This is a genomic window from Pseudoclavibacter sp. AY1F1, assembly GCF_002931075.1.
GTDB lineage: Bacteria > Actinomycetota > Actinomycetes > Actinomycetales > Microbacteriaceae > Pseudoclavibacter.
Genome location: NZ_PSTQ01000012.1, coordinates 1 through 112,812, shown reverse-complemented (window position 1 = coordinate 112,812; position 112,812 = coordinate 1). Strand labels below are relative to the sequence as shown.

111 protein-coding genes and 1 pseudogene (1 of these 112 only partly in view) are annotated in these 112,812 nt (G+C 67.9%); 62 read left to right on the top strand and 50 right to left on the bottom strand.

Annotated elements, in window-relative coordinates:
- From C5B85_RS15865 to C5B85_RS15845, 5 genes are all read left to right on the top strand, one after another.
- Positions 1-1,901, top strand: the 3' portion of a protein-coding gene (locus C5B85_RS15865) for a molybdopterin cofactor-binding domain-containing protein (protein WP_104286980.1). 988 nt of this gene lie to the left of the window's left edge; only the last 1,901 of its 2,889 coding nucleotides appear in the window; the start codon falls outside the window, past its left edge; the stop codon is at positions 1,899-1,901.
- 87 nt (positions 1,902-1,988) lie between these two features.
- Complete coding sequence (locus C5B85_RS15860; protein WP_104286979.1) at positions 1,989-3,080, top strand: ABC transporter substrate-binding protein; 1,092 nt, start codon at positions 1,989-1,991, stop codon at positions 3,078-3,080.
- Positions 3,081-3,084: 4 nt separating this feature from the next.
- Positions 3,085-3,909, top strand: a complete 825-nt coding sequence (locus C5B85_RS15855; protein ID WP_104286978.1) for an ABC transporter ATP-binding protein — start codon at positions 3,085-3,087, stop codon at positions 3,907-3,909.
- 2 nt (positions 3,910-3,911) lie between these two features.
- The gene (locus C5B85_RS15850) at positions 3,912-4,721 is read left to right on the top strand and encodes an ABC transporter permease (protein ID WP_104286977.1); all 810 of its coding nucleotides are present in this window, start codon (positions 3,912-3,914) and stop codon (positions 4,719-4,721) included.
- Positions 4,718-5,596, top strand: a complete 879-nt coding sequence (locus C5B85_RS15845; protein WP_104286976.1) for an ABC transporter permease — start codon at positions 4,718-4,720, stop codon at positions 5,594-5,596. Before C5B85_RS15850 ends, C5B85_RS15845 begins: the two co-directional genes overlap by 4 nt.
- An 82-nt stretch (positions 5,597-5,678) precedes the next feature.
- Here C5B85_RS15845 and C5B85_RS15840 read toward each other — a convergent pair whose 3' ends face one another.
- Positions 5,679-7,046, bottom strand: a complete 1,368-nt coding sequence (locus C5B85_RS15840) for an amidohydrolase family protein (protein ID WP_104286975.1) — start codon at positions 7,044-7,046, stop codon at positions 5,679-5,681.
- 117 nt (positions 7,047-7,163) lie between these two features.
- Positions 7,164-7,679 (bottom strand): adenine phosphoribosyltransferase, encoded by a 516-nt coding sequence (locus tag C5B85_RS15835; RefSeq protein ID WP_104286974.1) that lies wholly within the window; start codon positions 7,677-7,679, stop codon positions 7,164-7,166.
- 141 nt (positions 7,680-7,820) lie between these two features.
- Here C5B85_RS15835 and C5B85_RS15830 point away from each other — a divergent pair, with 141 nt between their 5' ends.
- Positions 7,821-9,059, top strand: a complete 1,239-nt coding sequence (locus C5B85_RS15830; protein WP_104286973.1) for an ATP-binding protein — start codon at positions 7,821-7,823, stop codon at positions 9,057-9,059.
- Between the two features lie 67 nt (positions 9,060-9,126).
- Complete coding sequence (locus C5B85_RS15825) at positions 9,127-9,687, top strand: sugar O-acetyltransferase (RefSeq protein WP_104286972.1); 561 nt, start codon at positions 9,127-9,129, stop codon at positions 9,685-9,687.
- A 244-nt stretch (positions 9,688-9,931) separates the two neighbouring features.
- On the opposite strand, the gene C5B85_RS15820 is transcribed toward C5B85_RS15825, so the two are convergent.
- The 5 genes from C5B85_RS15820 to C5B85_RS15800 form a co-directional block, all read right to left on the bottom strand.
- Positions 9,932-10,942, bottom strand: coding sequence for a LacI family DNA-binding transcriptional regulator (locus tag C5B85_RS15820; protein WP_104286971.1), 1,011 nt, complete (start codon positions 10,940-10,942; stop codon positions 9,932-9,934).
- Between the two features lie 101 nt (positions 10,943-11,043).
- Positions 11,044-11,883, bottom strand: a complete 840-nt coding sequence (locus C5B85_RS15815; protein WP_104286970.1) for a DUF6807 family protein — start codon at positions 11,881-11,883, stop codon at positions 11,044-11,046.
- Positions 11,880-12,947 (bottom strand): Gfo/Idh/MocA family protein, encoded by a 1,068-nt coding sequence (locus tag C5B85_RS15810; protein WP_104286969.1) that lies wholly within the window; start codon positions 12,945-12,947, stop codon positions 11,880-11,882. Before C5B85_RS15810 ends, C5B85_RS15815 begins: the two co-directional genes overlap by 4 nt.
- A gap of 118 nt (positions 12,948-13,065) precedes the next feature.
- Positions 13,066-14,406, bottom strand: a complete 1,341-nt coding sequence (locus tag C5B85_RS15805) for an MFS transporter (protein ID WP_104286968.1) — start codon at positions 14,404-14,406, stop codon at positions 13,066-13,068.
- A 121-nt stretch (positions 14,407-14,527) separates the two neighbouring features.
- Positions 14,528-15,577: an FUSC family protein gene (locus C5B85_RS15800; protein WP_146077985.1), complete on the bottom strand. Its 1,050-nt coding sequence runs from the start codon at positions 15,575-15,577 to the stop codon at positions 14,528-14,530.
- Positions 15,578-15,876: 299 nt separating this feature from the next.
- Here C5B85_RS15800 and rhaI point away from each other — a divergent pair, with 299 nt between their 5' ends.
- Genes rhaI through C5B85_RS15780 form a run of 4 tightly spaced genes read left to right on the top strand, consistent with a single transcriptional unit; the run spans position 15,877 to position 21,895 of the window.
- Complete coding sequence (gene rhaI / locus C5B85_RS15795; protein WP_104286966.1) at positions 15,877-17,043, top strand: L-rhamnose isomerase; 1,167 nt, start codon at positions 15,877-15,879, stop codon at positions 17,041-17,043.
- A gap of 58 nt (positions 17,044-17,101) precedes the next feature.
- Positions 17,102-19,138, top strand: coding sequence for a bifunctional aldolase/short-chain dehydrogenase (locus tag C5B85_RS15790; protein ID WP_104286965.1), 2,037 nt, complete (start codon positions 17,102-17,104; stop codon positions 19,136-19,138).
- A complete protein-coding gene (locus tag C5B85_RS15785) occupies positions 19,135-20,616 on the top strand; it encodes a rhamnulokinase family protein (RefSeq protein WP_104286964.1) in 1,482 nt (493 codons plus the stop codon). Before C5B85_RS15790 ends, C5B85_RS15785 begins: the two co-directional genes overlap by 4 nt.
- A gap of 19 nt (positions 20,617-20,635) precedes the next feature.
- Positions 20,636-21,895, top strand: coding sequence for an alpha-hydroxy acid oxidase (locus C5B85_RS15780; RefSeq protein WP_068495301.1), 1,260 nt, complete (start codon positions 20,636-20,638; stop codon positions 21,893-21,895).
- A gap of 374 nt (positions 21,896-22,269) precedes the next feature.
- On the opposite strand, the gene C5B85_RS15775 is transcribed toward C5B85_RS15780, so the two are convergent.
- The 8 genes and pseudogenes from C5B85_RS15775 to C5B85_RS15745 form a co-directional block, all read right to left on the bottom strand.
- Positions 22,270-23,133, bottom strand: a complete 864-nt coding sequence (locus C5B85_RS15775; RefSeq protein ID WP_104286963.1) for a Cof-type HAD-IIB family hydrolase — start codon at positions 23,131-23,133, stop codon at positions 22,270-22,272.
- Between the two features lie 10 nt (positions 23,134-23,143).
- Positions 23,144-23,356, bottom strand: coding sequence for a DUF2945 domain-containing protein (locus C5B85_RS15770; RefSeq protein WP_104286962.1), 213 nt, complete (start codon positions 23,354-23,356; stop codon positions 23,144-23,146).
- The gene (locus tag C5B85_RS15765) at positions 23,353-23,601 is read right to left on the bottom strand and encodes a hypothetical protein (protein WP_104286961.1); all 249 of its coding nucleotides are present in this window, start codon (positions 23,599-23,601) and stop codon (positions 23,353-23,355) included. Before C5B85_RS15765 ends, C5B85_RS15770 begins: the two co-directional genes overlap by 4 nt.
- Before the next feature lie 67 nt (positions 23,602-23,668).
- On the bottom strand, positions 23,669-23,866 hold the full coding sequence (locus tag C5B85_RS15760; RefSeq protein WP_104286960.1) for a DUF2795 domain-containing protein: 198 nt from the start codon (positions 23,864-23,866) through the stop codon (positions 23,669-23,671).
- On the bottom strand, positions 23,863-24,270 hold the full coding sequence (locus C5B85_RS19620) for a hypothetical protein (protein WP_258070850.1): 408 nt from the start codon (positions 24,268-24,270) through the stop codon (positions 23,863-23,865). Before C5B85_RS19620 ends, C5B85_RS15760 begins: the two co-directional genes overlap by 4 nt.
- 173 nt (positions 24,271-24,443) lie before the next feature.
- Positions 24,444-24,701: pseudogene (locus C5B85_RS19615) on the bottom strand (glycosyltransferase family A protein); the annotation flags it as partial.
- 125 nt (positions 24,702-24,826) lie between these two features.
- Complete coding sequence (rfaE2, locus tag C5B85_RS15750; RefSeq protein WP_104286959.1) at positions 24,827-26,320, bottom strand: D-glycero-beta-D-manno-heptose 1-phosphate adenylyltransferase; 1,494 nt, start codon at positions 26,318-26,320, stop codon at positions 24,827-24,829.
- A complete protein-coding gene (locus C5B85_RS15745) occupies positions 26,317-27,657 on the bottom strand; it encodes an aldehyde dehydrogenase (RefSeq protein ID WP_258070849.1) in 1,341 nt (446 codons plus the stop codon). Before C5B85_RS15745 ends, rfaE2 (C5B85_RS15750) begins: the two co-directional genes overlap by 4 nt.
- Positions 27,658-27,772: 115 nt before the next feature.
- Between C5B85_RS15745 and C5B85_RS15740 the strand changes: the two genes are divergently transcribed.
- The 3 genes from C5B85_RS15740 (at position 27,773) to C5B85_RS15735 (ending at position 29,380) form a co-directional block, all read left to right on the top strand.
- On the top strand, positions 27,773-28,906 hold the full coding sequence (locus C5B85_RS15740; protein ID WP_104286957.1) for a glycosyltransferase family 9 protein: 1,134 nt from the start codon (positions 27,773-27,775) through the stop codon (positions 28,904-28,906).
- Between the two features lie 11 nt (positions 28,907-28,917).
- Complete coding sequence (locus tag C5B85_RS19290; protein ID WP_181064469.1) at positions 28,918-29,055, top strand: hypothetical protein; 138 nt, start codon at positions 28,918-28,920, stop codon at positions 29,053-29,055.
- A 76-nt stretch (positions 29,056-29,131) separates the two neighbouring features.
- The gene (locus C5B85_RS15735) at positions 29,132-29,380 is read left to right on the top strand and encodes a hypothetical protein (protein ID WP_104254691.1); all 249 of its coding nucleotides are present in this window, start codon (positions 29,132-29,134) and stop codon (positions 29,378-29,380) included.
- A 33-nt stretch (positions 29,381-29,413) separates the two neighbouring features.
- On the opposite strand, the gene C5B85_RS15730 is transcribed toward C5B85_RS15735, so the two are convergent.
- Positions 29,414-29,680, bottom strand: coding sequence for a hypothetical protein (locus tag C5B85_RS15730; protein ID WP_146077984.1), 267 nt, complete (start codon positions 29,678-29,680; stop codon positions 29,414-29,416).
- Between the two features lie 68 nt (positions 29,681-29,748).
- Positions 29,749-31,149: a TrkH family potassium uptake protein gene (locus tag C5B85_RS15725; protein WP_104286955.1), complete on the bottom strand. Its 1,401-nt coding sequence runs from the start codon at positions 31,147-31,149 to the stop codon at positions 29,749-29,751.
- A 138-nt stretch (positions 31,150-31,287) separates the two neighbouring features.
- Here C5B85_RS15725 and nhaA point away from each other — a divergent pair, with 138 nt between their 5' ends.
- A complete protein-coding gene (gene nhaA / locus C5B85_RS15720; protein ID WP_374953106.1) occupies positions 31,288-32,649 on the top strand; it encodes a Na+/H+ antiporter NhaA in 1,362 nt (453 codons plus the stop codon).
- Here the strand turns inward: nhaA and C5B85_RS15715 are convergent.
- The 4 genes from C5B85_RS15715 to C5B85_RS15700 form a co-directional block, all read right to left on the bottom strand.
- Positions 32,640-33,158, bottom strand: a complete 519-nt coding sequence (locus tag C5B85_RS15715; RefSeq protein ID WP_104286953.1) for a hypothetical protein — start codon at positions 33,156-33,158, stop codon at positions 32,640-32,642. The two genes, nhaA and C5B85_RS15715, sit on opposite strands and share 10 nt — an antisense overlap.
- A 169-nt stretch (positions 33,159-33,327) precedes the next feature.
- Positions 33,328-34,155, bottom strand: coding sequence for a PRD domain-containing protein (locus C5B85_RS15710; RefSeq protein ID WP_104286952.1), 828 nt, complete (start codon positions 34,153-34,155; stop codon positions 33,328-33,330).
- Positions 34,156-34,244: 89 nt separating this feature from the next.
- Positions 34,245-35,699 (bottom strand): glycoside hydrolase family 1 protein, encoded by a 1,455-nt coding sequence (locus C5B85_RS15705; protein ID WP_104286951.1) that lies wholly within the window; start codon positions 35,697-35,699, stop codon positions 34,245-34,247.
- The gene (locus C5B85_RS15700; protein WP_104286991.1) at positions 35,686-37,587 is read right to left on the bottom strand and encodes a beta-glucoside-specific PTS transporter subunit IIABC; all 1,902 of its coding nucleotides are present in this window, start codon (positions 37,585-37,587) and stop codon (positions 35,686-35,688) included. The genes C5B85_RS15705 and C5B85_RS15700 overlap by 14 nt, the downstream gene beginning before the upstream one ends.
- 264 nt (positions 37,588-37,851) lie before the next feature.
- On the opposite strand from C5B85_RS15700, the gene C5B85_RS15695 reads away from it, so the two are divergent.
- Positions 37,852-39,030, top strand: coding sequence for an MFS transporter (locus tag C5B85_RS15695; RefSeq protein ID WP_146077983.1), 1,179 nt, complete (start codon positions 37,852-37,854; stop codon positions 39,028-39,030).
- 63 nt (positions 39,031-39,093) lie between these two features.
- Here C5B85_RS15695 and C5B85_RS15690 read toward each other — a convergent pair whose 3' ends face one another.
- Positions 39,094-39,585, bottom strand: coding sequence for a GAF domain-containing protein (locus C5B85_RS15690; protein ID WP_104286949.1), 492 nt, complete (start codon positions 39,583-39,585; stop codon positions 39,094-39,096).
- A 38-nt stretch (positions 39,586-39,623) separates the two neighbouring features.
- Here C5B85_RS15690 and C5B85_RS19610 point away from each other — a divergent pair, with 38 nt between their 5' ends.
- Positions 39,624-39,815 (top strand): hypothetical protein, encoded by a 192-nt coding sequence (locus tag C5B85_RS19610; protein ID WP_258070848.1) that lies wholly within the window; start codon positions 39,624-39,626, stop codon positions 39,813-39,815.
- 3 nt (positions 39,816-39,818) lie between these two features.
- A complete protein-coding gene (locus C5B85_RS19605) occupies positions 39,819-40,145 on the top strand; it encodes a CGNR zinc finger domain-containing protein (RefSeq protein WP_258070847.1) in 327 nt (108 codons plus the stop codon).
- A 46-nt stretch (positions 40,146-40,191) separates the two neighbouring features.
- Here the strand turns inward: C5B85_RS19605 and C5B85_RS15680 are convergent, their stop codons facing one another.
- Positions 40,192-40,524, bottom strand: a complete 333-nt coding sequence (locus tag C5B85_RS15680; RefSeq protein WP_104286948.1) for a helix-turn-helix domain-containing protein — start codon at positions 40,522-40,524, stop codon at positions 40,192-40,194.
- Positions 40,525-40,588: 64 nt separating this feature from the next.
- Here C5B85_RS15680 and C5B85_RS15675 point away from each other — a divergent pair, with 64 nt between their 5' ends.
- Positions 40,589-41,425 carry an NAD(P)H-binding protein gene (locus C5B85_RS15675; protein WP_104286947.1) on the top strand — a complete coding sequence of 279 codons (837 nt, stop codon included), beginning with the start codon at positions 40,589-40,591 and terminating at the stop codon, positions 41,423-41,425.
- Positions 41,426-41,564: 139 nt separating this feature from the next.
- The gene (locus C5B85_RS15670) at positions 41,565-44,093 is read left to right on the top strand and encodes an ATP-binding cassette domain-containing protein (protein ID WP_104286946.1); all 2,529 of its coding nucleotides are present in this window, start codon (positions 41,565-41,567) and stop codon (positions 44,091-44,093) included.
- A 221-nt stretch (positions 44,094-44,314) separates the two neighbouring features.
- Here the strand turns inward: C5B85_RS15670 and C5B85_RS15665 are convergent, their stop codons facing one another.
- Positions 44,315-44,830 (bottom strand): GAF domain-containing protein, encoded by a 516-nt coding sequence (locus C5B85_RS15665; protein ID WP_258070846.1) that lies wholly within the window; start codon positions 44,828-44,830, stop codon positions 44,315-44,317.
- A gap of 229 nt (positions 44,831-45,059) precedes the next feature.
- Here C5B85_RS15665 and C5B85_RS15660 point away from each other — a divergent pair, with 229 nt between their 5' ends.
- The 4 genes from C5B85_RS15660 (at position 45,060) to C5B85_RS15650 (ending at position 46,750) form a co-directional block, all read left to right on the top strand.
- A complete protein-coding gene (locus C5B85_RS15660; RefSeq protein ID WP_104286945.1) occupies positions 45,060-45,365 on the top strand; it encodes a hypothetical protein in 306 nt (101 codons plus the stop codon).
- A gap of 121 nt (positions 45,366-45,486) precedes the next feature.
- A complete protein-coding gene (locus C5B85_RS19425; RefSeq protein ID WP_219819428.1) occupies positions 45,487-45,891 on the top strand; it encodes a hypothetical protein in 405 nt (134 codons plus the stop codon).
- Entirely contained in the window at positions 45,864-46,130 is a 267-nt protein-coding gene (locus C5B85_RS19420) for a hypothetical protein (RefSeq protein ID WP_219819427.1), read from the top strand. The genes C5B85_RS19425 and C5B85_RS19420 overlap by 28 nt, the downstream gene beginning before the upstream one ends.
- Positions 46,131-46,369: 239 nt before the next feature.
- Positions 46,370-46,750 carry a hypothetical protein gene (locus tag C5B85_RS15650; RefSeq protein WP_146077982.1) on the top strand — a complete coding sequence of 127 codons (381 nt, stop codon included), beginning with the start codon at positions 46,370-46,372 and terminating at the stop codon, positions 46,748-46,750.
- A 498-nt stretch (positions 46,751-47,248) separates the two neighbouring features.
- Here the strand turns inward: C5B85_RS15650 and C5B85_RS15645 are convergent, their stop codons facing one another.
- Positions 47,249-48,262, bottom strand: coding sequence for a LacI family DNA-binding transcriptional regulator (locus C5B85_RS15645; RefSeq protein WP_104286943.1), 1,014 nt, complete (start codon positions 48,260-48,262; stop codon positions 47,249-47,251).
- 133 nt (positions 48,263-48,395) lie between these two features.
- On the opposite strand from C5B85_RS15645, the gene C5B85_RS15640 reads away from it, so the two are divergent.
- The 5 genes from C5B85_RS15640 (at position 48,396) to C5B85_RS15620 (ending at position 54,825) form a co-directional block, all read left to right on the top strand.
- On the top strand, positions 48,396-50,714 hold the full coding sequence (locus tag C5B85_RS15640) for an FAD-dependent oxidoreductase (RefSeq protein ID WP_104286942.1): 2,319 nt from the start codon (positions 48,396-48,398) through the stop codon (positions 50,712-50,714).
- A 5-nt stretch (positions 50,715-50,719) separates the two neighbouring features.
- The gene (locus tag C5B85_RS15635; protein ID WP_219819426.1) at positions 50,720-51,676 is read left to right on the top strand and encodes a carbohydrate ABC transporter permease; all 957 of its coding nucleotides are present in this window, start codon (positions 50,720-50,722) and stop codon (positions 51,674-51,676) included.
- Positions 51,673-52,557 (top strand): carbohydrate ABC transporter permease, encoded by an 885-nt coding sequence (locus C5B85_RS15630; RefSeq protein ID WP_258070844.1) that lies wholly within the window; start codon positions 51,673-51,675, stop codon positions 52,555-52,557. The genes C5B85_RS15635 and C5B85_RS15630 overlap by 4 nt, the downstream gene beginning before the upstream one ends.
- Positions 52,558-52,591: 34 nt before the next feature.
- The gene (locus C5B85_RS15625; protein WP_104286940.1) at positions 52,592-53,884 is read left to right on the top strand and encodes an extracellular solute-binding protein; all 1,293 of its coding nucleotides are present in this window, start codon (positions 52,592-52,594) and stop codon (positions 53,882-53,884) included.
- Between the two features lie 149 nt (positions 53,885-54,033).
- Positions 54,034-54,825, top strand: coding sequence for a GntR family transcriptional regulator (locus tag C5B85_RS15620; RefSeq protein WP_146077981.1), 792 nt, complete (start codon positions 54,034-54,036; stop codon positions 54,823-54,825).
- A gap of 322 nt (positions 54,826-55,147) precedes the next feature.
- On the opposite strand, the gene C5B85_RS15615 is transcribed toward C5B85_RS15620, so the two are convergent.
- From C5B85_RS15615 to C5B85_RS15585, 7 genes are all read right to left on the bottom strand, one after another.
- A complete protein-coding gene (locus C5B85_RS15615) occupies positions 55,148-55,855 on the bottom strand; it encodes an SDR family oxidoreductase (protein WP_104286938.1) in 708 nt (235 codons plus the stop codon).
- 67 nt (positions 55,856-55,922) lie between these two features.
- Positions 55,923-57,302: a D-glycero-beta-D-manno-heptose 1-phosphate adenylyltransferase gene (gene rfaE2, locus C5B85_RS15610; RefSeq protein ID WP_104286937.1), complete on the bottom strand. Its 1,380-nt coding sequence runs from the start codon at positions 57,300-57,302 to the stop codon at positions 55,923-55,925.
- Positions 57,299-57,976, bottom strand: a complete 678-nt coding sequence (locus tag C5B85_RS15605) for an SIS domain-containing protein (RefSeq protein WP_104286936.1) — start codon at positions 57,974-57,976, stop codon at positions 57,299-57,301. The genes rfaE2 (C5B85_RS15610) and C5B85_RS15605 overlap by 4 nt, the downstream gene beginning before the upstream one ends.
- Positions 57,973-59,217, bottom strand: a complete 1,245-nt coding sequence (locus tag C5B85_RS15600; RefSeq protein WP_104286935.1) for a glycosyltransferase — start codon at positions 59,215-59,217, stop codon at positions 57,973-57,975. Before C5B85_RS15600 ends, C5B85_RS15605 begins: the two co-directional genes overlap by 4 nt.
- A complete protein-coding gene (locus tag C5B85_RS15595) occupies positions 59,214-60,221 on the bottom strand; it encodes a glycosyltransferase (RefSeq protein ID WP_104286934.1) in 1,008 nt (335 codons plus the stop codon). The genes C5B85_RS15600 and C5B85_RS15595 overlap by 4 nt, the downstream gene beginning before the upstream one ends.
- Complete coding sequence (locus C5B85_RS15590) at positions 60,218-61,261, bottom strand: glycosyltransferase family 9 protein (RefSeq protein ID WP_104286933.1); 1,044 nt, start codon at positions 61,259-61,261, stop codon at positions 60,218-60,220. Before C5B85_RS15590 ends, C5B85_RS15595 begins: the two co-directional genes overlap by 4 nt.
- Positions 61,261-61,833 carry an HAD-IIIA family hydrolase gene (locus C5B85_RS15585; protein ID WP_258070843.1) on the bottom strand — a complete coding sequence of 191 codons (573 nt, stop codon included), beginning with the start codon at positions 61,831-61,833 and terminating at the stop codon, positions 61,261-61,263. The genes C5B85_RS15590 and C5B85_RS15585 overlap by 1 nt, the downstream gene beginning before the upstream one ends.
- 99 nt (positions 61,834-61,932) lie before the next feature.
- Here C5B85_RS15585 and C5B85_RS15580 point away from each other — a divergent pair, with 99 nt between their 5' ends.
- On the top strand, positions 61,933-62,928 hold the full coding sequence (locus C5B85_RS15580; RefSeq protein WP_104286932.1) for a glycosyltransferase family 9 protein: 996 nt from the start codon (positions 61,933-61,935) through the stop codon (positions 62,926-62,928).
- 69 nt (positions 62,929-62,997) lie between these two features.
- Here C5B85_RS15580 and C5B85_RS15575 read toward each other — a convergent pair whose 3' ends face one another.
- From C5B85_RS15575 to C5B85_RS15565, 3 genes are read right to left on the bottom strand one after another with little or no spacing between them, the layout of a single operon-like run.
- The gene (locus C5B85_RS15575; RefSeq protein ID WP_258070842.1) at positions 62,998-63,513 is read right to left on the bottom strand and encodes a GNAT family N-acetyltransferase; all 516 of its coding nucleotides are present in this window, start codon (positions 63,511-63,513) and stop codon (positions 62,998-63,000) included.
- Positions 63,514-63,541: 28 nt separating this feature from the next.
- Positions 63,542-64,567 carry a beta-propeller fold lactonase family protein gene (locus tag C5B85_RS15570; protein WP_104286931.1) on the bottom strand — a complete coding sequence of 342 codons (1,026 nt, stop codon included), beginning with the start codon at positions 64,565-64,567 and terminating at the stop codon, positions 63,542-63,544.
- Complete coding sequence (locus C5B85_RS15565) at positions 64,564-65,547, bottom strand: Gfo/Idh/MocA family protein (protein ID WP_104286930.1); 984 nt, start codon at positions 65,545-65,547, stop codon at positions 64,564-64,566. The genes C5B85_RS15570 and C5B85_RS15565 overlap by 4 nt, the downstream gene beginning before the upstream one ends.
- A gap of 303 nt (positions 65,548-65,850) precedes the next feature.
- Here C5B85_RS15565 and C5B85_RS15560 point away from each other — a divergent pair, with 303 nt between their 5' ends.
- Entirely contained in the window at positions 65,851-66,075 is a 225-nt protein-coding gene (locus C5B85_RS15560; protein ID WP_068477982.1) for a hypothetical protein, read from the top strand.
- 66 nt (positions 66,076-66,141) lie between these two features.
- Here C5B85_RS15560 and C5B85_RS15555 read toward each other — a convergent pair whose 3' ends face one another.
- Positions 66,142-67,656 (bottom strand): RNB domain-containing ribonuclease, encoded by a 1,515-nt coding sequence (locus C5B85_RS15555; RefSeq protein WP_104286929.1) that lies wholly within the window; start codon positions 67,654-67,656, stop codon positions 66,142-66,144.
- A gap of 187 nt (positions 67,657-67,843) precedes the next feature.
- On the opposite strand from C5B85_RS15555, the gene C5B85_RS15550 reads away from it, so the two are divergent.
- Both C5B85_RS15550 and C5B85_RS15545 read left to right on the top strand, forming a co-directional pair.
- Positions 67,844-68,935 (top strand): hypothetical protein, encoded by a 1,092-nt coding sequence (locus C5B85_RS15550; RefSeq protein ID WP_181064468.1) that lies wholly within the window; start codon positions 67,844-67,846, stop codon positions 68,933-68,935.
- A gap of 52 nt (positions 68,936-68,987) precedes the next feature.
- Positions 68,988-70,079 carry a DUF4870 domain-containing protein gene (locus tag C5B85_RS15545; protein ID WP_104286928.1) on the top strand — a complete coding sequence of 364 codons (1,092 nt, stop codon included), beginning with the start codon at positions 68,988-68,990 and terminating at the stop codon, positions 70,077-70,079.
- Between the two features lie 101 nt (positions 70,080-70,180).
- Here the strand turns inward: C5B85_RS15545 and C5B85_RS15540 are convergent, their stop codons facing one another.
- The 4 genes from C5B85_RS15540 to C5B85_RS15525 form a co-directional block, all read right to left on the bottom strand.
- A complete protein-coding gene (locus C5B85_RS15540) occupies positions 70,181-70,984 on the bottom strand; it encodes an ABC transporter permease (RefSeq protein WP_104286927.1) in 804 nt (267 codons plus the stop codon).
- Positions 70,985-71,001: 17 nt separating this feature from the next.
- The gene (locus C5B85_RS15535) at positions 71,002-71,856 is read right to left on the bottom strand and encodes an ABC transporter permease (RefSeq protein WP_258070841.1); all 855 of its coding nucleotides are present in this window, start codon (positions 71,854-71,856) and stop codon (positions 71,002-71,004) included.
- Between the two features lie 100 nt (positions 71,857-71,956).
- On the bottom strand, positions 71,957-73,138 hold the full coding sequence (locus C5B85_RS15530) for an ABC transporter substrate-binding protein (protein WP_104286926.1): 1,182 nt from the start codon (positions 73,136-73,138) through the stop codon (positions 71,957-71,959).
- A 58-nt stretch (positions 73,139-73,196) separates the two neighbouring features.
- Complete coding sequence (locus C5B85_RS15525) at positions 73,197-74,267, bottom strand: ABC transporter ATP-binding protein (protein WP_258070840.1); 1,071 nt, start codon at positions 74,265-74,267, stop codon at positions 73,197-73,199.
- 115 nt (positions 74,268-74,382) lie between these two features.
- On the opposite strand from C5B85_RS15525, the gene C5B85_RS15520 reads away from it, so the two are divergent.
- From C5B85_RS15520 to C5B85_RS19285, 3 genes are all read left to right on the top strand, one after another.
- Positions 74,383-75,183, top strand: coding sequence for a FadR/GntR family transcriptional regulator (locus C5B85_RS15520; protein WP_258070838.1), 801 nt, complete (start codon positions 74,383-74,385; stop codon positions 75,181-75,183).
- A gap of 59 nt (positions 75,184-75,242) precedes the next feature.
- Positions 75,243-75,743 (top strand): DUF5956 family protein, encoded by a 501-nt coding sequence (locus C5B85_RS15515; RefSeq protein ID WP_104286923.1) that lies wholly within the window; start codon positions 75,243-75,245, stop codon positions 75,741-75,743.
- Between the two features lie 122 nt (positions 75,744-75,865).
- Positions 75,866-76,639: a cache domain-containing protein gene (locus C5B85_RS19285; RefSeq protein WP_181064467.1), complete on the top strand. Its 774-nt coding sequence runs from the start codon at positions 75,866-75,868 to the stop codon at positions 76,637-76,639.
- On the opposite strand, the gene C5B85_RS15500 is transcribed toward C5B85_RS19285, so the two are convergent.
- From C5B85_RS15500 to C5B85_RS15485, 4 genes are all read right to left on the bottom strand, one after another.
- Complete coding sequence (locus tag C5B85_RS15500; protein ID WP_104286921.1) at positions 76,640-77,026, bottom strand: hypothetical protein; 387 nt, start codon at positions 77,024-77,026, stop codon at positions 76,640-76,642.
- Between the two features lie 177 nt (positions 77,027-77,203).
- Entirely contained in the window at positions 77,204-77,461 is a 258-nt protein-coding gene (locus C5B85_RS15495) for a hypothetical protein (RefSeq protein ID WP_104286920.1), read from the bottom strand.
- A 93-nt stretch (positions 77,462-77,554) separates the two neighbouring features.
- A complete protein-coding gene (gene fabG / locus C5B85_RS15490) occupies positions 77,555-78,367 on the bottom strand; it encodes a 3-oxoacyl-ACP reductase FabG (protein WP_104286919.1) in 813 nt (270 codons plus the stop codon).
- Positions 78,368-78,485: 118 nt separating this feature from the next.
- Positions 78,486-79,454: an aldo/keto reductase gene (locus C5B85_RS15485; protein ID WP_104286918.1), complete on the bottom strand. Its 969-nt coding sequence runs from the start codon at positions 79,452-79,454 to the stop codon at positions 78,486-78,488.
- A gap of 145 nt (positions 79,455-79,599) precedes the next feature.
- Here C5B85_RS15485 and glnT point away from each other — a divergent pair, with 145 nt between their 5' ends.
- The 12 genes from glnT (at position 79,600) to C5B85_RS15425 (ending at position 95,735) form a co-directional block, all read left to right on the top strand.
- Complete coding sequence (glnT, locus tag C5B85_RS15480; protein ID WP_258070837.1) at positions 79,600-81,042, top strand: type III glutamate--ammonia ligase; 1,443 nt, start codon at positions 79,600-79,602, stop codon at positions 81,040-81,042.
- A gap of 51 nt (positions 81,043-81,093) precedes the next feature.
- Positions 81,094-82,002 (top strand): glutamine amidotransferase, encoded by a 909-nt coding sequence (locus C5B85_RS15475; protein WP_104286917.1) that lies wholly within the window; start codon positions 81,094-81,096, stop codon positions 82,000-82,002.
- Positions 81,990-82,751, top strand: coding sequence for a protein glxC (locus C5B85_RS15470; RefSeq protein ID WP_104286916.1), 762 nt, complete (start codon positions 81,990-81,992; stop codon positions 82,749-82,751). The genes C5B85_RS15475 and C5B85_RS15470 overlap by 13 nt, the downstream gene beginning before the upstream one ends.
- Before the next feature lie 21 nt (positions 82,752-82,772).
- A complete protein-coding gene (locus C5B85_RS15465) occupies positions 82,773-84,137 on the top strand; it encodes an FMN-binding glutamate synthase family protein (RefSeq protein ID WP_104286915.1) in 1,365 nt (454 codons plus the stop codon).
- A 544-nt stretch (positions 84,138-84,681) separates the two neighbouring features.
- Positions 84,682-85,695, top strand: coding sequence for a LacI family DNA-binding transcriptional regulator (locus C5B85_RS15460; RefSeq protein WP_104286914.1), 1,014 nt, complete (start codon positions 84,682-84,684; stop codon positions 85,693-85,695).
- Between the two features lie 131 nt (positions 85,696-85,826).
- Complete coding sequence (locus C5B85_RS15455) at positions 85,827-87,176, top strand: extracellular solute-binding protein (protein ID WP_104286913.1); 1,350 nt, start codon at positions 85,827-85,829, stop codon at positions 87,174-87,176.
- A gap of 133 nt (positions 87,177-87,309) precedes the next feature.
- Positions 87,310-88,299 carry a carbohydrate ABC transporter permease gene (locus C5B85_RS15450; RefSeq protein ID WP_104286912.1) on the top strand — a complete coding sequence of 330 codons (990 nt, stop codon included), beginning with the start codon at positions 87,310-87,312 and terminating at the stop codon, positions 88,297-88,299.
- On the top strand, positions 88,296-89,240 hold the full coding sequence (locus tag C5B85_RS15445; RefSeq protein WP_104286911.1) for a carbohydrate ABC transporter permease: 945 nt from the start codon (positions 88,296-88,298) through the stop codon (positions 89,238-89,240). Before C5B85_RS15450 ends, C5B85_RS15445 begins: the two co-directional genes overlap by 4 nt.
- A 49-nt stretch (positions 89,241-89,289) precedes the next feature.
- Positions 89,290-90,804 carry an alpha-N-arabinofuranosidase gene (locus tag C5B85_RS15440; RefSeq protein ID WP_104286910.1) on the top strand — a complete coding sequence of 505 codons (1,515 nt, stop codon included), beginning with the start codon at positions 89,290-89,292 and terminating at the stop codon, positions 90,802-90,804.
- A gap of 60 nt (positions 90,805-90,864) precedes the next feature.
- On the top strand, positions 90,865-92,109 hold the full coding sequence (locus C5B85_RS15435) for an FAD-binding protein (protein ID WP_104286909.1): 1,245 nt from the start codon (positions 90,865-90,867) through the stop codon (positions 92,107-92,109).
- Positions 92,110-92,373: 264 nt separating this feature from the next.
- Positions 92,374-93,030: a TetR/AcrR family transcriptional regulator gene (locus tag C5B85_RS15430; RefSeq protein WP_104286908.1), complete on the top strand. Its 657-nt coding sequence runs from the start codon at positions 92,374-92,376 to the stop codon at positions 93,028-93,030.
- 14 nt (positions 93,031-93,044) lie between these two features.
- Positions 93,045-95,735, top strand: coding sequence for a YhgE/Pip domain-containing protein (locus C5B85_RS15425; RefSeq protein WP_104286907.1), 2,691 nt, complete (start codon positions 93,045-93,047; stop codon positions 95,733-95,735).
- Positions 95,736-95,857: 122 nt separating this feature from the next.
- Here C5B85_RS15425 and C5B85_RS15420 read toward each other — a convergent pair whose 3' ends face one another.
- The gene (locus C5B85_RS15420) at positions 95,858-96,601 is read right to left on the bottom strand and encodes a GPP34 family phosphoprotein (RefSeq protein WP_258070836.1); all 744 of its coding nucleotides are present in this window, start codon (positions 96,599-96,601) and stop codon (positions 95,858-95,860) included.
- A gap of 77 nt (positions 96,602-96,678) precedes the next feature.
- A complete protein-coding gene (locus C5B85_RS15415) occupies positions 96,679-97,338 on the bottom strand; it encodes an XRE family transcriptional regulator (protein WP_104286905.1) in 660 nt (219 codons plus the stop codon).
- A 93-nt stretch (positions 97,339-97,431) separates the two neighbouring features.
- Here C5B85_RS15415 and C5B85_RS15410 point away from each other — a divergent pair, with 93 nt between their 5' ends.
- The 3 genes from C5B85_RS15410 to C5B85_RS15400 all read left to right on the top strand — a co-directional run bounded on the left by C5B85_RS15410 (position 97,432) and on the right by C5B85_RS15400 (position 99,349).
- Positions 97,432-97,986 (top strand): hypothetical protein, encoded by a 555-nt coding sequence (locus C5B85_RS15410; protein WP_146077980.1) that lies wholly within the window; start codon positions 97,432-97,434, stop codon positions 97,984-97,986.
- Positions 97,983-98,516, top strand: a complete 534-nt coding sequence (locus C5B85_RS15405) for a ferritin (RefSeq protein ID WP_104286903.1) — start codon at positions 97,983-97,985, stop codon at positions 98,514-98,516. Before C5B85_RS15410 ends, C5B85_RS15405 begins: the two co-directional genes overlap by 4 nt.
- A gap of 113 nt (positions 98,517-98,629) precedes the next feature.
- The gene (locus C5B85_RS15400; protein ID WP_374953105.1) at positions 98,630-99,349 is read left to right on the top strand and encodes an NUDIX hydrolase; all 720 of its coding nucleotides are present in this window, start codon (positions 98,630-98,632) and stop codon (positions 99,347-99,349) included.
- A 23-nt stretch (positions 99,350-99,372) separates the two neighbouring features.
- On the opposite strand, the gene C5B85_RS15395 is transcribed toward C5B85_RS15400, so the two are convergent.
- The gene (locus tag C5B85_RS15395; RefSeq protein ID WP_104286902.1) at positions 99,373-100,353 is read right to left on the bottom strand and encodes a LacI family DNA-binding transcriptional regulator; all 981 of its coding nucleotides are present in this window, start codon (positions 100,351-100,353) and stop codon (positions 99,373-99,375) included.
- 86 nt (positions 100,354-100,439) lie between these two features.
- The gene (locus tag C5B85_RS15390; RefSeq protein ID WP_104286901.1) at positions 100,440-101,675 is read right to left on the bottom strand and encodes a Gfo/Idh/MocA family protein; all 1,236 of its coding nucleotides are present in this window, start codon (positions 101,673-101,675) and stop codon (positions 100,440-100,442) included.
- A 225-nt stretch (positions 101,676-101,900) separates the two neighbouring features.
- Between C5B85_RS15390 and C5B85_RS15385 the strand changes: the two genes are divergently transcribed.
- The 3 genes from C5B85_RS15385 to C5B85_RS15375 are packed head-to-tail and all read left to right on the top strand — an operon-like array spanning position 101,901 to position 105,088.
- Positions 101,901-103,157: an ABC transporter substrate-binding protein gene (locus C5B85_RS15385; RefSeq protein WP_181064466.1), complete on the top strand. Its 1,257-nt coding sequence runs from the start codon at positions 101,901-101,903 to the stop codon at positions 103,155-103,157.
- A gap of 30 nt (positions 103,158-103,187) precedes the next feature.
- Positions 103,188-104,162 carry a carbohydrate ABC transporter permease gene (locus C5B85_RS15380; RefSeq protein ID WP_219819425.1) on the top strand — a complete coding sequence of 325 codons (975 nt, stop codon included), beginning with the start codon at positions 103,188-103,190 and terminating at the stop codon, positions 104,160-104,162.
- Entirely contained in the window at positions 104,159-105,088 is a 930-nt protein-coding gene (locus tag C5B85_RS15375) for a carbohydrate ABC transporter permease (protein ID WP_104286898.1), read from the top strand. The genes C5B85_RS15380 and C5B85_RS15375 overlap by 4 nt, the downstream gene beginning before the upstream one ends.
- A 54-nt stretch (positions 105,089-105,142) precedes the next feature.
- On the opposite strand, the gene C5B85_RS19600 is transcribed toward C5B85_RS15375, so the two are convergent.
- Entirely contained in the window at positions 105,143-105,265 is a 123-nt protein-coding gene (locus C5B85_RS19600; protein ID WP_258070834.1) for a hypothetical protein, read from the bottom strand.
- Positions 105,266-105,347: 82 nt separating this feature from the next.
- On the opposite strand from C5B85_RS19600, the gene C5B85_RS15365 reads away from it, so the two are divergent.
- The 3 genes from C5B85_RS15365 to C5B85_RS15355 all read left to right on the top strand — a co-directional run bounded on the left by C5B85_RS15365 (position 105,348) and on the right by C5B85_RS15355 (position 108,180).
- Positions 105,348-107,141, top strand: a complete 1,794-nt coding sequence (locus C5B85_RS15365; protein WP_104286897.1) for a TIGR03767 family metallophosphoesterase — start codon at positions 105,348-105,350, stop codon at positions 107,139-107,141.
- A gap of 77 nt (positions 107,142-107,218) precedes the next feature.
- Positions 107,219-107,548: a hypothetical protein gene (locus C5B85_RS15360; protein WP_146077979.1), complete on the top strand. Its 330-nt coding sequence runs from the start codon at positions 107,219-107,221 to the stop codon at positions 107,546-107,548.
- Entirely contained in the window at positions 107,545-108,180 is a 636-nt protein-coding gene (locus C5B85_RS15355; RefSeq protein ID WP_146077978.1) for a hypothetical protein, read from the top strand. The genes C5B85_RS15360 and C5B85_RS15355 overlap by 4 nt, the downstream gene beginning before the upstream one ends.
- A gap of 163 nt (positions 108,181-108,343) precedes the next feature.
- On the opposite strand, the gene C5B85_RS15350 is transcribed toward C5B85_RS15355, so the two are convergent.
- Positions 108,344-109,180 carry an exodeoxyribonuclease III gene (locus C5B85_RS15350; protein WP_104286894.1) on the bottom strand — a complete coding sequence of 279 codons (837 nt, stop codon included), beginning with the start codon at positions 109,178-109,180 and terminating at the stop codon, positions 108,344-108,346.
- Positions 109,181-109,266: 86 nt separating this feature from the next.
- Between C5B85_RS15350 and C5B85_RS15345 the strand changes: the two genes are divergently transcribed.
- From C5B85_RS15345 to C5B85_RS15325, 5 genes are all read left to right on the top strand, one after another.
- The gene (locus tag C5B85_RS15345; RefSeq protein WP_104286893.1) at positions 109,267-109,977 is read left to right on the top strand and encodes a hypothetical protein; all 711 of its coding nucleotides are present in this window, start codon (positions 109,267-109,269) and stop codon (positions 109,975-109,977) included.
- Positions 109,974-110,279: a transcriptional regulator gene (locus C5B85_RS15340; RefSeq protein ID WP_104286892.1), complete on the top strand. Its 306-nt coding sequence runs from the start codon at positions 109,974-109,976 to the stop codon at positions 110,277-110,279. Before C5B85_RS15345 ends, C5B85_RS15340 begins: the two co-directional genes overlap by 4 nt.
- 1 nt (position 110,280) lies before the next feature.
- The gene (locus C5B85_RS15335) at positions 110,281-111,228 is read left to right on the top strand and encodes an ABC transporter ATP-binding protein (protein WP_104286891.1); all 948 of its coding nucleotides are present in this window, start codon (positions 110,281-110,283) and stop codon (positions 111,226-111,228) included.
- A gap of 5 nt (positions 111,229-111,233) precedes the next feature.
- Positions 111,234-111,986 (top strand): ABC transporter permease, encoded by a 753-nt coding sequence (locus C5B85_RS15330; RefSeq protein WP_104286890.1) that lies wholly within the window; start codon positions 111,234-111,236, stop codon positions 111,984-111,986.
- A gap of 61 nt (positions 111,987-112,047) precedes the next feature.
- Entirely contained in the window at positions 112,048-112,797 is a 750-nt protein-coding gene (locus C5B85_RS15325; RefSeq protein ID WP_104286889.1) for a GPP34 family phosphoprotein, read from the top strand.
- The last annotated feature ends 15 nt before the right edge of the window (positions 112,798-112,812 follow it).

Below are 112,812 nucleotides of genomic sequence, written 5' to 3'. Positions count from 1 at the left end.
GCGTCGAGTACGAGCCGCTGCCGGCGGTCTTCGACCCCGAGGAGGCCCGCCGGCCGGGCGCCCCGCTGGTGCACCCGGACCGTACGCCGGAGGAACGCGTCGACGAGGCGGACCGAAACGTCATCACGAGCGTCCACGCGGGCCCGGACCTCACCGAGGCGTTCGCCTCGAGCGCCGTCACCGTGTCCGGCTCGTGGCAGACCGCGCGCGTCACGCACGCACAGCTCGAGACGCACGGTTCGATCGGCTGGCTCGACGACGACGGCCGCCTCGTCATCCGCTCTTCGACGCAGGTGCCGTTCCTCGCCCGCGACGAGATCGCCCACCTCTTCGACCTCGACCGAGACCGGGTGCGGGTAATGGCCGCGCGCCTCGGCGGCGGGTTCGGCGGCAAGCAGGAGATCTTCACCGAGGACCTCGTCGCGCTCGCGGTGCTGGCCACGGGCAGGCCCGTCTCCTACGAGTTCTCGCGCACCGACGAGTTCCAGCGCGCGGCCGTCAGGCACCCGATGCGGGTGTCGGTCACGCTCGGCGCCGACGCGGACGGGCTGCTGACGGCGATGCAGCTCGACGTGCTCAGCAACACGGGCGCGTACGGCAACCACTCGCGCGGCGTTCTCTTCCACTCGCTCGCGGAATCGACGACCATCTACCGCGTCCCGCTGCGGCGACTGGATGCGGAGGTCGTGTACACGAACACGGTCCCCTCCGGCGCCTTCCGCGGCTACGGGCTCGGCCAGGTGATCCTCGGCGTGGAGTCGGCGATGGACATGCTTGCCGAGGAGCTCGACCTCGACCCGTTCGAGCTCCGGCGACGCAACGCGATCCGCGAGGGCGATGACCCGGGGCATTACGACCTCGTGTGGGGCAGCTACGGGTTCGACCAGTGCCTCGATCTCGCGCAGGACGCGCTGCGCCGCGGCAACGGCGCGGAGGCCCCGCCGGGTTGGCTCGTCGGGGAGGGCGTCGCTGCGGCCATGATCGCCACGATGGCGCCGTTCGGGCACATCGCGCACACGACCGCGACGCTCCGCGCAGACGGCACCTACCTGCTGCGGACGGGGACGGCCGAGTTCGGCAACGGCACGACAACCGTGCTCAAGCAGATCGCGGCCACCGACCTTCGCACGAGCTTCGACCGACTCGTGCTGTGGAACTCGGACACGGATGCGGTCGAGCACGACACGGGTGCCTTCGCCTCCGCGGGCATCACGGTCGCGGGCAAGGCGCTGCACGCCGCCTGCCTGTCGCTCGGGGAGCGGATGCGGGAGCGCGCCGCGGCGATCACCGGCTCACCCTTGGCGGATGTCGAGCTTGCGCTCGACGGCGTCGAGACAGCGAGCGGGCTCATCGGCTTCGCGCAGCTGGCGTCGGAGGGGAACGGTGGCGAGATCACGGCCGACGGCAGCGAGCTCGGCGAGCACCGCTCGCTCGCGTTCAACGTGCACGCCGTCAGGCTGGCCGTCGAGCCGGAGACCGGAACGGTGCGCATCCTGCAGTCCGTGCACGCCGCCGACGCGGGGTACGTCATGAACCCTGCCCAGTGTCGCGGGCAAGTTGAAGGGGGCGTCGCGCAGGGCCTCGGCAGCGCCCTCTACGAGGAGGTCACGCTCCACGACGACGGCCGCGTCGCCAACCCCGTCTTCCGTCTCTACCGGGTTCCCCAGTTCGCCGACGTGCCGAACACCGAGGTGTACTTCGCCGACACAAGCGACGACCTCGGTCCCTTCGGCGCCAAATCGATGAGCGAGTCGCCATACAACCCCGTCGCACCCGCCATCGGCAACGCCATCGCGCGCGCGCTCGGGAGCCGCCCGTTCGAGCAGCCCTTCACTCGCGACAGGGTCTGGCGAATTGCGAATCACGCCCGTAACACCCACGAACCCATCCCCGAAATATGACCTGCCTAATGTCGCGAGTAGGGAGTGGCTGACGGCTGATCGACGCGCGCCAGACACGACCCACCCCACTGCAGTCAAGGAGATCCGATGCACACACTCACCAGAACCCGCCGACGCGCAACCGCGGCACTCGCTCTCGCCGCAACGGCCGCGCTCGCCCTCACAGCGTGCTCGCCAAGCGCTTCAGAGACGTCCCCGGGGAGCGCATCCGTCGACCACGGCGAAATCAGCGTGCAGTACTCGTGGATCAAGAACGAGGAGTTCGCGGGCGAGTACTACGCCTACGACAACGGCTACTACGACGAGGCGGGGTTCTCCGCGGTGCAGGGCGTCGCGGGTCCGGACACGGGCGTCGCGAAGCTCCTCTCCGGTTCGGTGCAGTTCGCGCTCAGCGACGCCGCCTCCGTCGGGGCCGCGGTCGCTGAGCAGGATGCCCCGCTCAAGATCGTCGCGACCACGTTCCAGAAGAACCCGTTCACCATCCTCTCGCTGACGGATAAGGGCAACATCGCTACCCCGGAGGACCTCGTCGGCAAGAAGATCGGCGTGCAGGACTCGAACGCCTCCGTGTTCAAGGCGCTGCTCGCCGCGAACGGCATCAGCGAGGACCAGGTCACCGTTGTCCCCGTCGACTTCGACCCGACGCCCCTCATGAACGGTGAGGTCGACGGCTTCATGGCCTACCTGACCAACGAGGCCATCACGGTCGAGATGGAAGGGTACGAGGTCACGAACCTCGCCTACGCGGACAACGGCCTGCCGTACGTCGCCGAGGCGGTCACGGTGACCCAGCAGTACCTGGACGAGAACCCGGACCTCGTGAAGGCGTTCCTGATCGCCGAGATCAAGGGCTGGACCGACACGTTCACGCAGCCGGTGGACGACACGGTCACCAAGGTGACGGAGCACTACAACGCATCGGCCGCTGCCGGCGACCTGACCTTCGGTGAACTCGACCCCGCGAAGGTCAAGGCCGGGCTCGAAGCCCAGGCCCAGCTGATCTCCACGCCGGAGACGGAGGCCAACGGCCTGTTCACCATCTCGGACGAGCTCAAGGCCCAGTCCATCGCCTCCCTCGCCGCTGCCGGTTGGGAGCTCGAGGTCGACGACCTGTTCGACACGACGATCCTCGACGAGATCTACACCGAGAACCCCGAGCTGAAGAACTACCAGCCCTAATCCCATGACCCTCACCGATACAACAACGGATTCCGGTGCCGAAACCGGCACCGGAATCCAGATCTCCGGCGTCTCAAAGTCCTTCGAGCTGCGCGGCGGGAAATCGCTGCTGGCGTTGCAGGACACGGACCTGCACACCGACAAGGGCTCGTTCCTCGCGCTCCTCGGGCCGTCCGGATGCGGCAAGTCGACGATCCTGCGCATCCTCGCAGCCCTCGACCACCCCACGTCCGGCAGTGCGCTCGTCGACGGGCAGACGCCCGACCAGCTGCGCGCGAACAGCGAGCTTGGCATCGCGTTCCAGGACCACGCGCTGCTTCCCTGGCGGAGCATCCGCAAGAACATCGAGCTGCCGTTCGAGGTTGCGGGGCGACCGGTCGACAAGGCGTACGTCGATGAGCTGATCGCCCTCGTGGGGCTCAGCGACTTCGCGAACGCCAAGCCGGCGCAGCTCTCTGGCGGCATGCGGCAGCGAGCGTCGATCGCTCGGGCCCTCGTGCTCAAGCCTTCGGTGCTGCTGCTGGATGAACCCTTCGGGGCGCTCGACGACATGACGCGGCAGAACCTCAACCTGGAGCTGCTGCGCATCTGGACCGAGAAGCCCGCGACGACGCTGCTCGTCACGCACGGCATCAGCGAGGCGATCTTCCTCGCGGACCGGGTCGCCGTCATGTCGGCGCGTCCCGGTCGCGTGCAGGAGATCATTGAGGTCGACCTGCCGCGGCCGCGCACCCCCGAGATGATGCGCACGCCCGAGTTCCACGCGCTCGTCGACCGCGCCTCCGAGCTGCTGTTCGGCGTGCACGGACACGCAGAAGCCGAGGCCTGACGATGGCCAGGGAGCGCATCCCCGGCTGGCTTGCCGCGCTCATCGGCGGGGCGGTTCTCATCCTGATCTGGTGGCTCGTCTCGGTCGCGGCCTTCCAGCCGTCGGAGGGGACGAGCTTCACCCCGGTGCCCTCACCGCTCGCCGTCTTCGACTGGCTGTTCGTGCAGGGCAACATCGCGGGAACGTGGGGTGTCTTCGCCCCGACCATCACGGCGGCGGCCATCGGCTACGTGTGGGGCAACGGCATCGCGCTGCTGCTCGCGACCGTCGTGCTCGTCTTCCCCCGCCTGGAGACGGTCATCACGCAGATCGCCGTCGTGACGTACTGCCTGCCGATCGTCGCAGTCGGCGGCATCTCCATCGTGGTGCTCGGCGGGGCGAAGAGCCCCGGCGACCCGTCGGAGACGGCCATCTTCCTCGCGGCGCTCGTCTGCGTTTTCACGACCGTCGTCGGCGCGATCCTCGGCTTCAAGTCGGCCGACCGGGCGTCGCTCGACGTCGTCCGCGTCTTCGGCGGCGGCTCGTGGATGCAGATGCGCAAGGTCCGTCTTGTTGCTGCACTCCCCGCCATCCTCAACGCACTCCAGATCGCCGTGCCCTCGGCGTTCCTCGGCGCGGTGCTCGGCGAGTACCTCGGATCCATCACCGCGGGAGTCGGGCCGACCCTCATCCGCTTGCAGGGGCAGCTCGACTCGGCCGGGGTCTGGTCGGTGTTCCTGCTGTGCGCGGTGTTCGCGCTCGCGGCCTACGGGCTCTTCGGGCTCGTCATCCGCTTCATCACACCGTGGGTCTCCGGAAAGGCAGTGCGATGACCGCGATCGTGCAGGACAAGCAGGCGAAGACAGCGGCTGACGACGCCGCCGCGACCCTGATCGTGCGCGAGCGACGAAGCGCCCTCCGGAAGACGGTGCTGCGCTCGCTCGGCTCGGCGGGCATCACGCTTGTTGTGCTGCTCCTGCTCTGGCAGGCGGTCGTGAGTTTCACCGGTATCTCCTCGTTCATCGCCAAGGGTCCGCTGGACGTGTGGGAGTTCCTGGTCGGGGCCGAGGACGCCGCAGAGCACCGAGCGCAGATGTTCCCGCTCGTCGGGCAGACGCTCGCGGACTCGGCGCTCGGATTCGTCGTGGGCATGGCTGTTGCCATCGTTCTCGCGGTGGCCTTCAGCCTCTCCCGAGGGGTCGAGGCCGGGGTGATGCCGCTTGTGCTGCTGCTGCGGACCATCCCGCTCGTCTCCATCGCGCCCGTCATCATCCTCATGACCGGTCGAGGCACGACGGCCTCCGTCGCGGTGATCGGGACGATCGTGGTCGTCTTCCCGGCGCTCGCGAGCGTGCTCTTCGGCCTCAGCCGGGCGAGCCAGCAGAGCCTCGACGTCGTGCACGTGTTCGGCGGCGGTCGGCTCACGAGCCTGCTGAAGGTCAACATGCCTGGCGCGCTGCCGTCGATCTTCGCGGCCGCCCGGGTGTCCGTGCCCGGAGCCGTGACGGGCGCGCTGCTCGCCGAGTGGCTCTCGACGGGAACCGGCATCGGCGGCGCGATCCTGAAGTTCAACGCGCAGGCGCAGTTCTCCGAGCTGTGGACGTCGATCGCGCTCATCACCATCATCACGCTGGTGTCGTACAACCTTGTGCAGATCGTCGAGAACATCGTCCTCGACCGCATGGGGATGGGCGTCTCCCAGCGCTGAGCCCGCGGCGCCGCGGCGTCGGCGCTGGATCGCGCACGCCGAGACGACGGGGCCGGGAGATTCCTCCCGGCCCCGTCGTCATTCAGTGCGGGTGGCCGCGGAGGGGGATGATCGCCGCCGGCAGCTCGTGGAGTCTTGCCGACGCCTCCTCGGCAAGCGGATTGGTGGATGCGCCGCCTCGGTTCACGAGCTGACCGCCGACGTAGACGGCCTCCAGGTTCCTGGGGTTCATCGCGAGCACGTACGAGCGCACCGGGTGCCAGAGGGGACCGACGTCGGGGGAGCGCGGGTCGACGACGACGAAGTCGGCGAACTTGCCGACCTCGAGCGAGCCGACACGATCGGCGACGCCCATGATCTCGGCCCCGCCGAGGGTGTGGAGCCGCAGCATCAGCTCTGGCATCATCGACAGCGGGTCTTTGGTGCGTGCACGCTGCATGTAGATGCCCATGCGCATGTTCTGCCACGGGTCGCTCACGTCGGTGCAGGCCTGGTCGTCGAGGCCCACGCCCACCTTCATGCCGAGTTCAAGCATCTCCGGTACGAGTGCGACGCCGGAGGCGAGCCGCCCGTTCGATGCCGGCTGCCAGGACATGCTCGCGCCGCGCGCGGCGGCCTCGGCGATGATCTCCGGGGTGGTCTGGATGAAGTGCCCGAACATGAGGCCGAGCTCGAGGGCACCCGCATCCCGATACAGCGCGAACTTCGACTGCTGGTGCTCGACGGCCTCTGGCGACTCGAGGAAGTGCGCCTGGTTCGTGATGCCGAAGCGGCGCATCGCCTCGGCTTCGAGTTCCGCGGAGTCGTCCCGTGGCGACCACTGCACCTGGCCCATGATGGATGAGCCGAGTGCAAACGCCGGGTCCATGGCCCTCGTGTGCGCGACCTCGGCCTGGAGCCTGTCGAAGATCTCGTCGTCGCTGCCGACGGTCGCGTCCATACCGGATGCATCCACGAAGCGGATGCCGGAGTCGAGCGTGCCGTCCGCCTGGCGGTAGTGATACTCGAGCGGGCGGATGCCGGCGGTTCCGGTGCGCTTCCCGTCGACCATCGACTCCCACGCCTGCAGCGGGTCGGTGAAGTTGTAGGCCGTCGTGACACCGTTCGAGAGGAAGTCGAGCGAGCCGTGCAGAGTCGACCAGTACAGCTGCTCGGGCGTCATGTGTGCGGTTGTGCCCAGCATCGAGTCGCACCAGCCGTAGAGGGTGTCGGCGACGCCGAGGCCCCGCAACCCGCTCGTGAACAGGTGCGAGTGGCTCGAGACGAACCCGGGGGCCACGAACTTCCCGGCCACGTCGAGGGTCTCATCGGCGGTGACGGACGGGGCCCCGCTGCCGATCGCGGCGATGCGGCCGTCTTCGACGAGCATCCAGCCGTCTTCGATGTAGCCGGCATCCGTGGAGCCCGTGGGGATCGTGATGAGGCGCGCGTGGGTGACAAGGAGGGACATGCTCGCTACGCTAGCCAGCCCATGTTTCGGGTCTGTCACGGCGTCGGCCCTGTCACAGCTCTGCGGTGCCCTGAGGTGCCTTGAGGTGCCCTGAGGCGCCCTGCGGCGACTTGCGGCTCAGACCTCGAAGAGGGTGTGCACGGGGCCGGCGACCTGCTGGCCGTCGAGCTCGACAAGCTCCATGAGGACGGCCGTGCCGACAAGCGTGTAGCCGAGTCGCTCGAGGAGCTGCTGGCCCGCGCGGAGGGTTCCGCCGGTGGCGAGGATATCGTCGACGAGCAGGACGCGGGTGCCGGCGGGCAGGTCCTGCGCAGCCTCCAGGCTGTCCGTCCCGTACTCGAGGTCGTACGTGATCGACGCCGCGGGACGGGGCAGTTTGCCTGCCTTCCGGATGGGGATGAGGCCGACCCCCGCCGCGTTCGCGATGGCCCCCGCGAGCAAGAACCCGCGGGCCTCGACGCCTGCAACGACATCGAAGGACCCGGCGAACGGGCTGAGCACGGCGTCGACGACGGCGCGGAGGGCGGGGCCGTCGGCGAAGAGCGGAGTGATGTCACGGAACTGGATGCCCGCTTCAGGGAAGTCCGGAATGGTCGCGATGAGCGACTCGGCGCGCACGAGCTCTAGGGTCACGCGTCAAGGATACGTGTGGCGTTCTTGCGAAGAGATGTCAGGGAACGCGGATGTATGCGCGACCGGCAGTCGCGCGATTGGGACCGGTGAGAACCCTTGATAAGTTTATCGACCCGACGGCTCGCTGATAAACTTATCAGCATGAGGACGCCACTCAGTTCACCATTCAGTCCAGGCTCCGATACTGTCCCGAGCGTCTGGGCTGGCCGTACAAAGCAGCTCAGCGATTGGCACGACGTCATCCGCCCACGACGTCTCGCGGGTATTCCCGAGCGTGGACGGACGATTCTCGGCGAGGCCGGCCTCGGCAAGTCCACGCTCGTCCGGCGCATCGCTGCGGATGCAGTTCAAGCTGGAGATTGGGTGACGCCACAACTGCGCATTCCGTCCGGGACGGATCCATTGAAGCGAGTCGCGACCGCACTCCTGGATCTGTCGCAAGCGGCTGGGCTCCCTCTCAAACGCGATCGGCAGCTCGGCGAACTCCTCGGGAAGGTGCAGCAACTCTCGGTGGCTGGCGTCTCGATGGCGACAAGGGAGGCGCGAGATCGCCCGGATGCCTACTCGGTGCTCACTGAGCTTCTGATCGAACTGGGCCGCGCCGCACGACGCCACGGCGACACCATGGTGCTCATCCACGTCGATGAGATGCAGAACATCAGTTCGCCGGACGTGCTCTCGCAGATGCTGATCGCATTCGGCGACGCACTCGTTCATGAAGAGCTGGAGTCGGTCCCGGGAGGGCGTCAGGTCGCGGTCGCTCTGCCGATTGCCGTGTACCTCACCGGGTTGCCCGAGTTCGCTGACATGGCTGGTGCGCGACAAGGTGCCACGTTTGCGAGACGATTCCAGACGACGATTCTCACGCCTATCGGCGACGAGGACTTCTCGGCTGCGCTGCAGCCGTTCGTCACTAAGGGCTGGCCAATTCTTACTCCCCAGGGGACCGAGGCGCGGATCTTCTTGGAACCCGATGCCCAGAGGTACATCGTGGAACTGAGCCAAGGAGAGCCCTTCCTCTTCCAGCTTGCCGGTCAGCAGGCCTGGTTCGCCGGGGTTGACACCGTCATCACCCGTGATGACGTACGCGCCGGGTGGGGTGAGGCGAGAGTCGAGGCTCTGTCACACGTGGAGCGAATCCTGGAGCGGTTACCGGAATCCGAACGTGCGTTCCTTCGAGCAATGGCTGAGCTGGAGCCGGACCAGCGGACAGCCACCTCGATCGCGCAGCGGCTGGGGTACGCATCGGCCACCCCCATAGGCCCGTCTGCTCAGCGCCTCGACACGAAGCGCGGCATCATCATTCGCGGCAAGCCATACGATTTTCGCCACCGAGCTGTCGGGGCGTACCTGACAAGCGACTGGCCTGATCTGGAGTGATGTTCGATGGGCAAGGGGGTCGGGTGCGCTTCTGCGCCATCATGGGCCCATAAACGACGAATGGCTCATGCGCATCCACGACACCGATCTCCTCGAGCGCGGTGAACGCGTGTTCGGCGCCGAGTTCGCCGCCATGAGCGTGCGGGTGCGTGAGGTCACCGCGATCACGATGCGCCTCAACGGCCTGCCGTTCGAGTTCGAGTCTGGCAAGCGCGACCTGCTCGGGCGGATCCTGGGCCGGCCGCTGCCGAGGAGCGCCACCGTGTATCCGCCGTTTCACACCGACCACGGACTGAACCTGGAGGTCGGGGAGCGGGTGTTCATCAACCAGGGATGCACTTTCCTCGACTATGCGGGCATCCGGCTCGGCGACGGGGTCATGGTGGGACCGAAAGTCACGTTCATCACGATGGGCCACCCCGTCGACCCGGAAGAGCGGCGGCACTTCCTGACGGGCGCGCCTATAAACGTTGCCGAGAACGTGTGGATCGGGGCGGGCGCGACGATCCTGCCCGGAGTGAGCGTAGGCCGGGACGCCGTCATCGCGGCAGGCATGGTTGTCGCCGACGACGTTCCGGCGGCGAGCCTCGTCGCGGGTCCCAAAGGCACGGTCCGCCGCACCTGGTGAGCGGCGCTGCGGGGCTCTGCGCGTCTCCTCGCCCTGCCTGCCTGCCTGTCTGCCGCGCTGCCCGCGCACCCGGTTGCGAGACGTGGGGGTTGCGCATCCGCTTTGCCGGATGTGCGTGCGCAAGTGCGAGGTCTGCGCTGGTGCTTGGGGCACACATGGGGGTTGTGCATGTGGGGCGGCCCGGAGAGGTGCGCGAGCCCCAGGTCTGCAGGGGAGGACGGGGCCAGGTGCCAGGTGCGGGGCGCTAGGCGCGGGGTGCGGTGGAGGCGCGGGCGACGAGCTCCGGCGTGAAGCGGATGTGCTCGGGGGTTGCCTTCGGGTCGCGGGCGGAGGCGACGAGCAGGTCCATGGCTTTCGAGCCGATGAGGTGCGCCGGCTGGTGGATGGAGCTGAGCGATGTTGACGCGAAGGCCGCGAAGTCGATGTCGTCGTAGCCGATGAGCGCGATGTTTTCCGGCACCGTCGCGTGGCTTGTGCCCTGCAGGCTCTGCAGGAGCCCGAGCGCAAGCATGTCGTTGGCCGCGAAGACCGCGTCAGGCAACTCCGCGCTGGATCGCTCGGCGAGGACGAGCCCCGCGCGCCTGCCCTCCGACATGGAGAGCGCATCCGTTGCCAGCACCTCGAGCGTCGCCCCGTCGACGTCGCTCACGGCGTCGCGGGCTCCCTCGAAACGGTCGGTGACCTGCTGGATCTCCATCGGGCCGCCGAGGAACACGATGCGCCGGTGCCCGGTCGCGAGGAGGTGCTCGACGGCGATGCGGCCGCCCGTGCGGTCATCGACGGCGACGGATGGGTAACGCTCGTCGGCGCTCTCGCGGTCGACGAGCACAACGGGCGTCCCGCGCTTGTGGAGGCGCTCGAGCTGGGGCATGTTCGCGGCCATGGGCGTGACGAGCACACCGAAGACGCGCTGCTCCTCGAAGAGGCCGAGGTGGGTGCGCTCGCGTTCCTCCTGCTCGTCGCTGTTGGCGACGAGGACGGAGAATCCCAGCTCGGCGGCGCGCTCCTCGGCGCCGCGGGCGACCTCGGTGAAGAACGGGTTCCGGAGGTCGAGGACGATGAGCCCAACTGTGCGACTTTCGCCGGCGCGCAGCTGCCTGGCGGCGTCGTTGCGCACGAACCCGAGCTCCTCGATGGCCGACTGCACTTTGTCGACAGTGGTCTTCGAGACCTTCTCCGGGTGGTTCAGCACGTTCGAGACCGTGCCAACGGAGACGCTTGCGAGTGTCGCGACGTCGCGCACGCTGACTGCCATGGGCCTCCTTTGGTGTACAGCGATGCTAGGCCACACCGCGGTAGCGGGGCGGGTGCCTCGCGCGGGCGCGGTAACTCGGGATGCCACGGCGCAGGCGGTGCTCAGTCCGTGCCGAGCAGACGCCAGATGTCGTCCCGGTTGATGGGGGAGTCCGAGAGCAGGATTCGCCAACGCCAGGTCGCGCTCTCACCGGCGCCGAGCATCCACTCTTCGTGGAAGAAGGGTGCTGCGCAGAGCATCGGGGTGGCGTCGTTGCGCACGAACCACGGGGCGGGGGAGACCGGGTTCTCCGGATGCGCGCCCATGACCACCGTCGCCCGGCCGGCGTCGAGGCCCAGCCAGGGAGCTTCCGCGCCGTGCACCACGGCATCCGGGTCGGTCTGCAGTAGAGGCGACAGCAGCCGCGCGCCGTCGAAGCTCCGGTGGAGCCGCAGGAACAGTCCGCCGTATCCGGCGTTCGGGCGGCCGGCGGTTGTGGGCGAGCCGAACGCGAGCCCGACGTCGCGGAGGTTCGTCCAGCTGCTCAGCACGTCGATGATGCCGACCGGGCTCCCGTGGACGTCGACGATGCTCGCGTCGAGCATCCGCTTTTCCCGCAGGAACGCGGAGCCGTCGGCCTCGCGCCACGTGAGGTGTGTGCCGTCGACGGTCTGCGAGCCGTTGTTGTCGAGCTGCGCGTAGCCGCGGTCGGGAACCCAGGTGACGCCGCCCCACAGGTTGGTGTCCTGTGCCGCGTCGCCGATGCGGATGTTCGCGACGGTCACGGAGAGGCCCCAGTGCCAGTCGTGGTCAGCCGGGCGGTAGTCGCTCACGACGGCGCCGCCCGGGGTGCGAACCGGATGCACGTACGGGCGGGGCGATTCGAGGGGGAGCGCCGTGGGATCGCTGAACACAACCGTGCCGAGGCCGGAGGGCAGCTCTTCGGTGGGAGCGGCGCTCATCGGGAACGCTCGTCTCGCACGCGCGCGGACATCGGCCCGCGCAGCTCGGCGGACTCCCGCACCTCGCGCAGACTGACCGCGGAACCCCGCTCGCTCGACGCGTAGAGGGCGGCGACGATCTCCATGGACCTTGCGGGGGCGGTGGCGACGGAGGGCAGCGGCCCATCCGCCGCGAGTGCCGGGTAGACGGCGTCGATGTAGGCGTCGTGACCGCTCGGCGTCTCCGATGCGGGGAAGGCCCAGTTGGCGGGCGCGTCCGTGCCCGGACGGGGCGTGATGCGCCAGTTGCCGTGCCCGTGCCCGTACAGGTGCTCGAGCTCGATCGTCGCGAGGTTGGTGTCGATGCGGATGGAGCTCTCTTGCCGAGGAGAGACGGCGCTTGTCATGGCCGTCGCGACGACGCCGGACTCGAAGCGCAGCACCGCCGTCGAGACGTCCTCCGTCTCGATGTCACGCGCGAGGCGCCAGGCTTGGCCGTGCACCTCGTCCACCTCGCCGAGCAGGTAGGCGAGCAGGTCGAGCTGGTGGATGCCGTGGCCGAGGGTCGTGCCACCGCCTTCGTTTGCCCAGGTGCCGCGCCAGGGCGCGGCGAAATACGCGTCGTCCCTGAACCAGAAGGTGTCGCAGCGCGCGAGGAGCGGACGCCCGAGATCGCCTGAGTCGAGGAGGCGTTTGACGTGCGCCGCCGCGGTGCCGGTGCGCTGCTGGAAGACCACGGCGAGCTGGCGGCCGGCGGCGTCTGCTGCGGCGACCATGCGGTCGACGTCCCGGAGGGTGAGGGCGGGCGGCTTCTCGACCACCACGTGGGCGCCTCGCGCAAACGCCTCCTCGGCCTGGACTGCGTGGCCGGCTGGCGGCGTGCAGAGGTGGACGACGTCGACGTCGAGGTCGGGCAGCGAGGTGCTGGAGAACGAGATGCCGTACTTCGCTGCGAAGGTGGCCGCCCTCGCGGCGTCAACGTCGACCGCGACAACAACCTCAGCGTCGTTCCGCGCCGCGATCGCCTCGGCGTGCAGCCGCGCGACGTCGCCCGTACCGATGATGGCCGCGCGCATTCTCGTCATGGTGTCCTCGTTCCGTTGTGATGCAGTCTCGCTGATGTCCGCAGTCGGGTGCCCGGGTGCCGGTCGAGGCCGCCCCCAGGGTGGGGACGGCCTCGGTCAGGGCTGAGCCGGGCTCGGGTCAGTCGTGGGTCTCGATGTCCTTGCCACGAGTCTCCGGAGTGAGCAGCGTCGCGAGAGCAGAGACGGTCGCGATGGCGAGGGTGAGTCCGCCGACGACCAGCGGCACGTTGTCCGACCCTGGCGGGGCCACGAAGGTGAAGATCGAGGGCAGGAAGGCCACGATCATGAGGCCGACGTTCTGGGAGATCGCGAAGCCGGTGACTCGCGTCTGTGTCGGGAACAGTTCCTGGAAGAACGTCGCGAAGGTCGCGTTCCACATCTGGAAGAGCACACCCATCATGAGGATCGCGAGGACGATCGTCAGCACGAGGTTGCCGGACTGGATGGCGGAGAGGTACCCGATCGCGACGAGTCCGGAGCCGAACGATCCGACGATCATGAGCGTCCGTCGCCCGATCTTGTCGGAGAGCATCCCGAAGACGGGGATGACGATGACCGCCGCGACGTTGGCGATGAGCGGCACCCACAGGAAGGTGGATGCTGGCATCGCGACCCCGTAGGCCTCCTGCGTGGCGAAGCTCGTGCCGAAGACGAGCGTCGTGACGCCTGCGACGTTGGCGAGGGTCATGAGGATGGCGCGGAAGACGGTCCAGCCGTTGTTCTTGAAGAGCTCGACAACGGGTGCCTGGCGGTTCTGCGCCTGCTGCACGGCGAGCGAGCGGGTGTAGGCCGGCGGCTCTTCGACGTGCTTGCGGATGAGGAACCCGGCGAGCACAACAAACGCGCTGAGCATGAACGGGATGCGCCAGCCCCACTCGAGGAAGGCTTCGTCGGTGAGCACTGCGGTGAGGGGGATGAACACGGCGGTCGCGATGATCGAGCCGGCCTGCGTGCCCTGGAGTCCGAAGCTCGCGAAGAACCCTCGTCTGCCGGCTGGGGCGTGCTCGACGATCATGGCGCTTGCGCCGCCGAGCTCTCCGGCGACTGCGAAGCCCTGGATGAGGCGCAGGAACACGAGGATCAGGGGCGCCCAGAGGCCGATCTGGTCGTAGGTGGGCAGGAAGCCGACGGCGAGTGTCGAGAGGCCCATGAGCAGCATCGCGATGACGAGGACGTTCTTGCGGCCGTGCTTGTCGCCCCAGTTGCCGAGTACGATCGCGCCGATGGGGCGTGCGACGTAGCCGACCGCGTAGGTGGCGAGCGACGAGATGAGGGCGACCGTGGGGTCGCCGGTCGGGAAGAAGACGACGGGGAAGACCAGGGCCGCCGCCTGCGAGTAGAGCGTGAAGTCGTAGTACTCGAGGACGCTGCCGATCCAGCCGCTGAGCGCGGCTTTGCGCGGGGTCTTGCCCTCGTTCTCCTGTGACGCCACGGTGGTGTCACTCTGTGTTCTCGTCATTGAAAATCCTCGTCATCTTTGACCATGTTAGATGTCCCGCTCGAAGCGGGTAAGCGCTTTCCACTCTGCCACCGGTCCTGAAACGTGTCAAGCACGGGGTGCGCTGAGTTTCCGACGTCGGCTATTCCGAGCGCGGCGGCCGCCGTGTCGAGCGCCACAGGAGCGCGGCCGCGATCACGACGGCGACGCCGATCGCCGTCTCGAGAACCCGGGCCCACAGCAGCGAGAGGTCGGGCTGCGGGTGCGCGAAGTCGAGCATGACCAAGGCGAGCGGTGTGACGAACACGAGGGCCAGGCCGTAGTTGCGCACGACAAACAGCTCGGCGCACATCTGCAGGACGCAGATGGCCGCGATCGTGGCAAGCGGCGGCAGGTCGACGGCCATGATCAGCCACGCCACGGCCACCCCGGCGACGGTTCCAGTGAGGCGGTGGCCGGCACGCACCAGCTGCTCGTCCGGGCCCGAGGTGGCGAGCGCGGCCGCGGCAGCGACCATGGCCCAGTACGGGTAGTCCAAGCCGAAGGTGGTTGGGATGAGCCCGGCGACGCCCACGAGGATGCCGCCGACAATCGCATCCCGCGCTCGGAGCCTGTCGGGCTGTATGGGGCTGGCGGATGCTCGTGCCCGTCGCTCGAAGGCGCGCGTCGACGGGCGGGCCAGGCCCGCGACCCCGACGAGCAGTGCAAATGAGGCAGACGCGGCGGCGGTGGCCGCGGCGAGGAGCGCATCCGTCATGCCGCCAGGGATCGATGCCGTCGCTGTGAGCGCGAAGACGGGGAAGAGTGCGCCCGTCGGCTTCCACGCGAAGCGCTGCGCAGCTCCGGTGATGACCGCCGCGTAGACGGCGGTCGCGGGCAGGACAAGCCACTCGCGGTGCTCGGAGAGGCTCACGGCCGCCCCGATGCTGACGGCCCCGACCATCCCGATGGCGACGCCGGTCTGCAGGCGGGCGCGGATCAGGTGCGAGTGGCTGCGTGCGTAGAACGAGACGAAGGCGCCGAAGGTCGAGTAGAGGGCGAGCTCGACGTGGCCGATGCCCCACAGGATCAGGAGTGGGACGCCGACGGAGATCCCGGCGCGGATGGCGACCCGGTGGGCGCCGTTGTGTGGGCCGAGCTCGAAGAGGCGCCGCGGATGTGGCAGGTCGGCCATCGGGTGGGTGCGTGTCATGAGCCTGTCGTGTCTTCTGAGATTGGGAATGCGCTTTCCGACGATACTGGATGCGCGTTTCGCCTGTGCTGACGCGGATCGGGCGCGGCACGCGCTGTCTCGGTTGCGCAAGAACCGCCGAGCGCGCTTGACACGATTCATCCCTACTCGTAATCTGGTGCCACTGAAACGATTCAATCGAGTTCGGTGTGCACAGCCTCCGCTGTCAGCCGAAGCCCGTGAATCCAGTTCCCGAAGCCGTGGACGACGTCGTTCGGCCCGGGAGCGCATCCGCAACCGACCAACGAAGGCGACGAACCGTGAGCATCCTCTCCGCAGACCAGCTTGCAGCGCTCGAAGGACAGGGCATCGAGCTCCCGTCCTGGGCGTTCGGCAACTCAGGCACCCGATTCAAGGTGTTCCAGACGGCAGGCACGCCGCGCGACCCGTTCGAGAAGATCTCCGATGCGGCACAGGTCAACAAGTACACCGCGCTTGCCCCCAGCGTGGCCCTGCACATCCCGTGGGACGTCGTCGACGACTTCGCCGCCCTCCGCAAGCACGCTGAAGACCTCGGCGTCGAGCTCGGCACGATCAACTCGAACACGTTCCAGGACGACGACTACAAGTTCGGCGCCCTCACGCACGAAGACGCCGCAGTGCGTCGCAAGGCCATCGACCACCACCTGCGCTGCATCGACGTCATGGACGAGACGGGCTCGCGCGACCTGAAGATCTGGCTCGCCGAGGGCTCCAACTACCCGGGCCAGGCCGACCTGCGCGGCCGTCAGGATCGCCTGCACGACTCGCTGCAGGAGATCTACGCCCGCATCGGCGACGACCAGCGCCTCGTGCTCGAGTACAAGTTCTTCGAGCCGGCTTTCTACCACACGGACGTTCCGGACTGGGGCACGAGCTACGTGCAGGTCGCAGCCCTCGGCGACAAGGCCATGGTCTGCCTCGACACGGGCCACCACGCGCCTGGCACGAACATCGAGTTCATCGTCATGCAGCTGCTGCGCCTCGGCCGCCTCGGCTCGTTCGACTTCAACTCGCGCTTCTACGCCGACGACGACCTCATCGTCGGCTCGGCCGACCCGTTCCAGCTGTTCCGCATCCTCGCCGAGGTCATCCGCGGCGGCGGCCTGAACAACCCAGACGTGGCTTTCATGCTCGACCAGTGCCACAACGTCGAGTCGAAGATCCAGGGCCAGATGCGCTCCGTCCTCAACGTGCAGGAGATGACGGCGCGAGCGCTGCTCATCGACAAGGAAGCCCTCACGGCGGCCCAGAAGTCCGGCGACGTGCTCGTCGCCCACGAGGTCTACATGGACGCGTTCTCGACCGACGTTCGCCCCGCCCTCGCCGAGTGGCGCGAGTCGCGCGGTTTGCCCGCGAACCCGCTCGCCGCGTTCCGTGCATCCGGATACGAGCAGCAGGTCGCCGAGGAACGCGTCGGCGGCGTCCAGGCAAGCTGGGGCGCGTAAGCGTCACCCGCCAACGACCTCACGACTTCACGACCTCACGAGCCTCGAAGGAACTGACATGACGAACCCAGCAGCAGCCGACCTCATCTCGCGCAGCAACCGCCTCGGCGAAGACCCGAAGAACACGAACTACGCGGGTGGCAACACCTCCGCGAAGGGCACCGAGACCGACCCCGTGACGGGTGAGCCCGTCGAGCTGCTCTGGGTGAAGGGTTCGGGCGGAGACCTCGGAACGCTCACCGAGCAGGGCCTCGCTGTGCTCCGCCTCGACCGTTTCCGTGCGCTCACGAACGTCTACCCTGGCGTCGAGCGCGAGGACGAGATGGTCGCGGCCTTCGACTTCTGCCTCCACGGCAAGGGCGGGGCCGCCCCATCCATCGACACGGCAATGCACGGCCTGGTGGATGCGGCGCACGTCGACCACCTGCACCCCGACTCCGGCATCGCGATCGCGACGGCGGCCGACGGGGAAGAGCTGACGGCGAAGATCTTCGGCGACAAGGTCGTCTGGGTGCCATGGCGCCGCCCCGGCTTCCAGCTCGGCCTGGACATCGCGAACATCAAGGACGAGAACCCGCAGGCCATCGGCTGCATCCTCGGCGGCCACGGCATCACTGCCTGGGGCGACACGTCGGAAGAGTCGGAGCGCAACTCGCTCTGGATCATCGACACTGCAGCGGCATACATCGATGCACACGGCAAGGCCGACCCGTTCGGCGGCGTCGTGAGCGGCTTCGAGGCGCTCCCCGCCGACGAGCGCCGTGCACGTGCGGCGGCCCTCGCACCGTCGATCCGCGCCGTCGCGTCGCACGACGCCCCGATGATCGGGCACTTCACCGACGACGAGCGCGTGCTCGACTTCCTCGCGAGCGAGAAGCTCGCCGAGCTCGCCGCCCTCGGCACGAGCTGCCCAGACCACTTCCTGCGCACCAAGGTCAAGCCGCTCGTGCTCGACCTGCCGACCACGGCATCCGTCGAGGAGCAGCTCGCCCGCCTTGAGGAGCTGCACGCGGCCTACCGCGCCGACTACAAGGCCTACTACGACAGGTTCGCGACGGCCGAGTCGCCCGCCATCCGCGGCGCCGACCCGCTCATCGTGCTCGTCCCAGGCGTCGGCATGTTCTCGTATGGCAAGAACAAGCAGACCGCCCGCGTCGCCGGTGAGTTCTACTTGAACGCGATCAACGTGATGCGCGGCGCCGAGGCGCTCTCGAGCTACTCCCCGATCTCGGACGAGGAGAAGTTCCGCATCGAGTACTGGGCGCTCGAGGAGGCGAAGTTGCAGCGGATGCCGAAGCCGAAGACGCACCAGGGGCGCATCGCGTTCGTCACGGGTGCAGCCTCCGGTATCGGCAAGGCCATCGCGACCCGCCTCGCGGCTGAGGGTGCGTGCGTCGTCGTCGCCGACCTCGATCTCGAAAAGGCGCAGGCCGCGGCGGCCGAACTCGGAGGCACCGACGTCGCGATCGGCGTCGCTGCGAACGTCGCGGACGCTGCTGGCGTGCAGGCCGCGATCGACGCGACGCTCCTCGCGTTCGGCGGCATCGACCTCGTCGTCAACAACGCCGGCCTCTCGCTCTCCAAGCCCCTGCTCGAGACCACCGAGAAGGACTGGGACCTGCAGCACGACGTCATGGCGAAGGGCTCCTTCCTCGTGTCGAAGGCCGCCGCCAAGGCGCTCATCGAGCAGAAGCTCGGCGGCGACGTCATCTACATCTCCTCGAAGAACTCCGTCTTCGCCGGCCCGAACAACATCGCCTACTCGGCGACGAAGGCCGACCAGGCCCACCAGGTCCGCCTCCTCGCGGTCGAGCTCGGCGAGCACGGAATCCGCGTCAACGGCATCAACCCCGACGGCGTCGTGCGCGGCTCCGGCATCTTCGCGGCAGGCTGGGGCGCCAACCGCGCCGCGACCTACGGTGTGAAGGAAGAGGACCTCGGCCAGTACTACGCCAACCGCACCATCCTCAAGCGCGAGGTCGTGCCAGAGAACGTCGCCGACGCGGTGTACGTCCTCACGGGCCCGGAGCTCACGCGCACGACCGGCCTGCACATCCCCGTCGACTCGGGTGTCGCAGCAGCCTTCCTGCGATGACGGACGCTGCAACGCAGGGTTCGGTCGCCGGCGGCCGAGGCGGGGCGGATGCGCCTCGCACAGTCGCGGCCGTCGACCTGGGCGCCACGAGCGGTCGCGTCATCACGGGCACGATCACGGATGGCGTGCTCACGATGCGCCACGAGGCGCGTTTCCCGAACAACCCGGTGCGCACGCGCGACGGGCTGCACTGGAACCTGCTTGGCCTCTACCAGCACGTCCTCGACGGGCTGGCGGCGGCAGAACGGGATGCGCCAGGGCAGATCGCGAGCATCGGCATCGACTCGTGGGCCGTCGACTACGCGCTCCTGCGCGAGGGCCGCGTCCTCGGCGTGCCCTACGCGTACCGCGACGAGCGGACCGCGCGGGGAGTCGAGGCCGTGCACGCCATCGTCTCGCCGGAGGAGCTGTACCGCCGCAACGGCCTCCAGCACCTGCCGTTCAACACGGTCTTCCAGCTGGCGACCGACGGCGAGCTGCTTGGCCTCGCCGAGCAGATGCTGCTCCTGCCCGACCTGCTCGCCTACTGGCTGACGGGCGCGCAGGTCGCCGAGCGCACCAACGCATCCACGACCGGTCTGCTTCGCGCCGACACTCGCGCGTGGGATGTGGAGCTCGCCGAGCAGGTCGGCGTGCCCGCACGCATCCTGCCGCACCTCGTCGACCCCGGCGCCGTGCTCGGCTCGCTCGAAGGCGAGGCGGCGCGGGTTGTCGGGCGTGACATCGACGTGGTCGCGGTCGGCTCGCACGACACGGCATCCGCGATCGTCGCGATCCCCAACGTGGGCCGCGACTTCGCATACATCTCGTGTGGCACGTGGGGCCTCGTGGGCCTCGAGCTCGACGAGGCGGTCGTCACCGACGCCGCCCGCGAGGCGAACTTCACGAACGAGGGCGGCGTCGACGGCCGCGTGCGCTTCCTGCACAACGTCATGGGCCTGTGGCTGCTGTCCGAATCGCAGCGGCACTGGGAGCCGGCAGCGACGGATGCGCAGCGCTCGAGCACCCTCCAGCAGCTGCTCGCCGACGCGGCACAAGTCTCCGGAGACGTGCCGATCTTCGACGTCAACGACCCGGTCTTCATGGCACCAGGGGACATCCCGGGGCGCATCGCCTCCTGGCTCACCGAGCGTGGCCTCGAAGCGCCGACCAGTCCCGCCGGGATCGTCCGCTCCATCGTGGAGAGCCTCGCGCAAGCATTCGCCGACGCCGTCGCGACGGCATCGAACCTGGCCGAGCATCCCGTGAACGTCATCCACATCGTCGGCGGTGGCTCGCAGAACGCGCTCCTCTGCCAGGCGACGGCCGACAGATCGGGGATGCCCGTACTCGCGGGTCCCGTCGAGGCGACCGCCATGGGTAACCTGCTTGTGCAGGCACGCGCGCACGGCTGGATCCCCGACAGTCTCTCCGAGATCCGTTCCATCGTCGCCAGATCGACGCAGATCATCCGCTACGACCCGAAGATCACCCGATAGAAGCAAAGGCAGCTGCCCCATGGTGAAACGTCAAGCCCCCAAGCCCCTCGAGCTGCTCGAGCTCATGCAGTTCAAGAAGCCCGACCTCAACGGCCGTCGCCGCCGACTCAACTCGGCGCTGACGATCGAGGACCTGCGGCGCATCGCGAAGCGACGCACGCCGAAGGCGGCCTTCGACTACACCGACGGCGCCGCCGAGGGTGAGCTGTCGCTGCGCCGCGCGCGCACCGCGTTCCGGGACGTCGAGTTCAACCCGTCCGTGCTGCGTGACGTCGCGAACGTCGACACGTCGAGCACCGTGCTCGGCGGGCCGATGGCGATGCCGTTCGCGATCGCCCCGACCGGGTTCACTCGCCTCATGCAGACCGAGGGCGAGACGGCCGGAGCCGGGGCTGCCGCGGCCGCGGGCATCCCCTTCACCCTGTCGACGCTCGGCACCACGACCATCGAAGAGGTCGCGAAGGTCAACCCGAACGGCCGCAACTGGTTCCAGCTGTACGTCATGAAGGACCGCTCGATCTCCTACGGGCTCGTCGAGCGCGCCGCGAAAGCCGGCTTCGACACGCTCCACTTCACGGTCGACACCCCAGTCGCCGGCGCGCGCCTGCGCGACAAGCGCAACGGCTTCTCCATCCCGCCGCAGCTCACGGTCGGCACGATCATCAACGCCATCCCGCGCCCCTGGTGGTGGATCGACTTCCTCACGACCCCAAAGCTCGAGTTCGCGTCGCTCGCGACGACGGGCGGGACAGTCGGTGAGCTGCTCGACTCGGCCATGGACCCGACGATCAACTTCGAGGACCTCAAGGTCATCCGCGAGATGTGGCCGGGCAAGATCGTCATCAAGGGCGTGCAGAACCTCGAGGACTCGAAGACGTTTGCCGACCTCGGCGTCGACGGCATCGTCCTCTCCAACCACGGCGGGCGGCAGCTGGATCGGGCTCCGATCCCCTTCCACCTGCTCCCCGCCGTCGCACGCGAGGTCGGGAAGGACCTCGAGATCGGCGTCGACACCGGCATCATGAACGGTGCAGACATCGTCGCGTCCGTCGCGCTCGGCGCGAACTTCACGATGATCGGCCGCGCCTACCTGTACGGCCTCATGGCAGGCGGGCGCGAAGGCGTCGACCGCACCATCGCGATCCTCTCCGACGAGATCATCCGCACCATGAAGCTCCTCGGTGCTCACTCGCTTGAGGAACTGAACCCGTCGCACGTCACGCAGCTGAAGCGCTACGTGCCGACGTCGTTCATCGAAGCGGCCCCCGACCGCGCGTAGTTCCGGCAGGCCCATCCTGCTGTCATTGCGCGCCCGAGAGGGCTGAGGCTGGTGAGGCCTCGCGCGAACCGGCGGATGCGCCCGCCGATTGCGCAACGCTCACGCAAGAAATTGTGGCACTGTGCTGCTCCCGCTCCGGGGAACAGCACGGTGCCACAACTCTTGGGCTGTGCTGGCCGCTGAGCTGGCCGCTGTGCTGGCCGCTGTGCTGGCCGCCGGTCAAATTTATGGGTTTCGCCAACCGGTGATGGGAAAATTCCCATCACCGGTTGGCGGAACCCATCACGCTGTTCTGGCGGAACCCATCACCGGTTGATGAAACCCATCAGAGTCGAAACTGCGTTGCGCGGCGCTGGTGGAGGTTGCTTCGGCACTTATCCCCGCGCGTCGAGGAGCGCGGTCACGACCGTGACGACACCCTGCTCCTGGTTGGAGGGCGCGAGGTACTTCGAGATCTCCTTGACCTCGGGATGCGCGCCCGCCATCGCGTAGGACCGCTCGGCCTCGGCGAACATCTCGACATCGTTGAAGAAATCGCCGAAGACCGCAGTCTGCGCGGCAGTGACGCCGAGGCGCTCCTGCAGCTGACGCACGGCGAGACCCTTGTTAGCCTCCGGCGGCATGATGTCCATCCAGTGGTGACCCGATACGACGACCCGATGGGACTCCCGCAGCTCATCAACCTCAGCGGCGGCCCCGGTCTCGACCTCAGCGAAGTCGTAGACGGCGATCTTCACGTACTCGTCGTCGGTGTCGAGCACGTCGTCAACGATCGTGAGCGCCTCGTAGTAGTTGCGGGCCTCGGCGATGAACACGTCGTCGCCACGCTCGATATACGCCGACTTCTTGCCGCACAGCACGACCCCGAGGTCGTGGCCCGCCTCGATGAGGCCGCGCAGCAGCGCGATGGCCTGCCGGATGAACGACTCGTCGAGGGTCATCGAGCTCACCTCCTCGCCATCGCGCACCACGAAGGTGCCGTTTTCGGCGATGAACGACATGCCGTCGGAGTCGCGCTCGAAGAGCTTCGCGAGGGTCGCGTACTGGCGCCCGCTGGCAGGGACGAACTCGACGCCGGCCTCGCGCATCCGCTTCAGGAGAGCCCAGAACGCGTCAGGAACCGTGTGGTCGTCGAGCAGCAGCGTGCCGTCCATGTCGGCGACGACAAGACGTACGTCGTTGCCCGCAAGCGAGGTCTCATAGTGGCGGTCGGCGGTCTCGAGCACGGTGTCTGCCATGCGGACCAGCCTACGAGAGCTTGCGGAGCGCAGCTCCCTTGTGCGCGGCCTTCGCCCCAGTCTTCTCCGACTCGATGAGGTACGCCGGTTCGTCGGGGGAGGCGGTGAACTTCTGCCCGTCGAACTGGAAGTCCTTGGTCTTCTTCTCGATGATCTTGCCCTGCGTGCGCCCCTGCGAGGTGTTCCAGCTCACACGATCACCCGTGCTGAAGTCTGCGGTCACGGTGTCTCCTCGCTGCTGCTGCTGCTGCGGCTGCTGCCGCCGCTGCTGCTGTTGTCGTTCGGGCTGTCGTCGTAGGCGTCGGCCCGGGTTTTCGGCTTCGGTCCGCGGTAGGCGATGACCGTGAACACCAGGCCGAGCGCGAACCAGACGATCCAGATACTGCCGTCGTTGCCGAGGTCGATGAGGGCGACGATGTAGAAGGCGATCGCCACCCACACGTAGGTGTTCAGCATCAGCTTCTTCATGCGCGCATCCTGCCTTCCCGCGCTGGATGCGCGATGGATGCGCATCCGGCGCGGAAGGGCAGGTGTGTCAGCTCGCGTCGGAGATCGCGGAGCTGACGGCGGTGGGGGCGTCGTAGTCGCCCTCTGGGATGGCTTCGAGGGCCTGCAGCACGTTGTCGTCGGCACCGGCGTCTCGTGCCGACTCGAGGATCGTCTCCTTGCTTGCCGGGTAGTCGATGCCGCCGAGGTACTTCTGCACCTGGATGGGGTTCGGTGTCTCGCTCATGATGCGTTCCTTTCTTGGTGGGGCGCCGGGCGGCGCTGGTCGGTTGCGAAGACGATGTCGGTCGCGTCGACGCGTCGGTCGACGATGGTCGTCGGGGCTTCGAGGTGCACGGCGCCGCTCGGGAGGAGTCCGGCGCCGCCGGCGAGCTCCATGACCTGCCATTGGGCGGCGACGTCTTCACCGGCATGGGCGGTCGGCAGCGAGGGCCAGAATCTGAATGCGCCGGCTTGGTCGAGCGTCGCCCGGTCGAAGAGGACGCAGCCGCCGACCCAGGCGACGCGGTAGGCGAGCTGCTCGTCGTCGGAGAGTCCGAGCTCGGCGGCGTGATGCAGGAGGTTCGCGGCGTTGTGCAGCGTCCAGCGTTCGAACTCGGGGGTGCCGGGACGTACCCGTTCCGGCCGCACACCCTCGTCTCCCCATGCCGCGAACGGGGCCCGTTCCGCGGGTCGGTTGTCGTCCAGGTAGGAGAGCCCCTGGACGGCGCATCCGATGAAGCCGCAGCGTTGACGGATGAGGTGGCGCTCATGCGCGCGAGTGTCCCCGGTTCGAGCCAGACGTCGTCGTCGAGGTAGAGCACCTGCGGGGACGAGGCGCGCTCGAACAGGAACTGGCGCTGCTCGGCCATGCCGCGCCTCGGCAGGTGGCGGTGCACGACCACGTCGCGTCCTTGTGCTTCGAGCACGCGCAGCATCGCGGAGACGGCAGGGGCGGCCGTGGCGGGGAGGGCTTCCGACTGGTCGCTGATGATGACGCGGAACGGCGGGTCGTCCTGCGCGGCGAGCCCCGCGAGCGTCGTGGCGAGCTCCGCGGTGCGGCCGGCGGTGGGGATGAGCACGTCCACGGTCGGGCTGGTCGGGTCCGGCGCGCGCGGCGCGGCCCAGCGCGCGGAGCCGCGCCTGCTGCCGTGCGCCGACGTGGTGGCGGTCGTGGACGCGGTTGTGGTGGCAGGTGAGGTCGTGGTCACGCGGTCCCGCCCTTCGTCGGGGACGGATGCTGCTCGCTGGCCCTGATGCGCCCGAAGAGCTGCGATGTGGAGTGCGTCTCGATGTAGTCGAGGATCTCGATCTCACCGCCGACGGCCCTGATGGCTGCGGTCTCGGTGAGCATCTCCGGCGTGTAGTCGCCGCCTTTGACGTACACGTCGGGGCGGAGCCTCCTGATGAGGGTGTCGGCGGTGTCGTCGTCGAAGATGAGCACGTAGTCGACACAGGCGAGCTCGGCCAGCAGTGTCGCGCGATCGGCGGCCGAGTTGATGGGCCGGTCCGCGCCTTTGAGGCGTCGCACCGAGCTGTCGCTGTTGACGGCCACGACGAGCACGTCACCGAGTCGTCGAGCCTGCCGCAGGTGGGTGGTGTGGCCGCGGTGCAGCACGTCGAAGCATCCGTTGGTGAAGACGATGCGCTCGCCCGCGGCTCGGTGACCCTCGAGGAGGGCCGCGAGATCGTCGAGTGCGATGGTCGCGTCGCCGGCCTCGTTCACCGAGCTGCGGAGCTCGTCGAGGGTGCATACGCAGGTGCCGGACTTGCGGACGGCGATGTCCGCGGCCTGCTGTCCGAGTTCGGCGGCGATCTCGAGGGGGAGGCCTGCGGCGCTGGCGATCGTGACGGCTGCGACGAAGACGTCACCGGCCCCTGACGCCTGCTTCTCGGAGACGGGGTGCGCGTGGGTCCGGTGCGGTTCGGTCCCTTGCCGGAGCAGGAGGGTGCCGCTGCGGTCGAGCGTGACGATGATGCCGGATGCGCCGGTTCGTTGGAAGAGGGTCGTGGCGTTGGCGAGGACCTGGGCGACGCGGGCTTCCCCGTCGCCGAGGCTGGTGCCGATGACGGCGGCCGATTCCGCAGCGTTCGGGGTGACGATGTCCGGTGGCAGCGCTCGCCACCGAGTGGGGTCGTGGGCGTCGACGACGCGGAGCTTCGGCCGAGGGTGGCGGGCGAGCTGCTCGATCGTGCCGGCGGTGAAGATGGCGGAGCCGTAGTCGCAGAACAGCTGCGCGTCGGCGAGCACGCTCGCGTCGAGTGTCGCGTCGAGGAGGGCGTCGAGCTCGCGCTGTGGCCATGCGTCGACCTGGCCGTCGTCGAGGCGCACGAGGAGCTGGTCGTCGACCGAGACCCGGACTTTCGTGGTGGTGCGGGCCGCGCTGACGGGTCGCAGGCGGGACACGTCGACGCCCGCGTCCGCGAGGCGCTCCCGCAACAGGGTTCCCGCATCGTCATCGCCGACGAGCCCCACGGCGAGGACTTCCGCGCCGAGGGCCGCGAGGTTGAGTGCCGTGTTCGCGGCACCGCCGGGGGTGTGCGTGCGGGTGTCGACGTCCACGACTGGGGCTGGCGCTTCGCGTGCGATGCGCTGCGTGTGCCCGCTCCACCACCCGTCGAGGAGGTAGTCGCCGATGACGGCGACCGTGGGGTTCCGGTCCGAGATGTCGCGCACGGCCGATGCGAGCCTCACGGTCATCGACGGACCGCCGATTCGACGTGCACGACCTTCACGGTCGTCATCTCATCGAGCAGCTCCGGCCCGTACCCGAAGCCCGAACCGCTGCGCCCTCGAGGTTCGGCGGATCCGCCCGGTGCTCCGCCGAAGACCGCGTTCACCTTGACGGTGCCGACGGGGAGCGCGTCGACGGCGAGTGCGGCGTTGGCCATGCTGTCCGTCAGCACGGTCGCCTGCAGCCCGTAGCTGTCGTCGGCGGCTCGCCGCAGCGCTTCCTCGAAGCTGTCGACGACCATGACCGGGGCGACCGGCCCGAACGTCTCCTCGCTGAAGAGCGGCATGGAGGGGTGGAGGCCGGTGAGCACTGTCGCCGGGTAGTGCGCGCCGGGACCGTCCGGGATGTCACCGCCTTCGAGGATCCGCGCGCCCTCGTTCGCGGATGCTCGCACCTGCTCTTGCACCTCCGCTCGCATCCGCTCGTCGACGAGGGGGGCGAGTGCGCCCTCCTCGTTGCGCTTGCGGGCTTCAGCGGTGAGGGCCGTGAGGAACTCGTCGGCGAGGTCCCGGTGCACGAAGATGCGCTCGACGGCCGTGCAGATCTGGCCGCTGTTGGTGAACGCGCCGATGGCGGCCTGGGATGCGGCCCAGCGGGGGTCGACGTCGGCGTCGACGACGAGGGCGTCGTTGCCGCCGTTCTCGCGGATGAGGTGCGCGCCGGTGAGCGCCGTGACCCTCGCGATGCGCTCACCGGCGGCGGTCGAGCCGACGTGCGCGACGATCTCGACGCCTGGGGCGGTGATGAGTGTCTCACCGACCTCCCCCGCACCGGTCAGCACCTGCAGGACATGCAGGGGGAAGCAGTCGCTCAGAATCTCCACGAGGCGCAAGCCAAGGTGCGGGCAGCGTTCGCTCGGCTTGGAGATGACGACGTTGCCGGTGACGAGGGCGGCTCCGATGAGGCCGGCGGTCACGGCGATGGGGTCGTTCCATGGGGTGATGACGGCGGCGATCCCGCGGGGCTCGGCACGGGTCAGGTCGATGGAGCCGAGGGCACCGCGCAGGCTCCTGCCTCGGTGGAGTGGGCCGAGCTCCGCGTACTGGCGCAGGGTGTCGACCGCTGCGCGGATACCGCCGAGGGATGCGCCGCGGAGGCGGCCGTTCTCGCGCTGCTCGAGATCCGCGAGCTCCTCGGCGTGCTCGTCGAGAAGGGTGGCCGCCGCGCGGGTGACGACGGCGCGCACCTGGTCGGCGCCGTCGGTGGCGAGACTGCCGACCGTGCTGCCGTCGCGTGGGTCGGTGATCGTCAGTCGCGCGTGGTCCGCGCGGAATCGACTGGGTGCTGCTGATGAGGGGGTCACTGCGTTCTCCGTGGCTCGTGGTCTCGTGCTGGTGAGGTCGCGTCCCTTCCCTTCTACGTGAGTCACCTTGGGAAAATTGCCCCCTTGACACGATCGGGGGAGGGAGCATTGAGGCATGTCTGCGATCGCCCCTCCAGCTCCCCGGTTCGATGACGTCCGAAAGATCGCCGTGCTGCGCGCCGGCGGTCTCGGGGACGTGCTGTTCGCTTTGCCCGCCATGCAGGCGCTCGCCTCGGCGTACCCGGATGCGGAGGTCACGCTGCTGGGGACGCGGCTCGCGAAGGAGCTCCTCGAGGATCGTCCTGGCGCGCCGCATCGCGTGGTCGTGCTCCCACCGGTGCCTGGGGTCGGCGTGGACCCGGACGCGGTCGTCGACTCGGCGGAGGTGGCTCGCTTTCTGGAGGCGCAGCGCGCCGAACGGTATGACCTGGCCGTGCAGGTGCACGGCGGCGGCAGGTACTCGAACCCGTTCCTGCTCGCGCTCGGGGCCAGGCACACGATCGGCACCCGCACGTCGGACGCGGCGCAGTTGGAGCGCAACCTCGAGTACGTCTACTACCAGCACGAGATGCTGCGGGCCCTCGAGGTGGCGGGTCTCGCAGGTGCCCCGGCCGTCGCCCTCGAGCCCGAGCTGGCGGTCTCCGAGGGTGAGCTCGCGCGGGGAAGAGTCGTCCGTGGTGCCGGTGCGCCGACCGTGGTCGTGCATCCCGGGGCCACGGACCCGCGTCGACGGTGGCCGACGGAGAAGTTCGGCGAGATCGCTGCGCTGCTCGCTCGTCGAGGCGTCCGGGTCGTGCTCGTCGGCGAGGGAGAGGATGCGGCACTCGCCGCCGACATCATCCGCATGGCGGGTCAGGATCTCGATGACGCCGCCCGTCGTCTGCTGGTGGACTGCTCCGCGCAGCTCACCCTCTCGGAGCTGGCTGGGGTCTTCGCCTCCTGCGATGTGGTGCTCGGCAACGACAGTGGGCCGCGGCATCTCGCGCTCGCGGTCGGCGCGCGGACCGTCGGCATCTTCTGGTTCGGGAATCTCATCAACGCCGGACCGCTGGGCCGGGGCAGGCACCGGGCGCTGCTCTCCTGGGTGACTGCCTGCCCGGTGTGCGGGCGCGACTCGACGCAGGTCGGCTGGACGGCGCCGCGCTGCGAGCACGACGTGTCGTTCGTCGCCGACGTGGCGGTCGAGGAGGTGCTCGCCGAGGTGCTGTCGCTGCTGGGGGCCGCTCGCTCCGGACGACGCTCCGACTAGAGGAGCGAGAGATGAGCAGTGGACGATTAGACGACTACGGCGATCAACTGACCGACGAACGGGAACTTTGCGACGTCCCGATCGGCGCCATCGAGCGCATCGGGTCGCGCCGCCGCTCCGCGACGTGGCGGGTGCAGGAGTCGGCCTGACGCCCCTTCGGCGAGCGACTCTGCCCTCCGGGTGCAGACTCACATTCGGTTCGGGTGAGGGTGGGAGACTGCCGCCATGACTGAGCAGACTCCCCACCTCGTGACACTCGACCTGACGGACGAGGACCGCCACGCGGTCCTCGTCAGCGCGCTCCAGGACTACGCCGATGCGGCCCTCGACAGCGTCGAGCGCGAGGAGAGCACCACTGCCGAACGCGACCACTTCCAGATCGTCGCGACCACCGCGCAGGGGCTGGTCGACGAGATCATGGCCGCCGGCGGGCATGCCGCCCCGGTCGCAGCCCCTGACCTGTCCTCGAGCTGACGCCACGGTCGCCCTGCCGACGCCGACATCCGATCACAGCTCAGGGGCACCTGAGCCGTAGCCGGCCTCGCGCTCACGGGCCTCGCGGGCGTCGTTCTCCAACTCCTGCTGGCGCCTCTCCTTCCGGCCGCTGGAGTAGCTGGAGAAGCCGACAGCCGTGACGCACACTCCAGTGGCCGCATTCAGCCAGCTGGCGTTGCCCGTCACCAGGAGCACGGCGGAGACGATCGTGAAGACCAGGCCAACTATGAACAGGACCAGCCCGAAGGTTCCGGCGTTCCGCTTGCTCTCATTGCGCATGGACTGCATGGTCGGCACTGTAGTGGCCTCTTCCTAAAGCTCGGGTCCTTCGAGGTGCCGGCGCGCGGCTACCCGATGACCGGGCGCTCCTCCGGCAGGGTGAAGAGCACGTTGCGCTGACGCACGGCGAGCGCCGTCGCGAGCGCGATCGGACCGACTCGACCCATGAGCATGAGCACGGAGAGCACGTACTTGCCGAAGGGGTTGAGCTCTTCGGAGAGGCCGATGGAGAGCCCGCAGGTCGCGAATGCCGAGATGACCTCGAAGAGCGCTCGGTCGAGCCCGACCGGATTCGTCAGCATGATCATGGACGTGGAGACGAGCACGAGCGTGGCCCCGAGGAAGGTGACGCTGATCGCGAGGCGCTGCGTGCTGACCGGGATGCGGCGGCCCGCCACGTTCACGTGCTTGGTGCCTCGGGCTTCGGCGACGATCGCGAGGAACAGGACGGCGAGCGTGGTGACCTTGATGCCGCCGGCGGTCGAGGCGGACCCGCCGCCCACGAACATGAGCGCATCCGTGAACAGCCAGGCTGTCGGCGACGACATGGCGGGGTCGACGATCGAGAAGCCGCCGGAGCGCATCATGACCGACGCGAAGAGCCCGTGGAAGATGCTGTCCGGCACCGAGCGCTCGCCGATGGTGGCGGGGTTGTTCCATTCAGCGACGCACCAGCCGACGGCGCCGAGAGCGAAGAGGATGAGTGTCGTCGCCAACGTGAGCTTCGTGTGCAGCGTCCACTGCTTCCGCACCCAACGCGCTCGAATCAGGTTGAGGAAGACGGGGAAGCCGAGGCTGCCGACGAACACGCCGACCATGATCGGGATGAGGATCGCGAAGTTCCCGTCGAAGGTGGCGAGCCCCTCCGCGTGCAGGGTGAAGCCGGCGTTGCCAAACGCGGACACCGCGTAGAACAGCCCGTGCCAGAGGCCGAGGCCGAACGACCCCTCGGTTGCGGTGAACGCCGGAACGAGCACCACCATGAGGGCGGCCTCGATCGTGAACGTGGTCAGCAGCACCACGCGGAGCAGCCGCCACACATCCCCGAGCCCGGACGCGCCGATGACCTCCTGCGCGAACACCTTCCCTCCGACGCCGAGCCGCCGCGTCACGATCCGCGCCAGCAGCAGCGCCAGCGTCACCACTCCGAGGCCACCCGTCTGCACGGCGAAGAGGATGACGATCTCACCGAAGAGCGACCAGTGCTCGGCAGTGTTCACCGTGGTCAGCCCGGTCACGGTGACCGCGGAGACGGCAGTGAAGAGCGCGTCGTGGAAGGCCGTCGCTGTTCCGTCGGCGGCAGCGATCGGCAGTGAAAGAAGGCCCGCGAAGACCAGCGCGGCGATGACGAACACCAGCACTGCCGCTCGAGCGGGCCAGCGGGTGACGAATCGGTTGAGCGCTCGGGAGAACCACGACCCGGTCGTCGGTGCTGCCCCCGCAACGGGGGCGGGCTCACTGCCGAACATCGTTCTCCTCCGTCGCCTGCTCGTTGCCACGAGCTGCTGATTCTGGTCGATGCATCAGGTTCACGACGGTAAACTGTGCCGCGGTGTGTCGGGAAGCCTGGTCGACGATGTCCTGTCGTCGAACCCGTCTGGAGCACCATCGTGTCCGAAACGCCGTCCCCGACCACCGAGCAGACCCCGGTCGCCGTTCCGGCTCGAGGAAGCTACCGCGAATCCCGCCGCATCGGCGACATCCTCCGCAAGGAGACCGTCGGGGGAGTGCTCCTCGCCGTCATGGCCGTCGTCGCCGTCGTGTGGGTCAACTCGCCCGCCGCTGACAGCTACTTCGCGCTGCGCGACTTCCGCATCGGGTACGAGCCCTGGCACCTGGAGCTGAGCTTGGGGGCCTGGGCCGCCGACGGCCTGCTGGCGATCTTCTTCTTCATGGTCGGTCTCGAGCTCAAGCGCGAGTTCGTCTCCGGGGACCTGCGCAGCTTCCGGACGGCGGCAGTGCCGATCGCGGCAGCTATTGGCGGCGTCGCGGTGCCAGCGGGCATCTACGCGCTCGTCGTCGCGCGCTCGCCTGAGCTGCTCGGCGGCTGGGCCATCCCCACCGCCACCGACATCGCCTTCGCGGTCGCCGTCCTCGCGCTCATCGGCTCGCATCTGCCGAGCCCGCTCCGGATCTTCCTCCTCACACTGGCCGTCGTGGACGACCTGCTCGCGATCAGCATCATCGCGATCTTCTACACGGACACCATCGACCTGGTGCCGCTGCTGGTCGCCTTGGGGGTCATCGCCGTGTACGGCGTCATCGCGCAGCGCTACCGGAGCCTCTTCGACCGTCACGCGTTCGCCGCGTGGCTCGTGCTGCTGCCCATCGGCGTCGTCGCCTGGGCGTTCCTGCACGCCTCCGGCATCCACGCCACCATCGCAGGGGTCCTGCTGGCCTTCACGATCCCCGTCCTGCAGGGGAAGGGGTCGGAGACACCCGACCGTGCTGGTCTCGCGGAGGAGTTCGAGCACCGCTTCCGTCCGATCTCGGCGGGCATCGCCGTCCCGATCTTCGCGTTCTTCTCGGCAGGGGTCGCCGTGGGAGGTGCCGACGGCTTCCTGTCCGCGCTCACGGACCCGGTCACGATCGGTGTCGTCGCGGCGCTCGTGCTCGGCAAGCCCATCGGGATCGTCAGCACGACGTGGCTCGTCACCCGGTCGAAGCGATTCACGCTCGACCCGCAGCTGCGGTGGATCGATATCACGGGGGTGGCGCTGCTGGCGGGAATCGGCTTCACCGTCTCCCTCCTGATCGCCGAGCTGAGCTTCCCGGCAGGGTCCCCGGAACAGGATCACGCGAAGGTCGCGATCCTGCTTGCCTCCGTCATCGCGGCGGCCGCGGCAGCGGTCATCCTGGGCGCGCGGAACCGCAAGTACCGGCGGCTGAGCGAGGCGGAGCGCGTCGACGCGGATGGCGACGGCATCCCGGACGTGTTCCAGACGGCCACGGATCAGACTCAGAAGTAGTCGCTCATCGCGGCTGCTGCGATGCTGCGCTCTTCCACGTCCCGCCATCGCAGCGCACTGTCAGACGCTGTTCCGGCGGGGCGCTGGATGTGCGCGGCGAGCCGGCGGCTCAGCCCTTCGGGTGACTCGCAGCCGGTGACGTCGAGCAGGACCACGTCGACGGATTCGCCGAGCTCGCGCTCAAGTGACGCGTGCACGCGCATCGCCAGGCCGGCGGCCGCCGAGTCAAGCCGACGGTCCGTCGCATCCGCCGCGTACACCACGATGAAGTGCGCGAACTGCCCGTAGCGTCGCGCTTCGACGACCGCATCCTTCAGGACGGCCTTCAGCTGCCGACGCGCGGTCTGCGGTGTCGATGACGTTCGGATGTCGATGGCCACCACGAACGCTCGCGCGCTCAGCGTGAGCGACGCGGGCCGTTCGGCTCGGCAGTCGACCACCGCGGGCGAGGCGGCGAACACCTGCAGGTGGGAGAGTTGATCGCCGAAGAGGAGCGTGGGGCGGGGCATAGGTGGGGTCCGTTCTTCTGCGAAACGATCGTTCGATCGCTGCCGACCAGACTTCCCGGCACACCAAGCCCGCAAGGGCAGGAGGCCAACACTAGTCCGAGTCCGGCGAGAACGGGAGAGCATCGGCCGCGGGCGGGCAGGGCGCTCGCCCTGCCCGCCCCCGGAGGCGTCACTCCGGGGATGCGCGGGCGATGTGCACCGCGAGGAAGGCCACTTCCTCATCGGGCAACTCGACCCCGTGCGCTTCGCGAATGAACGTCCGAACCCGCTCCGCGGTGGCGATCGCGCGCGGGGCGCGCTCGCTGAGGTTCCTGAACAGGAAGTCGTCGCCGGCGAGCAGTTGGCCGGCGAAGAACCGTTCGGCGAAGAACTGCAGGTGCGTCAGGAAGCGGGATGCGTGGAGATCTTTGCGTGAAACGCGCACCGCCGACGTCATGGTCACGATGCTGGTGACCTTCGCGATGAGATCGACGACCCGCATGGAGTCGCCCCCGGGCTTCCCGGTGTCGGCGTTGACGAGGTGGAAGGCCACATTGGCCGCTTCCTCCTCGCCGAGTCGCACTCCGAGCCGCCGCTCGACATGTTCGAGGGCGCTCACGCCGACCGCGTGATGGTCTGGGTAGACCGTTCGCACTTCCCACGCGAGCCTGTTGGTGAGCATCAATCCCTGTCGGTGTCGCTCCACGGCGAAGTGCAGGTGGTCGGTGAGGGTGAGGTACACGTGTGGATCGAGGGTCAGTCCCGCTCGAGCCGCATCTGCGGCGATCTCCCTCGTCAGCTCCACGTACTCGGCCGGGATCTGCGCGAGCAGCTCGACGAGGTTCCGGTGGTCCGCATCCGGGAGCGAGATGAACTCCTGGTCGGTGATGGCCGGTGAGACCTCGTCGCCCGGCTTCTGCCCGTACCCGATCCCCTTGCCCAGGAGGACACGCTCGACGCCGCGGTCGTCGACGACGAGGACCACACTGGAGTTGAGGACTTTCTTGATGGCGGGCACGGGGGTCTCCTTTGACGCCGCTAGTAGTTTCTGCTCTCGAGCTGAGAGGGCTGAGCTGAGCCGTGCTGCGCTCAGCTCAGCCGATCAACTCAGTTGAGATTCGAGCCGTTGGACTCGATGACCTGTCGGTACCAGTGGAACGAGTCCTTGCGTCGGCGCTCCAAGGTGCCGTTGCCGAGGTCGTCCAGGTCCACGTGGATGAAGCCATACCGCTTGCTCATCTGCGACGTCGACGAGCTTACGAGGTCGATCGGGCCCCAACTCGTGTACCCCATCAGGTCCACGCCCTCGTCGACGGCCTGGATCATCTGCTCGAAGTGCGCTCGGAAGTACTCGACGCGGTAGTCGTCGCGGATGCGGCCATCCGCGTCGACCGTGTCGCGCATCCCGAGCCCGTTCTCGACGATGAAGAGCGGCTTACGGTAGCGGTCGTAGAGGTCGAGCAGTGAGATGCGCAGCCCGATGGGGTCGATCTGCCACCCCCACTCGGAAGAACCCAGGTAAGGGTTTTTCACGCCGAGCACCGTGTTGCCCGGAGTGCGCTCTGCATTGGGGTCGACGGATTCGGTCATCGACATGTAGTAGCTGAACGAGACGAAGTCCGCGGTGTTCTCGCGGAGGAGCTCGGCATCGCCCTCCTCGAACGGAACCGTGACGCCCATCTCCGCGAGCTGGCGCAGCACGATCGGCGAGTACGAACCGCCGGCCTGCACATCCGAGCACATATAGAGGAGGCGCTCCTTGGCGCGCGTCGCTGCGACATCGTCGGGGTGGCAGGTGCGGGGATAGGTGGTGAGCATCGTGATCATGCACCCCATCTGGGCGTCCGGGTGCAGCTCCCGCAGCATGCGGGTGGCCGAGGCCCCGGCGACGAACTGGTGGTGCAGCGCCGTGTAGCAGGCCTGCGTGATCGAGGTCTCCGTTACTGTCTCCTCGATGATCCCACCGGAGGTGAAGGGGTGGCGCTCCATGCCATCGATCTCGTTGAAGGAGATCCACATCTTCACGAGGTGCCCGAACTTCTCGAAGCAGGTGCGGGCGAAGCGCTCGAACAGGGCGATGGTTGCTCGATCGAGCCAGCCGTTGCGCGTCACGGCCAGTTCAAGGGGGGCATCGAAGTGCGAGAGGGTGACGAGCGGCTGGATGCCGAGGCGCTGCATCTCCTCGAACAGGTCCAGGTAGTAGGCGACACCGGCTTCGTTGGGTTCCAGCTCCTCACCGGTCGGGTAGAGGCGCGACCAGAGGATCGAGACACGGAGGACGGAGAAGCCCATCTCGGCGAACAGCGCGAGGTCTTCCCGGTAGCGGTGCACGAAGTCGATGCCTCGCCGCTTCGGGAAGTACGTGGGGTCGGGGTCGGCTTTGGCTTCGGCGATGCTCTCCAGCGTGACCGCGTGGAGTGCCGCGAAGTCGTCGTTGTCGGCGTTCGGGTGCCGGCGGAGCACGTCGGTGACGACCCAGCCTCGCCCGTCTTCTCCCCAGCCGCCTTCGGCTTGGTTAGCGGCGAGTGCGCCGCCCCAGAGGAATGTGTCAGACAGTGCCATTTGCGGTCTCCTTGATGGTGGTGAGTTCGATGAGCTGTGCTGCGCGCTCGATGTGCTTACCCGTCTTGAATCGCACGTCTCTGCCTGCTGCGTTCACGACGACGACAGGTGTGATGGTGTCCAGTCCGGCTGCTCTGATCGCGTCGAGATCGGCGTCGATGACGGGCTGTCCCGCTTCGACGCGGTCGCCTTGCGCGACGTGCGTCGTGAAGGGCGCGCCGTCGAGCGCCACGGTGTCCATGCCCACGTGGACGAGGACTTCGATGCCGTCGTCGGTGCGGATGCCGATGGCATGCCGTGAGTCCAGCATGGAGGTGACGGTTCCTGTGACGGGGGCCACGACACGTCCGTCAGCGGGGCGAATCGCGACGCCTTCTCCGAGGACTCCAGATGAGAAGACCCCGTCTTCGAGGGATGAGAGCTCGACGACCTCGCCCTTCATGGGAGCCACGATGGCGAGTGAGACCGTGTCGTCCGAAGCGTCCAGCGGCTGGCTCTCGGCCTGGCCGAGGACTCGCAGGGTGCCGGAGTCCGAGTCCTTCCAGAGGACAACCCCGACCACGAAGGAGACCACGAGGCCGATCACGAGACCGATCAGCGCATGGATGAGGTTCCACGGGTCAAGCGAGTCGATGAACATGGAGATGCTGGCCAAGCCAGGGCTGACGATCGCGAACGTGTCGACGAACGTGATGCCGAGGTAGGCGCCGGAGGTGATGGCGCCGGCGAGAACGGCGATGAGGGCTCGACGGTTCTGCAGCGTCACGCCGTAGAGGGCGGGCTCGGTGACGCCGAACAGGGCTGAGAAGCCAGCTGACACGGCGATCGCCCGGAGCCCCTGGTTGCGGGTGCGGAGGGCCACGGCAAAGCTCGCCCCCGCCTCGGAGATGTTGTGGGCGAGTGAGGCGGTCAGGTAGAAGCTCTCCTTGCCGTAGGTCGCCATCGTCGTGATCGTCGGCGGCAGCAGCGGCTTGTGCATGCCGACCGAGATGAGGAACGGCAGGATGGCGGCGAGGAGCGCGACGGCGATCCACCCGAAGGTGTTGTGGAAGTTGAAGAGCACGCCGGCGAAGAGGTCGCCGATCTCGAAGCCGAGCGGGCCGATGAGGAAGACGGTCGCGGGTGCCACGACGAGGTAGCACATCAGGGGCACGAAGAACGTTCGGATGGGCGGCCAGGAGAACTTCGTGAAGAAGCGCTCGGTGCCCCAGAGCAGCAGCACGGCGAGGATTGCCGGGAACACCTGCGAGTTGTAGTTGACGACGGGGACGGGGATCCCGAACAGCGCTGTGCCGCCTTCCTGGCTCACGAGGGCCGTGAAGGCGGGGAAGAGCAGGAGCGCCACCGTGCCGAGCGCCACCGGGCGATTGACGTCGAGCTTCTTGGCCGTGGTGTAGGCGACGAGGAGCGGCAGGAAGGCGAACACCGCGTCGGGGACGGCGGAGATGAGCGCATACGAGTCCGTCTCGCGGTCGATCCAGCCAAGGGCCGCTGCCAGGACGAGCAGCGACTTGAAGATGCCGGCGCCCGCGATCGCGGGGATGATGGGCACGAAGACGCTGACGACGAAGTCCAGCACCTTTGAGCCGACCCGCTTGACGGTCCACGGGGTTCGGGTCTTCTCGGCCGCGGCGGCGGTCGGTGACCCGGAGCGGAGCTTCTCAACCGCTCGGTAGTACTCGAGAACTCGTCCTCCCACGATGACCTGCGTCTGCGGGCCTCGGACGACGCCGAGCACGCCCGGGATGGACTTGAGCGCCGACTCGTCGACGGTGCTGTCGTCGGCGAGGGTAAACCTCAGACGGGTCGAGCAGTGCTGCAGGGCAGACACGTTGCTGCTCCCGCCGACGTGCTCGAGGATCTCGGCTGCCTCTGCGCTGATATTCATGTTGTGCTCCTCCATTGGAACTCCGGGGGACCGCATCCGGGCAACAAAAAAGGACCCGACCGTTAGCTCTGAAGAGCAACAATCGGATCCTGCCTGCATGACCAGTCACATGTCCGTTGCATGAACATACACGGATCCCGGATCGGTGTCCACCGTCGGTTCGGAGGTACACTCGGCCTCAGCATGGTGCGTGCGTGGCACCTTCACGCCAGGTGACCTACGGGGCCTTCGCGATCCGATCGGAGAGCGACGACTGGAGTCCCCTTGACGAATCCCAGCACCAGGGAGCGTGCCCTGGCGGTGGTTGCGGCCCTCGCATTCGGCTTCGTGATCGCGGGTGCCAACAGCATCAACCCGCTGCTTCCGATGCTCCGGGTCGAGGTTCCGCTGGGCCCGCTCGGAGTCTCGCTGACATTCGTGGCCTACGTGTCCGCGGCGGTCCTGACCCTCTTGGTGGTCGGCTTCTCCCGCGTGCGCGTGTCGCCGGGTGCGGCCTTGGTCGTGGCGCTGCTGGTCGCCGCCTGCGCGAATGCGCTTCTCGCGTCGCCCGTGGCCTGGCAGATCCTCGCGGGGCGGGCTGCAACAGGTATCGCGGTCGGGCTCGCCACCGGTGGCGCGGCAGGTCTGGTCGTCGAGGCGCTGCAGGGGCGCGGGCGGGGCTTGGCCGCTACGGGGAACCTCGTCGGCGCGGTCGTCGGCACTGCCATCGCGCAGGGCGTGGCGGCGGTCGAGAGCACCGCCGGCGTGATGCGCATGTACGTCACGGGTGCCGGAGTCTCGCTACTGCTCGCCGTTGCGCTTCTCCTCCTGCTCCGGGCACGGGCAGGGACACGGGTGCCGCAGGGTGAACCGCCGAGGAGCACGACCGGTGCCGCGCCATCTCATCGACTGACGCGCGCAGACGTGGGGACGATCCTGCGTGCCGCCTTCGTGTGGACAGGGCTCAGCGTCGGCGTCGTGTACGCGCCGACGATCTTCGCTGACGCCGCCATGCCAGCGGCGCAGTTCGCGGGAAGTGTCACGATGCTTGTGGCCGCGGCCATCGCCCAGCTCGGAAGCGTGCCGCTCGGGCGCTTGCTTCCCGGGGCGAGCGGTCACCTCGCCTTCGCCGTCGGCGCTGCGCTGGCGGTGACCTCGGTGCTGACCACGAGCAATGCGCTTGCCTTCATCGCGCTGGCGCTCGTCGGTGGGGGAGGGGCCGTGGCGTACCGGACGTCGCTCGTGCACCTGACGCGGGGAGCTACGCCAAAGCTGCAGAGCGTGCTCGCATCGAAGTTCGCCGTCGCCACCTATGCCGCGTCGGCCTCAGCAGTGCTCACGATCGGGCTGCTCGGCGGTGTCCTGCCGACGGAGATCGTGCTCGCCGTGTTCGCGACGCTCCTGAGCCTCGCTGCGCTTCTCATGCACTGGCGTGCGCCGAGGCTCCGGGACCTGTCCGGGTGAGTCCGCACCGAGCTGGCGGGCGAGCTCTGCAGCAGCTCGTGCACCGTGCCCGCCTGCCCCATATCACTGGCCAGAAGGATACCGACTGCCGCGTGGGCCGTGACTCACGAGCGCTCCCTGGACGCGATGAGATCTCCAACGGTCCTCCTTCGGCGCGTCGGCGGCGGAGGCTTGGGACAGACGCAGGACCAGCTTCGCGAGCAGGTCTGCGAGCACGACCGCCTGCCGCACCTGCATCGGGCTGAACCCCGACGGCGTGCTCGAGTACATGTCCACCGCCCCGATCGGCAGGGGTCCGACGAACATCGGGAACGCGAACAGCGCACCGACCTGCTCGCGCGAGACCGCATCCCTGAATGCCGACCACCGGTGCGCAGGAAGCGCCGCGAGGTTCTCGGTTAGCACCGGCTTCCTCGAGGTGACGAAGAGCGCGGGACCGAGCACGTAGTACGTGAGGCGTTCGAGGCCGCTCCAGAACTCGCCGGACCTCAGCATGGTGCGCCGCAGGACCGCACCGCCGATGAGCGTCAGCAGCACGGGCACGATCGCAGTCATGACGATTCCCACGTCCCCCACTGTGGTGCAATAGGTCAATGCAGTTCAACCATGACAACATGACGGGTGCGCTGCTCGCCGCCGAGCTCGTCAACTCCGGGGCCAGTGATGGTCCAGAAGCGCGCATCGGTGCGCCGCTCGAGTTGCACGGGATCCGCGGGCGCGCAGCGCTGCCCACATTCGTCGATGGCGTGCTCGACTGGGCTCGATTGCTCCGTCGGGTCTTCTAGGGCTTGGATGCGCGGACGCGCTACGACGAGGTCAACGCGCTTCTCGCGCTCGGGGCCAGCAAGGGTGTCTACCTGAGTACGCACGACGGTCTCGACCCTCACCTGCATTTCGCCCCGGACAGCGAATACCTCCTGGTCAGGGTCCGGGCCGTCACGGCGGGAGGTCTGGCGATCTTCCTGACCGAGTCGCGTGGCACCCGTCTCGGTGTCTGCTCCCGGCGCGGATGCGAGCAGGTGTTCGTCGACGTCGGCAGGAACGCGACGCGTCGGTACTGCTCGACACGGTGCGGGAACGACGACGCCGTCGACCGCTACCGTCAGCGCTGCTGACGACCGGCACATCCGCTTCCCAGGGGGGTCAGAGGCCCCGGCGGGCTCAGTCGGCGTCGACAACCTCGGGCACCGACAGCGCCCATGCGTTCATCGCGTCGAGCACGGTCCTCAGCTGCTCGCCCACTTCGGTCAGCTCGTAGACGACTCGCGGCGGGATCTCCGGGTAAGCCGTCCGGGTGACGAGTCCGCTCGCCTCGAAGCGCCGCAGTCGGTTCGTGAGTGTGTGCGCGCTGATACCGGGGAGGTGGTCCTTGATCTCGGTGAATCGGAGGGGGCCGTGGAGCAGCTCCCGCACGATCAGGGTGGCCCAGGGGCCCTCGAGGAGGATGAGAAAGCGGGCCACACCGCACTCTGGGAGATCGTCGCACCGGGACATGGGTTCGAGCATAGGCCTTTAGTGCAGTTGACGTAACCGATGCACCGTGTGCACTAATGGGTACATGACCTATCTGATCCACGGCGCCACTGGCGCCCAGGGTGCCCCCGTTGCCGCAGCTCTCGCCGCTGCCGGCCTCGACGTCACCGCCGCTGTCCGCACGCCGAGCACCTACGAGGGGCCCGGGTCGGCTATTGCCGTCGACTTCACCGACACCGCCTCGCTGACCAGCGCCTACCGCGGCGTCGACGGGGTGTTCGTGCACCTGCCCATCGGGTCGCCCGCTGAGCAGCTCGCGGCGGCCAACGCCGTCGCCGACGCCGCGGCGGCATCCCGTCCCGCTCGAGTCGTGGTCTCCACGAGCGGGTACACGCTCGAAGACCCGGAGAGCGCGCTTGCGGTGCTGGTGCGCAGGCTCGACGAGGCTGGGATCTCGACCGCCGTCGTGCAGCCCCGTCTGTACCTCGAGAACCTCCTGCTGCCGTTCGTCGTGGGACCGGTGAAGGAGCGCGGCGTGCTCAGCTACCCCATCCGCGACGACTACTCGGTCTCTTGGAGCTCTCACCTCGACGTCGCGGATGTCGTCGTCGGCCTTCTGCGCGACAGCTCGGTCACCGGGATCGTCGGTGTCGGCGCTTTGCCTGGTCTGCTCGGCAAAGACCTCGCGGCGAGCTTCGAAGCACGCCTCGGGCAGCCCGTGAGCTTCGAGAGCCGCGACCCGGACGACTTCGGGACGGACCTCGCCAGGCTCATCGGCCCGGGGGCGGCACCCGTCGTCGACTCCTACAAGTGGCGAGCGACGCAGCCTGACGAAGTCATCGACGAGGCGGCGAGCGCGCAGCAGCGCCTCAGCATCAGCCCCCGTTCCGTCAGCGACTGGCTCGGGCAGATGGGCGTCTGACCGAGCACGTTCAGCACGCGAGCGAAGCCGGGAGCCTTCGGGCTCGGGTTCCCTGCTTCGCTCGCGGACGACGGGCGACCGCGTGTGTCCACCGAGGACTGCCACCTACTGTGTGGTGTACAAGACCGGGGAGGTCGCAATGGAGAACCGCACGCAGCCGACTTCCATCAAGGTGCGAGGTGCACGGGTCCATAACCTGAAGAACGTTGACGTGGACGTCCCGCTCAATCGCCTCGTGGCGATAGCGGGAGTCTCCGGGTCAGGGAAGTCGTCGCTGGCGCTCGGTGTTCTGTACGCAGAGGGCTCGCGGCGCTACGTCGAGGCGCTCTCGACGTACACGCGGCGACGCATGACCCACGCGACCCGGGCGACGGTGGACTCAGTTCAGCATGTCCCTGCGGCGTTGGCGCTCCGTCAGCGCCCCGGCATCCCTGGTGTGCGATCGACCTTCGGCACGTCAACTGAGCTGCTCAACGTGCTCCGCGTGATGTTCTCGCGCCTCGGGTCCCATGTGTGTCCGAACGGGCATCGGCTCGCGCCGACGATCGATGTCGCTGCGAACAAGGATCTCGTCTGCCCCGAGTGCGGCGTGAGCTTCTCCCCGCCGGGTGCGGAGTCTCTCGCATTCAACTCCGATGGCGCCTGTCCTGAGTGCAGCGGCACCGGGTTCGTGCGCGACGTGGATGACGATGCGCTCGTCCCGGACCCGTCGAAGACGATCGCAGCCGGAGCGGTGGCTCCGTGGGGGATGTTCGGTCTTGCCGTGATGCCCCAGGTCGCCGCGGAGCTCGGGGTACGCATCGACGTGCCATACCGCGAGCTGACCGAGCAGGAACGGCTCATCGTCATGGACGGAGCTCCGGTCAAGCGCGAGATCAGAGTGCCGTCCCGATCCGGCAAGCTCTTCGACCTCAACTTCACGTATCGGAACGCACGGCAGGCGGTTCGCGAGGCGATCGACAACGCGAGCAGCGAAGCGGGGATCGCCCGTGTGAACCGCTTCATCACGACGCATCAGTGCACGGCTTGCCACGGAACTCGACTCTCGGAGCAGGCGCTCGGCAGCGAGGTCTGCGGCATCGATATCGCGCAGGCGGCGCGGAAGGACCTCGAGGGCATCCTCGCGTGGGTGGCGGCGGTTCCGGAGTCGACGCACGACACCCTGCAGCCGATGGCGAGGCTCATCGCCGGGCAGTTCGCCGAGATGGGGCAGCGGCTGCTGCAACTCGGGCTGGGGTATCTGACGCTCGACCGGGCGAGCTCGACGCTCTCAACCGGGGAGCGCCAGCGAGTCCAGCTGGCGCGAGCCGTGCGCAATGAGACGACAGGTGTGCTCTACGTCCTCGACGAGCCTTCGATCGGACTGCATCCGGCCAACATCGACGGCCTGATCGGGGTGATGCGCGACCTCCTTGCAGGCGGCAACTCCGTCGTGCTCGTCGACCACGACGTGCAGGTGCTCCGCGAGGCGGACTGGCTGATCGAGATCGGCCCTGGGTCCGGCGGGGCTGGAGGCACCGTGCTCGCGGAGGGAACCGTCCCCGAGATCGGCGCCCATCCGGCATCGCTGATCGGCGAGTTCCTGGATGCGGGAGCTGAGACCATCACCAGGGCGCGGAGCGACGCGGCGAGCGTCTTCGCGCAGGGCACCGTGCGACTCGAGACCTCGGCGGTGCACACCGTGCACCCGCTGCAGGTCTGCATCCCGAAGGGGCGCCTGACCGCGGTGACCGGCATGTCAGGGTCCGGGAAGACGACGCTCGTCCTCGAGAGCCTGGTGCCGGCGATCGCCGCGGCCCGTCGTGGCACGGTGCTGCCGAGTCACGTGCGAAGGCTGGACCCTGCGGGCCTCAACGAAGTCAATGTCGTCGACGCGTCTCCCATCGGCACGAACGTCCGTTCGACCGTGGCGACGTACAGCGGGGTCCTGGATGAACTGCGTCGATTGTTCGCCGCGACTCCTGAATCACGTGAGCGCGGGCTCAAGGCGGGTGACTTCTCGTACAACACGGGCTCCCTCCGGTGCCCGCGATGCGAGGGCACCGGTCAGGTGGTGCTGGATGTGCAGTTCCTGCCGGACGTCGACATCCCCTGTCCCGACTGCGGCGGCAGCCGATACCGGCCCGATGCGCAGACCATCCGGATCGCCACGGCGGGAGGTGAGCGCAGCATGCCGGACTTGCTCGCGGCCTCGGTCTCGGACGCTGCCGAGATGCTCGCCGGCCTTCCCCGACTCGCAAGGAAGCTGCGGACCCTGGTCGAACTCGGTCTCGGCTACCTGACGCTGGGCGAGGACACCCCTGCGCTGTCAGGAGGCGAAGCACAGCGCCTCAAGCTCGCCACCGAGCTCGGGCGTAAGCACGACGGCAGCGTCTTCATCCTCGACGAACCGTCCGTCGGCCTGCATCCCCTCGATACGAGAGTGCTTCTCGCCGTCATCGATCGGCTGCTGGCGACCGGCGCCACGGTAATCATCATCGAGCACGACCTCGACATGATCGCCAATGCCGACTACGTCATCGACATGGGGCCCGGTGGCGGCACCGCGGGAGGCCGCGTCGTCGCGACGGGCACGCCGGAGGAAGTGTCGATTAGCCCCGAGAGCGTGACTGGGCGATATCTGGCCCCGATGCTTCGGGACGTGAGGCACAAGCCGCCGCGCTCCTAGCATGGGCCTGTGGCAATGAACAGCCGAAGGCCGACAGAGCCCTCCACAACAGCCAGCTGCGTACGCGGCGTCCGAGGCAATACAGTTCGATCGCTGCCGACCAGACTTCCCGGCACACCAAGCCCGCAAGGGCAGGTCACCAACACTAGTCCGCGTCCGACGGCAACCGGAGGAGCGTTCGCGTTCTGCAGGCCGGACACTTGGTGAATCGCTCGACGAGACTACCGACGCTCCTCCGCGGACGTATCCGCAGCCGAGACATGCCCTAGGTGGAGCACATGCCTGGCGAGCAGTGCGGAGAGCACAACCGCTTGCCGAACCTGCATCGGGCTGAACCCGGCAGGCTTGCTGGAATACATGTGCACCGCCCCGATCGCACGGGGCCCCACGAGCATCGGGAACGCGAACAGCGCGCCGACCGGCTCGCGGGAGACCGCAGCGGTGAATGCCGGCCATCGGTGCGGCGGGAGCGCTGTCATGTTCTCGGTCAACACCGGCTTCCTCGTCGCGACCGCATCCCAGCATGGCCCCTCACGCAGGTCGAACTGGAGCTCATCGACACGAGCTGCCACCTCGTTCGACGCTGACACGGTCGCATTTCCCAAGGGATCGCCGATGGTGGAGACAGTCGCCCCCGTCACGCTGAACGTCTGCAGGAAGAGCTGTGCTGTGCCCTCCACGGATCGCATGGGTGCCGCCAACGTCTCCAGCGCCCGCTCGAAGCGCTCCCGTCGCATGAGAGACCTCCTCGGCTCCACTCCTGGGCTACACAGCCTGCTGTTGGCTCCATATCCCTGCTCGGGCTCGAGCGTATGGCGGGCACGCGTCTGAATTCACCCGGTAGCCACGACGCCCCGAGCGTGGTAGCGAACACGAGGCGTTTGGCTGATTTTGCCCAGCGACGACCGTTGCTCCCGCCGCTGACGCTGCGACGGGCTGATTGGGTTCCACTCGCATCATTGGCCTGTGAACGACGAGCTGCCGAAGGCCGACAGAGCCCTCCACAACAGTCGGCCGGTCGGCGAGCCCCTGCCGGAGTGGATGCCCCGGCGCCTGCCAGACGCGGACCGTCTGCAGGGGTGGTGGTGCACTCTCAAGCGCCTGGACGCGGACCGCCACGCGGACGAGCATCGCGCGTCCGACGGGCAGTTTCGCGGGCATCGCCGCAACGAGCACGCCGAGCGCAACGTACTGCAGGCAGCATTGTCGAGGAAGAACCCGGCAACCTCGGCGGGGAGCGTCGTGAAGATGCCGAAGTCCCAGACGGAGTAGCCGAGGTAGGCCAGGCACACCGTCACGGTGATGGCGATCACGGCGTTGAGGGTCAGATCGATTGCGTTCATGGTTCCCCAACTCTGGCCAGTTCGAGCTGTCCCGGTGGTGACGCTGTGTCATGTCGATCCGTGACACTGCGTCACTACCGCGGTGGCGGTATCCGTTTCGCCTCGTCCGCGACAACGCGCGCGCCTACGTCTGGCTCAACATCGCCTACGGACTCACCGCCGTCGGCTTCGTGCTCGGAATCGTCTTCTCGGAACTCCAGTCGGCTCGGGCCGACACGCTCGAGGGTGACGGCACAGCGGAACTCGTGCAGGAGCTCGTCCTGACGCCGCCCCTGTTCGCGCTCGTGATCCTTGCCGTCAACATCGGCAAGGTCGGGCTCGGCTTCATCATCCTGCCGTCACTCGTCGTGCCGTTCGCTGGGCTCGCCCTGTTCGCCTACTTCGCAGTGGAAACCGGCGTCACCCTCGCCCCCACCTCGCCGATCGCATGGGTGCAGCTCATCCGCTCTCGCTGACGCTCATCATCGAACTGCAGGCCTACATCCTTCTGCTGCTCGGTGCGTGGCTCCTCGGCCGCGGTTCGCTCTTCCCGCGGACGGTTGGCGCTCCAGGCCGGAGGCGCGGCTACCTGCGCGGCTTGCAGAGCATGTGCGGGTTGGCCGTGCTCGCGCTCGTCGTGCTCATCGTGGGGGCGGTCTGGGAGGCGTACTCGCTCCGCTACTTCATCCATCCGCTCGCCGAGTGGCTGCTCTGATCGGATCAGGCGAGCAGCGGCTTGGCGGCGGTAGCGGCTTGCGCCGTGATTCTCGTGCTCACGCTTCCCGCTGCCCTCACGTCTCCTCCTCGGATCAGAGGTCGACCCGGCTCGAATGCTGACACCGACACTCGGCCTGCCAGTACGTTTAGGGAGTGACCTCACCTCGGAAACGGATTGTGCGACTTCGGTGGGCCAGCGGCCTGCTGATCGCACAAGGCGTCCTCATGGAGATATCCGTGCTGCTCGGAGTCGTCGTCCTGCTCACCCTGGGTGTACCGCAGATCGAGATCACGGAACGGGTCGATATTTTCGCCCTGCCCTACTTGAACGACAACCTTTATCTCATGATGGCGATGAGTGGCGTGTTCGGAACGCTTCGGGTGATCGGAGCCGTGGCCATGGCGCGTAATCGACTCTGGGGCTTCGCCCTCTCGCTTTTCAACTGCGGCTCGACACTCGTGCTGATGATCTTCCTCCTGCCACCCGGACTCGTAGACGGGCTCCTGACAGGAAGCGCGCTCGTCCTGATGCTCTCGGGATGGCTCCAAGGTCGGGCGATCGTCGATGAACCGAGAATGAGCGTCAAACCGGAGAGCGCCGTGGACTCGCTCACCTAGCGATGAGCAAGGCGGCTTCTCGAAACCCGCCGGTTTATCTGGGCAGAGAGGAGAGCACTGAGCCTGAACATTTCGGCTTCTCGGACGAGTTGAGTGCCGTCAGCGTGCGTGTACGGCATTTTGGTCAACGCGAATCGACCCCTTTGAAGAGTGGACCGACCTCGAAGACTTGCACGCGTGGTGGTAGACGTGGCCCGTCTATCGCGACTGACCTTCAGCGAGAACTCTACGAGAGAGTCGCGCTAATACCAGAAATCGGAGGTCACCGCGAAGGGGGATGGGAGTTCTCGAAACCAGGGGGCTCTGCCCGGTGCGCCGTTCACTACGTGCTCTAGGTATCGATGTGCTCATCTCCTGAATGAAGCGGGGATCGGTCTCGCAAGACACGAGAGCCACGTGATCACGTGCACGGCGCGCTAGTCGGGGACCGGCATCGCTCGCGCGAGGTGGGAGCGGCCTAATACTCCTGCAAGCGATCTGGCCGGGCTCTCCGTAGGTCTAGTTACTGCCGGGCGGAGCCGTCGAGTCGCGGATCTTCAGCTCCGGTTCGACCTTGAGATGCGCTGGCCCTTCGGGACGGAACACTGAGGGTGCTCGCTCGAGCAGGAGCCGGACAGCGTATTGGGAGAGCAGATCGATGCGCTGCGAGACGCTTGTGAGACCCAAGCCTGAGGCGATCCATCCGACATCGTCGAATCCCATGACAGACACCTCTCGAGGCACGAGAAGTCCATGTCTCGATAGTTCAGTGATAACGCCGACTGCGACTTCGTCGTTGTAGGCCAGCACCGCCGTTGGCAGCGAGGACGCAAGGATAGAGCGTGCCGCCGCGATGCCGCCAGCGACAGTGCCGTCGGGGGACTCGATGGTCCACCCCTCGATGGACAGTCGTTCGGCCTCGAGCTCGAAGACCTCGCGTCTGCGCCTGGCTACGGGGTGAGTGCCGCCCGAGACATGGCAGACGCGCTGGTGGCCGAGTGCGGCCAGATGCTCCATTGCCTGGCGCACACCGAGCCCAGTCGACGTACTGACCCTCTCCAACTCTGCAGGACCGGTATGTCCGATGGCGACGTGGGGGATGCCGACGTCGAGGGCTCCTGCTGGGAACTCATCTGGATCGATGAGGACAAGGCCGGACGGGCGCGCGTCCTCCAGTGTGCGAATCGACTCGGCGGCGGATCGCGTCGGGCTTACTCCGCTGAGCAGTAGCTCGTACCCGGCAGCGTTCGCGTCGAGGTAGAGACGTTGGCAGACGCGTGCGTGAAAGTCGCTGTCGAGCCGAAACTGCACGCCGAGAACCTTCGGTACCGATGTGGCGAGCTGTCGCGCGCGCACATCAGGTCGATAGCCGAGCTCGAACGCAGCTGCCTCAACTCGCTTGCGCGCCGCCGCGCTTGCACCGTCCGGGCCGCGCAGCACAATCGACGCCGTTGACCTCGAGACGCCGGCGGCTGCGGCGACGTCTTCGAGCGTCGGGCGCTTGCGCATCCGTTCTCGGGGTTGTCTTGACATATCGATGGATCCCAATCTAGCTTATAAGAGCGCTCTTACGGAGCGATCTTACGGCTCTTCGATCCCCCACTGCAACGTGTCGAAGGGCGGGTATGGAATCCAGCAGCGTTGCTGACGTCAGAGAGGACGACCATTGCAAGACATTCATGAGGACTACGACGTCGTCGTCGCAGGCGGAGGACTGGCCGGGTTCTCGGCCGCGGTCGCATCGGCCAGGCACGGCGCGAAGACCGTGCTGATTCAGGACAGGCCCGTGCTTGGCGGGAACTCCTCGTCCGAGATTCGCGTGACCCCGCACGGAGCCGCAGCCTTCCACGCTTACGCGCGAGAGAGCGGCATCGTGAGCGAGGCACTTGTCGAGGAGCGGTCGAAGAACCATGAGCGCATCACCGAGAACGGCTGGACGAACAGCGTCTGGGATCTGGTGCTCTACGACATGGCGATGCGCACAGAGAATCTCACGCTGCATGTCAACACGGTCGTCGAGTCGTTGCAGACGGACGGAACGAGAATCACGTCGCTCAGCGCCAGGGGGCTCAACGCGGAGACGATGCTGACCGTCACCGGTCGGACGTTCATCGACTGTACCGGCGACGGCACGCTCGCCGCCCTCGCTGGTTGTACGTGGCGATCGGGAACGGAGGGTAAGGCCGAGTTCGATGAGCTGCACGCTCCTGGTGACGCAAGCGACGGCGTCATGGGTAGCTCACTCCATTTCAAGACCGTGGACACCGGTGCCCCTGCCCCCTTCACGGCTCCCGACTGGGCCGTCTCGTACGACGATCCGGACTTCTTTTACAAGGGCGGCAGGGTGCCGAAGCGGTACTCGAGCGGATATTGGTGGATCGAGATCGGCCCGCCGTGGGACACGCTGCACGACAACGAGAAAATCCGTCATGAACTCACCCGACACCTGCTGGGCATCTGGGACTTCTTCAAGAATAAAGACCCGAAGTCGAAGGCGCAGACAGCGAATCTTGCCCTCGACTGGGTCGGCCAAGTGCCAGGCAAGCGGGAGAACCGGCGCCTCACGGGCAAGCGACTGCTGACGGAGAACGATCTCATCGAGCGCACCGTCTTCGACGACGAGGTCGCGTTTGGGGGGTGGTATGTGGACCTCCACACCATCGGCGGACTCCTCGCGGAGACGAGCGAGCCGCTCAACGCCCGGGATCTCGACCCCACGTCCGACTACGGCGCGAAGACCAACGTCGGCCCGTTCGGGATACCCCTCGCGAGCATGGTGAGCGCAGAGGTGCCAAACTTGCTCTTCGCCGGGCGCAACGTGAGCGCGACGCACGCCGCCCTGGGATCGATCCGAGTCATGAGCACTTCCGCGATCATGGGACAGGCCGTCGGCACAGTCGCCGCAATGTCGCAGGGGTCCGAACTCGCGGGGTACATCGAGAGCCGCCTGTCCGACGTCCAGCAGACGCTGCTTCGCGACGGCTGCTTCCTGCCGAACGTCCGCAACCGCGACGAGCAGGACCTGGCCTTGCGTGCGTCCATCTCCGCCAGCAGCAGCCAGCCCGTTCAGGGGATTGGAACCCAGAGCGTCGACCACCTCGGCGGGCTCGACCACTGGCGCGACCATCCCGTCTACCCGCAGTACGGGGAGCTGCAACAACGGACCGTGCAGTGGATCGCGCTCGACGAGCGCGGGCAGCTCGACAGGGTGTACGTCTGTCTCCGCAACACCACCGGGCGCCCGGTGGAAGTCGAAGCGTCGCTCGCGAAGGTCGAAGACATCTGGGACTATCGAATCCTCGATGAGACACTCGCAACTACGACCCTCGTCGTGCCGCCCGGCGGCCCCCACTGGGTTGAATGGCAGGTCGGCCTCAACGACCGGAGCGTGGGCGACGGGTATGTACGACTCGATCTCGAGAAGACCGAGGGTGCCGAGTGGGTGGTCGCCTCGACGATCCTCCCCGGACAATTGGCTGGGTACGAAGCAGCCCCTGGTTTGCTGCGTCGTTTTGGCGGGGGCTCCACGATGAGTTTCCAAATCGATCCGCCGCAGTCGCCTTACAAGGCGCGCAACGTGCTCACCGGCACCACACGCCCGCACCGTTCCACGAACGTTTGGCGGTCCGACCCAGGGCGTCCGCTCCCGCAGTGGATCGAACTCGCCTGGGATGCGCCCGTGGAAGTCCGGCAGCTGCAGGTGACCTTCGCCGGGCACCTATTGCGCGAATACCATGCCTACCCGCCGTTCTACCGTGACCCGCAGTGCGCCAAGACCTACGCCATCGAAGTGCCGGAAGGCGAAGGCTGGCGCCCGATCATCGAGGTCGACGGCAACTACCGGACGCGAGTCGTCCACACACTCGACGAGCCAGTGCTCACCGACCGCGTGCGACTCGTCGTTTCCGCGACGAACGGCGACGCCTCCGCTGCCGTCTACGAGATGCGGGCGTACTCCGCCCCGCTCTGCACGCCGATGGGGTGATGAGCATGACCACACTCACCGACAGGGTGGCGCCACCAAATACAGTGACGGGGCACCCGGGACCAAGCCAAAAACGACGCTCGAATCGGCGGAACCGACTGTTCCCTTACCTGCTCGTCACGCCAGCGGTCATCATGTTCGTCCTGGTCATCGGGTACCCGTTCATTCAGTCGCTGCTCTTCGGGTTCTTTGATCGGTCCCTGCTCGCGGATGGCGGGCCGTTCGTTGGGCTCGAGAACCTTGCTGATCTTGTGAGCGGCGCTGATTTTTGGGCCGTCGCCTCGCAGACCGCTGTGTTCGTCGTCGTTTCCACGCTCGGTGCATTCATCCTCGCCCTCGCGATGGCGCTCGCACTGAATTCGAAGCTGCGCGGTCGCGCGTTCTGGCGCACCGCCTTTCTGCTGCCCTGGATCTTGCCGGGTGTCGTCGTGTCATTCCTGTGGATGTGGATCTTCGACACGAACTATGGACTCCTGAACGGGATCGTCGTGCTCTTCGGGGGATCGGGTGGCATTAACTGGCTCGACACTCCGTCGCTCGCGATGGCGGCGGTAATCGTCGCGAAAGTCTGGCACTCGTTCCCATGGATGGCGATTCTGATCCTCGCGGCGCTGCAAGGCATTCCCGATGACGTGCATGATGCGGCTGCGGTCGATGGCGCAAGTGGCTGGAAGAAACAGGCATATGTGATCCTGCCGCAGATCAAGCCGGCGCTCGCGCTCACGCTGCTCCTGGAAACGATCTGGGGCCTCCAGCATTTCGAGATCCCCTACGTGATGACGGGCGGAGGGCCGGTCGGGTCTACGACCACCCTCTCGGTCGATTTGTACCAGGCAGCTTTCACTCGATTCGACCTCGGCGAGGCTGGCGCGATCGGTATCCTCTGGACCCTCATCATGGCCGCGCTCGTCGCCGTCTACGTGGTCCACACCACCCGCGAAGATCGGAAGGCGAACCGATGACGGTCACTACGACACGAGCCATGGCGACGATCACGCAGTCGAGGGTCCCGGAGCCGAAACGCAGGGGGGACCAGAAGCCCGTCGCTGCAGCGGTCACGGTCATCGTGCTAGCGATCTTCGCGCTCGGACCGGTCGCGTGGATGGTTTTCACTGCGCTCACCGAGGATCAAGACATCTTCTCGTTCCCGCCGAGCCTCGACCGCGCCTACACGCTCGATCACTTCGTGAACGTACTCACTGACGCGACACTCATGCGCTTCATGGTGAACGGGTTAGTGGTCTCGGCCGTGACAGCACTCTTCAGCCTCATCATCGGGTTCAGCGCCGGCTACTCCTTCTCGAAGTTCCGCTTCCTCGGCCGGTCACCGATCATGTACCTGCTACTTGTCGCGCAGATGGTTCCCGAAGTGTTGCTCCTGCTGACCCTGTATACGTCGTTCGACGCGCTGGGCCTGCTCAATACCTACGCGGCGCTCATTCTCTCCTACACGACCTTCACGCTGCCGCTGTCTGTTTGGATGTTGAAGAACACGTTCGATGCGGTGCCGGATGAGCTCATCGAAGCTGCGCGAATCGATGGCGCGAGCGAGTGGCGCATCATGGTCACGATCATCTTGCCCGTCACGCGCACCCCGCTTATCGCGGTGGGGTTGTTCGCGTTCATCCGTGCCTGGAATGACCTCGCGTTCGCACTGACCCTCGTAGATACGGAGTTCCAGACGCTTCCGGCCGGGCTCTCGCTGACGTTCCTGGGCGAGTTCCAGAGCTCCTACGGCGACATGCTCGCCGCATCCGCCATCACATCCCTGCCCGTCGTCATCATTTTCCTCGCGTTGCAGAAGCACTTTGTGAGCGGGGCGATGGCGGGCTCCGTCAAGTAGACCTTCGTTCACCCAATCAAAGGAGATTGCTCCCATGAACGGTTTTACCGAAATCAGCAGCAGCGGCGTCAGCCGACGCGCGCTGCTCGCGGGCGGCCTCAGCGCAGCGGCGCTCGGGGTGCTGGCGCTAGCCGGATGTACACCTTCGGGCGGGGGGTCGAGTGGTGGCGGTGCCAAGAGCACGTCCATGACTTCGTTCCTCTTCGGTCAGGGCTCAGCGCCTGCGCTCAGGGAGACACTCTCGGCGTTCGGCACCGCTACCGGTGTGGAGGTGACCGAGAACACGTACCCGTACCTTCAATACCTCAACCAGTTAGTACTAAAAGCCAGGAGCGGCAACGTCACTGGGGTTGCGCACATCGACGAGGAGTGGCTCTCAACGCTGGCGTCGGCAGGCCTGCTCAAGGATCTGAGCGGCGTCATCGACTCAGCCTTGTACCCGGAGAATGTGCTCACCAGCGGCTCGTACGAGGGGACGAGATACGCCATGCCGTGGACGCAGTCCGCGATCGGCATGGTCGGGAACACGGAGCTGCTGCAGGCGGCGAACGTCGATCCCGCAGCGTTGCAGACCATTGACCAGTTCACGGCAGCACTCCGAGCGATTAAGGCGCTGGACTCGTCCTTGGTGCCGTACGCACCGTGCACGAGTGTGGAGCAGCTCAAGGATATGGTGCCGTGGATGTGGGCGTTCGGCTCGCCGATCGTTGCCGACGGTGCGGTGACCCTTGGCGATGAAGGATCGATCGCGGCGCTCGACTACTGGAAGCTCCTTCTGGACGAAGACCTGATCCAGGCGGGGGTGGTGCGCGACGATGCGCGCACGTTGTTCGCGCAAAAGCGAGCGGCGATCTACGACGACGCGCCGCAAGCGTACGGGGTTATCCCACCGCAGTCATCCGACGCGGAGATCGCGAGCAAGATGTTGCCGATCGCGCGTCCGGCCGCCCCCGGTGGCGCGGGTATGAACCTGGTGTGGAGCCAGCCGCTCGTCGCGTTCGACGATGGAGAAGCAACCCGAGAGCTCCTGACTTACCTAAGCACCGATCTCAACGGGCTCCAGCGCATGTTTGAAGCATCGGGCCAGGCGCCAACGACTGACGAGGCGTTGGACGCAGCATGGTTCACCGACAACCAATTCAATACGCAGTGGAACGACACGATCGCGGCGGCATCAGCCGTCAACCCGCTCTGGGGATTCCCGAGCGCCACGGCAGCGCAGCAGCTGTACAACGAGCAGGTGGAGGCGGCACTCAAAGGCAGCGTCTCCGCGTCTGAAGCGATGAAGAACGCGGCGGAGGGACTCAAAGACCTGCTGGGCGGCTGACCGAAGGCCGCACGAACTTGGAAACCCAACCTCCCGATCTGCGGAACAGCGTCGCGAGTTCCGACATCGATGACCCGGAGCGCGCTGCAGTTCCCCAGCAGTGAGTAATCACGCTGCCTCGAGACCGACGGGATGTCAGTCTCGAGGCAGTGATTCCTGTCGTTGCCATTCCAGAAACGGAGAAAGCCGTGCGCAACACCTACGTCCCAGACGCGCTGAAGACCGCCGTTGCACGCGAATTCTCTGCCAGTAAAGCCGAACCCATGTACTCGCAGCTCACTCAGATCCTCGCTTCTTCAATCCGAGCGGGCATTCTCCCCTCCTACACGCGCTTGCCGAGCGAGGCCGAGCTCTCCAACCAGTTGCACATAAGCCCGAGCATCATCAAGCGCTCGATCTCTTGTCTCGTAGACGAAGGCCTCGTGGTCCGTGTCCCTGGCGTTGGCACGCGAGTGCTCGGCAGCCAGTTCACCAGAGAAAAACACGGCGCACGCGACGAGCTGCATTGCACGCTCACGACACCCATCTCAAGGATTAGCCGCGCCGAGCGGCTCCCCGTCGCCGATGACATCGCAACAGTGCTCGGTGATGGAGAATCTCGGGAGACGCTGCTGATCACTACTCAGCTTCGCGCCGGCAATCTCACGGTCGCGCTCATGCGTAGCTACCTGCCCATCGACGCCTCTATCGACCTAGATCTTGTCGCCCAACACGGCGTGCATCGCGCGCTCGAGTTCTCCCTCCTCCGGCCAGTCTCAGGCACTGAAGAGTGCCGCGTTCGCGCGTCCACGAATGATGAGGCGGCTGCCCTTGGGATACCTCCAGGGCACTGGGTACTCACCCTGGAACGCACCATGCACGCCACCAACGGAAGCGTTGTCGAAATCGCCAACCACGCCTACCATCCCGAGCACTTCCTGATACGCCGGAGTTTGACTTAGGCCTGCAACCTGAATCGCGTTCCGCGTCATGGGTCTAACTCCGGAACTACCCGAACGCGCCTCGGAGAGCATACGGGTACGGCGCACGTTTCTTCGATGCCGGAGTGTGTTCCCTATGACACCGGAATGGCGCAGGATGCACCGGGACTGGAAAGAGCGCACTCCTCAGCAAGCTGACCGGCCGGCCTTAGCGGCATATGCCGCACAAGCTTCTCTCTCGTTTGCGTCCAAAGCGTGCGCGTCGAAGAAGAAAATCCCGGAACCAGTGGGTTTCGTCACATCGTCGATGACCAGTGCGCACCGGTTCTTCAACGCGCGCCCTTTAAGGCCAGCTCGGCTCCTCCTCGGGGAAGATCGCGAGCTCCCGCACCTCCACGCCTTGCGGCTGCTGCACCACGAACACCACCGACCGGGCGACGTCTGCCGGGTCGTTGAGCTGCGCATCCGGGCCCGGCTTGTACTGCTCGGTACGCCCGTCGAAGAACTTGGTGCGCATGCCGGCCGGGATGAGGGTCGTGACCCCGAGCCTGCCTCGCGTCTCTGCAGCGAGGGCACGGGAGAAGCCGAGCACCGCGAACTTCGACGCTGAGTAGGCCGTCGCGTCCGACAGCGGACGCAGCGCGAGCGACGAGGCCACCGTGACGACGCGGCCGTGCGACGCCTCCAGGTACGGCAGGGCCGCGCGCACCGTCGAGACCGTGCCGAACAGGTTGACGGCGACGATCTTCTCCCACTCCTCACCGCTCAACTCCTCGAGCTTCGCCGGCCGGTCGATGCCGGCGGCCGTGACCACCGCATCCAGACCGCCGAGCTCTTCAGCGACCTCGACCACCGCGCGCTCGACGGCAGGCCGGTCGGTGACGTCGACATCACGGGCGAGCGCACCGGAGGCGACGCCGCTTGTGTCGAGGTCTAGCACGATGGGCGTGCCTCCGGCCTCGGCGACCGCTTCGGCGACGGCGGCACCGAGACCGGATGCGCCGCCGGTGATGAGCACACGCCCGACGGGGCGTAGGGGAGTTGCTGGCATGGAGATTCCTCCTTTGATCGTGGAATTCACTGACTGGAATGGGTCGAGAGAGAAACGGACGGCTCGGTCAGCCGACGGCCGCGAGAGCCGCGGCAAGCGACGTCGTCGAGTGCCCGAGGTGGAAGGGCACCGTGACCGTGCGCCCACCCCACTCGGCGAGGAGCTTCGTCTCGGGAAGCGCGTCGACGCTGTAGTCGCCGCCCTTCACCCAGACGTCCGGGCGCAGGCGTGCCAGAAGCGTCTCGGGGCTGTCCTCCTCGAAGACGACGACGGCGTCGACCATCCGCAGTGCGCTGAGCAGCTCCACACGGTCAGCCTCGCCGATGATGGGCCGCTGCTCGCCCTTCAGCCGGCGCACCGAGTCGTCCGAGTTCAGGCACACGATGAGGCAGTCGCCGAGTCCGCGCGCTGTCTCGAGCGTGCGCACGTGCCCGGCGTGGAGCAAATCGAAGCATCCACCGGTCGCGACGACCGTGCCACCTCGGGCACGCACGGAGGCGATCAGCTCTTCGGCAGCGGTATCCGGACCAGCAGAGGCATCCGGACCGGGCGAGGGGTGCGGCTTGGGTCGGACGATGGATGCGACGCCGCCAGCACGCAGGAACGCGCCGGCCGCGTCGATGGCCGCGCGAACCGCCTCCTCGAGGCCGTCGCCGGCTGCGATCCGCGTCACCGCAGTCGCCGCGAACCGGTCACCCGCACCGCACGTGTCCGCGGCCTGCACCGGTTCCGCAGGCAGGGCCACCGGCTGCTCTCCCTCCGCGGCGCCGTCGGCGGAACGTGCGAGGAGCGCCCCGCGCTCCCCGAGCGTGACGGCGACGGCGTCGCATCCCCACCGCCCGAGCAGCAGCGCGGCGGCGACGGCGGGGTCGGTCTGCCCGGTGAGGCCGCTCGCCTCGGCGAGGTTCGGGGTGACGAGCGTCGCCGCGGCGACGGGCCGTTCGCCGCGTGGATGCGGATCCCAGACGAGCGCGGCCCGCCCTGCGACGGAGTCCAGGGCTGCCCGGATCTCCGGGCAGCGAGTTACACCGCGCCCGTAGTCGGCGACGAGCACGGCATCGGCGGCCACAATGGCGGACAGCATCTCCGGGGTCGCAGCGACCGGGGGCGGGGGAGCGCAGCCGTCGTCGATGCGCGCGAGCGCGTGACCGGCGGCATGGACCCGCGTCTTGACGGGCGTCGGCGCGTTCGAGGAACCGGCGACGACGCGCACCCCGGCAAGCGACGCGCGCAGCGTGCGAGCCGCGGCGTCATCGGAGAGCACCGTGACGAGCTCGACGTCGTGGCCGTCGCCGGCGAGGAGCGTGGCGACCAGGCCGGCGCCCCCGGCCCGGTGCGTGCGCGTGTCGAGCTGCACCACGGGAACTGGAGCATCCGGAGCGAGCCGCGTCGCCGAACCGTCGAGGTCCTCGTCGAGCAGCGTGTCACCGACCACGGTGATCCTCATCTGGCGGCCCTCCGCTCCTCCTGGCCGCGCACGACGCCATCGAACACCTCGCACAGGGCGTGGATGGCGGCGAGCTGGCATTCCTGCACATGGGGAGACGGCGCATCCAGGCAGATCGCGTCGTCGGCGACCTCCGTGAGCGGGTTCGGGCCGGCCCCGGTGAGCGCCCAGGAGGTGGCGCCGATATCGCGGGCGGCCGACGCAGCACGAAGCAGGTTCTCACTCGACCCGCTGGTCGACAGGAGCAGGAGGAGATCGCCCGCGCGGGCATGGGCCTGCACCTGCCTGGCGAACACGTGCGCGTAGCCGTAGTCGTTGCCGAGCGCCGTCAGGCTGGACGTCTCGGCGCTCAGCGCGATCGCCGAGAACGCCTGCCGGTCGCCGCGATACCTGCCGACGAGCTCAGCGGTCAGATGCTGCGCCTCGGCGGCCGAGCCGCCGTTGCCGGCAACGAGCAGGCGGTGGCCGCGCCGCAGTCGCCGCGCGAGCTCGAGACCCCACTGCTCGAGGTGCTCGGCATGCAGCTCGGTGGCATGGGCGGCGTCGCGCAGACCGCGCAGGTGCTCGCGGACCACCTCACCGGGGCGCGGCAGCTGACGGTCGACCGGCTGCGCGACGTCGCGCGCAGCCGTTCCCGTCTCCGCGTTCGCGACCCGCGCGCCGACGGCGGTCATGAGGCGGCCCCTGCGAGCTGCTGTGACCGCTGTGCGGTGAGCGCCATAGTCTCCGCATAGATCTGCTCGGTCGTCGCGGCGACCCGGTCCCACGTGTACTTGGTCTCGACCCGCGCGCGCCCCGCCCTGCTCATGGAAGTGCGCAGCTCCGAGTCGGTGAGGAGCTTCACGAGGCCATCGGCGAGCGCCCGCTCGTCGCGCGGCCGCACGAGGAGCCCCGTCGATCCGTCGACGACCGTGTCCGCGAGCCCTCCGACGCGCGCCGCCACGACGGGCGTGCCGCAGGCCATGCTCTCGAGCGGCACGATCCCGAACGGCTCGTACCAGGGCGTGCACGCAACCACGTCGGCGGATCGCAGCAGCGAGGGCACCTCGTCCCTTGGCACCTGCCCTCGGAAGCGGACCCGATCGGCGACGCCGAGCTGCCTGGCGACCTTGCGGAGGCGCTCGACCTCCGGATCGGGAGTCACACCCGCGCCGGACGCGCCGACGACGACGAGCTCGACATCCGTCACGCCTCGCTTCGGGAGCAGCGTCATCGCTCGGATGACGAGCTCGACGTCCTTGCGCGGCACGAGCCTGCCGATGCTGAGGATGCGTAGCGCCGCACCGCGCGCGTCCACGGGACCCTCCAGGGTGAACTCGTCGAGGTCCACCCCACAGGGTGCGATCCGCACGCGGTCGCGCCTCACGCCCATCGCCGCGAGCTCGTCGACTTCGTCAGCGCACGTGGCGACGACCATGTCCGCGTCGTGACCGACCCGGGGTTCCAGCCAGGCGCGCTGCGGCGGGCTCGTGTCCGCCGCCCCCTGGTGCCGGCGCTTGACCGTGCCGAGCGCGTGGAACGTCTGCAGCACCGCGGGCGGGGAGGAGGATGCGCGGGCCGCGTCGACGGCGGCGAGCCCCGACATCCAGAAGTGGCCGTGCACGACGTCCGGCGGGCCGTTGGCCGCCCAGTCCGCGGCGACACCGGCCGCCAGCTCGGGCATGTACGGCAGGAGCTCGTCCTTCGGGATCCGCGCCGCGGGCCCGGCAGTCACGTGGACGACCTCGACTCCGGCGTCGAGCTGCACCCGCGCGGGGAGGGACTCGTCGTCGCGCCGCGTGTACACCGTCACCGTGTGGCCGCGTCTCGCGAGGGCTCGCGAGAGCGCCGCGACGTGCACGTTCTGTCCGCCCGCGTCGACGCTGCCGGGGGTGGCCAGCGGGCTCGCGTGCTCGGAGATCATGGAAATCTTCATCGGTTCGCTCCTTCGCTTGTGTGGTGTGCCTGGTGCCTGTGGTTCGCGGTGCGGTTCCGTCTCGCAGCGAACGTGTCGAGTTCGTCGTGGAGCAGCGCATCCCACGCGTCGAGGAAGCGCTGCAGGCTGAAGTGCTCGAGCACAAACGCGCGTGCGTTCGAACCGCGGCGCCTCGCCTCCTCCGGGTCGTCGATGAGCCGGGCGGCCGCGCTGCGGAGCTCGCCGATGTCCGTCGAGATCGCCCCAGCCTCCGGCGGTACGGCGCGGTGTGCCTCCGTGGTGGCGAGGGCGAGCACGGGCATCCCCAGGTGCATCGCCTCGAGCAGGGAGAGGCCGAGGGAGGTCCAGCGGAACGGATGCAGGTAGGCGCGCCTGCGGGCGAGCTCCGCGTGCATCCGCGCCGTCGGCAGGTCGCCGACCGCTCGAACCGCGCTGCCGGGCAACGCCGCTGGCAGCAGGTCCGTGGCGATGCCGAAGGCGTCGACGGGAGCGACCTCGGCGAAGCCAGGAAGCAGGTCGGTGCCGGTCACCCGCCACCGGCGCACGGGCTCGTTGATGACGACGCCGAGCGCGGGCAGCTCGCCCGTGTAGAGCTGGCCGGGGTCCGGCACCCCGTGTTCCACGACCCGCGTCGTCGCCCGGCCGCAGTCCCACACGAGCTGATTGAAGTGCGTGACGTGCACGATCGTGACGAGGTCGTCGGCGAGCGGATGCCGTTCCGTGACGGGGAACATCTTCGGAGTGTTGTGCTCGACGAAGACCGCAGGGATGTCGCGGCCAGGCGTGCACCCGAGGTGCTCGATGACCGGCCCGAACTCCTCGAGTCGCTGCAGCACGACGATGTCGACCTGCTCCTCACGCAGCTGGGCGAGGGGAACCGCGCGTGCCCCGGCGGGCAGCGGCGGCGACTCCTGGCCGGGAGCGACGGGCACCAGGTACTCGTGCGCGCCCGACAGGAAGCCGTTCGCCCACCCGCCATGCATGTACCAGACGAGAATCCTCATCCTCGAAGTCTTGCTGCTCCTCCTTCTCCAGAAAGGTGGTTGACAGAACGGAGAACTTCCGCTGCACTGACCCCCGCCAAGCACGGGTGGCCGGGCACCGGGCACTCCCTGGCGCGGGAATTTCGGCACGGCGCATCCTGGTCGCCGAGCACAACGGAGGGCACCAGATATGGGCCCCAGCGGATGCTCGGCACCACCGGTGCGAAGAGGCTCACCACGGGCGTGCCCACGGCGACCGCGAGGTGCGCCGGTCCGGTGTTGCCAACGACGACGACCTGCGCTGCCGCGAGGACGCCGGCGAGCTGAGGAAGATCGCAGCTCCCCGCCAGGTCGAGCGCCTCGGGGGCGGCCGCGCGGATGCGGGAGGTCAGCTCGCGTTCCGCCGCGGACCCCGTGAGCACCACCCGCGTGCCCTGCTCGGAGAGGAGCGCGGCGGTCTCCTCGTACCGTTCGACCGGCCAAGTTCTGGCTGGGACCGCGGCGCCCGGATGGAGGACGACGAAGGGGTCTCGCCCCACGACGTCGGTCATGTCCGGGACGTTGCGGACGCGCATCCGAGCGTCGTCGAGCTCCGGCAGCGGGAAGCCAGCGGCGGCGGCGATCGCGAGTGCCCGCTCGGGCTCCGGGATGTCCTCGGGGAGGTCCTCGCCCGGCCGGAGGCGCAGGTCGAGGAGGGAGCCTGGGTAGTCGACGGAGGCCCCGGCGATCCGGCTCACTCCGGCGAGGCGGAGCGCGAGCGCCAGCGGCAGCGGAGACTGATGGAACGAGGTGAGGATGACGGCCTCGTCGACGTCTGCTCCTCGAACGAGGCGCAGCAGCTCAGCCAGATGCGCCTGATCCATGGTCGGGGCCGGGTTGGAGATCCACGGCGCATCCCAGGCCAGGACGCGCTCCACACCCGGCAGCATCCGGGCCGCATCGGCGCCCCTCGGACCGCACAGCATGACGACTTGCGCCTGGCTCGCGACGGCGCGTACGGCGGGGCCGCCGAGCAGCACGTCCCCCATGCTGTCGAGCCGCGCGACGAGCACCCGCCGCATCACCCCTCACCCCGTTCAGGGCTCGCCTGGGCGGGTGAGGGCACCCCGCCGGCCAGCAGCAGTTCCACGGCGGCGGCGAGAGTGTCTGCGACGAACGCCGCGGCGGCGACCTCCTCCGGGCGGGTCACCGGCGTCGGGACGAGCACCGCACGCGCTCCCGCAGCGTGCGCGGCCGTCAGATCAGCGGCGATGTCGCCGACGACGGCCACCTCGCTCGCGTCGAGGCCGAGCGCACCCGCGGCAGAGCGCACCATGCCCGGCTTCGGCTTCCGGCACTCGCAGCCGTCCTCCGGACCGTGCGGGCAGTACCGCCAGACGTCGAACCCGCCGAACAGTTCGTCGACCCTGGCGTTGACGGCCTGCACCTGCGCCTCGATGAGCAGCCCGCGAGCGATGCCCGACTGATTGCTCACGACCCCGACTCCCAGGCCCGCCTCGCGGACCCGGGCAACGGCATCCAGGGCCGTCGGCATCGGCTGCACAAGCGACGGATCGCCGTTGTACGGCACGTCGACGATCAGCGTCGCGTCGCGATCAAAGAGCACGGCTCGGAGCGGAACCGGATCTGGCACGGGGGCCTCCTCTGCGCGGAACGGGTTCCGGAGTAGTAGACACACGAAGCCTGAAGATCTCTCCCAGCTGCCGTCCGTCTGCGCGTGCAGAATCGTCGGATGCGCACATTCGCGGAGCCAGCAGCCCGGCCCGACAGCGGCCGCCCGCCCACGCTGCTGGCCTTGCGCGCGCTGAAGCTCGGCGATCTACTCGTCGCGGTGCCGGCCCTGAAAGCGCTCAAGCGGGCGTATCCCGACCACGAGCTCGTCTATGCGGGGCCGGCCTGGCTCGCCCCCGTTCTGGAGCTGATTCCCGCGGTCGATGCGCACCTGCCCACCCCCGGGCTCGACGACTTGCTTCCTCTCCGACCCCACATGATCGATGTCGCCGCGAACCTGCACGGCAACGGGCCCGAGAGCCGACGCATCATCTCCGCGCTCCAACCCCGTCACCGGATCGTGCACAGCGCGCCAGCCGACCCGACCGCCGGCCTCGAGGCCGACGACGGCCCCGGATGGCAGGACGGAGTGCTGGAGCGGCACCGCTGGGCGCGGCTCGTGAACGCCTTCGGCGCAGACGCCGACAAGGACGACGTCGGCATCCTCGTACCTGCCGCGCCCCCGCCCGTCGAGGGGGCAGCCGTCGTGCACGTCGGCGCCTTCTACGGGTCCCGCCAGTGGCCGGTGGGACGCTTCGCCGCAGTCGCGAGATCGCTCGCGGGCGACGGGATGCGCGTCGTCGTCACGGGAGACGGTGGCCGCGATCTGCCGAGAGCTCGCGCGGTCGCCGAGGCCGCTGGGCTCTCGGAGGCCGACGTGCTCGCCGGCAGCCTGGACCTCACCGGATTCGCCGCCACGATCGCGGCGGCGGCCGTCGTCGTGACGGCCGACACGGGGGCCGCGCACCTCGCATCCGCCTACGGAACCCCGTCCGTCGTGATCTTCGGGCCAGCCCCGCCCGAGGAATGGGGGCCACCGCCGGGGCCGCACGTCGTGCTGACCGAGGCGCGACTCAGGCGAGGTGACGCCTTCGCAAGCGACCCCGATCCTGCCCTGCTCGCGGTCGACGCGCACCAGGTGCTCGATGCCGCCCGGCGGGTGCACCGGCCGCGCTGAGCTGCGCCACTCGGCCGCGCTGTTCTACCCGCTCTACCCGCTCTACCCGCCCTACCCGCTTAGCCGCGCTCAGCGGCCGAGCGCCTGCAGCGGCTCGTCCGTGAGCCGGAAGGTATCCCATTCGTCCATCGGATACGCGCCGAGGCTCTTGTAGAACCCGATCGACGGCTCGTTCCACTTGAGCACCGACCATTCGAGGCGGCGGTAGCCGTTCACGACGCACTCCTGCGCGAGGGAGGTGAGGAGCGCCGTGCCGAGGCCGCTGCCGCGCGCATCCTCTCGCACGTAGAGGTCCTCGAGCCAGATGCCGTGCTCGCCCTCCCACGTCGAGTAGCTCAAGAACCAGAGCGCCATGCCGTCGAGTCGCGGGGCAGCGGCATCGGCTCCGCCCGCGTCGCCGCTGCTCGGCGCCTCCGCGACGGTCGCGAACACCGCCGGGTTGTCGCCGAAGAAGCTGCGGTGGAGCTGCTCTTCGGTCGTCTTCACGGCGTCCGGTTCGCGCTCGTACATGGCGAGGCCGTGGATGAGGTCAAGGATCTGCGGGACGTCGGCGGGAGAAGCGGGGCGGATGAGTGGCTCGGTCACGGCACGAAGGTAGCACCGAGGCCGAGCGTCAGACCCAGCGAACCCAGTTCGCGCCGGTTCCCGTCTCGACCTGCTGCAGCTCCTTTAGGTGTGAGCCGCTGACCTCGTAGAGCGACACCTGAGTTGTGCCCTCGCCGGCGGCCACCAGGAAACGGCGGTCGGGGCTGAGGCCGAAGCCACGTGGGTGCTGCTGCGTGACGGTGAACGATGCGGCGTCCTCGAGGGAACCGTCGGTGTTCACCGTGAGCGGCGCGAGCGTGCTCGTCGTGCGCTCCGAAGTCCACAGGAACTGCTCGTCCGCACCCCAATGCACATCCGCTCCCCAGATGGAGCGCGGCTCGAGGGGGTTTCCGCCGAGGATGCCGCGCTGGAGCCCCTGGAGCGCATCCGCGTAGCTGGCCGAGTCGACAAACGACAGCGTGCCGGTGCTCGCATCGCGAGCGAAGCGCAGCACCTCGCCGCTGAATTCGGTGATCACGTAGGCGTCGGTCTCCGCGCCGTTCAGTACGATGTGGCGCGGGCCGCTGCCGGCCGGCGCGACCGCGCCCACGGGGTCGAGCGCCTCGAGCTCGAGTGCGTCGGTGATGGCGTACTGCCCGACGACGTCGTCGCCGAGCGAGACGAAGTACGCGAAGCGGCCGTCGCTGCTCGGGACGACCGAGTGCAGGTGACGGTGCTCGACGATCGTCGTCGCCTCGCCGATCGCGCCGTCGTTGATCGGCGCGATGAGGCCGTAGCTCGCGGAGTAGGCAGCGCCGAGCAGTGCGCTGCCGTCACGCGTCAGGGCGACGTAGTTCAGGCCGCCGCGAGGAGTGTCGCGGCGCGAGATGGGCGTCAGTTCGCCTGACGCGCGGTCGAGGCGCAGCGTGACGATCGCGGCCGGGCTGCCCTTGACCGCGGCGTAGACGAGGTCGCGGCTGGCGTCGACAACGAAGTTCGAGCATCCCTGCAGCTCGGTCGTAACGGACAGGCGTTCGAGGGTCGCTCCGTCGAAGCGGAACACGGAGATGGAGCCTTCGCCGGCGTTCGCGACGAGGACAAGCTGGGTGGTCATTCGGTTTCCTCCTGCGTTGCGGATGCGGTTGCGGCCCTGGCGGTCGTGACGACGGAGAGCACGTCGGCGCTGTGGTCGAGGCGGCGGTCGCGCTCCGCCGTGTCGTGCTCGCGGATGATGCGCTCGAACTCCAGGAACTCCTCCACCATGCGGTGCGGGTACTTCGTGAGATCGACGTGCTCGGCGTCGCCGCCGTCGGCCGCGTGGGTCACCGAGGCCATGACGTTCGGTGAGCCGTCGACGACGATCCAGCCGTCCTCGCCCTGGATTTTGCTGCGGATGGGCCCTGCGGAATCCTTCGCGCAGACACACACGGCAGTCGTGTCGCCGTAGTCGAGGACAAGCACTCCGGAGGTGTCCACGCCGCTCTGCACGTTCGCGGTGTAGGTAACCTTCTGTGGCCGGCCGAGCAGGCCGACGACGAAGTGGATGGCGTAGATGCCGAGGTCCATGAGCGCGCCGCCGCCCTGGGCGGGGTCGAAGGCGGGCAGCACGGTGCCCTCGCGGAAAGCGTTGTACCGCGAGGAGTACTGCGAGTAGTCGGACTGGATGAGCTTGACCTTGCCGACGAGGTCCAGGTGCTCCTTGATCCACCGGTAGTTCGCGAGGTACTGCGTCGTGATGGCTTCGATGAGGATCAGATCGCGCGCCGTGGCGAGCGCGCGCAGCTCCTCGAGCTCAGACTCCTCGAGCACAAATGGCTTCTCGCAGATGACGTGTTTGCCCGCCTCGAGCGCCTTGCGTGAGACTTCGAAGTGGAGGGAGTTGGGCAGCGCGACCCAGACCGTGTCGATGGATGCGTCCGCGAGGCACTCGTCGAGGTCGGTGTAGACGCGCTCGATCCCGAACTGTTCCTGGAGCGCATCCAGGTGCTCGCGCCTGCGTCCCTGGATGGCGGCGAGCTCGAGCCCCGGCACCACGGCGGCGTGCGGCAGGAAGTCGGCAACGATCTGCCCCGCGCCGATCACCGCGAGCTTCATCGGAGGGTCCTCGGGTGCGCGGCGAGCGTGGGGGAGGTCGTGGGATGCACGCTGTCGATCCTATTCGGGGCGCGACCCGTAGTCGTCGTCCGTGCCCGTTCGCGGGGTGCTGCTAGCACCGCCGCCTGCGAACGAGGGCGAGATCGCGGAGGAAACATCCAGGGCCTCGCCGACTCGCCCGCCACCACGGGAAGGGCAGTTCTCCCCGCCTCCCGCACGGGCGCTGCAGCGCGAGTGCATCGCAATCTGCGGGGCTACGCTCGCCCACACCCCGGACCAGCCGGGCCTGTCGAAGGAGTCCCCATGCGTCGAATCGCCTCAAGCATCACCGCAGCGCTCTTCGCCGTCGGTATCGCCGTCTCGGCACCCGCGATCGCCAATGCCGGCACGGAGCAGATGTACTGGACCGGCGGCTCGCTCGCCGACTGCCAGGCCGTCCAGCGCACCTACATCAGCTCGTGGACCAAGATCACCGAGTCGTGCCACCGCAATGGCAACGGCTACTCGTTCACCTGGACTTCGATCTAGGGCGGCCTTCGGCCCCGCGGGCGAGCGCCGAACGGCTCATGCCCCTGGCCAGCTCGTCCGCGAGGCTCAGCCTGCGACGCTGAGCGTGACAGCCCGCTTTTCGGGGTCCGCGGCGTCGACGCGCACTCGCACGGCCGACCCCAGCTCGAGTGCCGAGGCGTCGCCGACGACCCTCGCCCTGACGGCAGGGTCCCGCAGTAGCACCGTCGCCTTCGCCCGACTGGCCTCGATGCCGCCGGTCGGCGATGACTCGACGACAATCCCGTCGAGCTCCTCCCCGACAAGCGACTCGAGCAGCACAGCCTCGAGCAAATCAACAGTCCCGCGTTCGTAGGCGTTCGCGCGTCGCGACCCGTCGGCCATCTCTCCCGGGAGTGCGTCGAGCGCATCCACTACCCACGATGGAACAGGCTCGCCCGCGCAGAAGGCGAGCGCGATCTCGGTGCCGTACCGGTCGACGAGGCGCCGCAGGGGAGCGGTGACGTGCGCGTATTCGGCGGCGATGGCGCTGTGGGATGCACCGCTCGGCACCTCGGGGTTGCTGGAAGTTCCGAAGGCGAAGTAGCCGGCACCGCGGAAGAGGCGGGTCGCCTCGGTCGCGAATGCTGCGTACTCGGGCCGAGACGTGTCGATGGTCTGCACGAACTCGGCGTACGTCTCGTCGGGGGACCAGTCGAAGCCCAGCGTCGTTGCCACGTGACGCAGGCGGTCGACGTCTTCGTCGCGGGCCGGGTCGAGGGTGCGCCAGATGCCGATTCCTGCGAGGCGCTGCAGCCTGGCCGCCGCGATGCCCGTGAGGAGCGACAGTTGCGCGTTGAACTCCTCGCTCGCGAGCGGCTCGCGCAGCAGGAGCTCGTACCGGGTGCCGTCATCGCTGCGCTCGATCTCCTGGTCGGGCACCTCGAGCGTCGCGCCGCCGCGAGCGAACTGGGCGTCGATGCGCAGCTGGCCCACCTCGGCGAGGAGCCGCAGGAGCTCGTCCGCTGTTCCCTCGTCGAGCTGCCGTTGCACGGACGCGTAGTCCAGCTGCGCGCGTGAACGGACCATGGATCGACGAACATCGATGTCATCGAGCAGCGCACCGGAGCCGTCGAGGCGCATCCGCCACACGACCGCTGGGCGGTCGACGTCGGGGAGCAGGCTCGCCGCGCCCTCGCTGAGCACGGCAGGGTGCAGGCCGAAACGGCCGTCGGGGCCGTAGACCGTGAGCGCCCGTCGGTGCGTTTCGGCGTCGAGCGGGCCACCCGGCTCGACAAACGAAGCGACGTCGGCGATCGCGTAGAAGACCTCGAACGCGGCGCCTGGACCAACCGAGTCGATTCCTGCGTCGACGCGGCGCAGGAAGAAGGCCTGGTCGAGGTCGCGGGACCCGACCGGGTCGAGTGTCACGAAAGAGAGGTCACGCAGGTCCTGTCGTTCGGAGCCCAGCTCGGCGCCGAAGTCCCTCCCGGCGGCGGCTTCCGCCTCGGCAAGCGCCCCCGCGGGATAGTCGACGGGGACCTCAAGTTCGGTGCGGAGCCGATCGAGGAGCGGGGCGAGCACGTCGGCGACAGCGCCAGCCTGCACTGCACGTGTGCTCATCGGGTTTCGGTGTTCGCTGGCTCGGCGGTGAACGTCATGGCATCACGCTACCCGGCCAGCATCGGGGTGCGCCGATGCCGTCACGCTCGGACTGCCATGGGGCCGAGCTCCTCTCCCCGGCAACGCTCTGAGCGGACACGGACGCGATCCATGCGTTCTCCATAGATAGGTAGGTCACGATGTGCGCATGGTTGACTTCAACAAGATCCTCGGCGCGGCCTCCAAAGCCCTCGGCAGCTCGGGCAACTCCAGTAACTCCGGCGCAAACCGGGGCGGCAAGAGCGGCTCCGGGGACTGGAAGGACATGGTTCGCAAGGTCGCCGACCAGGTGACGGGCGACGGCCAGCAGTCGCGAGGCCAGCAGGGCTCCTCGGGCCGGCAGGGGCACTCCGGACAGCAGGGCTATTCGGGCCAGCAGGGCCAGCAGGCGTACCCCCGCCGCGGCAGTTCCCCCTCCCAGCCGCCTCTGTACGGGCAGCAGCCTCCGGCGGCTCCGAGCTACGGCTCACGACCAAGCGCGGGCCCCGGGGCCGGATCCGCCGCCGACAAGGCCGCGATCGCGAAGTACGACTACCTGCTCAAGACCGCTGCCCCCGATCAGCTCGAGCAGGCGCACCGCGAGGCGTTCCAGCGACTCACGCCGGCGCAGCGCGACCAGGTGCGGGAGCGCCTGAGCGCGGAGTCTGGCCCCTACGATCGTCCGCAGTCGAGCTCGCCGGATGACCTCGCGCGCGCCGCAACACGCGGCGAAGTGCAGAGCCCCGGTTTCATGGCGAAGGTGCTCGGCGCCGGCAAGCGCATCGCAGGATCGCGTGGCGGTGGCAACTTCACCCCTGGCTCGAGCCGCGGCGGTTCCTCGCGCTTCGGCCGGGGCATGGGGGTCGCCGGCGCGGCCGCAGCCGGTGCGGGTGCTGGCGCGCTCGGGGGCATCGCCCTCGGGGTTGTCGGGGGCGCGGTAGCGAGCTCCGTCGCGCTTCCCCTGATCGGGGACGCTCTGGCCTCCGGCATCGACTTCGACGGCATCGCCGCATCCGGAATCGAGGGCTTCGAGGGGCTCACGGCCGACCTCGGAGAGTTCGGTGGCATCGGCGAGGCCGTCTCAGGTCTCGGCGAGCAGGCCTCAGGTCTCGGGGACCAGGTGAGCGGGTTCGGCGATCAGTTCGCCGGTGCCGGCGAGCAGCTGACCGGTGCCGGCGACCAGTTCCTCGGCGGCATCGGGGAGCAGGCAGGCAATCTCGGCTTCGACATCCCGGGCCTCGGAGACCTCTTCGGCAAGTAGCCCACGACTGGCCAGCAGGGGCTTGGAAGCTGGTCACCGCTAGGCTCGGTTGATGGCGAATCGCAGCTATCTCTACGTTGTCGACGAGGTCCCTGGCGAGGGAGCGCCGCTCACCAGGGTCACCGGTCTCTCCGAGTGGAACTGGGATGTGCCGCTTGTGCACGAGCTGCTCGTCTCGGGTTCGGGGCGCCTTGTTCCCTCGACGATCTGGGATGCACCAGCCCAAGCGATCCTCGGCGACTACAACCAGGGCATCGCCCACCTCGAGCGCCTCTTCGCGCAGCTCCCGCACGACGAGGAGACTCAGCGGCAGATCGCCGAAGCGCGAAGCGTGCTCGCCGACCCGGACAAGCAGGGCAGGTACCTGCTGCTTGAGGTCGCTGAGATCCATGTGCTCGGGGTCACGGACGACGACAACCCGTTCCCCGAGATGCTGTCTGAGGCGCAGGGCCTCCTGCGTGATTCTGAGAGTCAAGTCGACTCGCTCATCCGCTACGCGCTGACGCAACCCGCTGACAAGCTCGACCAGCTCACGGGCTCCGGCTCCTGGGCGAACAACCTCTACTTCGCGCCTTCTGGTGCGCCGCAGCATGAACCCCATGCCGATATCCAGGCGACCCCACCTCAGGCTGCGCCTCCTGCCCCACCTCAGGCTGCGCCTCAGCTCGCGCCACCCTTGAATCAGCAGGCACCGCAGTTCCCGCCGCCGACCGGCCACCCGCAGCAGGTCTTCCTCATGAGGCCGTTGGCGAACGGCGCCGTGCAGTGGAGTCTCGGTCTGCTCGCGCTCATCCCTTTCCCGTTCGTGAGCGCCATCGCCGCGGGCATCGTCATGACGGCGACCGGGCGCTCACGCGCACCTGCGACCGACGCGGGTGAGCGGAACCGAACGAACGCCGCCAACTGGGGCGTCACCTACCTGATCGCCTCGATCATCCTCATCGCCCTACACATCGCGTTCCTCGCGATCTTCGACGACGAGTACTCGTCGACGTTCTATCCGATCGGCATTCCGATCACGATCTGGTTCGCGCTCTCGGTGACGCACCTCGTGTTCTCGATCGTCGGCAGCGTGAAGGCGTCGAGGGGCGTCGTGTTCACGCCCGTCGCGCTGCCGTTCTTCCGGCCACGCCCGCAGCCCTGACCAACATCAGTGCAAAATCTGCGCCAAACGACTCAAAAAGGACTTCGGGGCCCGATTCTGCACTGATGTTGGACAGCGTGCTCGGCTCTCGGCTCTCGGCTTCACTCGTCGCCGCGCGTGAGGCGCTGTGAGAAGTAGACGGGGATGAACGACAGCAAGATGAGGACCGTCGCGGCGACGTTCACGAGGCTCGCCTCGTTGGGTCGGCCCATCTGATTCATGATCCAGAGCGGCAGGGTGTCGACGCCCGGAGGGGCGGTGAAGATCGTGACGACCACTTCGTCGAAGCTGAGCGCAAACGCGAGGAGCGCGCCTGCGATGAACGCCGAGCGGAACTGCGGGAAGGTGACGAGGCGGAAGGTCTCCCAGATGCCCGCGCCGAGGTCCATCGAGGCTTCCTCGAGGCTCTGGTTCATTCGCCGCAGCCTGGCGAGCACGTTGTTGAAGACCATGACGATGCAGAACGTGCCGTGGGCGATGATCATCCCGAAGTAGCCGAGCTGGATGCCGATGGGGTCGAGGATGCTCGAGTACGTGTTGCTGAGGGCGACACCGGTGACGACACCCGGCAGGGCGATGGGCAGCACAACAAGCAGGTTGACGGCGTCGCGGCCGAAGAACGAGTACCGCTGCAGCGCGAAGGCGACGAGCGTGCCCAGGATGCAGGCGATGATCGTCGCGCCGGTCGCGGTGATGATCGAGTTCAGGATCGCGGTGTGCAGCGACGTCTCGCCTGCCGCCTTCACCCACCAGTCGAGCGAGAAACCGGGGATGGGCCACGCGGAGATGCGGGCGGAGCTGAACGAGTTCGCGACGACGAGCAGCAGTGGCACGTAGATGAACCCGAGGACGGCGATGACAAACGCCCCGAGAGCGAAGCGTGCGGTCTTGGAAAGCCTGAGCATGCTGACTCCTAAAGCCGCTAGAGCCGCTCGAGTGCGCCGGTGCGGCGCACGGAGAGCAGGTAGATGAGGACAAACGCGATGGGGATGACGGAGAAGGCGGCTGCGAGCGGCGGGTTGAGGTTGATGTTCGAGGCGATGATGCTGCCGATCATCTGCGTGGAGCCGCCCACGAATTCGGCCGTGATGTAGTCGCCGAGGCTCAACGAGAACGTGAAGATGGAGCCGGCGATGAGGGCGGGCACGATGAGCGGCAGCACCACGGAGCGCACGGTGAGCCAGTTGCCTGCGCCGAGGTCGGAGGCCGCGTCGAACAGGTTGTCCGGGATCTGCCTGACGGCCGTGTAGACCGGCATCGCCATGTACGGGAACCACAGGTAGCAGAGCGTGAGGATCACGGTCGGGATGCTGAAGCCCGGTCCGGAGATGCCGAACGGGTTCATCAGCCAGTTGAAGAGGCCGTCCTCGGTGAACGTGATCCGCATGGCGAGCACCTTGACGAGGTAGCCGGCCCACAGTGGCATGGTGATGGCGATGACCAGCAGCTCGCGGTTGCGTGGGCTGGCGATCTTCGCCATGAAGATGCCGAGCGGGATGGCGATAGCGGCGCAGATGAGGGTCACGGCGATCGCGATGCCGAGGGTGCGGAAACTCGTCGAGAGGTAGGCGGGCGTCGTGATGATCGCCTCGAAGTTCGCGAGCGTGAAGCCTGGCTTGACCTTCGACGTGAAGGGGTCGGTGACCCAGAAGGCGGTCACAAGCAGGAAAGCCAGCGAGAAGATGTAGATGCCGACGAGCCACAGCATCGGAGCGGCGAGCAGCCCGCGGAGCCGCGCGCTGCGGTGCCGGTGGAGCCACGAGTCGAGTGTCGTCACGAGGGGTTGCCTTTCAGTGGTCGACGGCTTGGATGGGCGACGCCTGAGGGATGGCCGGCGGCGGCTTTTCGGGGCCGCCGCCGGCCGGGACGAGGGTTGGTCAGCCCTTCACGGACTGCCAGGCGTTGGTCCACTCCTGGAAGTTCGTGCACTGCACGTCGGTGCGGCCGTCAACGCACTGCTCGATCGGGGTGGTCCAGAACCACACCTTCGAGAAGTACTCCTCGTCGAGGGCGTGGAACTCCTCGCAGTGGGCGCTCGCCTCGGCGTTGAGTTCACAGAAGGCGCCGTTGGCCGGGGCCATGCCGAAGTTCATCGCGATCTGGCCGTTGACCTCGGCTGCGCTGGTGTAATCCATCCACAGGTAGGCGCAGTTCGGGTTGGCGGATTCAGCCGAGACCATCCAGGCATCCGACCAGCCGGTCGAGCCTTCCTCTGGCAGCACACCCTTGAGGCGGTCGTCTTCGGAGAGCTTGCGGAGCACCTCCCACGAGGTGCCGACGACTGACGTGCCGCCCGTGAACGAGGTGATCTGGGCGACCGGGTCGCTCCAGTACTCGCTGACGATGCCGTTCTGTGCCTTGAGCAGCTCGACCGCCGCGTTCAGCTGCGTTTCGTCGAGCGCGTACGGGTTGGTGATGCCGAGGTCTGGCTGGGTGGCCATGAGGTAGACGGCGGCGTCGGCGATGTAGATGGGGGCGTCGTATGCGATGATCTGCCCCGCGTACGGGCTGTCGGCCTCCCAGGCGACGTCCCAGCTGGTGGGTGCCTCGGTGACAATTTCGCTGTTGTACTGCAGGATGTTCGCGCCGCGACCGATCGGGACGCCGTAGCTCTTGCCGTTGATCGTGTCGTACACCTGGCCTTTCATGCCCTCGACGATGTCGTCGCCGAAGTTGGGGATGAGGTCGACGTTGATGGGGGCGACGTCACCGCCGGCGATGAGACGGAGGCTCGCGTCACCGGAAGCCGAGACGAGGTCGTACTCGCCCGTGCGCATGAGGGTGACCATCTCGTCGCTGGTGCCGGCGACGCGGCGGTTGACGACGCATCCGGTCTCTGCGGTGAACTGATCGCTCCAAGCGGGCTCGACGAATCCGCTCCAGGCGACGATGTTGACCTGACCTTCGCCCTCGCCGAGCTCTTCGAGCATCGGTACGTCTGGCACGTCGATGCTGAGGCCGCCTTCGCCGCCCCCGCCTCCCGCGTCGGAGCTGCAGCCCGTCAGTACCAGGGCGGATGCGGCGGCCATGGCAGCGAGTGCCACGTGCGATGTCTTCATGGTGCTGTCCTTCGGTTTGAGGGTCAGGTGGTGGGGTGGAGAGGATTGGGAGGACGGGTCAGGAGATGACGGCGACGTGCTCTTCGTGCCAGGTCGCGCGCACCGTGGAGCCGCGCGCGAAACCCCGGCTCGTGGTGCTCGTCTCGGTGTTGTGCATCTCAGAGATGAGGCGCACATCCGTGTCGGTACGGATGATGAAGCGCGTGCTCGGGCCCGTGTAGACGACCTCCTCGATGACTCCGACGGCCCCGTGCAGGCCCGGCGGTACGGCTTCGTCGATGGCGTGCAGCGTGATGCGTTCGGGCCGGATGCTGACCAGCCCGTCGATTCCGGTGGCCGACTTGGCCGCATCCGCGTCGAGGAGGTTGGAGACGCCGAGGAAGCCGGCGACGAACGGGGTCGCGGGGGAGTCGTACACCTCGATGGGGGTGCCGATCTGTTCGATGCGGCCCTTGTTGAAGACGGCGATGCGGTCGCTGAGCGTCAGCGCCTCTTCCTGGTCGTGGGTGACGAAGATGAAGGTGATGCCGATCTCGCGCTGGATCTGCTTGAGCTCGATCTGCATCTGCTCGCGGAGCTGCTTGTCGAGCGCGCCCAGGGGCTCATCGAGGAGGAGCACGCGGGGCTTGAGGATGAGGGCGCGTGCGAGGGCGATGCGTTGGCGTTGCCCGCCGGAGAGCTGGCTGGGCTTGCGGTCGGCGAGGTGCGCGAGCTGCACCTGCTCGAGCGCCTGCTGCACCCGCTCGGCACGCTCAGCCTTGCTCGCTCGGCGCACGCGGAGCCCATAGGCCACGTTCTCCGCGACCGTCATGTGCGGGAAGAGGGCGTAGTCCTGGAAGACGGTGTTCACCTCGCGGCTGAACGGCGGCACGTTGGTGACATCCGTGCCGCCGAGCTCGATGGTGCCGCCTGTTGCCTGCTCGAACCCGGCGATCATGCGGAGCACGGTGGTCTTGCCGGAGCCGGACGGGCCGAGCATGGAGAAGAACTCGCCGGATCGAACCTGCAGGTCGAGCGATTCGACGGCGGTGAAGTCGCCGAACCTCTTGCTGACGCCCGTCAAGGTGACGCCGGCGGGCGCCTGAGCGGGCTGGTCGGTCACGCCTTCGCGTGTGTCGGTGGTCGACAAGTGGTCCTCCTTGGAACGGCGCTGTCTGCGGATTAAGCGCAAACATATAGTTCCAGAAGTCATATTTCAAGCTTGTGTCCAAGTTGTAACAGTGCGGATGCGCCACAATGGCGAGGTGCCGCAGCTCCCGCAGACAGAACCCGAAGCCGGGGTGCCGTCGCGCCTGCGCAACGCCGTCTTCCAAGCCGTCGCCGACGAGGGCAAAGCTGCGCTCGTCGAGCGGCGCCTGAGCGTCGCGATCAACCGCGGGGTGCTGCAGGCCGGCGAGCGACTCCCCCCGGAGAGCGAGCTCGCGAAGTCCCTCGGCGTCTCGCCGGTCACCGTCCGCGAGGCGCTTGTGCTGCTCCGGCAGCGGGGCCTCGTCACAACAAAACGCGGACGAGGGGGTGGCAGCTTCGTGACGGCCGGCGCCGACCCAGCGTCGCACGCCGCTGACGAGCTCGCCTCGACCTCGCGAACCGCCCTGCGCGACCTCGCCGCGCACTACTTCGCCGTGACCGCCGGCTGTCTTGAGCTTGCCGCATCCCGTGCCGCACCAAGCGAAGTCGATGCGATTCGCTCCAGACTCACGGCGTTTGGTGGGAACCTCACACCGAATACGGACGGCCAGGTGGTTCAACCCACGCCGGCGCAGTGGCGCCACGTCGCCGATGACGTCGTCGTCGAGCTGTGCGCGCTCGGGCAGTCGGTGCGGCTCACCAAGGAGCAGATGCGGGTGCAGTCGGAGGTTTCGCCGCTGCTCGGCCTCCTGGCTGTGGACAGTTCTGAGCGTGAGGTGCAGCGAGGCGAGATACTGAAGCTCGTCGACGAAGTCGAGCGAGGGGATGTCGCCGGAGCGCGTGAGACGTTGCGCTCGACCATGCTCGACGTCGTCGGACGGCTCGAGGAGAAGCGCAGGCTGCTGACCGAGCAGTAGGACTCTCGACCGCGAGAAGCGGTGGAGAGCAGGGGGAATTATGGCTGGGGGGCCAAGAGATGCCGATCAATGACAACGAGGTGCGAGCCGCCGCGCTCGCGGGGCTTCCGACGTGGTCGTGGGGTGATTTCTCGGAGAATCCGCCGCAGGTGGCGAACCTCATGAGGCTCGAACCCAACGGCTGGCTTGCGCTCATCGCGTACCTCGCCGGCCCCAGCTGGGTGTACCAGGAGGCTGCACGGTACGAGCCGGTCGTCGAGACCTTCGGTGGGGGACAACGCGTCGGTGGACCCGCCGATATGTCTGCCAGCGACGCCGTCATCGCGGAGATCCACGACGACATGGTCGAGTACCTCGCGGAAGCGGGGGTTCCCGAGCCGCCCCGCGCGGTGCAGTGGATGCTGTGCCTCCCCGAGGGGGTCACAGAGTGGGAACTTGAGCATGCCTGCAATGTTGCGGTGCAGGACGTTGCCCCCGACGATCGCCGAGCACAGGCCCTCGAAATGCACGCCGCACTTCGGGTCCTCCTGAACGGACGCATGCCGCCGCTCTCCTGGTGACCGCCGTCCGGCGCGACGCTCGCCGGTGAGCGTCCGTGCGGGTTGTTCTGCGGGCTCGACCTCTGTGCAAGCGGCGCTTGGCTGTGTAACATCGGCCATCACCGATGCAGAGGAGCGGCTCCATGACGATCGATGCCACTGCGGTGCGACACGGGCCCGCGCCAATCCTCGACGAGTACTTCCGGGCGACCCTCGACGTGCTCGCTTCGGTGAGTGCCGACCTGGGCGCCGTGCTCGGGGACCTCGAGGCGCGGGGCGAGCTCACGGACCGACACCTTGACGAGCTTGTCGAGCCGCTTGCGCTCGCGGTGTTCCAACGCACGTCGCCGGTAGCCTTCGGGGCGGGGTTTGTCGCATCCCTCGACCTTCGAGGTCCGTCGCGCGGCCACTTGTCCTGGTGGCAGGGGCCCATGCGCTCGCAGTTGCGGCTCGCGGCGCAGAGTCCGAGTCGGGAGCACATCGATTACAGCGGCTTCGAGTGGTTCCGGGTGCCGCAGGAAACGGGCGAGGGCCACGTCGCCGGCCCGCACGTCGACTACCTCTGTAGCGACGAGTACACGCTCACTGTCAGCCTGCCCGTGTGGCATGGGACGCGTTTCTTGGGGGTTGTCGCCATGGATCTTCTCGTCGACGACGTCGAGCGAGAGCTCCTGCCGGCCTTGCGCGAGTTCGGTGACGTGAGTGTCGTGAACGCGTCCCAGCGGGTGCTCGCGTCGACCGAGTCGCGGCTCGCTCCGGGCGATTCGGTGCGCGCTCTTGACGGCTATGCGAGTAGCGACTGCGCCATCGCCGGGCTGCGGGTGCTCACGCGAAGTCGGGGTCCGTCAATTTCTTGTGACGGACCCCGACGGCTACCTGATTCGCTTCCAGGCGAACCTGGAGAGCGCGCGGGCTGACTAGCTTTGCGCGACTGCTGGCGCCTGTCGGCCGCGGCGGGCGGCGATGAACGAGCGCACGCCGGCCGTGATGAGGGCAACGAGCAGGACGAGCATGATCGTGCTGCTGATGATCGCGCCGGGACGCTCAGCCGTGCCGGCGATCAGGTCGCCGAGCTTCACGACGTTCATGAGCGAGCCGAGCGCGCCGAGCAGTGCAACGGCGAGCGCGCCGTGGATGGCGTGCTTGCGGAGCTTCGGGTTGCGGGCGATGAGGCCGGCGATCACGAGCAGGACGCCGACGGCCGCCGGGATGAGGGCTGTGAGGCTGCCGGTGTCGCTGACGAAGTAGGCGACGGCGCCCGTCACGATGAGGGCGGCACCGATGAGGATGGTGAGGAGAGGCATGCGGGATGGGATCCAATCTCGCGGTAGGCCAGCAGCATCCTCGGCGGACCGCTTCGCGCGGGCTCGGCCCTGGCGCGTGACGGCCGGCGACGGGGGAGTCGCTGGTCGTTGGTGTCTGGTTCCGCCAACTTTACCAGTCGGTCGGTTTCGGGTCCCGGCGTGCAGTTCTGGTTCGGCTCAGCCTCGAGTAGCGCCTTCGATCGCGTCGCGGCCGGCCTCGCGGGACGCGAACGCGCCGAGGAAAGTTCCCTGGCCGTCGTGCGCGCGGAACTCACCCTGCACCAACTCCACGAACCCAGCGAAGTCGTCGCCCGCCTGCGTCTCGCGCATCGCTACCCAGAGTCCGCTGGCGGGAGACAGCCAGCGGAGTCGACGAGGGGCCGCTTCGACAACGTGCTGGGTCATCGACTCGCGAGGGATCTCGAGGAGGCTCATGGTGTTCCTTGGGTTGAAGCGGGATCGGATAGTTAGGTTAGCTAGCTAATCCTGGGAAACGGCATTGGGTTACTGGGCGAGAGGTTCTCCGTGTCAGCCCACCGCATCCGGCGACTCGGGAAGTGTCTGCCCGCCGTCGATGACGATCGATTGGCCGGTGATGTACCCGGCCTCGCGGGTCGCGAGGAAGGCTGCGGCGTAGCCGATCTCCTCGGCGCGACCGAGCCTGCGAAGGGGCACGGCTGAGGTCATCGAGGCGAGGTAGTCGGCTCCCATCTCTTCGAGGCCCGCCGACTCGACGTTGCCTGGCAGCACGGCGTTGACGGTGATGGCGTGCTTCGCGAGCTCGATCGCCGCCGTGCGCATGAAGCCCAGCTGGGCTGCCTTCGAGGCGCCGTAATGCGACCACCCCGGGTAGCCGGTTGTGGGCCCGGTGATGGATGAGGTGAGGACAACTCGCCCGCGCCCAGACTCTTGCAGGGCGGGCAGGCACGCTTGGACGGCGTAGATCGTGCCTTTCACGTTGGTGTCGAGCACCTCGTCGAGCTGCGGCGGCGTCATCGTGGCGAGCTCGGCTTGCGGGAAGATGCCAGCGTTGGCGCACAGCACATCGATGCCACCGAACGCCTCGACGGCGGATGCGGCGAGTGCTCGGCAGGACTCGGGGTCGGCCACGTCCACCGTGAACCCCGCGACGCGGCCCGGTGCCTCGTCTTTCGTTACCTCTCGCGCAACTGCCGAGAGTGCCGAGACCGCTGCATCCACCCCCGCCTGCGAGCGTCCGGCGACGGCCACGCGCGCGCCCGCCTGCGTGAAGACGCTGGCGATACCGAAGCCGATTCCCTTCGTGCCGCCGGTGACGACGACGCGGGTATCGGAGAGGTCAAAGAGTGGAGCAGCGGTCATGACGCGCCTTTCGACGAGAGGGAGGTCTGCCCATTCCACTGCTCAGGACTATCTTCAAGGGCCCCATGCAACGTCCCGGCGACTGCTCTTAACGCAGTGTTTACGCCCGCCGCCGCAGTCACCACCAAAACGGCGGTTGCGTGACGTACGGCGCCTCGAGCCGCGCCACCTCCTCGTCGGTGAGCTTCAGCTCGAGCGCGGCAACGGCGTCATCGAGGTGATTCGCCTTCGTCGCCCCGACGATGGGGGCCGCCACGGTGGGGTTGCGCAGGACCCAGGCGAGGGCGACGCGCGCCATGGGCACGTCTCGCTCCGTGGCGATCTGCTCGACGACGTCGATGATCGGGCCGTCGGCATCGGTGTCGAATGCCTTCGCGACCGTGTCCACCTCGGCCCGCGACGACGATTCGCCGCGCGGGCGCGTCAGACGTCCCTTCCCGTTCGGAGAGTAAGGCACGAGGCCGACTCCCATGTCGGCGCACATGGGGATCATCTCCCGCTCCTCCTCGCGCTTGAGAAGGTTGTACTGGTCTTGCATTGCCACGAAGGGCGTCCATCCGCCGACGGCCGCGGCTTGCTGCAGCTTCGCGAACTGCCATGCGTACATCGACGATGCGCCGAGGTAGCGCACCTTGCCAGCGCGCACGAGATCGTCGAGGGCCTGCATGGTCTCTTCGACGGGGGTGTTGTCGTCGAAGCGATGGATGTAGAGCACGTCGACGTGGTCGGTGCCCAGTCGCTCCAGGGAGGCGTTCACCTGCTCGAGGATCGCCTTGCGTGACAGGCCTGAGCCGCCCGGACCGTCGTGCATCTTGCCGGACACCTTCGTCGCGAGCACGATGTCCTCGCGGCGGCTGAAGCGGCGCATGGCGCGACCGATGATCTCCTCACTGGTGCCCTGCTGGTAGACGTTTGCCGTGTCCCAGAACGTGACGCCGAGCTCCACTGCCTGGCGAAGGAGCGGTGCGGCGGCCTCGTCGTCGAGGGTCCAGCTGTGCAGGCCGCGCTTCGGGTCGCCGAAGCTCATGCATCCAAGTGCGAGGCGGCTGACGCGGAGGCCGGTACGGCCGAGGTTCGTGTACTCCATGCCAGGAGCGTATGTCTGGCCGCCGACATTCAGGGAGTCCCTGCGAGGCCCCCCTTGGGGTTGGCGCTGCTTCCCGTAACCCAGTGTTTACAGGCGCGAACGCTACGGAAACATCCGCATGTCTACTATTGGCGAACAAGGTTTCATGTCAGGTAACATCAACACCATGCGGGAGACGACCATGACACAACTAGCCCCCAAGCTGGTCGAGGCCACCTCAGGCGAAGAAGGCAGCCTCGCGGGTGACCGCATCACGCTCCGCGACCTCGCGCAGGCGCACGGCGTGCAGTTCATCCTCGCCACCTTCGTCGACCTCAACGGGAAGCCGTGTGCGAAGCTCGTGCCGACCTCTGCAGCCGACGAGCTCGAAGCTGGCTCCCTCGGCTTCGCGGGCTTCGCCGCCGGCCTCATCGGCCAGGAGCAGCACGACCCCGACCTCATCGCGATCCCCGACCTCGACTCGTTCACGCCCCTGCCGTTCGTGCGCGAAGGCCTCGCGCTCGTGCACTGCGACCCGCACGTCAACGGGAAACCGTGGCCGTACGCGCCGCGCAACATCTTGAAGCGTGCGATCGCCGAGCTCGCCACTCGCGGCATGACGGCCAAGGTCGGTGCCGAGGTCGAGTACTTCCTCGTCGACCGTGCCGAAGACGGCAAGCTGGCGCCCGCGGACAAGCGCGACAACGGCCCGCGCCCCTGCTACGACGCCCGCGGCGTGACGCGGATGTTCGACCACCTTGCCTCCGTCTCGACCGCGATCAACTCGCTCGGCTGGGGCAACTACGCCAACGACCACGAGGACGGCGCCGGCCAGTTCGAGCAGAACTTCGACTACGCCGACGCCTTGACGACGGCCGACCGGGTCATCACGCTGCGCTACATCCTCAACGTGCTCGCCGAGGAGCGCGGCATGACGGCGACGTTCATGCCGAAGCCCTTCACCGACCGCACGGGCACCGGCCTGCACTTGCACCTCTCCCTCTGGAGCGAGCAGGACGAGCCGCTGTTCCCCTCGACGGCCGGTGCCGACGCTGACAGCGAAGCGGATGCGCGCGGCCTCGGCCTCTCGCCCGTCGCGTACGGCTTCGTGGCGGGGCTCCTCGAGCACGCTCCCGCGCTCCAGGCATTCCTCGCCCCCTCGGTGAACTCGTACAAGCGCATCGGCACTGCCACGTCGAGCTCCGGGGCGACGTGGTCGCCGCGCAAGGCGTCGTACGGCGGCAACGACCGCACGCACATGGTGCGGGTGCCGGACAACAAACGCGTCGAGCTCCGCTCGGGTGACGGCGCCGCCAACCCCTACCTCGCGGTCGCGACGTCGATCATGGCGGGCATCGATGGCATCGACAACAGCATCGACCCCGGTAACCCGTCGGGGCCTGGGCAGGCGCCCGAGGGAGCGGCCGTTCTCCCTGCGACGCTCCTCCACGCCGTCGAGGCGCTGCGCCGCGACCCCGTGATCCTCGCCAGCCTCAGCGGCGACGAGGTCACCGGGCGCTACTTCGCCGACGCGAAGGAGGCCGAGTTCCTCACCTGGCACGCCCAGGTCAGCAACTGGGAGCTCGACACCTACCTCACCGCCTTCTAACCCGCCCACATCCAGAAGCCAGACAAGACCACCCCCGAAAGGACCACGCCCGTGTGTGGAATCGCCGCGCTGCAGTTGCGCAACCCCCAGCTCAGGCCGCAGATGGGCGACCTGCTCTCGACCATGCTGTGCGAGATGGTCGACCGCGGACCCGACTCCGCCGGCCTCGCCGTCTACGACAACCCCGACCTCACGGGGAGCGCCGCATCGACGCTCAGCCTCCTCGGTGGCACGCAGCTGCTGACCGCAGAAGAGCTGACCGCCGAGCTCGAGCGCACCCTGCCAGCGGGCGCAGCCCCCAAGGTCTCGGTCGTCGGCGACACCACGCTCGTCAGCGGCGAGCTCTCGACGAGCATCCTCGCCGACGCCGTCAGCGCAGCCCTCCCGACCGCCACGATCATCGGCCGCGGCGGCCACCTCGCCGTCATGAAGAGCGTCGGCAACCCCATGGACGTCGCCTCCAACCACGGCCTCGAGACGATGTCCGGCAGCCAGGGCGTCTCGCACACCCGCATGGCCACCGAGTCGGCCGTGACCGCCGGCGGCACGCATCCCTTCGCCGTCGCCGACGACCTGTGCCTCGTGCACAACGGCTCCTTCTCGAACCACGCCTCGATCCGCCGCGAGCTGAAGCGCACGGGCGTGCAGTTCGACTCCGAGAACGACACCGAGGTCGGCGCCCGCTACATCGCCTCCCGCCTCGAACAGGGCGACACGCTCGAGGAGGCGCTCATCAACCTCGGTGAGGTCTTCGACGGCTTCTACACGCTTGTCGTCACGACCGCCGACAGCATGGCCATCGTGCGCGACCCCATCGCCTGCAAGCCCGCCATCGTCGCCGTCACCGACGATTACGTGGCCATGGCGTCCGAGTACCGCGCCCTCGCGCAGCTCCCCGGCATCGAATCGGCCGACATCTTCGAACCAGTCCCCGGAAAGGTCTACACGTGGTCACTCTAGACAGCACCCAGTACGCGGCAGCCCCAGCGGTTGCGACGGCCCCCACCAGCCCCACGCCGACGGCACCGGCTGCGCCCGCACCGACCACCATCGACCTCGCCGGCCAGGATGTGCGGGTCGTGAACGCGGCAGTGCAGACCGCCGAAGACGGAACCAGGTGGAGCATCCAGCACCCCGCCGGCAAGCACAACGTGGCGGTCGGCATCACCTCGGCCATCGACGTCACGATCGACGGGCACGTCGGCTACTACGCCGCCGGGATGCACCAACAGGGCTCAGTCACGATCAACGGCAACGCCGGAGTCGGGCTCGCCGAGAACATCATGAGCGGCACCGTGCACGTGACGGGTGACGCCTCCCAGTCGGCCGCCGCCACCGGCCACGGCGGGCTCGTCGTCATCGACGGCAACGCGGGTGCCCGCTGCGGCATCTCCATGAAAGGTGTCGACATCGTCGTGGGCGGCAGCATCGGCCACATGTCGGCGTTCATGGCGCAAGCCGGACGCCTCGTCGTCTGCGGCAACGCGGGAGAAGCCCTCGGCGACTCCATTTACGAGACGCGCATCTACGTGCAGGGCACCGTCGAATCGCTCGGCGCCGACTGCATCGAGAAGTCCATGCGCGACGAGCACCTCGCAGAGCTCGCCGAACTGCTGCTCGCAGCCGGACGCGACGACGACCCAGCAGCCTTCAAGCGCTACGGCTCAGCCCGCAAGCTCTACCACTTCAACGTCGACAACGCCTACTAGGCCGAGCAGAGAGAGCCAGCCATGACGCTCATCGAACAGCCCACATCCACGGCCACGCAGTCGCCCGCACAGCTCGCCGAACTCGGCCTGCGCGAATCCGCCACCTTCGACCGCGCGACCATCTCCGACATCCAGCGCGCCGCCCGCACCGGCATCTACGACATCCGCGGGTGGGGCGCGAAGCGGCAGCTGCCGCACTTCGACGACCTGCTGTTCCTCGGCGCATCCATGTCGCGCTACCCGCTCGAGGGCTACCGCGAGCGCTGCGGCACCGATGTCGTGCTCGGCGACCGCTTCGCGTCGAAGCCGCTGCACCTCGACATCCCCGTCACCATCGCGGGCATGAGCTTCGGAGCCCTCTCCGCGAACGCCAAGGAGGCCCTCGGCCGCGGCGCGTCCGAGGTCGGCACCTCCACGACGACCGGAGACGGCGGGATGACGCCCGAAGAGCGCGGCCAGTCGAAGCACCTCGTCTACCAGTACCTGCCCTCCCGCTACGGCATGAATCCAGATGACCTGCGCAAGGCCGACGCGATCGAGATCGTGCTCGGACAGGGCGCGAAGCCAGGCGGCGGTGGCATGCTGCTCGGACAGAAGATCACCGAGCGCGTCGCCGGAATGCGCACCCTGCCCATCGGCATCGACCAGCGCTCCGCGAGCCGCCACCCCGACTGGACGGGCCCCGACGACCTCACGATCAAGATCGCCGAGCTGCGCGAGATCACCGGCTGGGAGAAGCCGATCTACGTCAAGATCGGCGCGTCCCGCCCCTACTACGACACGGCGCTCGCGGTGAAAGCCGGCGCCGACGTGGTGGTGCTCGACGGCATGCAGGGCGGTACGGCGGCGACGCAGCAGGTGTTCATCGAGAACGTTGGCATCCCGACGCTCGCCGCGATCCCGCAGGCTGTCGCCGCACTGCAGGAGCTGGGCATGCACCGGAAGGTGCAGCTCATCGTGTCCGGCGGCATCCGCACGGGCGCCGACGTCGCGAAGGCCATGGCCCTCGGTGCCGACGCCGTCGCGATCGGCACTGCCGCGCTCATCGCGCTCGGTGACAACGACCCCCGCTACCAGCAGGAGTACGCCGACATCGGCTCGGCCGCCGGCTTCTACGACGACTTCCAGGACGGGCGCGACCCGGCCGGTATCTCCACGCAGGACCCGGAGCTCGCATCCCGACTCAACCCCGTCGAGGGCGGGCGACGCCTCGCGAACTACCTGCGCGTGCTGACGATGGAGGCGCAGACCATCGCCCGCGCGTGCGGCAAGTCGCGCATCCGCAACCTCGAGCCGGAGGACCTCGTCGCACTGACCGTCGAGTCAGCGGCCATGGCGAACGTGCCGCTCGCCGGCACAAGCTGGATTCCAGGCAAGCAGTACTAAGGGCAGGGAACCCAGCGCGTCGTTCGCGAGCCGGCGCTGGTGCCGGGCAGTCTGCGCGGGCAGGCTGCCTGGCTTGCGCGAAAACTTCGGTGACTAAACGCCACTTTCGGTTCGCAGAGAGCTTGAAATGAGCGGTGAGTCACCGAAGTTTCGAGGAGATCGCTGAGCGCGTGCCGAGGGGCTGAGCGCTGCCGACCTGCGGTCGGCCGTTCGCCAGACGTCGAGTTTCGGCCGACGCCTGACCAACATCAGTGCGATAACGGCGCATACTCGGTGTTCAGCGCTCGTAAGGCCCGATATTGCACTGAAGTTGGACACGAGCTCCGGCGTCCCCGGCCTTTCTCACGCGGTCGGCGCAACTTGCCTGTGGCATCGCCAGCACCGTTGCCCCCGCATATCAGTCGATGGCCGCCCCGCCGAGCCCGCCGATGCGCGCAAACGCGGCTTCTGCAACGTTGTAGAGTGACGCGCACGAGCATCCCTGCAACGGCGCGCGCTGTGCTCGCCTTCCGCTGCGCGACGCCCGAAGAGAGACGACGGACCCATGGCTGCGACCCTTCACGACGTTGCCCGCGTGGCGGGCGTTTCGATCAAAACGGTGTCGAACGTCATCCACAACTACCCGCACATTCGCGCCGACACGAAGCAGCGCGTGCTGGATGCGATCGACGAGGTGGGGTACCGGCCGAACCTCGCGGCTCGCGGCCTGCGTCTTGGGCGTACCGGCGTGATCAGTCTGGTGATCCCGGATCTCCGAAACGCCTACTTCTCGGAGCTCGCGGAGGCGGTGATGCGTGCAGCGGCGGCCCACGACCTCTCGGTGCTCATCGAGCAGTCGGGGGGTTCTCGAGAGAGTGAGATCGCCGCGCTCAAGGGGCCGAGGGCCGAGTTTGTCGACGGGATCCTCTTCAGCGTCCTCGAGCTCAGCGAGGCGGATGCGCCGCTGCTCGCCGATGTGCGTGTGCCGATGGTGCTTTTGGGGGAGCGGATCTTCAACGGGCCGACCGACCATGTGACGATGCGCAACACGGAGGGCACTCGTGCGGCGACCGAGCACCTCATCGAGGTCGGGTGCACGCGCATCATCGCGCTGGGGTCCCACCCCGACGAAGAGGTCGGCTCCGCAGCGCTGCGCACGCTCGGCTACCGGCAGGCGCTGGAGGCGGCTGGTCTGCCGTTCCGCGATGAGCTGGTCAGGCCGGTCGGCACGTGGCATCGCTTCGACGGTGCTGAGGCTATGCGGGAGGTGCTGGCGGCCGGTATCGAGTTCGACGGCATCGTGGGTTTCAACGACTCGCTTGCCCTCGGGGCGATGCGCGTGCTCAGCGAGCGGGGTATCCGCATGCCGGAGGATGTCGCTGTTGTCGGGTTCGATGACATCGATGAGACGCGCTACTCGCTGCCGACGCTGACCACGATCGCGCCGGGTCGGGATGAGATCGCCAAGCGTGCGGTCGAGATGCTTGTCGAGCGCATGGGTAACCGGGATGTGCCGCTCGAGCCGCGCGAGCTGCTGACGGAGTTCACGCTCGTGCGCCGGGAGTCCACGGCGCGCTGAGGTCGTCCCGAATCGGGTCTTGACAGGCCAGTTCTCATTCGGCAGGATCGCATTTACAACGTTTACCTACAACGTTGTAAATCGCAGAGGCGATGACAATGACGTTTCATCCTCGAGAGGTTCGCTCCCCCATGAACAAGAGAACTCTGACGGCCATCAGCGCCGCCGCCCTCACGGCCGTCGCGTTGAGTGCCTGCTCGTCCGGCGGAGGCGGCGGAAGCACCGCAGCGGACGCCACGTGCACAAACACGATCGTGAACGAAGACGCCCCGCAGGTGCTCGTCTGGGCCTGGTACCCGGCCTTCGAGCAGGTCGTCGACCTCTACAACGAGACCCACGACGACGTCCAGGTCTGCTGGACCAACGCTGGCCAGGGCAACGACGAATACACGAAGTTCTCCACGGCCATCGAAGCCGGTTCGGGAGCTCCCGACGTGATCATGCTCGAGAGCGAGGTGCTCTCGAGCTTCACGATTCGGGATGCGCTGGTCGACATCAGCGAGTTCGGCGCGAACGATCTCTCCGGCAGCTACACGGAGGGCGCCTGGAGCGATGTGACGAGCGGCGACGCCGTCTACGCCATCCCCGTAGACAGCGGCCCCATGGGCATGCTTTACCGTCAGGACCTCTTCGACGCCGCCGGCATCGCGGTGCCGACCACGTGGGATGAGTTCGCGACGGCTGCGCAGCAGCTCAAGGACAACGGTTCAGGCGGAGTCCTCGCGAACTTCCCGACGAACGGGCGCGCATTCAACCAGGCGCTCTTCGCGCAGGCAGGCTCGGTGCCGTTCGAGTACGACAAGACCAACCCCACCGAGGTCGGCATCAACGTCAACGACGACAACGCCAAGGCAGTGCTCAAATACTGGGACGACCTGGTGAAGAAAGACCTCGTCACGACCGACGACGCCTTCACCGCCGACTACAACACGAGCCTCGTCGACGGCACCTACGCCGTCTACCTCGCCGCCGCCTGGGGCCCCGGCTACCTGCAGGGCCTGTCGGATGCCGACGACACCGCAGAGTGGCGCGCAGCTCCGCTCCCGCAGTGGGACGCCGCAAACCCCGTCGACGTGAACTGGGGCGGATCGACCTTCGCCGTGACCGAGCAGGCCGACGACAAGGCGCTTGCGGCGCGCGTCGCCATGGAGATCTTCGGAACGGAGGAGGCCTGGAAGATCGGTATCGAGGAGGGCGCGCTCTTCCCGACCTTCACCCCCGTCCTCGAGTCCGAGTACTTCACCGAACTCGAAGCCGAGTTCTTCGGCGGGCAGCAGGTCAACAAGGAGGTCTTCCTCCCCGCCGCGGCCGGCTACTCAGGCTTCACGTTCAGCCCGTTCCAGAACTACGCGTTTGACCAGCTCACCGAGCAGCAGTACGCCATGGTGCAGGGCCAAAAGTCGTCCGACCAGGCCCTCGATGACCTGCAGGCATCCCTGGTGCAGTACGCCACGGAGCAGGGCTTCACCGTCACCGAATAGTTGGCCACGCCGACTCCCCGTCTGGGCATCGGTGTCGCTCGCCACCGAACAGCGACCGACCCGATGCCCGGACGCCTCCTCCCGCGCGCCCTGCGTGCCGACGGACTTGTGATGACAGACAGAAGGACTCGAAATGGCTACACCGAACGCCGTGATCGTGCCGAGCGCACGTGAGACGGAACGGGGCGAGCAGGAAAGCACCCCGCCTCCTCGCAAGCGACGCAAGCCTCGGGCGGTCGTCGGCCCCATCGAGCGTCGACGGCAGCGCATCGGGTGGCTCTTCGTCGCACCGTTCGCGGTCGTGTTCGTGACGTTCCTGATCGTGCCGCTCTTCTACGCGTTCTGGATGAGCCTGCAGACGTCGACGCTCGCTATGGGCACATCCTTCACGTGGTTCGACAACTACGCGAAGGCCTTCACCGACCCGATCTTCCTCGACGGCCTGCTGCGCGTCGGACAGTTCGCGCTGATCATGATCCCGCTGCAGATGCTGGTGGCGCTCATCGCGGCGCTGGTGCTCGACAGCCTCACGACGTGGGCGTCGAAGTTCTCGCGGCTCATGATCTTCCTGCCGTATGCCATCCCGGTTGTCATCGGGGCGCTCATGTGGGGCTTCCTGTACAGCCCGCGCTTCGGGCCGGCCAGTGACCTGTTCGAGCTCTTCGGGCTCGCAGCCCCGGACTTCCTCGCCCAGAGCGCCATCTTCGGCAGCCTCGTGAACATCGTCACCTGGCAGTGGGCCGGCTACTACATGATCATCATCTACGCGGCGCTCCAAGGCATCGACCGCTCCATCTACGAGGCGGCCCGCATCGACGGCGTCACCTCGCTGCAGATGGCGCTGCGCATCAAGGTGCCCATGATCTCGTCGTCGATGGTCATGGTGCTCATCTTCGCGATGATCGGCACGCTGCAGTTCTTCACGGAACCCCAGGTGCTCAGGGGTATCGCGCAGGGAGCCATCCCCGTGTCGTACACGCCGAACATGTACGCCTACTCGCTGGCCTTCTCATACAGCCAGTTCAACTACGCGTCGGCGATCTCCTTCGCCCTCGGAGTCGTCGTGTTCATCGGCTCCTACTTCTTCCTCTTCCTCACACGCAAGCAGAGCGGGCTGAAATGACCACGGAGACCGCGGCGAGCTCAACGCTCACCCCACGACAGCAGCGCAGCTTCGAGCGTGCGCAGCGCAGTGCCGACCTCCGCCGAGGCGGGTCGAAGGCGAAGCGCACCTTCTCGCACATCCTGCTGCTCGCGTTTGTCATCTACTTCATCATGCCGCTCTGGTGGCTCATCGTGGCCTCGACCAAGGACACGGCTGGGCTGTTCACCGGCAGCGGTGGGCCCCTGTGGTTCGACGACAGCTTCAACCTCTTCGACAACATCGCGCAGCTCAGCACGCACCAGGGCGGCATCTACTGGCGCTGGCTCGGCAACTCGTTCCTCTACGCCTTCACGGGCGGCATCGGCGCGACGATCCTCGCGGTCTTCGCCGGCTACGGATTCGCGAAGTACCGGTTCCGCGGCCGCACGGTGTTCTTCAACGTGCTGCTCGGGGCCGTCATGGTTCCGCTCACGGCGCTCGTCATCCCGACGTTCGTGCTCCTCAGCGAGGCCGGCCTCGTCAACACGATCTGGGCGGTCATCCTCCCATCGCTGCTGAACCCGTTCGGCGTGTACCTCATGCGCATCTACGCCCAGGATGCGGTGCCAGACGAGATCCTGGATGCTGCGCGAGTCGACGGTGCGGGGGAGATCCGCATCTTCTTCCAGGTCGCGCTGCCGCTCCTGCGCCCTGCGATCGTGACCGTCCTCCTCCTGAGCGTCGTCGGCACCTGGAACAACTTCTTCCTGCCACTCGCCGTGCTGAGCGACCCGAACCTCCTCCCCGTCACCGTCGGCCTCAACAGCTGGACGGCGCTCTCCAACGCGGGAGCGGGCGGCGAGCAGGTCTGGAACCTCATCGTCACCGGCGCCTTCCTCTCCATCGTGCCGCTTGTCGTCGCGTTCCTCTCACTGCAGAAGTACTGGCAGGGCGGCCTCTCGCTCGGCGCCGTCAAGTAACCCCGCGCATCCGCCCGCACTCTCGAACCACCCACAGAAAGACAGCCCTATGGTCACTGCACGACTCACCATCGACCCCCACTTCGCAGTCGGCGACATCAACCGCCGAGTCTTCGGCTCGTTCATCGAGCACCTCGGCCGCGCCGTGTACGACGGCATCTACGAGCCGGGCCACCCGACCGCCGACGAGAACGGCTTCCGCGGCGATGTCATCGACCTCGTCAAGGAGCTCGGGGTCTCCGCGATCCGCTACCCAGGCGGCAACTTCGTTTCCGGCTTCCGCTGGGAGGACAGTGTCGGCCCGAAGGCAGAACGTCCCCGTCGGCTTGACCTCGCCTGGCACTCGACCGAGACCAACGAGGTCGGCCTGCACGAGTTCGCGACCTGGCTCGACAAGGTCGACAGCGAGCTCATGCTCGCAGTGAACCTCGGCACCCGAGGCACGCTGGAGGCGCTCGACCTGCTCGAGTACTCCAATATCCCTGCAGGAACCGCGCTCAGCGAGCAGCGCATCGCCAACGGCAAGACCAACGCGTTCGGCGTGAAAATGTGGTGCCTCGGCAACGAGATGGACGGGCCGTGGCAGCTCGGCCACCGCTCGGCGGACGACTACGGCAAGATCGCATCCCAGACCGCGAAGGCCATGCGCCAGGTCGACCCGACGCTCGAGCTCGTCGCGTGCGGCTCGTCGAGCGCGCAGATGCCGACCTTCGGCGAGTGGGAGCGCGTTGTGCTCACCCACACCTACGACGACGTCGACTACATCTCCTGCCACGCCTACTACGAGGAGAAGAACGGCGACCTCGACAGCTTCCTCGCGTCGGCCGTCAACATGGACGGCTTCATCGAGTCCGTCATCGCCACGGCGGACCACGTCAAAGCGGTCAAGGGCAGCGACAAGACCATCAATATCTCGTTCGACGAGTGGAACGTCTGGTACCTCGACCGCTACCACGACGTCGACAAGGTCGAGGGCATCGACAACTGGCCCATCGCCCCGCGCATCCTCGAAGACGTCTACTCGGTGGCCGACGCGGTCGTCTTCGGCAACCTCATGATCTCGCTCCTCAAGCGCGCCGACCGCGTGACCAGCGCATCCCTCGCCCAGCTCGTCAACGTCATCGCCCCGATCATGACCGAGCCGGGCGGGCCAGCCTGGAAGCAGACGACCTACTTCCCGTTTGCGCTCACCTCGCGCCTCGCGAAGGGGCGGGCCCTCGAGGTGAGGCTGGAGAGCCCCACCCACAGCACCGAGGTCTACGGCACGGTGCCGACGCTCGACGCCGTCGCGACGCACGACGCGGAGACCGGCGCGACCGCGCTGTTCCTCGTCAACCGCAGCCGCGACGAGGAAGCCGTCGTCACCATCGACGTCGCCGCGCTCGGCGCGGCCAAGGTCGTGGATGCACAGACCCTCGCCGACGACGACGTGTACGCGAAGAACACGCTCCAGGACCCGGAGCGCGTGGGGCTCAGCGCAAACGACACCGCGCGAGTGGAAGACGGAGTGCTGACGATCACCCTGCCCCCCGTATCGTGGTCGGCGGTAGAGCTCCAGGCCTGACGGTCCGCTCGAGCCCGCCGGGTGCATCCACTTCGCAACGTCGCAGAAAGCAGGACAGCAGTGACCTCCAACTGGGCTGGCAACATCACCTTCGAGGCGGAGCGCGTCGCTGCCCCGACGAGCACGGCGGAAGTCAGCGAGGTGGTGCGCGCCGCCGTTGCTGCCGGGCAGTCGGTGCGGGCGCTCGGCAGCGGGCACTCGTTCAACCGGATCGCCGACTCGAGCGGGGTGCAGGTCTCAACGCGGGGGATGCGCAGCCCGCTGCGCATCGACGAGGACCGTCGGTGGGTGTCGATCGGTGCTGGCACCCGCTACGGCGAGCTCGCGATCGACCTGGCTGAGCACGGCCTGGCGCTCGCGAACCTCGCCTCCCTCCCGCACATCTCGATCGCCGGGGCGGTCGCGACAGGCACCCACGGGTCCGGAAACACCAACCGCAGCCTTGCCGCCGCCGTCGCGGCCATCGAGTTCGTCGCGGGAAACGGCGAGGTGGTCGTGCTGGAGCGCGGCGACGAGGGCTTCGACGGGGCCGTCGTCTCGCTGGGGGCCCTCGGAATCGTGACGCGCATCCGCCTCGACGTCGTGCCGCACTTCGAGGTGCGGCAGCGGGTCTTCGAGGACCTGCCGTTCGCGGCACTCCTCGAGAACTTCGACGAGATCACGGGCGCTGGCTACAGCGTGAGCGCCTTCACGACGTGGGCGGAGCCCGAGGTCATCGACCAGGTGTGGGTGAAGCAGCTCGCGAGCGAGCTCGCGCCGCGCGACTTCTACGGCGCGACGCCCGCGACCGAGGCGATGCACCCCATCCGTGGCGTGTCCGCCGTGGCCTGCAGTGAGCAGTTCGGTGTCGCCGGCCCCTGGTACGAGCGGCTGCCGCACTTCAAGCTGGAGTTCCAGCCGTCCAACGGGGCCGAGCTGCAGAGCGAGTACCTCATCCCGCGGCTCAGGGCGCAGGATGCGCTGCTCGCGCTCGCGGGTATCGCCGACCGCATCCGTCCCCACCTGCTTGTCAACGAGGTGCGCACGATTGCGCGCGACTCCCTCTGGCTGAGCCCCATGCACGGCAACGACGCTGTCGGCCTGCACTTCACGTGGAAGCAGGACCCGGAAGTGGCCGAGCTGCTGCCACTGCTCGATCAGATCTTCGAGCCGCTCGGCGGCCGCCCGCACTGGGGCAAGGTCTTCGATGAGCGGATCGACGTCGCCGAGCGGTACCCGCGCTTAGGTGACTTCCGGAAGCTCGTCGAGCGCTACGACCCGAACGGCGTCTTCGCGAACGACTTCACGCGGCGCGTGCTGCGGTAGGTCGGGCCTGGGTTGGGCCTGGGCGTTCGGGCTCTCGCTCGTCTGCGCGCGACCGCCCTTGACGAGGAGGTCTGGCCAACATCAGTGCAATATGGCCGCGTTTCGAGCCTTAGCGCTCGATCGGCCCATTTTTGCACTGATGTTGGTCAGCGGAGACTTCGCCTTCGCAGCGGCGCACCCACGATGCCTCGACTTTTCCTCTGTTGCGCTCTCACTCGATCGTGCTAATTTACATTTGTAAATTAGTTGTGATCGAGGAGAGCAATGACCCAGGAAGACGCGAGGTTCGTCCGTTCGAGGGCGGCGCTCATCGCCGCCGTCGTCGAGCTGCTCGACGAGGGAAACGACGCGGCTCAGCTCAGCATCACTGACATCGTCGGCCGGGCCGGCGTGAGCCGCCCCACGTTCTACAAGCACTTCGACGACACGGCCGCGCTCATCCGCGAGGCAGCCCTCCGCCGCTTGCAGGCGGCGTTCGAGCGCATCCCGAGCCTCGGCGACGACCCGTCGTGGCCGATGTTCGTGCGCGGAACGCTTCGCGCGCTGCTCCACGAGCTCGCCGTCGACGCCCCCTTCTACCGGGCCGCGCTCGAGACCAGCTTCGGCCTCCTCACGGGCGACGTCATCACGTACCTCGCGACGAGGCTCCTCGAGTCGTCGCCGCTCGGCCCGGTCATCCGCCGCCGCCCAGGCCCTGACACCCCGCGGGATCGCGCCGAGTTCCTCGCGGCCGGCGCCATGTGGCACGTCACGCGGTGGCTCTTCGCGGCGGCCGGTTCTGAGGCCGGGGGCGAGAGTTCGGCGGATGCACGCGCATCCATCGACGAGCTCGTCGAGCGCCTCTCCTCCCTGCTTCTCGCATCATCCGGCGCGACTGTCGCCGAGCTTGACGCCCTCCGCGTCGAGCACGTTCGTTCATAGGACTTCCCACGCACATGCGTTCTTTTTCTCTCCCCGACTTCGTGCGTACGCACCGGCGGACGCTCATCGTCATCGTCGGTATCGCGCTCATCCCTCTCATCTACGCGGGCTCGCTCATCTGGTCGAACGAGGACCCGACGCATCGCCTCGACCACATCAACGCGGCCATCGTGAACAGCGACCAGGCCGCGACCCCCGCAACGACATCCGACGGGGAGCCCGCCGAGGCCGTCGACCTGGGGGCGACGCTCACCGAGAAGCTCGTCGACAGCACCGAGTCGAACAACTTCAGCTGGCACGAGATGTCGGCGGAGGAGGCGCAGAGCGAGCTCGAGTCGGGCAAGGTGCTTGCCGTGCTCGACATTCCAGAAGGCTTTTCGGCTGCTGCCGTCTCGGCGGGCGGCGACAACCCGCTGGACGCGGCCATCGCGCGCCTGTCCATCACGACCAACGACGGCGCGAACATCATCGTCGGCAACATCGCCTCGACGGTCGGGACCACCGTCGCCGATGAGCTGGCGGCCGAGGTCTCCGACGAGTACCTCCGCAACGTCTACGTCGGGTTCACCGACATCCACGAGAGCGTCTCGGAGGCGGCCGACGGCGCGACAGAGCTGAACGACGGCGCCGAGCAGGCGCGCACTGGTTCAGGCGAGCTGGTCGTCGGTCTCAGTCAGCTGCGCGAGGGTGGGCTCACCCTCGCCGACGGCAGCGCGACGCTCGCCGACGGTGCGTCTCAGGTGGATGCTGGGGTGCAGCAGCTGAACACGGGCCTCGCGACCGCCAACTCGGGTGCGCAGGAGCTCAGCACGGGAGCGGCAACCGCGAACGCGGGCGCCCAGCAGCTCAACACAGGAGCTGCGACGGCGAACACCGGTGCTCAGGAGCTGAGCGCGAAGCTCGCAGAGGCGAGCTCCGGGGCGCAGGCGCTCAGTGCGGGAGCGGCGTCGGCCAATTCCGGCGCGCAGCAGCTGAGCGCGGGACTCGCCGAGCTGAACGCGCAGACCTCGGCTCTGCCGACGAAGCTCTCCGAGCTCAGCACGGGGGTGAGTGCGGTCAGTGGAGGTGCGACTGCCCTCTCCGAAGGGGCGACCACGCTGGCGACCGGCTCGCGAACCGTCGCGGACGGCGCCGAGTCGCTCAGCACGGGTGCCGACCAGGCGTATGCCGGTGCCCAGCAGCTGAGCACGGGGGCGACGGAGCTTGCTTCCGGTACGAGCCAGCTGAGCTCGGGACTCGACTCCCTCCTGGCGAACTACGACTCGCTCACCGACGAGCAGCGCAAGCAGACGCTTGGCGAGCTCGCGGCCGGCGGTCAGACCTTGGACTCGGGCGCTGGAACCCTCAGCGCGAGTGCCGCGACCCTGGCCGGCGACGAGGCGCAGGGTACGGGCCTGGCCGGGCTCCAGGCCGGCATCGCCCAGGTGGCGAGCGGCGCGACCTCTGCAGCAGACGGCGCGGACACGCTGCAGGCGAAGTCCTCGGAGCTCGCGACCGGCGCCGGGCAGGCTGCCGATGGGGTCTCCACGTTGAGCGACAAGCTCGACGAACTCGTCACCGCGGTGTCGACCGCGTCCACCGGCGCGACCGACCTTGCGAGCGGAACGCAGTCGCTTGCCGACGGAGCATCCACTCTCGCTTCGGGGACCCAGCAGCTCTCGACCGGCGCATCCACGCTCGCGACCGGAACGCAGGCGCTCGCCGACGGAACGTCGACGCTGGCGACCGGAACGCAGTCGCTCGCCGACGGCGCATCGTCGCTCGCGACGGGCAGGCAGACGCTCGCCGACGGCGCATCCACCCTCGCGCAGTCGACGCCGAAGCTCGCCTCCGGCGCATCCGACCTCTCGTCGGGCGCGACCACCCTCGCCGACGGAACGGCCGACGCCGAGTCGGGCGGCACCGAGCTGAACGAGGGCATCACGCAGCTCGCCGACGGCAGCAGGACGCTCGCCGACGGCCTCGACGACGGCGTGGCCGACATCCCCAGCTACACGGACGCGCAGGCCGATCACCTCGCCGGCGTCACCTCGGCGCCCGTCGAGATCACGAAGACGCGCCTCAACGAGGTGCCCGCCTACGGCTACGGCCTGGCGCCCTACTTCATGACGCTCGGCCTGTGGGTCGGGGCGCTCGCCTTCTACCTGATGTTCCCGCCGCTGCGGGAGCGCCTTGTGCTCGGACGCCAGCCGGCGATCGTCGTGGCCGTGCGCAGCTTCGCGCCTGGCGCGTTGCTCGGTGCCGTGCAGAGCCTGCTGATGCTCACGATCGTTCGCTTCGGTCTCGGCCTCGAACCCGCCGACATGCTCGGCCTCGTCGCGCTGGCGCTGCTCACGAGCGTCACGTTCGTCGCCGTCAACCAGGCCTTCAACGCGCTGCTCGGCCCTCCCGGACGCTTCCTCGCGCTCATCATGATCGTGCTCCAGCTCTCATCGGCCGGCGGCACCTACCCGGTCGAGACGGCGCCCGCGTTCTTCCAGCTCATCCACTCGTGGCTGCCGCTGAACTACGCCGTTACCGCGTTCCGCTCACTGGTCGCGGGAGGTTCGATCGGCATCGGGGAGGCGTACGGGATGCTCACCGTCTGGCTCGTCGCGGCCCTCACCCTCACGACGCTGTCGATCGTGCTCAAGCGGCGCAGGCACAGGCTGACTCCGGCAAGACCGGAGGCCGTTGGCGCTCGCGAGCTCGCACCGTCAATTTGAGGGCGAAGTCGCGAGGGGCCGCCTCCCCAGCCTCCGTGAGGCCCGGAACTTCGGGCTTCACGGAGGGTCCGCGGCAGGCCCTACCGGCAACTCGCCCTCAAATTGGCAGCGAGACTCGGCGCCTAGTTATTGGCCGCGTTGGCGGCGACGCTCGCCGCGACTGCGGCGTTGATGGTGATGGCGTTCATGGTGCGGGCGACTGCCGAGCTGGCCGCGCTGGCTCCCCAATCGCCTGCCTCGAGGGCTTTGGCGCGGTTGATGACGTCGGTCTCCCACGGGATCTCCCGGTGCAGCGTCGGCATCGATCCGCTTGCGGAGACGAGCGCCGCCAGGGCAGCGGTGCGCGCGTCGGGTTCGGCGCCGTCGATGAGCACGGCCTGCACTCGGCTCATGAGTGTGGATCGGCGTCCGGTGTCGCCCAGGCTGAGCGTCGTCTTGGGGATGAACCCGAACGTCTTGCCCTGCCCGCGGGTGAGGTCGCCGCGGAAGATGAGGCTCTCGAGCAGCTGGCCGCGTAGGCTCGGCCCGATGGCGGCGAGCATCCCTTGCACTTCGCGCCGCTTGCCCCGCGCGTACTCCCAGGCGGAGCGCAGGATCTCGTCCTCGGGCGCCTCATCGCCGACCGAGAGCACCAGCGTGCCGCGAAGCCCCGCCTTCTCGACTCCGATCTGATCGTTCAGGGCCAGCTCGGTGAGCACCGCGCCGCCGAGCACGTAGAAGAGTGTGCCCTCACCCCCGATCGTGCCGTCGTCCGGGTTGAAGAGCAGCAGCAGGAGGTCTTCCGCGAGCAGGGGCTGCGCCTCACTTGCGTGGTCGGTGTCGGTTCCGGTGTCGTCGGCGTTGTTGATGCGATCAGGCTGTTCCACAGTTCCCCCTGGCTGGTGCGCGAGTCGTCGTGCGCGCCAAGCTAGCATCCGAGCCTCAGGGTGGTGCTCGGCGAGGATCAGCCCTCCGCGCGGTCTCCGTACGCCGTGACGGACAGGAAACGGGCGGGCAGCTCGATGAGCTCTTCCGGGCCGTGCGGGCCTTCGCCGTCGAACTGCAGGGTGTCGCCCGGCCCCATCTCGTAGCGCGCGTCCCCGTGCCCGTAGGCCATCCGCCCTTCGAGCATGTAGAGCAGCTCGGTGCCTGGATGCTGGAAGAGGGGGAACACTTCGCTCGCCTCGGTGAGCGTCACGAGGACGGCTTCCATGCGCTTGTGCTGGCCGCGTAGGGCACCGAGGAGCTCGTAGAGGTGGCCAGAGCGTGAGCCGCGGCGAACGATCTGCGCGCCGTGTCCTGCCGGCACGTAGACGGCCTCACGGTCGGAGTCGACGCCGCGGAACAGCGCGGTGACGGGCACGTCGAGGCCGTGGGCGAGGCGCCCGAGGGTGGTGAGGCTGCAGGAGGTGAGGGCGTTCTCGATCTTCGAAAGCATGGCCTTCGAGATGCCGACCTTGTCGGCCATCTCGGCGACGGACATGCCGGTCGCGAGCCGGTACGCGCGCACCTGACCGGCTATGGCACGCTCGAGGTCGCCCGGCTGCGGGCCGACCGTGGCCGGGTCGATCTCGCGGTGCACGGACCCCACGCCGATCTCGTCGTGGTCGTGTGCGTCGCTCATGCCAGCCTCCGGGGTTTCGTTCCAGCCTAGCTTTTGCGTGCCCGGCTCCCCGCCCGTTTGGTGCTGGGGAGGCCTGCCCGTAGCGTTGCAGGCATGGGGAGACCGAGTGGAGGCGCCGAGCGGAACTGGCTGTGGCGCGTCGCGTTGAGGGCGGGGCTGCTCGCGGTCATCGGCGGTATCCTCGCCTACATGCTGCTCGTCTTTCCGGGTGCGGCGGCCGGATCGAGCGTTGATCGCGACACAGCAGAGGGAGCTCGCCTCGCTAGCACGCTCATCGCGGTTGCGTACGCGTGCATCGCCGCTGCCGTAGCGCTCGGCGTCTGGCTGGCGCTCGACGTGACGAGGGCCATCGCGCTGAGCCTGCGCCCGTCGCTGCTCTGGGTCGCGTCGGTCGGGGTCCTGGCGGCATCCGCCTGCGCGGCCCTGAGCGTGGCCGTCATCGTGAACGGTCTCGTCGCGGGCATCGGCGTGGATGCCGACCAGACCAAGTACTGGGGGAGCACTGGTGCGATCATCGGCGACGCCTTTGCGTTTGCCTGCCTCCCGTTCGTGCTGACGACCGGCGTGGCACTGGCGTTCTGGACGACCCGCACCGCAACGAAACTTGACCGCCACGCGAAACCCGCCAGGAGTAGCGTGGCTGCGTGACTACGCCTACGTTCAATGAGCTTCTGACCACCCAGATCGGCAACGAGTTCGCGGCATCGCAGCAGTACATTGCGATCGCCGTGTGGTTCGACAACCACGACCTCCCGCAGCTCGCTGCGCACTTCTACCAGCAGTCGGTGGAAGAGCGGAACCACGCGATGATGCTTGTGCAGTACCGGCTCGACCGCGACCTCGGCGTCACGATTCCGGGCGTCGCGGCTCCCAAGACCGACTTCGCCGACGTCGTTGAGCCCATCGCGCTCGCGCTCGCGCAGGAGCAGGAGGTGACCTCGCAGATCGAGGCGCTCTTCCGCGCGGCTCGCGCGGAAGGCGACGCGATCGGCGAGCAGGCCATGCTGTGGTTCCTCAAGGAGCAGGTCGAGGAGGTCGCCTCGATGTCGACGCTCGTCACGATCGCGAAGCGCGCAGGCGACAACCTCTTCGACATCGAGAACTTCATCGCCCGCGAGACCATCGGCGACGGTGGCCAGGATGCGGATGCTCCTGCCGCGGCCGGCGGCGCACTCTAAGCAGTCGCACTCGCGAGTCGCCCCAAAGGGTCGTCATTCACGCGCAATGACGACCCTTTGGGGCGACTCGTGGATGTCGCCGCTCGTCAGGCTCGCCCGCGTACCCTGAAGCGGTGCATCCCGAATCATCGACGAAGGCCGCGCGTGCGCAGCTGACCGAGCTTGCAGAGCGTGCCGCTGCCGGGCGAGAGCCCGCCGTGCCGCTGTCGCCCGTCGACGAGCGGATCGTGCGCGTCTCGCGCTCCGCGGCTGTGCTGATCCTGTTCGGGATGCTCGACACACTTCCCAGCGACCGCGACGCGCAGGCCGGCGCGGTCTCCCGCGACCTCGACGTGCTGTTGCTCGCTCGCGCGTCCACGCTCCGCTCGCATCCGGGGCAGGTCGCGTTCCCTGGTGGTCGTGTCGACCCCGAGGACCGTGACGTGGTCGCCGCCGCGATCCGGGAGGCGGTGGAGGAGACGGGGCTCGACGCCGACGGCATCGACGTGCTCGGCCCGCTCGAGCCTGTTCCGCTCACCTATTCGCGGCACCTCGTGACGCCGGTGCTCGCTTGGTGGCGGCGCGCTTCATCGGTCGGGGTCGTGGATGAGGCTGAGTCGGCCGCCGTGTTCCGTGCGCCGGTCGCCGACCTCCTGAACCCCGCGAACCGCGGCAGCACCGTGCTTCGACGGGATGGGGAGGAGTGGCGGGGTCCGGGCTTCTTGGTCAGGAACGACACCGGCGAGCACCTCGTCTGGGGTTTCACGGCGATGCTGCTCGACGGCATCTTCGACCGTCTCGGCTGGACCGAGCCGTGGGACGAGTCGCAGGAATTCGAGCTGCCCGAGGGCTAAGTCGTGCCCGCCCGCCCGCGCGCTCACTCGCAGCCGCAGGACCTTCGGATGATGAGCTCGCCTCTCGGCCGTTCGTCTGGGATGACGCCGGCGCCGAGGAGTCGCAGGACGGCCTGTTCGGCAAGCTCGGCCGTCGGCTGGGCGAGCGTCGTCAGCGCGGGCCACGCGTATTCGGCGTCTTCCGTGCCGTCGAACGAGACGACGGCAACGTCGTTCGGGATGCCGACGCCCGCTTCGTGGAGGGCGCGCATCGCGCCGATCGCCAGCTGGTCTGAGCTCATGAAGACCGCGTCGACCTGGGCGCTCGCAGCGGCGAGGTTGCGCCCGGCGAGGTAGCCGGAGCGGCGCTCGAAGTCTGCGGGGAACACGAGTCCGGGCTCGAGGCCAGCGGATGCGAGCTCGGCCGTCCAGCCGTCGTAGCGGGCGTCCTTCGTTGATCCGACAAATGCGATCCTGCGGTAGCCGTGCTCGATCAGGTGCCTGGTGGCATCGCGGGCGCCCTGCTCGAGGTCGACTCCGACGCCCATGGCGCCGGGAATGGGGTGGGGGTTGTTGAGGCTTGCCCAGCGGATGCCGAGCGCGTCGAAGGCGGTGACTTCGCTGGGCCGCACGATCGACGCGACGAGGAAGCCATCGACCTGCCGAGACGCGAGCGAGTTCGCGAGCGCGATCGCCTGCTTGTCGTCGTCGTGCGAGTTCACGACGAGCACGGCGTACCCCTCGCGCGAGGCCACGCTCTCGACCTGCTGGCAGAGCTCCGACCAGAACGGGTTGGTGGTGTCAGGCACGATGATGCCGATGAGTCGGGCGGAGCCCATCTTGAGGGCGCGCGCGGCGGCGTTCGGCGTGTAGCCGAGGAGGCGCACGGATTCGCGTACCCGCGCTGCTGTCGCTGGCGCGACGGGGGCCTTGCCGTTGAGCGTGTAGGTGACCACGGCGTCACTGACTCCCGCGTGGCGCGCGACGTCTCGGCGCGTGACCTTGCGGGGTGCACCTTCAGACATCACTACTCCTCGTTCACTCGCGTCGATCCTACGTTCGATGCGGGCGTCCGATCGCTCGGACGCCCGCATCTCTTTCTGACGAGGCCCTAGGCCCGCGCTGCGTCCGCGCTGAGCGCGCCGAGCTCGGCGGGTGCATCGCCGAAGTCGTTGATCGGGAGGCGCTCGCCCCCGGCGAGGGCCGAGCGGTGGGCGACGATCCCCGGCAGCGTGAAGCGCGCAGCCACCCAGGCGTTGACGGGTGGGAGCGTGCGGTTGTTGACGGCGGTGACGAAGTCGTCGACGAGGAAGTGGTGACTGCCCTCGTGGCCGTTGTGCACGCCAGCGAACTCGGCGGGGAGACGAGAAGTGTCGTGCACCTTGGAGTGTCCGGAGACGAAGGCGTCGCGCAGTGCGGGGGAGACGTGCGCGAGCGAGGGGTCGTCGGCATCCGCTGTCGCGTCGGTCTTGATGAGGTCGGAGACGTCCGTGACGCCTTCCTTGTCCTGCCACACGGCGACTTCCGCGAGCTGCTCGAAGCTGCCCTCGGTGCCGAAGTAGCGGAATCGGCTTTCGCGGATGTGCGAGGGGTAGCCGACTCGGCGCATCTCGTTGATGCGCATCGATCCGCCTTCGGAGAGCTCGAAGAGCGCCGTGGCGTTGGAGAAGTTGTTGTCGAACATGCTGATCTCGCGGTCGAAGACTCCGTCCTCGCGGTCGTCGACAACCCCGATGCAGCTGACGCTCGTCGCGTGGCCGGGGATGGCGCCGAGGACGCCGCCGATGGAGTGCGTCGGGTAGAGCATTGGCGGGTAGCTCGCGGTGCGCTTCCATTCGGCGCCGCCCGAGTAGGCGTACGCGTCGTAGAAGCCGAGGTCCATGTCGTGGACGTAGTCGCCCTCGGCGTAGAAGATGCGCCCGAACTTCCCGTCGGCCAGCTGGTTGCGGGCGTAGATCGTCGCCGGGTTGTAGTAGCTCGTCTCTCCCATCATGTAGGTGAGCCCGGTCTCGCGGACCGCCTCGATGATGGCGGCGATCTCTTCTTCCTCAATCGCCATGGGCACGGCGGAGTAGACGTGCTTGCCGGCTCGGAGCGCTTGGAGGACAAGCGGGCCGTGCGTCCAGCGCTGCGTGAAGAGCGCGATCGCGTCGATCGAGTCGTCTGCGAGGAGAGCCTCGAAGCTCTCGGCGGTGCCGTCGAGCTCGGCGGAGGTGTTGAGCGCGTCTGCGCGCTCGGGCAGCACATCCGTGACGACGATCTTGTCGACGCCGGGGTGGAGTTTGAAGAGTGTGGCGAACTGGCCGGCGAACTGACCAGCTCCGACGATTCCCAGGGACAGCGACATTGGTGACCTTTCAAGGTGACGTGAGATCCCGGACTCCACCACGGCGGGGAGGCGGGCAACGACCTGAAGCATCCCACGACTATTTACTCGAGTCAACAAGAAATCCGAGCTGATTATTGGTCCTTGCGCAGAACTATTTACTCGCATAAATTGTCGGCAGATAGCGATGGAGCCATCCGCGTTCTTGCGGTCGGCCGGATCCATCGCCCACACGAAGGAATGACAATGAAGTCTCGCGCTACTCCCGTCGCGGCAGCCTCCGTCGCCGCGACCCTCCTCTTGGCCATGACCGGATGCAGCAGCGGCACCGACTCGGGCGGCACCACCATCGAGTTCCAGACGAACGCATCCGTCGACTCGAAGCTCATGGTTGCGCTCGAGGAGGTGACCGCGGCCTTCGAGGAGGCGAACCCCGGCGTCATGATCGACCTGGTCGCACCGAGCTCCCAGTACGAAGCAGACATGAAGGTGCGCCTCGCGGCCGGGGATGCCCCCGACATCTTCGCGACGCACGGCTGGTCGCTGCTTCGGTACAGCGAGTTCCTCGAGCCGCTGCAGGACGAGGCGTGGGCGGCGAACTTCAACCCGGCCCTCGACTCGGCCATGCGCAACGACGCTGGCGAGTTCTTCGCGCTCCCCATCGACACCGACGTCGCCGGCATCATCTACAACGCGGATGTGCTCGAGGCGGCAGGCGTCGACCCCGCCTCGATCGCGACCTGGGACGACTTCGCCGAGGCCGCAGCTTCCGTCGAGGCGAGCGGGATAGCCCCGATCGCCGTCTCCGGCAAGGACAGCGGCCCGGCAGGCAACCTCGCCGACTGGATCGTCGCCGGCGCCTACACGCCAGAGCAGCTCGACGAGCTGAGCGCAGGCACGTTCGTGGATGCACCGTACGCGTCGACGCTCGAGCTCATCGACGGCTGGCGCACGGCGGGCTACTTCAACCCCGACTACTCGTCCGCGACGTCCGACGACGTCTCGCGGTCACTCGCCGACGGCAACACAGCCTTCGTCTTCAGCCAGAACCAGGCGGCCAACAACGCCCTGCAGTACAACCCGGACGCGAACCTCGGCTTCATGCCCGTCCCTGCGCTCACTGAGGCGGACCCGTACCTGGTCGGCGGCGAGTTCAACGCCTTCGGCATCTCGAAGAGCAGCGAGCACGTCGACGAGGCGAAGGCGTACCTCGCGTTCCTCGCGCAGCCGGAGAACATCACGGTGCTGGCTGGGGCCGTTGGCAACCTTCCAGGGCTCACGGATGCATCCGCCGACCTCGGGCCGCTGCAGGAATCCTTCGACGCCCACGTCATCTCGGGTTCGGCGCCGCTCGTCCCCTACTTCGACCGCGTCTACCTGCCGAACGGCATGTGGAACACGATGGTGACGACGGCCGACTCGATCATCACGGGCCAGTCGACGGTCGACCAGGCAGTGAGCCAGGTGGACGCCGACTTCCAGAGCCTGTGGGGTCAGAGCTGAGCGGCGAGCGGATGCTGAGAGGAGACCTCCATGAGCTCCCTTGAGACTGCGAAACCGCCCGTCACCTCACCCGTCACGTCGCCCGTCACGTCGCCTGTCAAGGCCCCGAAGCTGAGGCGCACGCGGGGCTCCTCCCCGCTCGCGGGGGCGGGAATGAACCTGCTCTACGTGCCAGCCCTGCTGCTCTTCGCCGTGTTCACCCTCTATCCGCTCGTCACAGGTGCCGCGATCTCGTTCACCAACTGGAACGGGTACAGCGCGGACCGCAGCGACGTCGGCTTCGCGAACTACGCCAGGCTCTTCCAGGACGAGACGTTCCGACTTGTCCTCATCAACACCTTCATCTACGGCTTCGGATCCACCGTCATCCAGCAGGTGCTCGGCCTCGGGCTCGCCCTTGCGCTCGACCAGAAGGTGCGCGGCCGCAACCTGGCAAGGGCGATCATCTACCTGCCCGTGCTGGTCTCGCCGGTCGTCATGGGCACCATGTACTACCTGCTGTTCCAGTACAACAACGGGGCCTTCAACGACATCGTCGTCGGGCTGGGCGGGGAGCGCGTCGCCTGGCTCAGCGACTCGGGTGCAGCGATCGCGATCATCGTCCTCGTCAACTCGCTGCAGTTCGTGGGCGTCTCGATGATCATCTACCTCGCAGGGCTGCAGTCGATCCCAACCGAGCTCTACGAAGCATCCACCCTCGACGGTGCTGGCTACTGGAAGCAGTTCTGGCACATCACGCTGCCCCTGCTGCAGCCCGCGTTCGCGACGAGCATCGTCCTGAACCTCATCGGCGGTCTGAAGCTCTTCGACGTGATCGTCGTGCTGACCGGCGGTGGCCCCGGCTACTCGACCAACTCGGTCTCCACGCTGATCGGCGTCGCCTACTTCGAGAACCAGAGCGCCGGCTATGCCTCCGGCATGGGCATCGTGCTGTTCCTCGTGATCGTGCTCTTCACCCTGGTGCTTAACACCGTGCTCAATCGACGACGACTGGACCGCCCATGACTGCCACGACCGTGACCGAAACGAAGGTTGACGAGCAGGCGCCACCCGTCAAACCGCCACGCAGTCGTGGTGGCGCGCGCGGGCCCAGTCGCCCGAAGCGCACGAATCGCGCTTGGGGTGCCGCACTCGGCCTGGGCGGCGTGCTCATCGTCGCCTCCGCCGTGCAGCTGCTGCCGTTCTTCATCGCCGTCACGACGGCGTTCAAGGAGCGCACCGACCGCTCCTCGCAGTGGCTGTTCCCGACGACCGACATCTTCTTCGGCAACTTCGCCATCGCCGTCGAGAGCGGCAACATCCTGCGAGCCATCGGCAACAGCATCATCGTCACCGGAGTCTCGACGCTGCTCGTCTGCATCCTCGGGGCGCTCGCCGCCTATCCGCTCGCCAGGCGGGCCTCGACGCTCAACAGCATCGTGTCGTTCGGCGTGCTCGGTCTGATCATGGTGCCGCCGCTGTCGATCCTCGTGCCGCTCTACACGCTGCTCAACCAGATGGGGGCCCTGAACACGTACTGGGGTGCGATTCTCGTGATGGTCACGCACCAGCTGCCGCTGAGCATCTTCCTCTACACGGCGTTCATGCGCTCGCTGCCGCAATCGGTGGAAGAGGCGGCGACAATCGATGGGGCGAACCGACTCCAGATCCTCTTCCTGGTCGTGTTCCCGATGCTCAAGCCGGTCACGGCGACCGTCGTGATCCTCACCGGGGTCGCCGTGTGGAACGAGTTCGCGATCTCCGGCTACATCCTCACGTCGCCCGAGATGCAGACCATCGCCCCCGCGATCGCCTCGTTCTTCTCCGTGCAGAGCAGCAACCTGCCCGCAGCTGCCGCCGCGTCGCTCCTGGCGGTGCTGCCGGTGCTTGTTGCCTACCTTTTCCTGCAGAAGTACTTCATCAAGGGCATGGTCGCGGGCTCCGAGAAGTAGGGCTCGGGATGCGCGGGGCAGGTGAGAGAGCACCCGCCGCGCGCATCCGTCTGCTCAGGCCGCGCCCCCGTTTGCGTAGATGGTCTGCCCGTTGACCCAGCGGCCGGGGCCGGCGAGGAACGCGATGACCTCGGCGATGTCCTCCGGGCCGCCTGACGCTGTCCGCAAATCCGCCATTGATTTGAGTACGTGACGCGCTAATCTGCAGATCAGCATCTCGATCCCCCAGGGTGCCCCGTGATCGAGATGGACTCCTTGAATGCCCGGACTCTCGCGACGCCAGTTCCTCGTCCACAGCGCGCTCCTCGCTGCCGCAACCGGACTCGCGCCTTCCATCCTCGGACCGAAGCTCCGCGACCTGGTCCCCGCCTCCGAAGTGCCGTCGACGCTGCTGCAGACGATCAGGCAGGGGGCGGTCGTCTCGGGGAAGTACCGACGCCTGACCACGGGGCCAGGTGAGCCGTACATCCCACGACTGGATGTGCTGGGGCGCGCACCGGGGAGCGGGCGCGCGGCATCGCGTCGCTCGCTGCTCTACCTCGGCCACCTCTCCGATCTGCACGTCATCGACGCGCAGTCGCCAGCCCGCATCGAACCGATGATCGTGCAGGACCACTCGGCGTGGGGTTCGGCGTTTCACCCGCAGGACCCGCTGAGCGTGCACGCGACGGCCGCCATGGTCTCCGCATTCTCTGACGCTCGCTTCAGCCCCCTCACCGGGGCGCCGATGGGTGCCGCAATCGTCACGGGCGACAGCGCCGACATGCACTCGAGTCTGGAATTGCGCTGGTACATCGATTTGATGGATGGGCTGCCCGTCAGCGCGGCCAGTGGCGGTGCGGGGTTCCACGGCGTCCAGGCCTGGCAGGAGGCGCAGTGGGCGTATCGGCCCGGCGACCCGAGTGGCGGTGCGTTTGGCGACTATGGGTTCCCGCGCATCCCGGATCTGCTGGCGCAGGCGATCGCGAAACCAGTCGAATCCGTCGGTCTCCCCGCACCCTGGTACGCCGTCTACGGCAACCACGACACGCTCCTGCTCGGCACGTTCGGGCTGACCACGCAGATGCGGGCGCTCGCGGTCGGCGGCAGCAAGTCGCACACGCTTGAGGGCACCGCGACCGACATGCTCGGCGGCTACGCGGCGAGTGGTGGGGTTCTGCAGCAGGCGGTTGATGCGCTTGGTCTTGCATTCGGACGCCGTGGGTTCACATCCGTGCCCGCGAATCCGGAGCGGTTCTTGTTCGAGCAGCGCGAGTTCATGGCGGAGCACTTCGTGACGGAGGCGGCCCCTGGGCCCGTCGGGCACGGGTTCACCCAACACAACCTCGAGTCGGGGGAGACATGGTGGAAGGCCGACCTGACCCCTGGCATCCGCCTCTTCGGCCTCGACACCTGCAACTCCGTCGCCGGCCCGGACGGGGCCGTCCCTGATGTGCAGTTCAAGTGGCTCGAGGCCGAGCTGCAGAAGGCGCAGGCCGAGCACAAGCTGGTGCTCATCTCGAGCCACCACAACAGTCTCACCTTGGAGAATCGCGCCAAGCGTCCCGGGAGCAGCGAGGTCCTGCACGGGGCGGACGAGTTCGTGGCGATGCTCCTCCGCTACCCGGCCGTCGTCGCCTGGTTGAACGGGCACACGCACCTCAACCAGATCCTCGCGCACCGGACGCAGGGCGCCAGCGAGCAGGCCGGTGGCTTCTGGGAGATCACGACGGCCTCCTGCATCGACTTCCCGCAGCAACAGCAGGTGGTTGAGCTCGTCGACAATCGCGACGGGACGCTCTCGGTTTTCACGACGGTGCTCGACCATGCCTCCCCGGCAGTGCCGGGCTCCAGCGGCAGTGTGAGCGACTTGGCGTCGCGGAGCAGGGAACTTGCGTCCAATGACTGGGCCGAGACGCCACTTATGCGCCTCGGCTCGCCGCTCGATCGGAACACCGAATTGCTCCTGCCCGCTCCCTTCGATCTGTCGAGCGTGACGGACGCCGACCTCGAGGCGCAGCAGCTCGTGGCCAGGGCGCGCATCGCCGCGTACGAAGAGGCGAGAGGGCTGTGATGCGCGGCGGGCTTCGAGGTTCGCGGGCGGCCGCGCGGATCCTCGCTCGGAGGCGAGCATCTGCCGTTGCCGGGCTCGTGGCTGCGGCCGCTCTCCTCGGCGTCGGGCTCGCCGGATGCTCCCAGGTCGAAGCGGTCGCCCCGGTTGGCGGCGGGCACGAGGCTGAGGTCCGCTACGCGGGCATCGACGTGCTGCTGGATGCTGGAGTCGAGGTTCTTGTCGCCCCGGTGTGTGAGGCGAACGATGGCGCCGTGAACTGCACAGGCGAGAGCGTCGACGGCGAGGCGATCACGTTCACGTCGAGCAAGGCGGATGCGACGAGCGTGCAGGTCACGGTCGGTGAGACGCAGCTCTACTCGGGGTCGATCATGGATGTGCTCGACGACGCGGCGAGGGCAACATCGTGAGGCGCGCATCCGGGCGTCGGGGCGCATGGTTGCTCGTTGTGTCGGTTGTCGTCGGCAACGCCGCGTTGCAGGCAGCCACCACGCTGCCGGCGGTGACGCCGGGAAGCTCGCTGTCGTTCTGGGCGCTCGCGGCGACCTCCGGGGTCAGCGTGGTCCTCGCGCTCGCCGCGGTCCTTGGCCGAATGCGTGCCATGGAGCTGGGGGCTTCAGCTGGCTCCGCCAACTTGGGTGACGTGGAGGAACGCGAGATTTCCGGTGACAGGCCAGGGCGATTTGCGGCCTCATCGGCACTCTTCGCGCTTCTTGTCACCCTAATTGTCGGCCTCGCGGCGGTGCTCTGGAGCCCGCTCGTGCTGCTGACGGTGCCGCTCGGGCTGATCGCAGCAGCATCCTGGGTTGCCACCGGCGGCGTGTATCGCGGGCTCCGTGTCTTCACTCGGCGGCCTTGGGCCGCGGCGATGCTCGCCGTGCTGAGCGTCGGCGTCGTCGCGCTCCTCTGGCTCGGCGCGCTGTTCTCCGGCTTCTTCATCGCGGGCTGGTTCTCAGCGCTTGTCACCTGGCTCGCGTTCGGCTTCGTCGGGACCGGGCTACTCGCGACGTGGTCCAGGCTCATGAAGCCTCGACCGGCCTAGCTCGCCCGGCCTAGCCTCGATCGCGTTCGTTCGACCGGGCCCGCTCGACGTGCTTAGTCTCGAGGTGGCTTTCTCGCTTCCGGATGGGTTGCAAGCCATCCCGAGGTGAGAAGCCCATCCCGAAACTGAGCGCGGCGGCGCCCGGCGGGCGGGCTGGCGCGGGCTAGAAGATCATGGGGCGGTCGTCGTCGAGGGAGGTCTCGAGGTCGAGTTCCACGACGACGGGCACGTGGTCACTCGGGCCGTCGCCCTTGCGCTCGTCGCGCTCGATGGATGCATCCACGACGAGGTCGTCGAACTCCTGGTTTCCGAGGATGAAGTCGATGCGCATGCCCTCGTTGCGGGGGAAGCGCAGCGACTTGTAGTCCCAGTATGTGTAGCCCTCGATGCCGCGCGAGCGCACGGTGTCGACGAAGCCGGCCTCGAGGAACGCCTCGAAGGCGGCTCGCTCTGGCGCCGAGACGTGGGTCGAGTCGACAAACGCGGCGAGGTCCCACACGTCGATGTCGAGCGGCGCGATGTTGAAGTCACCCATGAGGGCGAGCGGGGTGTCTGGATGCGCCTGGCGCCACGTGGTCATGTCGGCGAGCAGCGCCTTCAGCCACGCGAGCTTGTACGGGTAGTGGTCGTTGGTGAGCTCGCGGCCGTTCGGGACGTACAGCGACCACAGGCGCACATCTTCGACGGTCACGCCGAGTGCGCGGGCTTCGAGGGGGAGCGTGCCCTCCGGGGTGGCCTTGCCGAAGCCGGGCATGTCGGCGAACGTGATCTCGGGGTCGCTCATGGGGAGGCGGCTCGCGAAGGCGACGCCGTTCCACTGGCTGAGGCCGTGGATCTCGAGCTCGTAGCCGGCCTCCTCGAAGACTTCCCGGGGGAACTGCTCCGGCTTGCACTTGATCTCCTGCATCGCGAGCACGTCGATGTCGGCGCGCACCATCCAGTCGATGACTCGGCCCGAACGGGCCCGGATGGAGTTGACGTTCCAGGTGGCGATGCGCATGGCATCCAGGCTATCGCCAGACCTCTCCCTGCCCGCTCCGAGCGGAGTGCTTGACGCAAACCAGTTTGTAACGCAAACTGGTTTGCATGGACACCAATGGACGCCAGATCCCATCCGACGCCAGCGCTCCGCAGGCCGGCGACGACGACCGGGCCCTCGCGCCGAGCGAGATGCTGGCCCTCATGCAAGGTCAGCAGCGCGCCACGCGCAACCGCCTCGACCGTGCGCTCTACATCCTCCTCGCCACCTGGGCCATCGCCTGGTTCGTCGGCTTCCTGGCGCTCTGGAGCGCGGAGGACGGCGGCGCGAACCCGCTGCTCCGCATCCCGACCGCGACAGCCTTCGTCGTCTTCGGCGCGCTCATGATCGTCGGCATCATCGTGTCAGTCGTCTCCGGTATCTCGATGGGCCGAGGGATGCGGGGCCGCAGCAACACCGCGGGCATGCTCTACGGCTTCTCGTGGTCGATCTCGATGATGGGCGCCTGGTTCTTCGCTGCCTCGCTGTTGCGTCAGGTTCAGGACCCTGCCCTCGCGCCGCTCCTCATGCCTGGCATCTTCGTCATCACGATCGGCGTGCTCTACATGGCGGGCGCCGCGATGTCGCGCTCCGGGGCCCAGTTCGCGCTCGGAGTCGCCGTCATCGTGCTCGCTGTTGTCGCGACGGCGCTCGGAGCCCCGACCCACTACCTCGTCTACGGCACGGTCGGTCCGCTCATCTTCATCACGTTCATCGTCTTGCTCCGTACTGGAGCCATCTCGAGCGAACCGAGTCTCCGGGACGGGGCGCGAGCATGAGCGACGCGAGCACCGACCTGGACCCGATCATCCACGCGCCCGCCCGTCTGCGCATCATGACAACCCTCGCCGAGAGCCTCGACGACGGCGATGAGATGACGTTCCAGAAGCTGCGCGGCCTCCTCGACATGACTGCCGGCAACCTCACGACGCACCTCTCGAAGCTCGAGGACGCCGGCTACGTCGTCATCGACAAGGCCTTCTCGGGCCGCAAGCCCATCACCTACCTGACCATCAGCCCCGCCGGTCGAGCCGCGTTTCGCAGCTACCGGACGGCGCTCCTGAAACTCCTCGGAGGCTGACATGAACGCACAGCCGACCGGCGCGCAGCCGGCCACCATCGTCCGGGTCGACGACGTCGTCAAGCGCTTCGGCACACAGGTGGCGCTCGACGGGGTCTCCTTGGATGTCGCAGCCGGCGAGTGCGTCGGCCTCCTCGGCCCGAACGGCGCTGGGAAGACGACCCTGCTGTCGCTGCTGCTCGGCCTGCGGTCGCCGACCACCGGAACGGTGCGCCTCTTCGGCGGTGACCCGCTCGACGTCCGCACGCGGACCAGGGTCGGCTCGACACCGCAGGCCAGTGCGCTCCCGGAGGCGCTCAAGGTGGGAGAGGTGCTCGACTACGTCGCCGCGCACTTCCCGAAGCCTGCCGCCAGAGGTGGGCTCGTGGATGCCTTCGACCTCGGCCCGCTGCTCGGCAAGCAGTGCGGCTCGCTGTCGGGCGGGCAGCAGCGGCGGCTCGCGGTTGCGCTCGCATTCGTCGGCGACCCGGAGCTTGTCCTGCTCGACGAGCCCACGACGGGCCTCGATGTCGACGCCAGACGCAGCCTCTGGGACGCGCTCCGCGCCAAGCACCTGGCCGGCTGCGCTGTGATCGTCACGAGCCACCACCTCGAGGAGATCGAGCAGCTCGCCGAGCGCGTGGTGGTCATCGATCACGGCACGGTCATCACCGACGGCAGCCTCGCATCGGTTGTCGGCAGCGTCTCTCGCAGGAGGGTGACGATGCGGGGAGTGGATGCGGCCCGCATCCACGCCATCGACGCGGACGCGCTGACCGAGGCAGCGGATGCGGGGCTCGTGACGGCGCTCGTGCGCGACTCTGACGCGTTCATCCGCTCGCTCGTCGCATCCGGCGCACCCTTCACCGACCTGACGGTGCGCGGGGCGACGCTGGAGGAGGCCTTCCTCGCGATGACGCAGAATTCCCAGGCCTCGCAACTCGGCAAGAACTCCCAGAACAGGAGCTGAGGACCATGTCAACTGCAGCACTCATCGCCATGCACGTGAAGTACTCGCTCATCGAGACGGCGCGCGTGCCCATCGCCATCATCGGGTCGCTCGTGTTCCCGACGCTCGCGTTCTGCTTCTTCGTGCTGCCGCAGCGCGCAATCGCCGAGGATCCGACCATCGCGACGCAGGCGGTCGCGTCGATGATCGTGTTCGCGTTCATGACCAACGGGCTCTTCAGTCTCGGCCTCGACCTGGCCGAGCAGCGCTCGAAGCCGTGGGTGCCGTACCTGCGCACGCTGCCGGGGAAACCATCGGCGCGTATCGCGGGGCTCGTCATCGGCACGCTTGTCATGGCGGTCGTCTCGATCATTCCGCTGCTCATCGTCGGGGGCCTCTTCACGGCGGCTTCGCCCACGTTCATGCAGGTGGTGCTCGGCCTCGTCGCGGTGGTGCTCACGGCGGTTCCCTCTGCCCTCATCGGGGCCATCGTCGGCACAACCGCCGGGCCGAAGGCGGCGATCGCGATCACCCAGGTACTCATGTTCCTGCTCGCGTTCGGCGGTGGCCTCTTCCTCCCGCCCATGATGTTCCCCGGCTGGCTGGATGCGGCCTCGAAGGTGTTGCCGGTGCGCCAGGCGCGAGAGGTGGTCATCGCGGTGGTCTCTGGCGGGGAGTTCCCGACGTGGGCGCTCTTCGGCCTGCTGGCGTGGACTGCGGTACTCGGCTTCCTGGCCGTCTTCTTCTACAAGCGTGACGAGGGTCGGAAGTTCTCGTAAGCCTGAGGCCAACCGGCTCCGGATGGAGGGCCCGCCCAGTCTCGTTCCCTAGCGTCGGGTCATGGACACCGCAGGGGAAATGACCGTGACAGTGCCGCAGGCCGTGTTCCTGCTGGCTCTTGACGATGAGACGGGGAGGCCGCTCGTCGACAGGTCTGCTCTGGCGCAGGTGCTGTCGGCGGCGGGCCTCGTCGAGCTGATCATGCTCGGCAGACTCCGCATCGCGGGCCAGGCGGGCGCCGAATCGGGGGTGGACGCTGACGCCAAGCCCGGCACGTTCGTCGCGGTTGGTCAGCCCCTCGACCCGGCTGGCGCTGATGCCGACCTCGAGGCGCTGGTCGAAACAGCCGTGGGCCGCAAGCCCGACTCGGCCGTGAAGCTCATCGTCGGCTTCGGCGGCCCGAAGTCGGAGGCGACGAAGCTCAGGGAGGGCATCGCCGAGGAGTTCGTGGACGCGGGTGTGCTCGGCCACGAGGAGAAGAAGTTCCTCGGCGGTACCTTCTCGGAGCGCTGGCCGCGCGGCGAGAACGCGCAGCTCGAGGACTCCATCCAGGCGGAAGCCCGGGCGCTTCTCACGGGTGACGCCGATCCGCGTGAGGCAGACCGGGTCGCCGCGGCCCTCGCCCTCCTTCACGCGGTGCGAGCACTGCCGCGCGTGTTCCCTGACCTCGACCGTGCATCCATTTCGAAGCGCGCCGAGGAGCTGGTCGACGCGGCCGCAGTGGCGGGAGAGCTCGGCGCCATGATCCGCGAGGCGCAACTCGTGATGCTCGCGACCGTCTCGACCCTCGTCATCACGACGCGAGACTGACGCCCCGCCCCGCCC

Coding starts and splice junctions, on each gene's coding strand:
- C5B85_RS15445 (WP_104286911.1), top strand. CDS start 88,296: ATGACCACGGAGACCGCGGCGAGCTCAACGCTCACCCCACGACAGCAG.
- C5B85_RS15785 (WP_104286964.1), top strand. CDS start 19,135: ATGACGGACGCTGCAACGCAGGGTTCGGTCGCCGGCGGCCGAGGCGGG.
- C5B85_RS15540 (WP_104286927.1), bottom strand. CDS start 70,984: ATGCTCAGGCTTTCCAAGACCGCACGCTTCGCTCTCGGGGCGTTTGTC.
- C5B85_RS15340 (WP_104286892.1), top strand. CDS start 109,974: ATGAGCGACGCGAGCACCGACCTGGACCCGATCATCCACGCGCCCGCC.
- C5B85_RS15570 (WP_104286931.1), bottom strand. CDS start 64,567: ATGACCACCCAGCTTGTCCTCGTCGCGAACGCCGGCGAAGGCTCCATC.
- C5B85_RS19610 (WP_258070848.1), top strand. CDS start 39,624: ATGCAGTTCAACCATGACAACATGACGGGTGCGCTGCTCGCCGCCGAG.
- C5B85_RS15625 (WP_104286940.1), top strand. CDS start 52,592: ATGAACGGTTTTACCGAAATCAGCAGCAGCGGCGTCAGCCGACGCGCG.
- C5B85_RS15580 (WP_104286932.1), top strand. CDS start 61,933: ATGCGCACATTCGCGGAGCCAGCAGCCCGGCCCGACAGCGGCCGCCCG.
- C5B85_RS15330 (WP_104286890.1), top strand. CDS start 111,234: ATGTCAACTGCAGCACTCATCGCCATGCACGTGAAGTACTCGCTCATC.
- C5B85_RS15830 (WP_104286973.1), top strand. CDS start 7,821: ATGAGGACGCCACTCAGTTCACCATTCAGTCCAGGCTCCGATACTGTC.
- C5B85_RS15375 (WP_104286898.1), top strand. CDS start 104,159: ATGACTGCCACGACCGTGACCGAAACGAAGGTTGACGAGCAGGCGCCA.
- C5B85_RS15605 (WP_104286936.1), bottom strand. CDS start 57,976: ATGACCGCCGTCGGCGCGCGGGTCGCGAACGCGGAGACGGGAACGGCT.
- C5B85_RS15515 (WP_104286923.1), top strand. CDS start 75,243: ATGCCGATCAATGACAACGAGGTGCGAGCCGCCGCGCTCGCGGGGCTT.
- C5B85_RS15670 (WP_104286946.1), top strand. CDS start 41,565: ATGGAGAACCGCACGCAGCCGACTTCCATCAAGGTGCGAGGTGCACGG.
- C5B85_RS15335 (WP_104286891.1), top strand. CDS start 110,281: ATGAACGCACAGCCGACCGGCGCGCAGCCGGCCACCATCGTCCGGGTC.
- C5B85_RS15495 (WP_104286920.1), bottom strand. CDS start 77,461: ATGAGCCTCCTCGAGATCCCTCGCGAGTCGATGACCCAGCACGTTGTC.
- C5B85_RS15350 (WP_104286894.1), bottom strand. CDS start 109,180: ATGCGCATCGCCACCTGGAACGTCAACTCCATCCGGGCCCGTTCGGGC.
- C5B85_RS15805 (WP_104286968.1), bottom strand. CDS start 14,406: ATGACGAGAACACAGAGTGACACCACCGTGGCGTCACAGGAGAACGAG.
- C5B85_RS15730 (WP_146077984.1), bottom strand. CDS start 29,680: ATGCGCAATGAGAGCAAGCGGAACGCCGGAACCTTCGGGCTGGTCCTG.
- C5B85_RS19285 (WP_181064467.1), top strand. CDS start 75,866: ATGACGATCGATGCCACTGCGGTGCGACACGGGCCCGCGCCAATCCTC.
- C5B85_RS15780 (WP_068495301.1), top strand. CDS start 20,636: ATGGTGAAACGTCAAGCCCCCAAGCCCCTCGAGCTGCTCGAGCTCATG.
- C5B85_RS15680 (WP_104286948.1), bottom strand. CDS start 40,524: ATGTCCCGGTGCGACGATCTCCCAGAGTGCGGTGTGGCCCGCTTTCTC.
- C5B85_RS15440 (WP_104286910.1), top strand. CDS start 89,290: ATGGTCACTGCACGACTCACCATCGACCCCCACTTCGCAGTCGGCGAC.
- C5B85_RS15555 (WP_104286929.1), bottom strand. CDS start 67,656: ATGAGCACACGTGCAGTGCAGGCTGGCGCTGTCGCCGACGTGCTCGCC.
- C5B85_RS15665 (WP_258070846.1), bottom strand. CDS start 44,830: ATGCGACGGGAGCGCTTCGAGCGGGCGCTGGAGACGTTGGCGGCACCC.
- C5B85_RS15845 (WP_104286976.1), top strand. CDS start 4,718: ATGACCGCGATCGTGCAGGACAAGCAGGCGAAGACAGCGGCTGACGAC.
- glnT (WP_258070837.1), top strand. CDS start 79,600: ATGTCAGGTAACATCAACACCATGCGGGAGACGACCATGACACAACTA.
- C5B85_RS15855 (WP_104286978.1), top strand. CDS start 3,085: ATGACCCTCACCGATACAACAACGGATTCCGGTGCCGAAACCGGCACC.
- C5B85_RS19420 (WP_219819427.1), top strand. CDS start 45,864: ATGGGTGCAGCTCATCCGCTCTCGCTGACGCTCATCATCGAACTGCAG.
- C5B85_RS15365 (WP_104286897.1), top strand. CDS start 105,348: ATGCCCGGACTCTCGCGACGCCAGTTCCTCGTCCACAGCGCGCTCCTC.
- C5B85_RS19425 (WP_219819428.1), top strand. CDS start 45,487: ATGTCGATCCGTGACACTGCGTCACTACCGCGGTGGCGGTATCCGTTT.
- C5B85_RS15765 (WP_104286961.1), bottom strand. CDS start 23,601: ATGAAGAAGCTGATGCTGAACACCTACGTGTGGGTGGCGATCGCCTTC.
- C5B85_RS15815 (WP_104286970.1), bottom strand. CDS start 11,883: ATGAGCGCCGCTCCCACCGAAGAGCTGCCCTCCGGCCTCGGCACGGTT.
- C5B85_RS15715 (WP_104286953.1), bottom strand. CDS start 33,158: ATGCCCCGCCCCACGCTCCTCTTCGGCGATCAACTCTCCCACCTGCAG.
- C5B85_RS15485 (WP_104286918.1), bottom strand. CDS start 79,454: ATGGAGTACACGAACCTCGGCCGTACCGGCCTCCGCGTCAGCCGCCTC.
- fabG (WP_104286919.1), bottom strand. CDS start 78,367: ATGACCGCTGCTCCACTCTTTGACCTCTCCGATACCCGCGTCGTCGTC.
- C5B85_RS15415 (WP_104286905.1), bottom strand. CDS start 97,338: ATGAGCGACGCACACGACCACGACGAGATCGGCGTGGGGTCCGTGCAC.
- C5B85_RS15345 (WP_104286893.1), top strand. CDS start 109,267: ATGGACACCAATGGACGCCAGATCCCATCCGACGCCAGCGCTCCGCAG.
- C5B85_RS19290 (WP_181064469.1), top strand. CDS start 28,918: ATGAGCAGTGGACGATTAGACGACTACGGCGATCAACTGACCGACGAA.
- rfaE2 (WP_104286959.1), bottom strand. CDS start 26,320: ATGACCGTGAGGCTCGCATCGGCCGTGCGCGACATCTCGGACCGGAAC.
- C5B85_RS15810 (WP_104286969.1), bottom strand. CDS start 12,947: ATGACGAGAATGCGCGCGGCCATCATCGGTACGGGCGACGTCGCGCGG.
- C5B85_RS15430 (WP_104286908.1), top strand. CDS start 92,374: ATGACCCAGGAAGACGCGAGGTTCGTCCGTTCGAGGGCGGCGCTCATC.
- C5B85_RS15840 (WP_104286975.1), bottom strand. CDS start 7,046: ATGTCCCTCCTTGTCACCCACGCGCGCCTCATCACGATCCCCACGGGC.
- C5B85_RS15385 (WP_181064466.1), top strand. CDS start 101,901: ATGAAGTCTCGCGCTACTCCCGTCGCGGCAGCCTCCGTCGCCGCGACC.
- C5B85_RS15760 (WP_104286960.1), bottom strand. CDS start 23,866: ATGAGCGAGACACCGAACCCCATCCAGGTGCAGAAGTACCTCGGCGGC.
- C5B85_RS15675 (WP_104286947.1), top strand. CDS start 40,589: ATGACCTATCTGATCCACGGCGCCACTGGCGCCCAGGGTGCCCCCGTT.
- C5B85_RS15705 (WP_104286951.1), bottom strand. CDS start 35,699: ATGGCACTGTCTGACACATTCCTCTGGGGCGGCGCACTCGCCGCTAAC.
- C5B85_RS15635 (WP_219819426.1), top strand. CDS start 50,720: ATGACCACACTCACCGACAGGGTGGCGCCACCAAATACAGTGACGGGG.
- C5B85_RS15450 (WP_104286912.1), top strand. CDS start 87,310: ATGGCTACACCGAACGCCGTGATCGTGCCGAGCGCACGTGAGACGGAA.
- C5B85_RS15820 (WP_104286971.1), bottom strand. CDS start 10,942: ATGGCAGTCAGCGTGCGCGACGTCGCGACACTCGCAAGCGTCTCCGTT.
- C5B85_RS15550 (WP_181064468.1), top strand. CDS start 67,844: ATGGTTGACTTCAACAAGATCCTCGGCGCGGCCTCCAAAGCCCTCGGC.
- C5B85_RS15460 (WP_104286914.1), top strand. CDS start 84,682: ATGGCTGCGACCCTTCACGACGTTGCCCGCGTGGCGGGCGTTTCGATC.
- C5B85_RS15775 (WP_104286963.1), bottom strand. CDS start 23,133: ATGGCAGACACCGTGCTCGAGACCGCCGACCGCCACTATGAGACCTCG.
- C5B85_RS15690 (WP_104286949.1), bottom strand. CDS start 39,585: ATGACTGCGATCGTGCCCGTGCTGCTGACGCTCATCGGCGGTGCGGTC.
- C5B85_RS15425 (WP_104286907.1), top strand. CDS start 93,045: ATGCGTTCTTTTTCTCTCCCCGACTTCGTGCGTACGCACCGGCGGACG.
- C5B85_RS19600 (WP_258070834.1), bottom strand. CDS start 105,265: ATGGCGGATTTGCGGACAGCGTCAGGCGGCCCGGAGGACATCGCCGAG.
- C5B85_RS15390 (WP_104286901.1), bottom strand. CDS start 101,675: ATGTCGCTGTCCCTGGGAATCGTCGGAGCTGGTCAGTTCGCCGGCCAG.
- C5B85_RS15455 (WP_104286913.1), top strand. CDS start 85,827: ATGAACAAGAGAACTCTGACGGCCATCAGCGCCGCCGCCCTCACGGCC.
- C5B85_RS15380 (WP_219819425.1), top strand. CDS start 103,188: ATGAGCTCCCTTGAGACTGCGAAACCGCCCGTCACCTCACCCGTCACG.
- C5B85_RS15600 (WP_104286935.1), bottom strand. CDS start 59,217: ATGAAGATTTCCATGATCTCCGAGCACGCGAGCCCGCTGGCCACCCCC.
- rfaE2 (WP_104286937.1), bottom strand. CDS start 57,302: ATGAGGATCACCGTGGTCGGTGACACGCTGCTCGACGAGGACCTCGAC.
- C5B85_RS15410 (WP_146077980.1), top strand. CDS start 97,432: ATGGGGAGACCGAGTGGAGGCGCCGAGCGGAACTGGCTGTGGCGCGTC.
- C5B85_RS15615 (WP_104286938.1), bottom strand. CDS start 55,855: ATGCCAGCAACTCCCCTACGCCCCGTCGGGCGTGTGCTCATCACCGGC.
- C5B85_RS15850 (WP_104286977.1), top strand. CDS start 3,912: ATGGCCAGGGAGCGCATCCCCGGCTGGCTTGCCGCGCTCATCGGCGGG.
- C5B85_RS15735 (WP_104254691.1), top strand. CDS start 29,132: ATGACTGAGCAGACTCCCCACCTCGTGACACTCGACCTGACGGACGAG.
- C5B85_RS15860 (WP_104286979.1), top strand. CDS start 1,989: ATGCACACACTCACCAGAACCCGCCGACGCGCAACCGCGGCACTCGCT.
- C5B85_RS15465 (WP_104286915.1), top strand. CDS start 82,773: ATGACGCTCATCGAACAGCCCACATCCACGGCCACGCAGTCGCCCGCA.
- C5B85_RS15395 (WP_104286902.1), bottom strand. CDS start 100,353: ATGTCTGAAGGTGCACCCCGCAAGGTCACGCGCCGAGACGTCGCGCGC.
- C5B85_RS15545 (WP_104286928.1), top strand. CDS start 68,988: ATGGCGAATCGCAGCTATCTCTACGTTGTCGACGAGGTCCCTGGCGAG.
- C5B85_RS15825 (WP_104286972.1), top strand. CDS start 9,127: ATGCGCATCCACGACACCGATCTCCTCGAGCGCGGTGAACGCGTGTTC.
- C5B85_RS15790 (WP_104286965.1), top strand. CDS start 17,102: ATGACGAACCCAGCAGCAGCCGACCTCATCTCGCGCAGCAACCGCCTC.
- C5B85_RS15645 (WP_104286943.1), bottom strand. CDS start 48,262: ATGTCAAGACAACCCCGAGAACGGATGCGCAAGCGCCCGACGCTCGAA.
- C5B85_RS15630 (WP_258070844.1), top strand. CDS start 51,673: ATGACGGTCACTACGACACGAGCCATGGCGACGATCACGCAGTCGAGG.
- C5B85_RS15325 (WP_104286889.1), top strand. CDS start 112,048: ATGGACACCGCAGGGGAAATGACCGTGACAGTGCCGCAGGCCGTGTTC.
- C5B85_RS15560 (WP_068477982.1), top strand. CDS start 65,851: ATGCGTCGAATCGCCTCAAGCATCACCGCAGCGCTCTTCGCCGTCGGT.
- C5B85_RS15565 (WP_104286930.1), bottom strand. CDS start 65,547: ATGAAGCTCGCGGTGATCGGCGCGGGGCAGATCGTTGCCGACTTCCTG.
- C5B85_RS15800 (WP_146077985.1), bottom strand. CDS start 15,577: ATGACACGCACCCACCCGATGGCCGACCTGCCACATCCGCGGCGCCTC.
- C5B85_RS15530 (WP_104286926.1), bottom strand. CDS start 73,138: ATGAAGACATCGCACGTGGCACTCGCTGCCATGGCCGCCGCATCCGCC.
- C5B85_RS15725 (WP_104286955.1), bottom strand. CDS start 31,149: ATGTTCGGCAGTGAGCCCGCCCCCGTTGCGGGGGCAGCACCGACGACC.
- C5B85_RS15595 (WP_104286934.1), bottom strand. CDS start 60,221: ATGAGGATTCTCGTCTGGTACATGCATGGCGGGTGGGCGAACGGCTTC.
- C5B85_RS15740 (WP_104286957.1), top strand. CDS start 27,773: ATGTCTGCGATCGCCCCTCCAGCTCCCCGGTTCGATGACGTCCGAAAG.
- C5B85_RS15590 (WP_104286933.1), bottom strand. CDS start 61,261: ATGCGGCGGGTGCTCGTCGCGCGGCTCGACAGCATGGGGGACGTGCTG.
- C5B85_RS15500 (WP_104286921.1), bottom strand. CDS start 77,026: ATGCCTCTCCTCACCATCCTCATCGGTGCCGCCCTCATCGTGACGGGC.
- C5B85_RS15700 (WP_104286991.1), bottom strand. CDS start 37,587: ATGAATATCAGCGCAGAGGCAGCCGAGATCCTCGAGCACGTCGGCGGG.